81 protein-coding genes and 1 tRNA gene (1 of these 82 only partly in view) are annotated in these 115,343 nt (G+C 67.3%); 46 read left to right on the top strand and 36 right to left on the bottom strand.

The window, feature by feature from the left end:
- Positions 1-507: 507 nt before the first annotated feature.
- The 3 genes from U1872_RS15585 to U1872_RS15575 form a co-directional block, all read right to left on the bottom strand.
- Positions 508-1,185 carry a tetratricopeptide repeat protein gene (locus U1872_RS15585; protein WP_332793832.1) on the bottom strand — a complete coding sequence of 226 codons (678 nt, stop codon included), beginning with the start codon at positions 1,183-1,185 and terminating at the stop codon, positions 508-510.
- Between the two features lie 586 nt (positions 1,186-1,771).
- Positions 1,772-3,499, bottom strand: a complete 1,728-nt coding sequence (locus U1872_RS15580; protein WP_332793831.1) for a vWA domain-containing protein — start codon at positions 3,497-3,499, stop codon at positions 1,772-1,774.
- 102 nt (positions 3,500-3,601) lie between these two features.
- Positions 3,602-4,111: an RNA polymerase sigma factor gene (locus tag U1872_RS15575; RefSeq protein ID WP_332793830.1), complete on the bottom strand. Its 510-nt coding sequence runs from the start codon at positions 4,109-4,111 to the stop codon at positions 3,602-3,604.
- Between the two features lie 34 nt (positions 4,112-4,145).
- On the opposite strand from U1872_RS15575, the gene U1872_RS15570 reads away from it, so the two are divergent.
- Positions 4,146-4,514 (top strand): DUF1622 domain-containing protein, encoded by a 369-nt coding sequence (locus U1872_RS15570; protein WP_332793829.1) that lies wholly within the window; start codon positions 4,146-4,148, stop codon positions 4,512-4,514.
- A gap of 179 nt (positions 4,515-4,693) precedes the next feature.
- Here U1872_RS15570 and U1872_RS15565 read toward each other — a convergent pair whose 3' ends face one another.
- Together U1872_RS15565 and U1872_RS15560 are read right to left on the bottom strand one after the other, a co-directional pair.
- A complete protein-coding gene (locus tag U1872_RS15565) occupies positions 4,694-6,559 on the bottom strand; it encodes a bifunctional sugar phosphate isomerase/epimerase/4-hydroxyphenylpyruvate dioxygenase family protein (RefSeq protein ID WP_332793828.1) in 1,866 nt (621 codons plus the stop codon).
- A gap of 24 nt (positions 6,560-6,583) precedes the next feature.
- Positions 6,584-7,138: a DUF3237 family protein gene (locus tag U1872_RS15560; RefSeq protein ID WP_332793827.1), complete on the bottom strand. Its 555-nt coding sequence runs from the start codon at positions 7,136-7,138 to the stop codon at positions 6,584-6,586.
- A gap of 117 nt (positions 7,139-7,255) precedes the next feature.
- Here U1872_RS15560 and U1872_RS15555 point away from each other — a divergent pair, with 117 nt between their 5' ends.
- Both U1872_RS15555 and U1872_RS15550 read left to right on the top strand, forming a co-directional pair.
- Positions 7,256-8,908, top strand: a complete 1,653-nt coding sequence (locus U1872_RS15555; RefSeq protein ID WP_332793826.1) for a carboxylesterase/lipase family protein — start codon at positions 7,256-7,258, stop codon at positions 8,906-8,908.
- Between the two features lie 41 nt (positions 8,909-8,949).
- Positions 8,950-9,627 (top strand): TetR/AcrR family transcriptional regulator, encoded by a 678-nt coding sequence (locus U1872_RS15550; protein ID WP_332793825.1) that lies wholly within the window; start codon positions 8,950-8,952, stop codon positions 9,625-9,627.
- On the opposite strand, the gene U1872_RS15545 is transcribed toward U1872_RS15550, so the two are convergent.
- The 3 genes from U1872_RS15545 to U1872_RS15535 all read right to left on the bottom strand — a co-directional run bounded on the left by U1872_RS15545 (position 9,624) and on the right by U1872_RS15535 (position 12,907).
- Positions 9,624-10,670 carry a hypothetical protein gene (locus U1872_RS15545; protein ID WP_332793824.1) on the bottom strand — a complete coding sequence of 349 codons (1,047 nt, stop codon included), beginning with the start codon at positions 10,668-10,670 and terminating at the stop codon, positions 9,624-9,626. The genes U1872_RS15550 and U1872_RS15545 overlap by 4 nt on opposite strands.
- Positions 10,667-11,971 carry an MFS transporter gene (locus U1872_RS15540; protein ID WP_332793823.1) on the bottom strand — a complete coding sequence of 435 codons (1,305 nt, stop codon included), beginning with the start codon at positions 11,969-11,971 and terminating at the stop codon, positions 10,667-10,669. Before U1872_RS15540 ends, U1872_RS15545 begins: the two co-directional genes overlap by 4 nt.
- A 72-nt stretch (positions 11,972-12,043) precedes the next feature.
- A complete protein-coding gene (locus U1872_RS15535; protein WP_332793822.1) occupies positions 12,044-12,907 on the bottom strand; it encodes a shikimate dehydrogenase in 864 nt (287 codons plus the stop codon).
- Between the two features lie 178 nt (positions 12,908-13,085).
- Here U1872_RS15535 and U1872_RS15530 point away from each other — a divergent pair, with 178 nt between their 5' ends.
- The 4 genes from U1872_RS15530 (at position 13,086) to U1872_RS15515 (ending at position 31,028) form a co-directional block, all read left to right on the top strand.
- Positions 13,086-14,180: an alpha/beta fold hydrolase gene (locus U1872_RS15530; protein ID WP_332793821.1), complete on the top strand. Its 1,095-nt coding sequence runs from the start codon at positions 13,086-13,088 to the stop codon at positions 14,178-14,180.
- A 60-nt stretch (positions 14,181-14,240) separates the two neighbouring features.
- Entirely contained in the window at positions 14,241-17,306 is a 3,066-nt protein-coding gene (locus tag U1872_RS15525) for a TonB-dependent receptor domain-containing protein (protein WP_332793820.1), read from the top strand.
- Between the two features lie 488 nt (positions 17,307-17,794).
- Positions 17,795-19,375 (top strand): class I SAM-dependent methyltransferase, encoded by a 1,581-nt coding sequence (locus U1872_RS15520; protein ID WP_332793819.1) that lies wholly within the window; start codon positions 17,795-17,797, stop codon positions 19,373-19,375.
- Between the two features lie 211 nt (positions 19,376-19,586).
- The gene (locus tag U1872_RS15515; protein WP_332793818.1) at positions 19,587-31,028 is read left to right on the top strand and encodes a hypothetical protein; all 11,442 of its coding nucleotides are present in this window, start codon (positions 19,587-19,589) and stop codon (positions 31,026-31,028) included.
- A 127-nt stretch (positions 31,029-31,155) separates the two neighbouring features.
- Here U1872_RS15515 and U1872_RS15510 read toward each other — a convergent pair whose 3' ends face one another.
- Complete coding sequence (locus U1872_RS15510; RefSeq protein ID WP_332793817.1) at positions 31,156-32,022, bottom strand: AraC family transcriptional regulator; 867 nt, start codon at positions 32,020-32,022, stop codon at positions 31,156-31,158.
- Positions 32,023-32,151: 129 nt separating this feature from the next.
- Here U1872_RS15510 and U1872_RS15505 point away from each other — a divergent pair, with 129 nt between their 5' ends.
- A complete protein-coding gene (locus tag U1872_RS15505) occupies positions 32,152-32,898 on the top strand; it encodes an SDR family oxidoreductase (RefSeq protein ID WP_332793816.1) in 747 nt (248 codons plus the stop codon).
- 90 nt (positions 32,899-32,988) lie between these two features.
- Positions 32,989-34,203, top strand: coding sequence for an FAD-dependent oxidoreductase (locus U1872_RS15500; RefSeq protein WP_332793815.1), 1,215 nt, complete (start codon positions 32,989-32,991; stop codon positions 34,201-34,203).
- Positions 34,204-34,341: 138 nt separating this feature from the next.
- Here U1872_RS15500 and U1872_RS15495 read toward each other — a convergent pair whose 3' ends face one another.
- Complete coding sequence (locus U1872_RS15495; protein ID WP_332793814.1) at positions 34,342-35,865, bottom strand: carboxylesterase/lipase family protein; 1,524 nt, start codon at positions 35,863-35,865, stop codon at positions 34,342-34,344.
- Entirely contained in the window at positions 35,862-37,394 is a 1,533-nt protein-coding gene (locus U1872_RS15490; RefSeq protein WP_332793813.1) for a malonate--CoA ligase, read from the bottom strand. Before U1872_RS15490 ends, U1872_RS15495 begins: the two co-directional genes overlap by 4 nt.
- 110 nt (positions 37,395-37,504) lie before the next feature.
- On the opposite strand from U1872_RS15490, the gene U1872_RS15485 reads away from it, so the two are divergent.
- The 3 genes from U1872_RS15485 to U1872_RS15475 all read left to right on the top strand — a co-directional run bounded on the left by U1872_RS15485 (position 37,505) and on the right by U1872_RS15475 (position 43,171).
- The gene (locus U1872_RS15485) at positions 37,505-38,200 is read left to right on the top strand and encodes a GntR family transcriptional regulator (protein ID WP_332793812.1); all 696 of its coding nucleotides are present in this window, start codon (positions 37,505-37,507) and stop codon (positions 38,198-38,200) included.
- A 487-nt stretch (positions 38,201-38,687) separates the two neighbouring features.
- Positions 38,688-40,892, top strand: coding sequence for a TonB-dependent receptor (locus U1872_RS15480; RefSeq protein WP_332793811.1), 2,205 nt, complete (start codon positions 38,688-38,690; stop codon positions 40,890-40,892).
- Positions 40,893-40,957: 65 nt separating this feature from the next.
- On the top strand, positions 40,958-43,171 hold the full coding sequence (locus tag U1872_RS15475; protein ID WP_443025393.1) for a beta-glucosidase family protein: 2,214 nt from the start codon (positions 40,958-40,960) through the stop codon (positions 43,169-43,171).
- A 296-nt stretch (positions 43,172-43,467) separates the two neighbouring features.
- Here U1872_RS15475 and U1872_RS15470 read toward each other — a convergent pair whose 3' ends face one another.
- From U1872_RS15470 to U1872_RS15445, 6 genes are all read right to left on the bottom strand, one after another.
- Positions 43,468-43,605 carry an SDR family oxidoreductase gene (locus U1872_RS15470; protein WP_332793809.1) on the bottom strand — a complete coding sequence of 46 codons (138 nt, stop codon included), beginning with the start codon at positions 43,603-43,605 and terminating at the stop codon, positions 43,468-43,470.
- A 30-nt stretch (positions 43,606-43,635) separates the two neighbouring features.
- Positions 43,636-45,084 (bottom strand): MFS transporter, encoded by a 1,449-nt coding sequence (locus tag U1872_RS15465; RefSeq protein WP_332793808.1) that lies wholly within the window; start codon positions 45,082-45,084, stop codon positions 43,636-43,638.
- Positions 45,085-45,097: 13 nt separating this feature from the next.
- Positions 45,098-45,832 (bottom strand): hypothetical protein, encoded by a 735-nt coding sequence (locus U1872_RS15460; RefSeq protein ID WP_332793807.1) that lies wholly within the window; start codon positions 45,830-45,832, stop codon positions 45,098-45,100.
- Between the two features lie 439 nt (positions 45,833-46,271).
- The gene (gene uxuA, locus U1872_RS15455) at positions 46,272-47,429 is read right to left on the bottom strand and encodes a mannonate dehydratase (RefSeq protein ID WP_332793806.1); all 1,158 of its coding nucleotides are present in this window, start codon (positions 47,427-47,429) and stop codon (positions 46,272-46,274) included.
- A gap of 21 nt (positions 47,430-47,450) precedes the next feature.
- Positions 47,451-48,740, bottom strand: a complete 1,290-nt coding sequence (locus U1872_RS15450) for an MFS transporter (protein WP_332793805.1) — start codon at positions 48,738-48,740, stop codon at positions 47,451-47,453.
- A 31-nt stretch (positions 48,741-48,771) separates the two neighbouring features.
- Complete coding sequence (locus tag U1872_RS15445) at positions 48,772-51,387, bottom strand: glycoside hydrolase family 2 TIM barrel-domain containing protein (protein ID WP_332793804.1); 2,616 nt, start codon at positions 51,385-51,387, stop codon at positions 48,772-48,774.
- A gap of 327 nt (positions 51,388-51,714) precedes the next feature.
- Here U1872_RS15445 and U1872_RS15440 point away from each other — a divergent pair, with 327 nt between their 5' ends.
- Positions 51,715-54,051: a TonB-dependent receptor gene (locus U1872_RS15440; RefSeq protein WP_332793803.1), complete on the top strand. Its 2,337-nt coding sequence runs from the start codon at positions 51,715-51,717 to the stop codon at positions 54,049-54,051.
- Positions 54,052-54,122: 71 nt separating this feature from the next.
- Positions 54,123-56,348 (top strand): beta-glucosidase, encoded by a 2,226-nt coding sequence (locus tag U1872_RS15435; protein WP_332793802.1) that lies wholly within the window; start codon positions 54,123-54,125, stop codon positions 56,346-56,348.
- A gap of 97 nt (positions 56,349-56,445) precedes the next feature.
- On the opposite strand, the gene U1872_RS15430 is transcribed toward U1872_RS15435, so the two are convergent.
- A complete protein-coding gene (locus U1872_RS15430; protein ID WP_332793801.1) occupies positions 56,446-58,143 on the bottom strand; it encodes a pectate lyase-like domain-containing protein in 1,698 nt (565 codons plus the stop codon).
- 236 nt (positions 58,144-58,379) lie between these two features.
- Between U1872_RS15430 and U1872_RS15425 the strand changes: the two genes are divergently transcribed.
- The gene (locus U1872_RS15425; protein ID WP_332793800.1) at positions 58,380-59,192 is read left to right on the top strand and encodes a glycoside hydrolase family 16 protein; all 813 of its coding nucleotides are present in this window, start codon (positions 58,380-58,382) and stop codon (positions 59,190-59,192) included.
- Positions 59,189-59,866: a DUF6445 family protein gene (locus tag U1872_RS15420; protein ID WP_332793799.1), complete on the top strand. Its 678-nt coding sequence runs from the start codon at positions 59,189-59,191 to the stop codon at positions 59,864-59,866. Before U1872_RS15425 ends, U1872_RS15420 begins: the two co-directional genes overlap by 4 nt.
- Here the strand turns inward: U1872_RS15420 and U1872_RS15415 are convergent.
- Positions 59,863-62,115, bottom strand: a complete 2,253-nt coding sequence (locus U1872_RS15415; RefSeq protein WP_332793798.1) for a beta-glucosidase family protein — start codon at positions 62,113-62,115, stop codon at positions 59,863-59,865. The genes U1872_RS15420 and U1872_RS15415 overlap by 4 nt on opposite strands.
- 218 nt (positions 62,116-62,333) lie before the next feature.
- Between U1872_RS15415 and U1872_RS15410 the strand changes: the two genes are divergently transcribed.
- From U1872_RS15410 to U1872_RS15385, 6 genes are all read left to right on the top strand, one after another.
- Entirely contained in the window at positions 62,334-65,411 is a 3,078-nt protein-coding gene (locus tag U1872_RS15410) for a TonB-dependent receptor (protein ID WP_332793797.1), read from the top strand.
- 109 nt (positions 65,412-65,520) lie between these two features.
- Complete coding sequence (locus U1872_RS15405) at positions 65,521-67,044, top strand: tryptophan halogenase family protein (protein WP_332793796.1); 1,524 nt, start codon at positions 65,521-65,523, stop codon at positions 67,042-67,044.
- A complete protein-coding gene (locus tag U1872_RS15400; protein WP_332793795.1) occupies positions 67,044-67,766 on the top strand; it encodes a SapC family protein in 723 nt (240 codons plus the stop codon). Before U1872_RS15405 ends, U1872_RS15400 begins: the two co-directional genes overlap by 1 nt.
- Positions 67,759-68,790, top strand: a complete 1,032-nt coding sequence (locus U1872_RS15395) for a cupin-like domain-containing protein (RefSeq protein ID WP_332793794.1) — start codon at positions 67,759-67,761, stop codon at positions 68,788-68,790. Before U1872_RS15400 ends, U1872_RS15395 begins: the two co-directional genes overlap by 8 nt.
- Positions 68,787-70,265 (top strand): tryptophan halogenase family protein, encoded by a 1,479-nt coding sequence (locus tag U1872_RS15390; protein WP_332793793.1) that lies wholly within the window; start codon positions 68,787-68,789, stop codon positions 70,263-70,265. Before U1872_RS15395 ends, U1872_RS15390 begins: the two co-directional genes overlap by 4 nt.
- Positions 70,266-70,271: 6 nt before the next feature.
- Positions 70,272-71,318 carry a LacI family DNA-binding transcriptional regulator gene (locus tag U1872_RS15385; protein ID WP_332793792.1) on the top strand — a complete coding sequence of 349 codons (1,047 nt, stop codon included), beginning with the start codon at positions 70,272-70,274 and terminating at the stop codon, positions 71,316-71,318.
- A gap of 43 nt (positions 71,319-71,361) precedes the next feature.
- Here the strand turns inward: U1872_RS15385 and U1872_RS15380 are convergent, their stop codons facing one another.
- Positions 71,362-71,586 (bottom strand): hypothetical protein, encoded by a 225-nt coding sequence (locus U1872_RS15380; protein WP_332793791.1) that lies wholly within the window; start codon positions 71,584-71,586, stop codon positions 71,362-71,364.
- Positions 71,587-71,669: 83 nt separating this feature from the next.
- The gene (locus tag U1872_RS15375; protein WP_332793790.1) at positions 71,670-73,220 is read right to left on the bottom strand and encodes a cryptochrome/photolyase family protein; all 1,551 of its coding nucleotides are present in this window, start codon (positions 73,218-73,220) and stop codon (positions 71,670-71,672) included.
- Between the two features lie 158 nt (positions 73,221-73,378).
- On the opposite strand from U1872_RS15375, the gene U1872_RS15370 reads away from it, so the two are divergent.
- Positions 73,379-74,485, top strand: a complete 1,107-nt coding sequence (locus U1872_RS15370; RefSeq protein WP_332793789.1) for a DUF475 domain-containing protein — start codon at positions 73,379-73,381, stop codon at positions 74,483-74,485.
- Positions 74,486-74,494: 9 nt separating this feature from the next.
- On the opposite strand, the gene U1872_RS15365 is transcribed toward U1872_RS15370, so the two are convergent.
- Genes U1872_RS15365 through U1872_RS15355 form a run of 3 tightly spaced genes read right to left on the bottom strand, consistent with a single transcriptional unit; the run spans position 74,495 to position 80,238 of the window.
- On the bottom strand, positions 74,495-75,901 hold the full coding sequence (locus U1872_RS15365; RefSeq protein ID WP_332793788.1) for an efflux transporter outer membrane subunit: 1,407 nt from the start codon (positions 75,899-75,901) through the stop codon (positions 74,495-74,497).
- The gene (locus U1872_RS15360; protein WP_332793787.1) at positions 75,888-77,030 is read right to left on the bottom strand and encodes an efflux RND transporter periplasmic adaptor subunit; all 1,143 of its coding nucleotides are present in this window, start codon (positions 77,028-77,030) and stop codon (positions 75,888-75,890) included. The genes U1872_RS15365 and U1872_RS15360 overlap by 14 nt, the downstream gene beginning before the upstream one ends.
- Complete coding sequence (locus U1872_RS15355) at positions 77,023-80,238, bottom strand: efflux RND transporter permease subunit (RefSeq protein ID WP_332793786.1); 3,216 nt, start codon at positions 80,236-80,238, stop codon at positions 77,023-77,025. Before U1872_RS15355 ends, U1872_RS15360 begins: the two co-directional genes overlap by 8 nt.
- 156 nt (positions 80,239-80,394) lie before the next feature.
- Between U1872_RS15355 and U1872_RS15350 the strand changes: the two genes are divergently transcribed.
- Positions 80,395-81,318 (top strand): LysR family transcriptional regulator, encoded by a 924-nt coding sequence (locus tag U1872_RS15350; protein ID WP_332793785.1) that lies wholly within the window; start codon positions 80,395-80,397, stop codon positions 81,316-81,318.
- A 42-nt stretch (positions 81,319-81,360) separates the two neighbouring features.
- Here the strand turns inward: U1872_RS15350 and U1872_RS15345 are convergent, their stop codons facing one another.
- Complete coding sequence (locus U1872_RS15345; protein ID WP_332793784.1) at positions 81,361-83,370, bottom strand: TonB-dependent receptor; 2,010 nt, start codon at positions 83,368-83,370, stop codon at positions 81,361-81,363.
- A 44-nt stretch (positions 83,371-83,414) separates the two neighbouring features.
- Positions 83,415-84,704 (bottom strand): chymotrypsin family serine protease, encoded by a 1,290-nt coding sequence (locus U1872_RS15340; protein WP_332793783.1) that lies wholly within the window; start codon positions 84,702-84,704, stop codon positions 83,415-83,417.
- Between the two features lie 181 nt (positions 84,705-84,885).
- On the opposite strand from U1872_RS15340, the gene U1872_RS15335 reads away from it, so the two are divergent.
- Positions 84,886-85,227 carry a hypothetical protein gene (locus tag U1872_RS15335; protein ID WP_332793782.1) on the top strand — a complete coding sequence of 114 codons (342 nt, stop codon included), beginning with the start codon at positions 84,886-84,888 and terminating at the stop codon, positions 85,225-85,227.
- 84 nt (positions 85,228-85,311) lie between these two features.
- On the opposite strand, the gene ald is transcribed toward U1872_RS15335, so the two are convergent.
- Positions 85,312-86,418, bottom strand: a complete 1,107-nt coding sequence (gene ald / locus U1872_RS15330) for an alanine dehydrogenase (RefSeq protein ID WP_332793781.1) — start codon at positions 86,416-86,418, stop codon at positions 85,312-85,314.
- A gap of 129 nt (positions 86,419-86,547) precedes the next feature.
- Here ald and U1872_RS15325 point away from each other — a divergent pair, with 129 nt between their 5' ends.
- The 4 genes from U1872_RS15325 (at position 86,548) to U1872_RS15310 (ending at position 89,751) form a co-directional block, all read left to right on the top strand.
- Positions 86,548-86,988 (top strand): Lrp/AsnC family transcriptional regulator, encoded by a 441-nt coding sequence (locus U1872_RS15325; protein WP_332793780.1) that lies wholly within the window; start codon positions 86,548-86,550, stop codon positions 86,986-86,988.
- 148 nt (positions 86,989-87,136) lie between these two features.
- Entirely contained in the window at positions 87,137-89,083 is a 1,947-nt protein-coding gene (locus U1872_RS15320; protein ID WP_443025392.1) for a potassium transporter Kup, read from the top strand.
- A complete protein-coding gene (locus tag U1872_RS15315) occupies positions 89,080-89,604 on the top strand; it encodes a 2'-5' RNA ligase family protein (protein WP_332793779.1) in 525 nt (174 codons plus the stop codon). The genes U1872_RS15320 and U1872_RS15315 overlap by 4 nt, the downstream gene beginning before the upstream one ends.
- A 70-nt stretch (positions 89,605-89,674) precedes the next feature.
- Positions 89,675-89,751: transfer RNA gene (locus U1872_RS15310), tRNA-Met, on the top strand.
- 8 nt (positions 89,752-89,759) lie between these two features.
- Here the strand turns inward: U1872_RS15310 and U1872_RS15305 are convergent.
- Positions 89,760-90,695 carry a LysR family transcriptional regulator gene (locus U1872_RS15305; protein WP_332793778.1) on the bottom strand — a complete coding sequence of 312 codons (936 nt, stop codon included), beginning with the start codon at positions 90,693-90,695 and terminating at the stop codon, positions 89,760-89,762.
- Positions 90,696-90,812: 117 nt separating this feature from the next.
- Here U1872_RS15305 and U1872_RS15300 point away from each other — a divergent pair, with 117 nt between their 5' ends.
- Both U1872_RS15300 and U1872_RS15295 read left to right on the top strand, forming a co-directional pair.
- On the top strand, positions 90,813-91,511 hold the full coding sequence (locus tag U1872_RS15300; protein WP_332793777.1) for a pirin family protein: 699 nt from the start codon (positions 90,813-90,815) through the stop codon (positions 91,509-91,511).
- 48 nt (positions 91,512-91,559) lie between these two features.
- A complete protein-coding gene (locus U1872_RS15295) occupies positions 91,560-92,387 on the top strand; it encodes an alpha/beta fold hydrolase (protein WP_332793776.1) in 828 nt (275 codons plus the stop codon).
- Positions 92,388-92,433: 46 nt separating this feature from the next.
- Here the strand turns inward: U1872_RS15295 and U1872_RS15290 are convergent, their stop codons facing one another.
- A complete protein-coding gene (locus U1872_RS15290) occupies positions 92,434-93,747 on the bottom strand; it encodes a cation:proton antiporter (RefSeq protein WP_332793775.1) in 1,314 nt (437 codons plus the stop codon).
- 189 nt (positions 93,748-93,936) lie between these two features.
- On the opposite strand from U1872_RS15290, the gene U1872_RS15285 reads away from it, so the two are divergent.
- A complete protein-coding gene (locus U1872_RS15285) occupies positions 93,937-94,167 on the top strand; it encodes a hypothetical protein (protein WP_332793774.1) in 231 nt (76 codons plus the stop codon).
- A gap of 12 nt (positions 94,168-94,179) precedes the next feature.
- Here the strand turns inward: U1872_RS15285 and U1872_RS15280 are convergent, their stop codons facing one another.
- Together U1872_RS15280 and U1872_RS15275 are read right to left on the bottom strand one after the other, a co-directional pair.
- A complete protein-coding gene (locus U1872_RS15280; protein WP_332793773.1) occupies positions 94,180-94,458 on the bottom strand; it encodes a hypothetical protein in 279 nt (92 codons plus the stop codon).
- A 78-nt stretch (positions 94,459-94,536) separates the two neighbouring features.
- Positions 94,537-94,986, bottom strand: coding sequence for a hypothetical protein (locus U1872_RS15275; RefSeq protein ID WP_332793772.1), 450 nt, complete (start codon positions 94,984-94,986; stop codon positions 94,537-94,539).
- Between the two features lie 147 nt (positions 94,987-95,133).
- On the opposite strand from U1872_RS15275, the gene U1872_RS15270 reads away from it, so the two are divergent.
- Together U1872_RS15270 and trxB are read left to right on the top strand one after the other, a co-directional pair.
- Entirely contained in the window at positions 95,134-95,514 is a 381-nt protein-coding gene (locus U1872_RS15270; RefSeq protein WP_332793771.1) for a VOC family protein, read from the top strand.
- Between the two features lie 106 nt (positions 95,515-95,620).
- On the top strand, positions 95,621-96,586 hold the full coding sequence (gene trxB, locus U1872_RS15265) for a thioredoxin-disulfide reductase (protein ID WP_332793770.1): 966 nt from the start codon (positions 95,621-95,623) through the stop codon (positions 96,584-96,586).
- 65 nt (positions 96,587-96,651) lie between these two features.
- Here the strand turns inward: trxB and U1872_RS15260 are convergent, their stop codons facing one another.
- Genes U1872_RS15260 through U1872_RS15250 form a run of 3 tightly spaced genes read right to left on the bottom strand, consistent with a single transcriptional unit; the run spans position 96,652 to position 98,388 of the window.
- On the bottom strand, positions 96,652-97,419 hold the full coding sequence (locus U1872_RS15260; RefSeq protein ID WP_332793769.1) for a hydrolase 1, exosortase A system-associated: 768 nt from the start codon (positions 97,417-97,419) through the stop codon (positions 96,652-96,654).
- Positions 97,407-98,105 (bottom strand): alpha/beta hydrolase family protein, encoded by a 699-nt coding sequence (locus tag U1872_RS15255; protein ID WP_332793768.1) that lies wholly within the window; start codon positions 98,103-98,105, stop codon positions 97,407-97,409. Before U1872_RS15255 ends, U1872_RS15260 begins: the two co-directional genes overlap by 13 nt.
- 10 nt (positions 98,106-98,115) lie before the next feature.
- A complete protein-coding gene (locus tag U1872_RS15250) occupies positions 98,116-98,388 on the bottom strand; it encodes an acyl carrier protein (RefSeq protein WP_332793767.1) in 273 nt (90 codons plus the stop codon).
- A gap of 113 nt (positions 98,389-98,501) precedes the next feature.
- Here U1872_RS15250 and U1872_RS15245 point away from each other — a divergent pair, with 113 nt between their 5' ends.
- From U1872_RS15245 to U1872_RS15190, 12 genes are all read left to right on the top strand, one after another.
- Positions 98,502-100,001 carry an AMP-binding protein gene (locus tag U1872_RS15245; protein WP_332793766.1) on the top strand — a complete coding sequence of 500 codons (1,500 nt, stop codon included), beginning with the start codon at positions 98,502-98,504 and terminating at the stop codon, positions 99,999-100,001.
- Positions 99,998-101,221 carry a pyridoxal-dependent decarboxylase, exosortase A system-associated gene (locus tag U1872_RS15240; protein ID WP_332793765.1) on the top strand — a complete coding sequence of 408 codons (1,224 nt, stop codon included), beginning with the start codon at positions 99,998-100,000 and terminating at the stop codon, positions 101,219-101,221. Before U1872_RS15245 ends, U1872_RS15240 begins: the two co-directional genes overlap by 4 nt.
- Before the next feature lie 105 nt (positions 101,222-101,326).
- Positions 101,327-101,971 carry an XrtA/PEP-CTERM system exopolysaccharide export protein gene (locus U1872_RS15235; protein WP_332793764.1) on the top strand — a complete coding sequence of 215 codons (645 nt, stop codon included), beginning with the start codon at positions 101,327-101,329 and terminating at the stop codon, positions 101,969-101,971.
- Positions 101,972-101,984: 13 nt separating this feature from the next.
- Positions 101,985-103,505: an XrtA system polysaccharide chain length determinant gene (locus U1872_RS15230; protein WP_332793763.1), complete on the top strand. Its 1,521-nt coding sequence runs from the start codon at positions 101,985-101,987 to the stop codon at positions 103,503-103,505.
- Complete coding sequence (locus tag U1872_RS15225; protein ID WP_332793762.1) at positions 103,502-104,425, top strand: AAA family ATPase; 924 nt, start codon at positions 103,502-103,504, stop codon at positions 104,423-104,425. The genes U1872_RS15230 and U1872_RS15225 overlap by 4 nt, the downstream gene beginning before the upstream one ends.
- The gene (locus U1872_RS15220) at positions 104,422-106,050 is read left to right on the top strand and encodes a hypothetical protein (RefSeq protein WP_332793761.1); all 1,629 of its coding nucleotides are present in this window, start codon (positions 104,422-104,424) and stop codon (positions 106,048-106,050) included. Before U1872_RS15225 ends, U1872_RS15220 begins: the two co-directional genes overlap by 4 nt.
- Positions 106,051-106,083: 33 nt before the next feature.
- Positions 106,084-107,445 (top strand): AAA family ATPase, encoded by a 1,362-nt coding sequence (locus U1872_RS15215; protein ID WP_332793760.1) that lies wholly within the window; start codon positions 106,084-106,086, stop codon positions 107,443-107,445.
- Between the two features lie 4 nt (positions 107,446-107,449).
- Positions 107,450-108,298: an XrtA system polysaccharide deacetylase gene (locus tag U1872_RS15210; RefSeq protein ID WP_332793759.1), complete on the top strand. Its 849-nt coding sequence runs from the start codon at positions 107,450-107,452 to the stop codon at positions 108,296-108,298.
- 4 nt (positions 108,299-108,302) lie between these two features.
- Positions 108,303-109,376 carry a FemAB family XrtA/PEP-CTERM system-associated protein gene (locus tag U1872_RS15205; RefSeq protein WP_332793758.1) on the top strand — a complete coding sequence of 358 codons (1,074 nt, stop codon included), beginning with the start codon at positions 108,303-108,305 and terminating at the stop codon, positions 109,374-109,376.
- Entirely contained in the window at positions 109,376-110,587 is a 1,212-nt protein-coding gene (locus U1872_RS15200) for a TIGR03087 family PEP-CTERM/XrtA system glycosyltransferase (RefSeq protein ID WP_332793757.1), read from the top strand. Before U1872_RS15205 ends, U1872_RS15200 begins: the two co-directional genes overlap by 1 nt.
- A gap of 4 nt (positions 110,588-110,591) precedes the next feature.
- Complete coding sequence (xrtA, locus tag U1872_RS15195) at positions 110,592-112,136, top strand: exosortase A (RefSeq protein WP_443025391.1); 1,545 nt, start codon at positions 110,592-110,594, stop codon at positions 112,134-112,136.
- Positions 112,136-114,028, top strand: a complete 1,893-nt coding sequence (locus tag U1872_RS15190) for an XrtA/PEP-CTERM system amidotransferase (RefSeq protein ID WP_332793756.1) — start codon at positions 112,136-112,138, stop codon at positions 114,026-114,028. The genes xrtA and U1872_RS15190 overlap by 1 nt, the downstream gene beginning before the upstream one ends.
- 180 nt (positions 114,029-114,208) lie before the next feature.
- On the opposite strand, the gene U1872_RS15185 is transcribed toward U1872_RS15190, so the two are convergent.
- Together U1872_RS15185 and U1872_RS15180 are read right to left on the bottom strand one after the other, a co-directional pair.
- Positions 114,209-114,637, bottom strand: coding sequence for an MAPEG family protein (locus tag U1872_RS15185; protein ID WP_332793755.1), 429 nt, complete (start codon positions 114,635-114,637; stop codon positions 114,209-114,211).
- Positions 114,638-114,699: 62 nt separating this feature from the next.
- Positions 114,700-115,343, bottom strand: partial view of a 1,9-bis(guanidino)-5-aza-nonane synthase gene (locus tag U1872_RS15180; RefSeq protein ID WP_332793754.1) — the 3' portion only. Its footprint extends 406 nt past the window's final position; the window shows 644 of its 1,050 coding nt (coding positions 407-1,050); its start codon lies off the right edge, out of view; the stop codon is at positions 114,700-114,702.

Here is a 115,343-nt window from a genome sequence, read left to right as displayed (position 1 = left end):
GACATAGTGGTTATCCTCCGCTACAAGGCTGCGATGTTTACAGCCTATCTCGCCGTGGTGATTTTCGGATTATGCGCCATTGTTCTGCTACCTGAAAGCGGGCCTGCCCGATTCGTAAGGTACGTAATCTACGCTGTTATTCTGGCTGGCTTCGTATTTTTTGTGGCGTTAGTCTACGGGCAGTACGCAGCACACGCACCCCTATAAGGCCAGCTCGCTCTTACAAATTCTTCAGCATGACAGGCAACAGCAGCTCTCCACCAGTTTAGGCCGTACAGACGCCTGATTCACGCGCCAAGAAGTTGCCGTCCAATCAGGTGAACGAACGGCCGAAAAGTGGGAGGCGGGGAAGGGCGCTCGAATGTCTGCTTGTGGTAAGCAGTCGGAGCGAACTGAATGACTGGGATTGGGTCATTGAGTGCAACGTCTGAAGATTAGAGACGAGCTTCCCTGATCATTCTCTCTTTGTCCGTCGATCTAAAAAACCGCGAATATGCGACATCCCCTTTAATTCGATACGTCCCCATAACCAGGGTCAAGCTCGACGGCACGTGCCGTGTCGATTTGCGCACCGCGCTCGTCACCGCGCTCGCGCTTGAGCAGGGCCCGGGTGTAATAACTGCGGGCGTCACCATCGTATCGGACGGCCAGATCGAGATCGGCCGCCGCACGATCCAAGTCTCCGGAGTGGCGATAGGCAAGGCCGCGGTTGAGATAGGCAAAGCCCGAGCGCGGTTTCGCCGCGATCGCTTGGGTGAACGCTTCGACAGCGGCGGCCCAGTCGCCTTGCCAGCCAAGCGTCAGACCTTCGGAGAGCGATACGGCCGCCGTGTTTGTCGCCCGACCGATCGCGCTTTTGCATTTCCGCAGATCCCTGCGCGGGTCATCCAGCGTGCAGGCATTCCAGTCGCCGCGCTCGGTGGTGCGCCGCCCGCGAGAAACTCGCGAACCGGTGACGACGATGTCGTTGACCGACGCGTCCTCCCCCTTTTCAGCGATCTCGACGCGCGGGGCGGCGCGCTTCGCGACGCGCGCATATTGTGCGGCGGGCTCCGCCGCGACCACCGCAGCAGGCGGGGCAGACGCCGCGGGTGAAAGTGGGACCGGAGTGGGGGGCGGGGCGATCATCGCCGGGGCAGGCGCGGCTTCTTTCCGCGATGCGTCGGCCGCACCACGATCAACCATCGCGACCTCGCTCCGCGACGAGGGCACGCGAACGGGCGGCGTAGGGGCTGGCACCATCGGTTCGGTGCTGGCAAGCGCCTTGGGTCGGGCACCCGCACCGGACTTTGCGGGCGCGGTCCCTGGAGGGAGAGGGGGCACTCTGGCTGGCTGATCGCTCGGGGGCGCGAGCCCGTCGCCCGGGGTGTGAAGCGCGAGCGTAGCGCTGATCGTTGCGATCAACAGGACCGACGCGAAGGCCCCCATCTGCGCGCTCGGTATCGTCCACCATGCCCTCCGGCGGGGCGGGGGGCGGCTCGGCGGCGCCGCAGCCGGAGACGTCCCGTCGAAGCGCTCCATCGCGGCGGCGATCGCGGCCTCGCGCCGGCTCGGCCGGGGCGGTGGCGGCTGGGGCAGGAGCCGGGGGAAATCGTCGTCGCTACCCATTCGACGCCTCGACTTTCCGAAGGCGAGGTGCCGGGCCAAGGATGCGATGAGTGCAGGAGACGGGCATTGCGCAACCTATAGCGGCAATCTCGGCCGGGTCGAAGGGCATGTTGTCGGTGGCGAGGCCCGGGGGGACGCTCGTAGCATCCCCCGGGCCATCACCTTACCGCTCGAGCGCTGCCATCTCAGGCGCAGTTTTTGCCGCGCGGACCATCTGCACGAACTCCGAACGGTAACCGAATGCGTCCGGCCCCCGCGTCGCGGTTGCGATGCGCAGGACGTCGTCATAGCGCAGCGTCCGATTGTATTTCCCGCCACGCAGCAATTCGGCAAAGCCGGCGACGGCGGTGGCGAAGCGTGCGTCCTGCGGCGCATCCTCGAACCGGGCGAATTGCACGCGCTTGTTAATCGGCGTGGTCAGCAACCGGCTTGTGTCGGATTTGGGCAGCTTGTAGCGAATCTTCACGAACCCGAGTTCGCCGCTCGACGGAGCAGCCGCTACGGGCGCCGCCCGCGCATACCGCAAGTCGCCATTCGCCCGCGGCCCGCCCACCGGCACGATCTCGTACAGCGCCGTCACGGTCTGCCCTGACCCGACATCGCCGGCATCGACCTTGTCGTTGTCGAAATCCTCGCGCTTGAGCATGCGCGTCTCGTAGCCGATCAGCCGGTATTCGGCGACCGCCAGCGGATTGAATTCGACCTGGATCTTCACGTCCTTGGCGATCGGAAACAAGGTCGAGGTCGCCTCGTCGACCAACGTCTTTCGTGCTTCGTTGAGGGTGTCGATATAGGCCGCGGTGCCGTTGCCGTTCTGCGCCAGCGTCTGCATCAGCGCATCGTTGTAATTGCCCATGCCAAAACCGAGCACCGAGAGGAACACGCCCTTGCCGCGCTCACGTTCGACATAGCCCTTGAGTTCGTCCTGGCTGGTGATGCCGACGTTGAAGTCGCCGTCAGTGGTGAGGATCACGCGATTGACGCCCTTGGGGTCAAGATTCCGCTCGGCCAGCGCATAGGCCTGGCGGATGCCCTCCGCCCCAGCCGTGCCGCCGCCGGCACCCAGCCGGTCGATCACCGCGCGAATCTTAGCCTTGTCGCGCGCGGGTGTCGGTTCGAGCGCGGTGCCCGCACTGCCAGCATAGGTGACGATCGCCACGCTGTCGTCTCCGTCGAGCTGATCGAGCAGCATCTCCAGCGACTGCTTGACCAGCGGCAGCTTGTTGGGCTCGTTCATCGAGCCCGACGTGTCGATCAGGAACACAAGGTTCGCGCGGGGGCGCGTCTCGTGCCCGATGGCATAGCCCTTCACGCCGATGCGAACGAGCTTGCGGCCGGGCGACCATGGGCTGGGGAAGACGGCGACGTTGGTGCTGAACGGCTGCGCCGCACTCCGCGCCGGCGCGTAGTCATACGGGAAATAGTTGATCATCTCCTCGGTCCGCACCGCCGCGGGCTGCGGCAGCACGTTGCGATTGAGCGACGCGCGGACGAAGGCATAGGAGGCGGTGTCGACATCGAGCGAGAAGGTCGAAACCGGTTCTTCGCGCACGACTTTGAAAGCGTTCTGCTCGGTCGCCGTGAACTTGTCGCGCCCGACGTCGTGGTACGGGGGAGGGCTTGGGATGCGCTCCTGCGCATAGCCGTAGGCGCGGCTCATGGTCACAGGGCTGGGAGGGGAGACGGACGGCGGCGGCGGCGGCGCCATGAGCGGCACGGACATAGTGTCGCCAGCGACGCGCGATCCCGTCACGACGATATCGGAGGCGCCTTCCTGGGCGGCGGCCTTGCTCGTGTTCGATGGCGACGAAAGTTTCTGATCGGTGCTGGCGCAAGCGGCGAGCAGCGACAGGACGATCCCGGTCGTGATCGCCTTGGACGGATGGGGCATGGTGATCTCCCTTGGTGACAGCGGGCGATATCGTCCGCATCACCTTGGACGCGCCCCGGCCGTGAATCCTTGGGATGGGTGTGAAATTTATTTCAGGACGCGTTAGCGCTCGCCGCCAGCCTTCCCGGCAATCATCCGCCGCACCTCGTGCATGCGCCACGACACGGTCGCCTCGGCCACGCCAAGGATCGCCGCCGCCTCGCGGTGGGTAAGTTGCTGGCCTGCGACCAGCACGACGGTTTCGCGATAGGCCGGAGGCAGGCCGGCGATCGCGCTCTTGACCCACATCGCGTCGTGCAGGTCGCGCCCGTCGGTCCCGGCCGCCAATCCCGCCAGCACGGTGAGTCGCGCGGCCAACCCGCCGAACGAGCGCCGTCGGCGGTGCGCGTCGCGGCACGCGTTGACGACGATGCCGCAAAGCCAGGTCGAGAACTTGGCCTCGCCGCGAAAGCTGCCGATACGCTCGACCAGCACGCAGCACACGTCCTGCGCGATATCGTCGGCATCGCTGCGTGACCCGGTCAATTGCCACGCGAGGCCGTGAATACGATTGTAATGGCGCTCGAGCAGCGCGGAAAACGCCGCGCGGTCGCCGGCGACGGCGTCGGCCACGAGCTCCGTGTCATGATCGTCGCCGCGATCGACCATGGTTCAGCGCGGCGCCACCTTCCCCGACATCGCGAACTTTGTGCATCATTCGCGCGCACAATGCCATCGGCGCGCGGGTTTATCATGCGCATGCCTCCATGGGTGGGATCACGGCATCGAGCAGCGGTATCGAGCAGGACTGGGGCGTGGCATCCTCCTGGGTCTCGAGCTCCTGGTCGGGGCCGACATCATCTCAACGATCACCGCGCCGCTAACCTTCGCGAGCGTTGGCCTGCTCGGCGCCATCATCGCGATCCGTACCTTCCTGCGCTTCTCTCTCGAAACTGAGATCGAAGGGTGCTGGCCATGGCGGCGAACGCCGCGTGACGCGGATCGCAGCAGGAGCCGCGAGCAAGGGCACGGCTAGGGCCTCATGGCGGGTAGCCGCAAGCAGTTGGTCGGCGAAGGTCGCGCCGATCCGAATCTGAGTCGATTGTTTGGTGGCCTACCGTTCATGCGCGGCAGTGGGGTTGGCCCGACGGTAAAACACAGATCTCATAGGGTTTCAAAGAAAGGCACGATGCTCCATTCGGCACTGTCGTCACGTCACGCTGCCGGTTCAGCTCGAAACTGACTTTGCGCGCCAAGCCGGATTGGGGCGTTTGTCGCACCATAGCCCAGATAGGCGCCACGACGTTCTACCACTTCGAAAAAGAAGCGCTTCTCGAATGCGCGGGTGTAGACTTGCCAATATTCGTTCCCGGCCTCGTCGCGGTCGAACAGGATATTAAGCGCGGCCATCTCCGCGATCAGGTCATCGGCCAGCCCGAAGCGCGCCACCAGATCTTCGTAATAATTGCCCGGGATCGCCAGCATCGCGACGCCGTTGGCCGCGAGTCTTCGGGCTGTGACGAAGATGTCGGGGGTGGTGAAGGCGATATGCTGGAAGCCGGCACCGAAGACGTTGCCGATGAACCGCGATGACAGCGTGCCGCGGCCGCCCGAGGCGTTCATCGTCACGCGGAAGGCGCCGTCCGACCCCTCGATCGCGCGGCTCTGGACGAGCCCGGCGGGGTCGGGAATGTCGAGCTCGACCTGTTTGGCGACGTCGAACAACGCCGTCCAATAGAGCTGCCACGACAGGAATTCGTCGATGTCGACCGAGGCGGCGACGTGATCGACCCGCTCGAGCCCGGCATCCTCGGCGTCGCCTTGCAGCGCGCGGAATTCGTCGGTCCAGATCCGGTCGGTCGCCGTATCGCGCAGCAGATAGATCAGGCTGCCGCCGACGCCGCGCAGCGCTGGCATGCCGGCGCTCTCGCGTGGCGTGCCATCGTCATAACGCTGGATCGCGAGCGCACGGGCGCGGCGCAGCGTCGCGTCGGGGTTGGGGACGGTGAGCCCGAGCGCGCAGATCGAGGCGCCGTGCATGATGTCGTAGGAATGCGCGAAGCCGCGCTGCTCGCGATTGACGACGAGGTTGATCGCCCCCTGCCGCCAGCGATCGACCTGCAGCGCGCGATGCTGCCCGACCTTGGCGAAGCCGAGTCCGGCGAGCAGCGGCTCGAGCCGCGTCGCCTCTTCGTCCGACGCGGCGAATTCGATGAATTCGATCCCGCCGATCGGGGAGGGCGGCGGCAGCGGCGAGCGCTTGCCGATCATCCGCTCGGCCTGGTCGTGCACCGCGACGAGCGAGCGCAGGCCGTCCTGCGCGACCAAGGCGGTCGAGCTCGCGCGAAAGCGATCGTTGAAGATCTCCAGCGAGAGCGGGCCGTCATAGCCGAGCTTGAGCAATTCGGCGACGAAGCCCGCGACGGGCAGGTCGCCTTGCCCCGGCATGCAGCGGAAATGGCGGCTCCAGAACAGCAGGTCCATCGACAGCAAGGGCGCGTCGGCGAGCTGGACGAAGACGATCTTGGCCGGGTCGATCTCGGCGAGGCTTTCGTTCGGAATGCCGCGCGACAGCGAGTGGAAGCTGTCGAGCAGGATGCCGATCGACGGATGATCGACCGCCTTGACGATCTCCCACACCTGGCGGTGATCGTAGACGTGCCGCCCCCAGGCGAGCGCCTCATAGCCGACCAGCACGCCGCGCGCCGCGGCGCGCTCGCCGAGCGCGCGGAAATCGTCGACGATGCGGTCGTGCTCGCCGAGCGAATGCGGCGAGCAGTTCGAGCAGACCAGTATCCGGTCGGTGCCGAGCTCGGCCATCACGTCGAACTTGCGCTCGGCGCGGTCGAGCGCGCGCTGGCGCAGCTCGCCCGGCATTCCCTCGAAATCGCGGAACGGCTGGTAGAGCGCGCAAGTCAGTCCGAGATCGTCGAGCTGGCGCGCGATCTCGCGCGGCGAGGCGGCGCAGGACAGCAGGTCGGTCTCGAAAATCTCGACCGCGTCATAGCCTGCGGCCGCGATCGCGGTGAGCTTCTGTTCGAGCGTCCCGCTGACGGAGACGGTGGCGATGGAGGTACGCAAGCGACAGTTCCAATCGATTGGGGGTCAGGCGAGACGGAAGACGTGGACGAGTACCGCGGGCGGGCCGCCCGACACACTTTGCAGGCTGCCGACGAAGACCGACTGGTTGAGCCAGTCGTGCGGCCCGGTCGGCGCCTCGAATTCGGGAACGGTGCGGAGGTAGCGCGCCTTTACGCCTGCCACGCGGGTGTTGGTCAGGCCGCGATTGCGGACGTGGATCTGCGTGCCGTCGGTGGCCTCGATCATGTAATCGGCCTCGAGCACGGTGTAGTCGTCGGCGCGCTGGAGCTGCCAGTCGGCGCCGCCGGGGAGGATGCGGCCGCTGATGCGCGGGCCCTCGAACCTCCCGCCGATGATCGGGATGCGGCGGCGGATGCCGTACGGCGTGCGGCCGATCTCGCGCGTCGGCTCGAGCAGGACGTGGACGGAAAAAGCGAACTCGACGCGCGGAGTGGCCTCCGGCGGCGGGAGCGGGGGGCTTGGCGGGAGCGCTTGCGCAGGCGTCGGCAGAGTGAGCGGGAGCAGCGTCGTGGCCATCGCCCCGAGCACCGTGCGCCGACTGGTCAGGCTCTCCATCATCGCATCTCCTTGCCCCGATCCTGTCGTCGCTTGACGATCACGAACCGTTTCGTACACACTCTGCCCGTCGGGACCGAAATCGGCAAGAGGCGCGTTGCGGCCCGGCGAGGAGGATGGATGAAAGCGATCTTGCGGATGCTTGCGGCATCGAGCTTGCTGGTGTCGGCGGCGGCCGCGATCGCTGGCCAAGCGGTTCAGGTCGCGGCGATGCAGCCGATTGCGACCGATCCCGTACGCACCGGGTCGGGCCTGGTCGCAGGCACGCAGCGCGACGGCGGCGTCCGCGCGTATCTCGGCATTCCCTATGCCGCGCCGCCGGTCGGCGACTTGCGCTGGGCGCCCCCGCGCGCGGTCGCGTGGAGCGGCGTGCGCAATGCCGATCGCACCGGCCCCGAATGCATGCAGGTGCTGCGGCCGCACGACATCAACCATTATTTCGGCGAGGAGGCGGTCTCCGAAGACTGTCTGTCGATGAACATCTGGGCGCCGCCCCGGGCGTCTGCCGCGAAGCTGCCGGTGGTGGTGTTCCTGTATGGCGGCGGCTTCACGATCGGGTCGTCGGGGATGCCCAATTATGGCGGCGCCGAGATCGCGCGGCGCGGTGCGCTGTTCGTCAATTTCAACTATCGCGTCGGCGCGTTCGGCTTCCTCGCGCATCCCGAGCTCAGCCGCGAGCAGGGCGGGCATTCGGGCAATTACGCGCTGATGGACCAGATCGCGGCGTTGCGCTGGGTCAAGGCGAACATCGCGGCCTTCGGCGGTGACCCCGACAAGGTCGCGATCATCGGGCAATCGGCGGGCGCGCTGTCGGTGGCGTCGTTGATCTTTTCGCCCGAGGCCAAGGGGCTGTTCCGTAGCGCGGTGATGACGAGCTGGTGCAATTATCGCGACACGCTGCCGACGCTGGCGGAAGGCGAAGCGATCGGCGTGGCGGTGCAGGAGCGGCTCAAGGCTGGGTCGCTCGCGGCGATGCGCGCGATCCCTGCGGATCGCATTTTGGCGATCCAGAGCGAGAGCCAGCTCGGGGCGAATGTCGCAGGGGTCAGGATCGGCGGGCCGATCGTCGATGGTGTCGTTCTGCCCGCGCAGAAGGCGGCATTGCTGGCGGCTGGGCGGATCAACCGCGTGCCGATCATCGCCAGTTCCAACACCGACGACATCGACATTGCGATGAGCCCGTTCGGCAAGGTGACGACGCTCGAAGCCTATCGCGCCACCGCGCGCGCCGCGTTCGGCGCCGAGGCCGACGCGTTTCTCGAGCGCTTCCCCGCGGCCAGCGACGCCGAAGCCAAGGCTGCGGCACGGCGCGTTGCGCATCTCGGTGGCTTTGCGCTCGCGTCGCAGCAGTGCGCGGTCGATCAGGCGGAGGTCGGCCTGGCGACGTACATCGACGACTTCGCGCGCAAGCATCCCTATACGCCGGGGGTGCGCTTTGCCGACCAGGATCCGGCGACGGTCGGGGCCTATCACACCGGCGACATCCCCTACTGGCTGGGCACGCTCGACGTGTACAACAGCCTGCGCCAGACGCGCGACTGGACGTCCTACGATCGCAGCCTCGCGACGACGATGATGGACCACCTGATCGCCTTTGCGCGCGACGGTCGACCGGGGGCGGGCTGGCCGGCATGGTCGGCGCGCGATCAACGCGAGGTTGTGTTCGGCGACAGCGTCGCGGTGCGGCCGCTCGATGCGGCGGGATTGGCGTGGCTCGCGGCGCATCCGGTGGCGCGGACGCCGCTCGCGCCGCGTGGCTCGCCACGCGACTGACGCGCTGATATTGAACGCAGCGGGGCGAGCTTCTACGCGTCATGTCAGCACTTCAGCCAAGGGACCGCGCCATCGCTACGACATCAGAGCCGCGCGGCACGCGTGCCGCGGATTCGGAGGCGACCAAGGCCAACATCCTCGCGGTCGCGCGCGCCGAGTTTGCCGACAAGGGCTTGAGCGGCGCGCGGATCGACGAGATTGCCGAGCGCACCAACACCAGCAAGCGGATGATCTATTATCATTTCGCGAGCAAGGAGGGGCTGTATCGCGCTGTCCTCGAAGAAGCCTATACCCGCATCCGCGAGACCGAGACGGCAATGCCGATCGAGACGATGGGCGCCGAGGAGGCGCTCAAGACCAACGTCCGGATGACCTTCGACTATCATCACGAGCACCCCGAATTCGTGCGGCTGGTGATGAACGAGAACATGCACCACGGCGAATTCATCCGCGACGTCGCGGGGATCAAGCGGCGCAACGAGAGCGTGATCCGCGTGCTCGGCGAAATCCTGGCGAAGGGCCGCGACGAGGGCGTGTTTCGCGCCGATCTCGACCCGATCGACCTGCACATGACGATCAGCGCGCTATGCTTCTACAACGTCTCGAACCGCTATACCTTTTCGGAGATCTTCCGGCGCGACATGGTTTCGCCCGACGCGGTCGAACGGCGGCGCGAGCAGGTGGTCGAGGTGGTCTTGGCGGCGTGTCGGCCCTCCTAGCGGCCGGGTAGCCTGCGATAGGCGAGGCGATCGGCTTGGTATGACCCGAGCCAGAGCGTGTCGCCGACGATCGCGGCGGCCGAGACGCCGTTGAACGCGGGGTCGGGTTCGCCATACGCCACGGTCGTGACGGTGCCCGTCCCCGGATCGATCGCGGCGGCGACGTAGCCGCGGTGACACAGCATCTTGTCGGCCTCGCCCGCGACGACGCGGCGCAGTCCACCGCATGCGGGCTCGTCGAGCCGCATCCCCGCCGCGACGAGGCGACCGTCGGTCCAGTGGATGTTGTCGGGCATGAAGCCGGGCATCTCGATCGTGCGCACGGGCTTTGTCGGATGGCGTCGGTCGTAGACCAAGACGGAGTGCCACCCGAACGCGACGACGTAGAAATGGCGCTCGTCGGGGTCGGTCTCAAGCCCATTGTTGCCGGGCAGCTGCGTGCCGGGGATTTCGCTGAACGCTGCCGCGCCGGGTGCCCATTGCCACACCGCGCCGGTGCGCTTGCCGAGGACGAAATCGCCGATCGTCGTGCCGGGGCGGGTGAGGACGGTCACCAGCAGCGTGCCGTCGGCGAAGGTCGCGACGGCGTTGCCGACTTGCCCCGCGGGCATCAGGCGGCAGCCGCGCCAGTGGAGGGCAAGGCCGCCTGCTCCCAGCGTCACGTCGAAAATCTCGATCGATTCGCGGCCGCCATGATTGACGACGTGGAGCGTGTAACGGCCTTCGCCGACGCGGCGCAGGCTGAGGCCGCGCGCGTTGAAGAGGGCCGGATCGACCGGGCCGGGACACTCCGGATAGGCGCGCCGGTCGGGGTCGACCTGCCCCGCGCTCCCGTCGAACCATGGCGCCGCGCGATGCGTCTCGGTGTCGACCAGCTTCAGCCCGGCGCCCGGCGCGAAGCCGCTGGCGATGATCCATTTCGTGCCGGGGATCGCGACGACATCCTCGGGATGCGCGGTGCCGCAGACGAAGCCGAGCGAAGCGCCGGGCGGGCACGCCTCGGCCGGCGCGGCCAGAGCGAGCAAAGCGGCGAGCCAGATCACAGCACGATCCGCTTCACGTCGCCGACGATGAAGATATAGGACAGCGCCCCCATCAGCGAGAGGATGCCGACGAAGGCGAGCGCGTAGAAGAACGAGCCGGTCTCGGCAACGATCAGCCCGATTACCAGCGGCGTGATGATCCCCGCGAGATTGGCGGCGAGATTGAAGATCCCGCCGGTCAGGCCGAGCATGCCCTCGGGCGCGATGTCGGACACCAGCGTCCAGCCCAGCGCCGCCATCCCCTGCGCGAAAAAGGCGAGCGAGAGGATCGCGATCACCGCCGCGTTCGACTCGACGAAATTGGCGGCGATGATCGTCGAGGCGAGCAGCAGGCCGGTGATGATCGGCGTCTTGCGCGCGATACTGGCCGAGAGGCCGCGGCGCAGCATCGTATCCGACCACCACCCACCGAACAGCACGCCGACCGAGGCGGCGATGAACGGCAGCACCGCGTAGAAACCGATCTTGAGGAAGGCCATGTGGCGCTCGGTCGCGAGATAGGTCGGGAACCAGGTGAGGAAGAAGATGAGCGTCGAATTGCCACCGAACTGGCCGAGGCAGATGCCCCACATCCGGCGGAAGCGCAGCAGCTTGCTCGCCTTGCTCCAGTCGATCCGGGCGCCCTTGGCGGCGCCGCCGACGAGGCCGCCGCCTTCGGCGATATAAGCGAGCTCGGCGGCGTTGACGGTCTTGTGGTCGGCGGGTTCGCGATAGCGCGCGAGCCAGACCAAAGTGAAGGCGAGGCCGATCACCCCGCACACGATGAACAGCGAGCGCCAGCCGTGCAGCGCGAGCAGCCAGAACAGCAGCGGGCTGAGGAACGCCAGGCCGATATATTCGCCGACGGTGTAGACGCCGGTGGCCAGGGCGCGCTCCGACTGCGGGAACCAGGTCGCGACGACCCGGCTGTTAGCGGGGAAGCACGGCGCCTCGGCAAGGCCGAGCGCGAGCCGCAGCCCGAGCAGCGCGCCGAGCGACCCGACCAGCGCGTGAAGCAGCGTGAACAGCGACCAGAAGCCGACCGACAGCGCATAGGTCAGCCGCGTGCCGAAGCGATCGAGGAACAGCCCGCCGGGGACCTGCGACGCGGCATAGCTCCACGAGAAAGCCGAGAAGACGATCCCCATCACCGCCGGGTTGAGCGCGAGATCCTTGGTCAGCGCCGGCGCGGCGATGCCGAGGATCGTGCGGTCGAGATAGTTGACCAGCGTGCCGGTCGCGATCAGCCCGAGCATCGCGAAGCGCGCGCGGCTGGGACGGGCGGCGCTGACGCTCGCGTGGATCGTGCCGGTTTCGCTCATGCCCTCATCCTCTCGCACGCGGGGGATGGTCTTGTGCCACCGCGCCCGCTTTGTCCCGCCGTAGCGGCGAATTTAGAACCGCGCCGCCATCCGTTCGCGATTCGCCGGGTGGCCGGTGAACAGGTCGAACGCGCGCGCCGCCTGGAACACTGCCATGTCGCCGCCATGCGCGGTGCGGCAGCCGATCGCCCGCGCGGCGGCGAGCAGCGCGGTCTCGAGCGGGAAATAGACGACATCGGCGACCCACAGATCGGGCCGCAGCAAGGCCGCGTCGACCGGGATGCCGGGGTGCCCCTCCATGCCGATCGGCGTCGCGTTGATGATGCCCTGTGCATCGGCAATCTCCGCGGCGATCGGCCGCGTCGCGGCGCGCGCGATCCCGCCGGGCAGCCGCGCGACGAGATCGGCGGCGCGCGTCGCCTGCGGGTCGACGATCACCAGTTCGCGGCAGCCGAGATTGACCATCGCCATCGCGGTCGCGGCGCCTGCGCCACCCGCGCCGATCTGCACCACGCGGTCGAGCGCCACGCCGCCGAGTTGGCGTTCGAAGCCTTCGGCAAAGCCATACGAATCGGTGTTGTGCCCGGTGCTGCGGCCGTCGCGAAATACCACGGTGTTGACCGCGCCGATCGCGCGCGCCTCGTCGCTGAGCTCGTCGAGCAACGCCATCACGCGTTGCTTGAAGGGGTGCGTCACATTGACCCCGGCAAAGCCCGCCGCGCGCACCATCTCGAGCGTCTGCGCGAGATCGGCGTCCCGCTCGGGCGGCTGCGCGAGATCGAGCAAGCGGTAGCGCAGCGCGAAGCCCTGCGCCGCAGCCTCCGCCTCGTGCATTTCGGGCGAGCGCGAGCCTTGGATGTCCATGCCGATCAGCCCGGTCAGGATCACGTCGCGCGCACCGTCTTCCGCCGCCATCGCTGTGCCATCGTCGCTCACACCAGAACCTCCCCGGTGCCGGCTGGATCGACCCATATTGGGGCGTCGGCCGGCCGCTTGTACATCCATTGACTTGGTACGAACCATTTCGTACATCAAATGTCAACGGGGCGCGAATGGGGCGAGCCGGGAACGGGACAAGCGCCGCAGAGCGTTGTTTTGAGGGGATCAGATCGGCATGCGACTCGCCACTCTTGCTATCGCCACGATGCTGGGCTGCGCCGCGGGCGCCGCGACTGCGCAGAGCAATGGCGCGCGCATCGCCGATGCCAGCCCGATCGGCGCAGGCGTCCAGGCGGTCGGCGCCGACTCGTTCGCCGGCGTGAAGGTCGCATTCCCTGATGGCGTCACCGGCTATCCCGACCTGCCCTATCAGACACTGCCGGGCTATCGTCCGCTCAAGCTCGACCTGTTCCTGCCGCCCGCAAGCTTTGCCGCGGCGGGCCCGCGGCCGCTGGTCGTGTACGTCCATGGCGGTGGGTGGATGGCGGGCGGCCCGCGGCGCAGCGCCGCCTATGTCGATTGGCCCAAGGTGCTCGCCGCGCTTGCCGCCAAGGGCTATGTCGTGGCCAGCGTCTCCTACCGCTTCTCGCGCGAGGCGCCGTTTCCGGCGGCGATCCAGGATGTGAAGGCCGGCATCCGCTGGCTGCGCGCGCATGCCGCCGATTACAATATCGACCCAAAGCGCGCGGCGATCTGGGGCCAGTCGGCCGGGGGGCATCTGGCGGCGCTCGCAGGCGTCAGCTGCAATGTCGCCGCGCTCGAACCCGGCGCGCGGATCGTCCCCAAGGCGGGCAATGTCGAGACCGTCGCCTCGACCGCGGCCGGCAGCGACCAGGCGTCGGACTGCGTCCAGGCGGTGGTCGGCTGGTTCGGCATCTACGATTTCGCCGCGCTCGCCAAGCGGACCAGCCCGCCGCCGGGCGTGCCCGCGGGCCCGAGCGCCGACGATTTGTTCCTCGGCTGCCCCGACGGGAATTGCACCGCGCAGCAACGCGCCTTCGCCTCGCCCGTCACCTATGTCGACCGCAGCGACCCGCCATTTCTGCTGATGCATGGCAGCGACGACCGCACCGTGCCCGAGGCGCAGACCGAACTGTTCGACGCGGCGCTGCGTGCAAAGGGCGTGTCGGTGCGGAAAATCGTCATTCCCGGCGTCGACCATAGCTGGATCGGCAAGACGCCCGAGGCGACGCGCGATGCGAGCAAGCTCGCGCTGCACACCGCGATCGACTTCATCAACGCGCAGATCGGCGACGCGGCGAAACGATAGACATCGAAGCACTCCGTCACGCCGGTCGAAACCGGCGGACGCACCAAGGGGAGGATGACCATGAAGATGAGCATTTTGATGCGCCGCGTTCTGGCACAGTCGGTTTCGCGCGGGGCGATCGTCGCGGGGGCGGCGCTGATGATCGGCGTGACCGCGACGCCGGCGATGGCGCAGGCGATCGGCACGACCGGTCCGGTAACGACCACCGACCAGGTGACCAAGCCCGGTGATGCCACCACCGCCGCCGCGCAGGCCGATGCGGCGCAGGCGGCGATCGCCCCACGCGCCCAAGCCGCCGAGGCGAGCGGCGACAATGCCGACATCGTCGTCACCGGATCGCTGATCCAGCGCCCGAACAACACCTCGGTCAGCCCGATCGTCAGCGTCGGCGATGTCGCGATCAAGGAAGCCGGCGTCGCGACGCTGCAGGATGCGCTCAACCAGTTCCCGAGCTTCACCACCGGCGGCAATGCCGGCACCGGCGGGCAGGGCACCGGCGGTCGCGCGTCGATCAACCTTCACGGGCTCGGCACCAACCGCAACCTCGTGCTGCTCGACGGTCGCCGCCTGCCGTCGTCCGACATCAACGGCAATGTCGACGTCAACATCCTGCCCGAGGCGATCATCGACGGGATCGACGTGATCACCGGCGGCGCGTCGGCAGTCTACGGCTCGGACGCGATGTCGGGCGTGGTCAACTTCAAGACCGTGCGCAAGCTCGAGGGCGTCCGCGTCGACCTGCTCAACACGATCAGCGAGCGCGGCGATGCCTATCGCTTCAACGGCTCGCTCGCGCTCGGCTCGAGCTTCGCCGACGATCGCGGCCATGTCATCGCGGCGTTCAGCTATGCCAAGCAGAACCCGATCAACGGCAGCGCGCGCGATTTCTTCTACGACAAGACGCCATCGTCGTTCATCGGCACCGGCACCTTCGTGCCGAGCGCGACCAACGCGCCCAACGCCGCGGTCGAGCAGGCCGTGTTCGCCCGCTACGGCGTGACCAGCACGATCAACCCGTTGCTCAATCTCGGCTTCAACAACAACCAATCGCTGTTCGTGCAGACCGGCGCGGTCAACTATCAGGGGCAGACGAACAAGTCGGGCTATCTTCTCGTCGGCAACAACGTCCGCATGCCGGTCGGCCAGCAGACCGATTTTTACAACGGGCTCGATCGCAAGACCGCCTTCGTGAAGGCCGACTATGAGGTCGCTCCTGGCATCACCGCCTACGGCCAGTTCATGTATGTCGACCTGAACGTGAAGACCGCGAGCGGCGGCAGCCTCACGCAGTTCGGTGTGCCGCTCACCGTGCCCGTCACCAATCCGTTCGTCCCGACCGACCTGCGCACGATCCTCGCGTCGCGGCCCAATCCGGGCGCGAACTTCACGATCAATGGTCGCTATGTCGGGGTACCGTACAAGAATTTCGAAGAGCAGTATACCGTCCAGCAATATCTGGCGGGGGTTCGCGGCGGGATTGCGAGTGGGTGGACCTTCGACGTCTACGCCTCGTACGACCAGTCGGTGCACGATCAGGCGATCCATTCGGCCGTAGTCAAGAGTCGCGTACAGTCGCTGCTGAGCGCGGCGGACGGTGGGGCGTCGCTGTGCGCGGGCGGCTACAATCCCTTCGGCGATGCCAATGCGCGCGGCCTGTCGCAGGCGTGCGTCAATTACATCACCAAGGACGCCTTCTCGAAGGAGAAGGTCTCGCAGACGCAGGTGCAGGGCCAGATCAACGGCAAGCTGTTCGATCTCGGCGCCGGCCCCGCGCAGATCGCGGTCGTCGCCGATTATCGGCGCAACACCTACAGCTACACGCCCGACAGCGATCTCGCCGCGCAGAACCTCGAATCGATCATCGCCTCGGCCGGCGCGCGCGGCGCGATCACGCTCAAGGAAGCGGCGGCGCAGCTCGACATTCCGCTGCTCGCCGACCGGCCGTTCTTCCGCGAACTCGGCATCGGCGGCGCGGTGCGCGTCTCCGATTACTCGACCAGCGGATCGGTGACGAGCTTCGAGGGCGATGCGCGCTGGCGACCGATCGACGCCCTGCTGTTCCGCGGCAGCTATCAGCGCGCCGTCCGCGCGCCCAACATCGGCGAGCTGTTCGCGCCGGCATCGGGCACGCAGCTGGTGATCGGCACGCCGCCGGCGTCGCTCGGCGACCCCTGCGACGTGCGCTCGACCGCGCGCGGCGGTGCCAATGCCGCGCAGGTCAGCGCGCTGTGCGTCGCGCAGGGCATCCCCGGTGCCGCAGTCAGCAGCTACACCTTCCCGACCACGGCGACGGGCCAGACCGTCACCGGCAACACCGCGCTCACCCCGGAAAAGGCCAACACCTTCAACTTCGGCCTCGTGCTCAACGCGCCGATCCGCAGCGGGCTGTTCCGCGATTTCACGCTCTCGGTCGATTATTACAACATCAACATCAAGAACGTGATCTCGTCGGTGCCGGGCCTCACCGTCCTGTCGAAATGCTTCAACCTCGACGGGTCGAACCCGAGCTATGCCAACAGCAATCCCTACTGCCAGTTGATCCAGCGTGACGCGACCGGGCAGATCGTCTCGGTCTCGACGCCTTATCTCAACCTCGGCGGGCTCAAGACCGACGGCGTCGAGATCCAGGCGCATCTCGGGCTGCCGCTCGCGATCGCCGGCGCGCGGGGCAAGGTCTATGTCGATACCGCGGTCGGCTATACCCGCAGCTACAAGGTGCAGTTGCTGCCCAATACGCCGTTCCTCGATTACGTCGGGGTCAGCAATGGTGGCGCGGGGACCGGATCGGTGCCGCCGCGCGCGACGCCGCGGTGGAAGAGCCTGACGACGCTCGGCTATCGCTCCGACGCGTTCGGGATGGGGCTGCGCTGGCGCTATCAGGGCCCGCTGCGCGATGTCAGCGCGGTGCTGACCCCGGCGACCGCGCAGGTCGGCGTGGCAGCCTACTCGCTGTTCGATCTGTTCGTGTCGACCAAGATCTCCAAGGGCTTCGAGCTGCGCGGCGGCGTCAACAATTTGCTCGACAAGGGGCTGCCGTTCGTCGCCAGTTCGCAGAACGGCACCGACGTCGCGCTGTACGATCCGATCGGGCGGTCCTTCTATGTCGGCGTCAAGCTGGGGTTCTAAGCGGAGCGTCGGCGCGGTCGTGAAAAAACTTGGCCTCCGCGGTTACGGTCGCGGGGGCCAAGCGGCGTTTGTGCGCGATCAGCCTGGCCGGCGCGGATACGGGCGGCGGCCGTTTCGCGCGGCTGCGCGTCGGAACTGCGGTAGCGTATGGCGAAGTTGCGCGGGTATATACCTGCCGGATACCACACCCCTTACGACGTAGCACCAGGAGGGCCTCGGTACGACAACGTCTGCGGATGGAGATCAGACAGGTAGCGCCACCTTGAATGAACGCGACGGTGTCCACTGGGTCGCCAACCCGACGAGCTTTAGGCGGATCGGTTAGGGAGGCACTTCGCTAGCGATTAAAAGGACATAGGAACCTGTTAGGAGAGCTTTTGGATCGCAGCGTCATGGTGAGGGTAGACGGTTGACGATAAAGTCGTGCACGAAATGCGAACTAACAGGAATTGCATAGCCGCGAGTCGATGAAACCGGGGGTGATGGCGATGAACAGCGCGACGGACGGTGCCTGGGATATTGAAGCGATCATCGCGCGGACTGCGCTTAAATATGATTTGCTGCCTTATGAGTCGAAGCCGTTTGCGCAGAGCCAGCCCGGCAGACTTGCGGCGATCTGCAAACTGTTCTCGCTCCAAGCGGCACCGCTCGAATCGGCGCGCGTGCTGGAACTCGGCTGTGCCTCGGGCGGTAACATCTTGCCCCATGCCGTACGCTTTCCGGATGCGACGTTCGTCGGGTTCGATCTTGCCCGGACGCAAGTTGCGGCGGGGCGCGCCCGGATCAAGGCGCTCGGACTGCGTAACATCGAAATCCTGTGCCAAAGCTTTACCGAGATTGACGACGATCTTGGCCAATTCGACTACATCATTTGCCACGGCGTGTTCAGTTGGGTGCCGCCTGCAGTTCAGGAGGCGATTTTCCAGGTCGTACGCGCTCGATTGTCGCCGGTTGGCGTAGCGTGCATCAGCTACAACGTGCTTCCCGGTTGGCGGATGATGCAGCCGTTGCGTGACGCGTTCCTGCTTGAGATTCCCGACAGCGTCGATTCATTAGACCGGGTCGCCAAAGCCCGAGAGCTGCTGGCATTCCTCAAACAGGCTACGCCCGACACGGGACCGTATGGCGATATGCTGCGCGCGTGGGCGGACCGGCTGGCGATCCTACCCGACGACTATATCGCGCACGAATTTCTCGAGGAAACCAACGCGCCGAGCACGGTGCGTGACTTTGTCCACGGGGCCGCTCGCCACGGTCTGGGCTATCTCGGCGAGTGCGAGCTGTCGTCGATGATCCTCGACAATTACGATGCGAGCGTCGCCGGGCAGGTCCGGACCCGATCCGGCAACGACCTGGTTGAAACCGAGCAATATCTCGACCTTTTGTCGGGGCGCACCTTTCGCCAGTCGCTGCTGGTCGCGAGCGACCGCATGACGGGGGTAGATCGCTCGCTCACCCCGGACCGCATCGCTGACTTGCAATTCCTCGCGCCTGCCGGACTGACGGCGACGCTTGAGGGAGACGTTGCGACGGTCACCGATCCGGCCGGTCGGACGCTGACTTCGACTCACGGCGATGTGATCGAGGGGATCGAGCGCCTGGTGGCGCGTTTTCCGGCATCCTCTGGGCTCGATGATCTCGCGACCGGCATGAGCGATGCAGGGCGGAGCGCCTTGCGCGAAGCGCTGTACCGGATGGTGATCGGCGGCATGCTGCATGTCTCGACGTCTGTCGTTTCGGCATGTCCCGAAATCGGCGACAAACCCGTCGCGCTGGAGCTTGCCCGGATGGACGCCGCCGCCGGAGCAACGCTGACGACGAACCAGCGCCATGAATCTGTGGCGATCGATGCGGCGGCGAAGATCCTGCTGGTGGCGATGGACGGCAGCCGGGACCAGAATGCGCTTGCGGCGCTGCTTCTGGCAGAAGCGAAGGCGGGGCGGCTCGTCTTCAATCGCGACGGGCAACCGATCGTCGATCCGGTCGAGCTCGATGGAGTCGTTGCCGACCATCTGCCCACGCTGCTTGCGGGCATCGCCGCCGCCGGTCTGGTAGAACGCTCGCAATAATGGTACCGTTTCGGTCGTGGATCGCATCTGTTTCATGCGAATCCCCCAATAACAAAAAGATGCGCGTGTTTCGGGAAAACGGCGACAGATTTACTGGGGGGAACTGGCGATGGTGTGCGCAGCGAATGAGCCCATGCGAGCCGACCGCAATTCTCCCGATACATCGCCAGGCCAACGACCGCACACGAGGTTAGCCGCGAGGGCGGCCAAATTGGGCGCGTCGACGGCGCTCGGGTTCGGCGTCCTGGTCGCCTATGCCGTCCTTGCGCCCGCGCCGAGCTATGCGCAGTGCGTGATCGGCACCAACGTCGTCTGTACCGGCCCAGCTCCCGACCCGACAACGTCGATCACCGGCGCCGCCTCGGTCACGTACCAGAACGGTGAAACCAACAGCAGCTCCAAGGGGCTGGCGGTCAATGGCAGCGCTGGCACCCCAACGCTCAGCGTTGCGATCGATAAGACGTCGTCGATTACGGCAAGCGTCGCCGGCGGTGCCGCGGGCGGCGCGGCTCTGCTGATTTCAAACAACAACGGCAGCATCAACACGACGACGCCGACCAAGAGCGGTATCAACGGGAACCTGACGTCGACTGTCGGTGCGGGCCTTAGCGTACAGACCAAAAATGCGCTCGGCGATATCAGCATCGTCCAAGGCGCGACCTCCTCGATCAGCGGTACGACGTCGGGCATCATCGCGCGGGTCGATGACGGCGGTGATCTCGAGATCCAGACGGCTGGCAATGTTACCGCGACCGCGGGCGCGGCGATCGATGCGCAGCTCACTAGCGGCGCGGCGGGCAACGGCGGCGTGGCGGTGCAGACGCTGGCGGGTGGGACGATCAGCGCGACCGGTGGCAGCGGCATCCTGGCACAGAACAGTCTGAACGGCACGGGCGGGGTCACGATCCTGAACGACGCGGCGCTGCAGGTGTCGGGCGGCAACGGCATCTTTGCGGTCCGCAACCAGGGCAGCGGCGACGTGCTGGTGACGAGCAATGGCGCGATCGGCAGCGGGGCGGGTGGTCCGGGGACGCTGAGCACGGGGATCCTGGCGGCGCTCAACCCGGGTGCGCAGGGGAATGTGACGGTCAACCTCAATGCCGGCATCGGCTCGGCGAGCGATGTGGCGACCGGCGCTGGCATCTCGGCGCAGAACGGCGGCTCGGGCAACACCGGCAATGTCGCGGTCAATCTGAACAACGCGAGCATCTTTGCGACCAGCAGCGGCATTTCGGCGCAGCAGTTCGGCTTTGGTAAAGTCGATGTCATCGGCACGGGCAGCGGCACGATCAGCGCGGCGAACGGCACGGGGATCACCGCATTGGTCAACAATGCGCGGCCTGGCACCATCACGGTCAATGTCGCGCAGGACGTGGTCGCGAAGACCGGCGGCATCACCGCGACGAGCGCGGGCGATGGCACCATCAGCGTGACCGCGGGTAACGTCACGACCGTTGGCGGGACGGGGATCAACGCGGCGACGACCGGGCTTGGCGCGGTGACGGTGGCGGGCAGCGGCACTATCACGACGGGTGCGGGCGGTACGGGAATCACGGCGACGATCACCAATGCGGCGAGCACGGCCGACGTGATCGTCAACCGCAACGGCGGCACCGTGACCGGCGACAAGGGGATCGTCGCCAAGAGCGACGGTACCGGCAATGTGAACGTGACCGCGTTTAGCGTCACGAGCAAGGCGGGCGCGGCGATCGATGCGCAGCTCACCAGCGGGGCGGCGGGCACTGGCAGCGTGGCGGTGCAGACGCTGGCGGGTGGGACGATCAGCGCGACCGGCGGCAGCGGCATCCTCGCGCAGAACAGTCTGAACGGCGCGGGCGGGGTCACGATCCTGAACGACGCGACGTTGAAGGTGTCGGGCGGCAACGGCATCTTTGCGGTCCGCAACCAGGGCAGCGGCGACGTGCTGGTGACGAGCAATGGCGCGATCGGCAGCGGGGCGGGTGGTCCGGGGACGCTGAGCACGGGGATCCTGGCGGCGCTTAACCCGGGTGCGCAGGGGAATGTGACGGTCAACCTCAATGCCGGCATCGGCTCGGCGAGCGATGTGGCGACCGGCGCTGGGATATCGGCTCAAAACGGCGGCTCGGGCAACACCGGCAATGTCGCGGTCAATGTGAACAATGCGAGCATCTTTGCGACCAGCAGCGGCATTTCGGCGCAGCAGTTCGGCTTTGGCAAAGTCGATGTCATCGGTACGGGCAGCGGCACGATCAGCGCGGCGAACGGCACTGGGATCACCGCATTGGTCAACAATGCGCGGCCTGGCACCATCACGGTCAATGTCGCGCAGGACGTGGTCGCAAAGACCGGCGGCATCACCGCGACGAGCGCGGGCGACGGGACCATCAGCGTGACCGCGGGCAACGTCACGACCGTTGGCGGGACGGGGATCAACGCGGCGACGACCGGGCTTGGCGCGGTGACGGTGGCGGGCAGCGGCACTATCACGACGGGTGCGGGCGGCACGGGGATCACGGCGACGATCACCAATGCGGCGAGCACGGCCGACGTGATCGTCAACCGCACCGCCGGCACCGTGACCGGCGACAAGGGGATCGCTGCGACCAGCACCGGCACGGGCAACGTCAGCGTCACTTCGGTCGGCAAAGTCACCGGTACCGCAGCAGAGGGCATTCTGACGACCGGCAATGCTGGCGTCACGGTCAATGTCGCGAACACCGTGACCGGCGCGACCCGCGGGCTGAGCCTGGTCGGCGGGACCGGTGGTGCGGGCAACATCCTGGTCACTGGCACCGGCGGGTTCGTCGGCGGGACGGGAGATGCGGCCAACATCCTCAACAGCGGGTCGGGCACGACCATTGTCAACATCTCGGGCGCGAGCAGCTCGACCGGCGGCAACGGGATTTTCGTTCGCGACGTGGCGGCGGGGACCGGGATCAGCGTCACCACCGGCGCGGTCACTGCACTGAACGCGGGCAAGAACGCGATCGATGTTCAGCGCCAGTCGCTGACCGGCAACCTGATCGAGGTGGCGAACGGCAACGTGAAGGCGGGCAACGCCGGGATGGTCGGCGCGATCCTCAATGCGGCGGCGACCGGTAACATCAGCCTCACCGCCAACGGCGCGATCGATGCGCGGTTCGGGGTCGATGCCGAGAACTTCGGCAAGGGCACCACGAGCGTGGCGACGATCGGCCCGGTCACCGCGACCAGCGGCAACGGCATCTTTGCGCTGAGCGCCGGCGGCAACGTCCTGGTCAACGCAGGCGACGTGACCTCGACCGGCAACACCGCAATCATCGCGCAGCAGACCGCAGGCGCGGGCACGGGCGCGGTTACTGTGACTACGGCTAATGTCTCGGGCACGACCGGCATTTCCGCGACCAATTCCGGCAGCGGCGCGATCGGCATCACGACCACCGGCACGGTGACCGGCACGAGCGCCGAAGGCATCTTGGCGACCGGCAAGAACGCGGTGAGCGTCAGCGTCGCCAACACCGTGACCGGTGCGACTCGCGGTCTGTCGCTGATCGGCGGGACGGGTGGTGCGGGCAACATCCTGGTGACCGGCACCGGCGGGTTCGTCGGCGGGCCCGGCGATGCGGCCAACATCCTCAACAGCGGGTCGGGCACGACCATCGTCACCATCTCGGGCGCGAGCAGCTCGGCGGGCGGCAACGGGATCTTCGTGCGCGACGTGGCGGCGGGGGCCGGGGTCAGCGTCACCACCGGCGCGGTCACTGCGCTGACCGCGGGCAAGAACGCGATCGACGTGCAGAGCCAGTCGCTGACCGGCAACCTGATCGAGGTGGCGAACGGCAACGTGAAGGCGGGCAATGCCGGGATGGTCGGCGCGATCCTCAATGCGGCGGCGACCGGCAACATCAGCCTCACCGCCAACGGCGCGATCGATGCGCGCTTCGGGGTCGATGCCGAGAACTTCGGCAAGGGCAACACGAGCGTGGCGACGATCGGCCCGGTGACCGCGACCAGCGGCAACGGCATCTTCGCGCTGAGCGCGGGCGGCAACGTCCTGGTCAACGCAGGCGACGTGACCTCGAGCGGCAACACCGCGATTATCGCGCAGCAGACCGCAGGCGCGGGCACGGGCGCGGTTACTGTGACCGCAGGAAATGTCTCGGGCACGACCGGAATCAGCGCGACCAACTCCGGCAGCGGCGCGATCGGCATCACGACCACCGGCACGGTGACCGGCACGAGCGCCGAGGGCATCCTGGCGACCGGCAAGAACGCGGTGAGCGTCAGCGTCGCCAACACCGTGACCGGTGCGACTCGCGGTCTGTCGCTGATCGGCGGGACGGGTGGTGCGGGCAACATCCTGGTGACCGGCACCGGCGGGTTCGTCGGCGGGAGCGGCGATGCGGCCAACATCCTCAACAGCGGGTCGGGCACGACCATCGTCACCATCTCGGGGGCGAGCAGCTCGGCGGGCGGCAACGGGATCTTCGTGCGCGACGTGGCGGCGGGCACCGGGGTCAGCGTTACCACCGGCGCGGTCACTGCGCTGACCGCGGGCAAGAACGCGATCGACGTGCAGAGCCAGTCGCTCACCGGCAACCTCATCGAAGTGGCAAACGGCAACGTGAAGGCGGGCAACGCCGGGATGGTCGGTGCGATCCTCAATGCGGCGGCGACCGGTAACATCAGCCTCACCGCCAACGGCGCGATCGATGCGCGGTTCGGGGTCGATGCCGAGAACTTCGGCAAGGGCAATACGAGCGTGGCGACGATCGGCCCGGTCACCGCGACCAGCGGCAACGGCATCTTTGCGCTGAGCGCCGGCGGCAACGTCCTGGTCAACGCAGGCGACGTGACCTCGACCGGCAACACCGCAATCATCGCGCAGCAGACCGCAGGCGCGGGCACGGGCGCGGTTACTGTGACCGCGGCTAACGTATCGGGCACGACCGGAATCAGCGCGACCAACTCCGGCAGCGGCGCGATCGGCATCACGACCACCGGCACGGTGACCGGCACGAGCGCCGAGGGCATCCTGGCGACCGGCAAGAACGCGGTGAGCGTCAGCGTCGCGAACACCGTAACCGGCGCGACCCGCGGGCTGAGCCTGGTCGGCGGCACCGGAGGTGCGGGCAACACCCTAGTGACCGGCACCGGCGGGTTCGTCGGCGGGACGGGCGATGCGGCGAACATCCTCAACAGCGGGTCGGGCACGACCATTGTCACCATCTCGGGCGCAAGCAGCTCGGCGGGCGGCAACGGGATCTTCGTGCGCGACGTGGCGGCGGGGACCGGGGTCAGCGTCACCACCGGCGCGGTCACTGCGCTGACCGCGGGCAAGAACGCGATCGATGTTCAGAGCCAGTCGCTGACCGGCAACCTGATCGAGGTGGCAAACGGCAACGTGAAGGCGGGCAACGCCGGGATGGTCGGTGCGATCCTCAATGCGGCGGCGACCGGTACCATCAGCCTCACCGCCAACGGCGCGATCGATGCGCGGTTCGGGGTCGATGCCGAGAACTTCGGCAAGGGCAATACGAGCGTGGCGACGATCGGCCCGGTCACCGCGACCAGCGGCAACGGCATCTTTGCGCTGAGCGCCGGCGGCAACGTCCTGGTCAACGCAGGCGACGTGACCTCGACCGGCAACACCGCAATCATCGCGCAGCAGACCGCAGGCGCGGGCACGGGCGCGGTTACTGTGACCGCGGCTAATGTCTCGGGCACGACCGGCATTTCCGCGACCAACTCCGGCAGCGGCACGATCGGCATCACCACCACCGGCACGGTGGCCGGCACGGGCGCCGAAGGCATTTTGGCGACCGGCAAGAACGCGGTGAGCGTCAGCGTCGCGAACACCGTAACCGGCGCGACCCGCGGGCTGAGCCTGGTCGGCGGCACCGGCGGTGCGGGCAACATCCTGGTGACCGGCACCGGCGGGTTCGTCGGCGGGACCGGCGATGCGGCGAACATCCTCAACAGCGGGTCGGGCACGACCATCGTCACCATCTCGGGTGCGAGCAGCTCGGCGGGCGGCAACGGGATCTTCGTGCGCGACGTGGCGGCGGGGGCCGGGGTCAGCGTCACCACCGGCGCGGTCACCGCGCTGAGCGGGGGCAAGAACGCGATCGACGTGCAGAGCCAGTCGCTCACCGGCAACCTCATCGAGGTGGCGAACGGCAACGTGAAGGCGGGCAACGCCGGGATGGTCGGTGCGATCCTCAATGCGGCGGCGACCGGTAACATCAGCCTCACCGCCAACGGCGCGATCGATGCGCGGTTCGGGGTCGATGCCGAGAACTTCGGCAAGGGCACCACGAGCGTCGCGACGATCGGCCCGGTCACCGCGACCAGCGGCAACGGCATCTTCGCGCTGAGCGCGGGCGGCAACGTCCTGGTCAACGCAGGCGATGTGACCTCGAGCGGCAACACCGCGATCATCGCGCAGCAGACTGCAGGGGCAGGCGCGGGCGCGATCGCCGTCAGCGCGGGCAACGTCTCGGGGACGAGCGGCATCGTCGCAACCAACGCCGGCAGCGGCGCGATTTCGATCGCCGGCGCGGGCAATGTTTCGAGTACGGGCGGCATTGGCATCACCGCGACCAACACCAATGTCGCCGCCAACACCGCAACGATTGACGTCGCCACGACGTCTGGCAAGCTCGTCACCGCCGCCGGCGGCAACGCGATCGAGACCAACAGCGGGATTTCGACCGGGCTGACGACGATCGCGGTCAATGGCAGCGTCAAGGCAACCGACAAGTCCGGCGTCGTCGCCACCAGCGCGGGTGGCGGTGTGAAGATCACGCAAGGCGCGGGCTCGACGATCACCGCCGCGGTCGATGCGATCAAGGTCAACAATAGCGTCGGCGGTGCGATCACCGTCAACGCGGGCGGGACGCTCGTCGCCAACAACGGTTCGGGCGTGTTCGTCAACACTACCGCCGCGACTGCCGATGCGATCGCTGTCACGACCAATATCGTCAAGTCGACGGGAGGCGCGGGCACGTGGGGATCGCAGGTTCGCGCTTCGGCTGGCACGGGTGACATCGTCATCACCAGCAATGGCGCGATGTCGAGCGCAACCGGGCCATCGACGATCTTCGGCGGCATCTTGGCGCTGACCACTGCCGCGTCGAACCGCAACATCACGGTCAATGTGAATGCCGATATCGGCACTGCGACCGATCTGTCGTCGGCGGCACAAGTGCAGGTGAGCGGCACGTCGAGTTCGGCAAAGCTGCTGGCGGTCAACGTCAATAACGCGAGCATCTTCGGCGGCACCGGCGCGATCAAGGTCACGCAGGGCGCGGCGAGCCTGGGCGACATCCAGATCCTCGGCACCGGCACGGGCACGCTGAGCGCGACCAAGGCGGGCGCGATCGGCGTCAACGCCGGGATTCTCAACGCGGCCAATGTCGGCAAGATCACGGTCGACGTCACGCAGAATGTCGTCGGCGACGTTCAGGGCATCGCCGCAACGACGATCGGCAACGGCGCTGTCTCGGTTAATGCTCGGGGCGCTGTGACGGCGACTGCGGGTACGGGCATCACAGCGACGTCCGTCGGCGGCAATGTGACGGTCGCGACGCTTGATAAGGTTACGGCGACAACAGGCGGCGTACAGGCCTTCACGAGTGGCAGCGGCGTCGCGAGCGTATCTACGGCGGGTTTGGTGTCATCGTCGACGGGGTTCGGGGTCAACATCAGCGCAGACCAGGGCGTCAGTTACGCCAATGGTGGTGGCGTGTCGGCGCAGGATGGCGTCCGGCTGTTTTCCAACCTCGGGTCCGTCGCCATGACAGGGGCGGGGAACGTCACGGCCACCGGGGGCACCGGGGTGCTGGCAATCGCTGCCGGCAAGCTCGATCTGCTGGGAACAGGGAGCATTAGCTCGACATTCAACGGCATCACGGCGAATTCAGGTGGTCCGCTGACGATTGCAGGTGTCGGTAATATCGCGAGTTCAAGCGGCGACGGCATCAGCGCTTCTGCAACAAACGGTGTGATTTCGATTACGGCTGCCGGTTCGGTCGCAGGCAATATCGCAGGCATTCGCGCGAACAACGGCGGCTTTTTGACCGGGGTTTCGATCACTACCGCCGGGTTGGTGTCGGGCGCGTCGGACCGTGGCATCTTCGTGTCCTCGCCGTTCACCGCGACCGCAATCAAAATTGCCAATAACGGCGGCGTCAGCGGGTTCGGGGGCATCGAAGTCCAAAGCGGATCGGGGCCGATTACGATCAGCGGTGCCGGGTTTGTAACCGGCACTGGATTTACGGGCCTGTCAGCAATCACCGTAGGCGACATCGCGTTGACCGGCACCGGCGCCGTCACGGCAGTGCGCGACGGGATTTTCGCCTCCTCCGCGCTCGGCAATGTCGCCGTGTCGGAAACCGGTGCGATCAAGGCAGGCTTCAGCGGGATCATCGCGCAAAGCGTTGCAGGCAATGGCAATGTCACGGTTGCGCCAGCATCGAGCGTGACTGCCGACGGCGACGGCATCCGCGCGACGTCGGTCGGTCTGGGAACGGTTAGCGTAACCACCGCTGGCGCTGTCGCCTCGACCAACGGCAAGGGCATCGTGACGAGTGCGAGTGGCGGCACGACGTCGATCGCAACGGGCGCAGCGGTTAGTGGCAAAACCCTGGGCATTGCCGCAACCGCAAGTGGCGGCGGCAGCATTGCCATGGCCGTCAACGGGAATGTGACCGTATCGGCAGGAGCCGGCGTCTCGGCCGCGAATACGACCGCGGCGGGCAATGCCGCGCCGATCACGATCTCTCAAAAGGCCGGAACCGTCATAGCGACGACCGGGGGCGATGGCATCGTCGCGAACAGCGGCGTCTCGACCGGCCTCACGACGATTGCGGTGGGCGGCACCGTGACGTCGACGGACAGAACCGGCATCACCGCGACCAGCGCGGGCGGCGGCGTGGCGATCGGTCAGGCAGCAGGCTCGACGATCGCGGCGGGCGTCGATGCGATCAAGGTCAACAACAGCGTCGGCGGTGCGATCACCGTCAATTCGGCGGGAACGCTCATCGCCAACAACGGCTCGGGCGTGTTCGTCAACACCAACGCCGCGACTGCCGACCCGATTTTCGTTACCACGAATATCGTCAAGTCGACCGGTGGCGCGGGCACTTGGGGATCGCAGGTTCGCGCTTCGGCGGGCACCGGTGACATCGTCATCACCAGCAATGGCGCGATGGGAAGCGCGACTGCGCCGTCGTCGATCTTCGGCGGCATCTTGGCGCTGACCACTGCCGCATCGAACCGCAACATCACTGTCAATGTGAATGCCGATATCGGCACCGCGACCGATCTTTCGTCGGCGGCACAAGTGCAGGTGAGTGGCACGTCGAGCTCGGCAAAGCTGCTGGCGGTCAACGTCAATAACGCGAGCATCTTCGGCGGCCCCGGCGCGATCAAGGTCACGCAGGGCGGGGCGGGGCTGGGCGACATCCAGATCCTCGGCACCGGCACCGGCACGTTGAGCTCGGCCACCGGAATCGCGGTCAGCGCCGCCAACATCGGCACGGGCGCGGGCAACATCCTGGTCCAGACCTCGCAGAATGTGCTCGGCAAGACCGGCGGACTTGCCGCATCGACCAGCGGCGCGGGCAACATCACCGTCACGGCGATGGGCAATGTCACGACCAGCGCCGATGGCGCGATCACCGCCACAAACACCAATGCGGCGGCCAATGCAGGGACGATCCTCGTCCAGGTTGCGGGCGGCAAGACCGTCAGCGCGACCGGCGGCAACGGCATCACCACAAACAGCGGCCAATCGACCGGCACCACCACCATCCTGGTCGCAGGCGAAGTCAAAGCCAGCGGCGCGGGCTTTGCCGGGATCAAGGGGACATCGACGGCGGGCAATATCGCGGCCATCGTTACCGCGACCGGCGCGGTCGATCCTGCGATCGGGGTCGATCTGGCCACGGTCAACGGCGCGCTGTCGGTCGACAACGCCGGCCTGATCATCGGCGACACGACCGGCATCCGTCTGCTCGCAACCGGCACCGGCACTGCGACCGTCACCAACAGCGGCAGACTGACCGGCGGAGCCAACGCGATCGCCGGATCGACCAACAATACCGCCTTCACCGTAGTCAATTCGGGGACGATGAGCGGCGGTGTGAGCGTCAGCGGATCGAATGTCGCGGGCTCGACGCTCACCAACACCGGCACCTGGAACAATGGCGCCAATGCCTCGACCTTCTCGGGCAATTTCGTGAACGCTGGCCTGGATACGATCGCGGCGGGCGGATCGCAGCTGTTCGCGGGCACGACGACCAACACCAACCGCATAACCTTCGCCGGCGCGGGCAGCTTCACCACCAATGGCGCGATGACCAACGGCGGTATCATCAATGCGCAGAACGGCGTCGCGGGCAACAACCAGGTGATCGTCGGCGGGACCTATGCCGGCGGCGGGCAGTTTCAGGTCGATGCCAGCACCGCGACGGGCCTTGCCGACACGCTGCGCATCAGCGGCATCGCGAGCGGGGTTACCAATGTCCTGATCAACCAGACCGGCAAAGCATATCTTCCGAGCGGCTTCTTGCCGATCGTCACGGTCGGGGCGGGCACGGCAAGCTCGACCTTCGTGTCGTCGTCGCTCCTCTCGCCGACCGGCCTGCTGCTCGAGCGGTTCGGCCTCAATCCCGCCAACGCTACGCAGTTCGGCATCATCCAGACGTTCAACCCCGGGGCGGCCCGCCTGGGTTCGCTGTCAACGGTGGCCGGGGGCGTGTCGCAGTTCATCGATGAACCGATGAGCGCTTTCGTCACACAAAAGCTCGACCCCGCGGCCAATGCGCTCCAACTCGGCCTGTGGGCACGCGGCGGAGCCGGTCGGTTCAACCAGACTCTGACGACCGCCTTCACGACCGGTGGCGCTGCCGCCAGCAGTTTCGCGCGGCGGGTACAGACCAACCACCAACTGCTGCAGGGCGGCATCGATTTCGGCTTGCTCAACCTGAGCAATTCCGGCTGGAATATTCACGCTGGAATCACCGGCGGCAATGCCGAGGCCAGTGCGAGAGAAACCCAGGGCACGACCAAGATTTCGACCCATTTCGTCGGCGGCTATGCGTTTGTCACGAACGGCGCTTTCCTGCTCGAAGGCGGGCTGCGCCGCGAATGGCGATCGTTCGATCTCTCCGATTTCAGCCTGTTCGGCGTGCCATCCACCACAACGACGAAGGGACGCGCCACGGCGGGGTCGGTCTCGGTGGCGTACAAGATCCGCTTCGGCAGCCATTGGAGCATCACGCCGAGCGCTGCGCTCAGCTTCTCCGACGGCACCATCGATACCTTTGCGATCGATGGGCTGACGACCTTTGCCCCCGGCCGGGACCGGACGTTGATCGGCAAATTCGGCGGACGCGTGTCGTACAAGGCGGATATTGCGCGCGATCTGATCATCGAGCCCTATGCCGGGGCCTATGCGCTGCGGAATTTCTCGAACACCGAGGGCTCGTCGGTGACCTATATCGGTAGCACCACGACCACCTTCACCGGGCGCACCACTGCGTATCGCGACGCCGTCCGCGCCAATGTCGGGATCATGGCGACCAACAAGAGCGGTCGCCTGGGTGCCTTTGTCGAAGGCAACGCGGTGACCGGCGGCGGCCTGGCAGGCGGATCGATGAGCATCGGCGCACGGTTGAACTTCTGACGACGACGCGATCGACCCACAAACGGACGTTCGGGCGGCCCGCTTCTCTGTCCAGTTCCGGACGAGCAGCGCTTTGCCACTTCGCCATTCGGCGGCACGAGTGCCGCTCCCGAAAGTGGCCGTATGGTTATCTCGTCCGCGCTTCCCGCATCGGTGGGGTACCAAACAATCGCCGATATTCCCGGCTGAATTGCGACACGCTTTGATAACCGACCGAGAAGGCCGCCGTGCTTGCGCTCGTTGCTTCGGTCAGGAGCAACCGCCGGGCTTCGTAAAGCCGAAGGGTCTTTTGATACTGCAGCGGCGCCATTCCAGTCGCTGCCTTGAAGCGTCGATGAAAGGCAGAGCAACTCATGCCGGCCGACCGCGCGATGTCCTCGACTCGGAACGATCGGGTATAGGTTTCCGCGATCATCGCGAGCGCCTTTCTGATCGGCGCTACCCTCGGGTCGGCGGAAGCGATCTGCTTCAAGATCGTCCCTTGGGGGCCTTGAAGCAGGCGATACACAATCTCCTGCTCCAGTAGGGGAGCCATGATCGGCACATCTTCGGGCCTGTCGATCAACCCTAGCATCCGCCTCCAAGCGTCGAGCAGATCGTGATCGGCTGGATCGATCGCGAACGCCTTCCGGTTCGCTTCAGAGCCAGCATCGGGCATCTTGGCCACAAGATCCGAGACGATCCTCGCCTCGACCGCGAGACTGATCGCGAGATAGGGACGATCCGTAGTCGCCTTGGTAATTTTTGCCATGACGGGAAGATCGAGGGCCGCTGTAAACGTGTGTCCCGCGCGATAGGTCAGCAACTCGTCGCCGATTGAAAGCTGCTTTTCGCCCTGGAGTATCAGGCTGACAACCGGTCGATAGGTCTCCGGCAAAAGATCGATGCACCGGCTAACCTTGTACAGACCGACATTCGGCATGGCCGTCGGCGTAAGGCCCTCCCCAACGTGTCGGGCAACCGCGCAAGCCAGGTCGGTAAGAGTGCGGTCCATCACCATGCCTATGTCAGGCCGATCGCATTCGATCAATTATCGTGCAGGAATAGGCAAAAAACCGGCAGGATAAGGTGCGCGCAAAGGCGTGCGCCCGGCTATGTGCGCGGTGACGACCATGGAGACGACATGAACCCCGTAGGAAATACCATTTTCATCACCGGCGGAAGCTCCGGAATCGGTCGGGCGCTCGCGCATCGGTGGCACGATCTGGGCAACACGGTGATCGTCGCTGGCCGCCGGCGCAGTTTGCTTGAAAAAACGATCGAAGGTCGGTTGGGCATGACGTTTTACGAGTTGGACGTCGCTGACCAAGACGCGATCGCGGCTGTGACCGGCCGGCTGATCGCCGAGCATCCTGACCTCAATGTGCTGGTCAATTGCGCGGGGATTTCGGGGTCGGAAGATCCCACGTCCGCCCGCGATCTTTCGCTTGGGGAAAAGATGGTCGTCACCAATTTTCTGGGCCCCGTCCGCGTAATCGATGCGCTCGTCGATCATCTTAGGGGTCGCCCGGCGGCTGCGATCGTGGTCGTCTCCTCGGGCACAGGGTTCGTGCCGTATCCGGCCGCTCCAACCTATTCGGCGAGCAAGGCGGCGCTCCACTCCTACACGGTGTCATTACGCGCCCTCCTAAAAGGCCGCCCACAGGTCATCGAGATCATCCCGCCGCAAGTGGCGACCGACCTAATGGAGGGCCTGAAGGACTCGCCGTTCAGCGTTGCACTCGACACATTTGCCGACGACGTGATGGCGCAACTCCTGACCGATCCATCGGCGGACGAGATCATCGTCGATGCTGTGAAGCCGTTCCGCTTCGCCGAGCGGGACGGCAAGGTAGAGGAAATCGTAAACGCCATGATCGCGAATAGCTGAGGGCACTTGCTGGGGCCTGGTGCGTCAAGGGAATTTTCCGGAATAATATTACGCTAGTGGTGGCCAAGCGAGGCGCGCTAAGACGGCGGGATGCAGCGGCTCGATATCGCAATTGCCGGTTGCGGCCCGGCAGGGCTGGCCGCGGCTTTGCTTCTTCACCGAGACGGACACAGCGTCACGCTTTTCGAGCGGTTCGACACGCCTCAGCCGGTCGGCTCCGGATTGATGATCCAGCCGACAGGCTTTGCCGTGTTGCGCCACCTCGGCCTCGACACAGCGTTACTCGATCATGGCGCGCGGGTAGATCGGCTGCGCGGAGAAGCGGGAACCAGCGGTCGCGCCGTGCTCGATGTGCAATATGCTGCCCTCGGCCATGACGGCGGATTTGGCGTGGGCGTGCACCGCGCGACGCTGTTCGCGCTGTTACACAATGCGGTCGTGGCGGAAGGCATCGCCATCGCGCGCGGGCATGCCGTGATCGGCAGCGAGCGTCTCTCCGATGACCGCCGGCGGCTTCTGCTGGACGACGCAAGCAGCGCCGGTCCGTTCGATTTGATCGTGGACGCACTCGGCACGCGCACGCCGCTCGCACCGCCATGCGGCCGCGCGCTGGCCTATGGAGCGTTGTGGGGTACGCTGGATTGGCCGGATACCACCGCGCTGGACCCTGCGGCACTCGAGCAGCGGTATCGGCGCGCTAGCGTGATGGTCGGTGTGTTGCCGATCGGCCGCTTTCCCGACAGCGCTACGCAGAAGGCCGCCTTCTTCTGGTCGCTGCGCGCCGATCGGCTGGACCATTGGCAGGCGAGTGGGTTGGATGCGTGGAAAAGCGACGTCGCCAATCTCTGGCCGGCGACCCGTCCTCTGCTCGACCAGATCGTGACGTCGAACCAGCTCACCTTTGCACGCTACGCGCACCGTACGCTGCCGTCGCCGGCCGAGCCGGGCATGATCCATCTCGGCGATGCGTGGCATTCCGCCAGCCCGCAGCTGGGGCAGGGGGCCAATATGGCGCTGCTCGATGCCTACGCCTTGGCGCTGGCCATGCGGGGTGCCGGGGACGTTGCCACCGCCCTTCAACGCGCTGTCGCGTCACGGCGGCGCCATGTCCGGCTTTATCAGACGCTGACCGCGCTGTTCACGCCCGTCTATCAGTCCGACAGTTATGTCTTGCCCTTCGTGCGGGATCGCATTGTCGGCCCGGTCTCGAAACTCTGGCCGGCGACCTGGATTCAGGCGGCCATGGTAAGCGGTCTTGTCGGTGATCCACTCGGGCCACTGGGTCTGCGATTGCCGACCGATTGAGATCTCCGGGTTCGGGATATGTCCGAACAGGCCAGAGTATCCCGTGCGATTACGCGCGGCAGCGCTCGGTCGCTGCCGCACCCGCCGTGCGCGCACGGTTCGCCGCCGGCAACATTTCGGACTGGGCGAGCGGTTGGGTCACTCGGTCCAGATCAGGCGCTCGACCCGGTCTGGATCGCTTGCCATGCCCGGCGTGCGGGCAAGCAGCATCGTCTGCCGCGCCGTGGCGTCATAGCGCCCCCAGACGGGCAGGCCAGCGGCAACGGGTTGCCCGTCGCGCACGAACCGGACCATCGCCTGGTGGACCGCGTCCGCCATCGGCTGGTCTGCCGCGGTCAGCCCGAAAAACCCCCCGAAGGCCGGCGTCCGCACATGATCGAAGGTGAAGGGCACGTCGATGACGTGCGGACTGTGCCCCGCAAACGGACCGCCCGGCGCGGGATAGGTCCAGCGATAGCGATACACTGCGCCGCCGGAAGCGGAATGCCCCTCGGCGATCCGCTGGCAAGGCATGCCATATTCCTCGGCGGTGAGCAGCCGCCAGTGGCGCTCGGCGACCGACAGGTCGGGGAAGGCGCGCGCATAGGCGCCATCGAGCGCGGTCATCCGCGCCAGGGTCTCGTTCGACAGGCTTTGCTCGCGAAACGGGCTCTGCGCGGCGGCGGCGGGGAGGAACAGCCGGCTCTCATCGGCATTGGTGCCGATCAGCATCGGGACGCGCGGAGCACGTCCGACGCGGATCCGCGCGAGCGGGACGTCGGGCAGGTCGTGGCCGTCGACCATCGGCCGGAACGGAAAATTGCGCGGCCAGGCCGCTCGCGCCGCCGCCTGTGCGGCCAGCATGGCCGCGACGGGTGCCGTGGCCAGGCGGTCGGCACCGCCGAGCTTGTCCGCAAACAGGCGGGCGAAGGCCTGCGCTTCGGTCGACGTGTGCACCGTCTGTGCGCCGCCGCTGAACAATGCGGTCCGCGCATACAATCCGTCCGCGGCCGGCATGCCCATCAGCGTGCCGACATTCTTGCCGCCCGCCGATTCACCCGCGAGCGTCACGCGCGCCGGGTCACCGCCGAACGCGGCGATGTTGGCGCGGACCCAGCGCAAGGCGAGGATCACGTCGCGCATGCCGTTGTTGGCGCTGCCGGCATGAGCGCGGCCGAGCAGGCCGCCCGTCTCGAGAAAACCGAACGCCCCGATGCGATAGTTCATCGTGACGCAAATCACACCATGCGCCGCGAACCGATCGCCGGCCGTCCCCTGGTCGCCGCTCCAGCCGGTTTCGTTGCCACCGCCGTGGATGTAGACCAGCACCGGATACGACCCGGGCGTGGCCGGCGCCCAGACATTGAGCTGCAGGCAATCCTCGGACATCGCGCCTTCGAATTTCGCCATTCCCGGCAGTTGCGGGGCGACCGCGGCAGGGCGCGTGGCGTCGTACACGTCGCTCCACGCGCGCGCGGCGCGCGGCGCGGCGAAGCGCTGCGCCTGGCCATAGGGGATGCCGGTGAACACCCGGATGCCCTCGACCGCGCGACCGCGCACCCGCCCTTGACGGGTGGTCACGACCAGCCCGTCGGGTGCCGCCGCGCCGAGCGGTTCCGCCGCAGCGGCCAATGCCGTCATCGTGGCGAGCGCGAGGAAACCCCGCCGATCGAGGTGCATCATCGTACTGTCTCCGTCGCTTGGAACAGGCCTGCATAGGCCTCGCGCAACTGCTTTTTCTGGACCTTGCCCATCGTGTTGCGCGGCAGTTCGGGCACGAAGATCACCCGCCGCGGCTGCTTGAACCGGGCGACCTGTTTTTCCAGCGCCGCGAGCACGGCAGCCTCGTCCAGATCGGCGCGGCTGGACTGCACCACCGCGACCACGCCTTCGCCCATGTCGGGATGTGGAATCCCGATCACCGCACTTTCGGCGATACCGGGCACGGCGTCGAGCAGCGCCTCGATCTCGGCCGGATAGATATTGAAGCCGCCGCAGATGATGAGATCCTTGGCGCGACCGACAATCCGGACATAGCCGCGGTCGTCGACCACCCCCAGGTCGCCCGTGATGAAGAAGCCATCGTCGCGCAGCTCCTCGGCCGTCTTTTCCGGCAGCCGCCAATAGCCCTTGAACACGTTGCGCCCGCGAACCTCGATCATGCCCGGTTCGCCCTGCGGCAACGCGGTCGCGGTGGCCGGGTCGGTGATGCGCAGCTCCACGCCGGGCAGCGGGAGCCCGACGCTGCCGGGCACCCGATCCCCATCATAGGGGTTCGACGTATTCATGTTGGTTTCCGTCATGCCGTATCGCTCGAGGATGGCGTGCCCGGTCCGCGCGGAAAAGGCCTGGTGCGTCTCGGCGGACAGCGGCGCTGATCCGGAAATAAACAGCCGCATTCCGGCAACGCGCTCTCGCGTGAAGGCGGGGTCCGCCAGCAGGCGGCTGTAAAAGGTGGGCACGCCCATCAGCGTGGTCGCCTCCGGCATCAGCCGGATCAGGTCTGTCGCATCGAACCGGGGCAGGAAGATCATCGCGCTCCCGGCCATGATCGTGACGTTCGTCGCGACGAACAGACCGTGGGTGTGGAAGATGGGGAGGGCGTGCAGCAATCGGTCGTCCGACGTGAAGCGCCAGTAGGCCGCGAGCGTCGCGGCATTGGACGCGAGATTCGCGTGGGTCAGCATCGCGCCCTTCGAGCGCCCGGTCGTCCCCGACGTGTAGAGGATCGCGGCGAGGTCGCTCCCGGATACCGCCCGGTCCTCGCTAGGCGCCGTCTCGGCAGCCGCACCGGTCAGCAAGGTGCCGGCGCCGTCGGCGCCCAGCGTCATCCGCTGCGGCACGCCGATATCGGCGCACAGCGCCGCCATCGCCGCCTCGTCCTCGGGCCGGTAAATCAGCAGCGTAGGCTCGGCATCGGCGAGGAAGAAGCGCACCTCAGACGGGGTGTACCCGGTATTCAGCGGCAGATAGACCGCCCCGATCCGCGCTGTCGCGAGATAGGTCAGCAGGGCATCCGCGCTCTTTTCGACCTGGATCGCGACGCGATCCCCGAAGCCGACGCCGAGGCGGCGGAACAGGGTCGCCATCCGCAGGCTGCGCTCGCACGCTTCGGCGTAGGAAATGGACGTTCCATCGGGCAGCAGCAGAAACGGTGCACTCGGCGCGGCATCGGCGCGCTGCCGAAAGACCGAAAACAGATCCTGCTCCATCAAGCCCCTCGCAATGATACATCGCCTGACCACGACCGGCATGCCGGTTCATAAATTCAGCGAAAACCCGGGTTAGTGTATGCGCGATGACTTGCCAAGGGAAGGATTGCATGCAAAATTTGGGCATGGCCACGACCGGTGAAGTCCCCAATCTCTTGCTGTCGGAACGGATCCGGGTTGCGCTGGCCGATGAGATTACGGCCGGTACGCTGCCATCCGGGATGACCCTGGACGAACAGCAGATCGGCGATCGGTTCGGCGCTTCGCGCACCCCCGTGCGCGAAGCCATCCGCCAACTGGCCGCGGTCGGCCTGGTCGCCATGCGGCCCCGCCGCGGCGCGATCGTAGCCGGCTTCACCGCCCAGCGGATCGTCGACATGTTCGAAATGGCAGCGGAGATCGAGGCGATGTGCGTGCGCCTGGCGACCTACCGCATGTCTCCGCTCGAACGCAGCCGATTGTCGCTGCTGCACGACGAATCCGAGGCGATGGTCGCGGCAAATGATTTCGACGCCTATGATCGGATGAACTGGAATTTCCACCAGATCATCTACGACGGCACGCACAATGCCTTCATTGCCGAGCAAGCGACGGCGCTGCGCGAGCGCATGGCGGCGTTCCGCCGGACGCAGCTGCGCGAGGATGGTCGCCCCAGTCTCTCGCGGGCGGAACATGGCGCGGTGATGGCGGCGATCATGCGCGGTGACGGGGAAGAGGCGGCGCGCTGCATGCGCGCGCACATGGGCAACGCGGCGATCGCTCTCGAACGATTCACGGCAAGGCAGCAGGCCGGTTCCGACTCGTAGAAGAAGTGCCGTTCCCGGCTTCGTCTGAAAAAAAACGTGCGCTGACCGCTACGGTCCATACCGCCAGCGGATGCCCGCTGTGTGCACCATCCTGACGCAGCTGCTTTAGCCGGGGTCGCGCGGCGTGTATGCCGTCCGGACTGGTAAGCACTGTCTCGCATACAGGGCACGAAAAACCGTTTGACGTCCTTCTTTTCATGAAATACCAAAACTATCGTATGCCGCGCAACGGTATGCAGTAATGGCTTCTACTCTCCGTTTCCGTATATCGCCGAAGAGCGAGTGTTTTGGAGCGCGAACACGCCCCCTGAGCACGCGGTGGACGTAGTGGGCCGCGAGGAGGGGGAACATCATGAAGTGCTTGCTGTTAGCTTCGATTTCGCTGGGCGCCCTTGGGCTTGCATCGCCTGCAAGTGCGCAGAGCCAGCAAGCGCCGGACGCCGCTCAGTCGCCGAGTACGAGTGAGGCCGAAGGCGCCGCCGATATCGTGGTCACCGCGCAAAAGCGCAGCGAGCGATTGCAGGATGTGCCCGTCGCAATCAGCTCGGTCAGCGGCGACACGCTGAAGGCTGCCAATCTAACCAACATCACCGACATCCGCTTCCTCGCCCCCAGCGTCCAGTTCGCCGAAGCGAACAACGTACGCGGCGAGGGATTTGCGGTCCGCGGAGTGGGTACTTTCGCATTTGCCGATGGCACCGAGCAAAGCGTCAGCGTCGTCGTCGATGGCGTGGTGCTGGGGCGCCCTGGGATGGGCACTGGTGATCTTTCCGACATCGCGCAGGTGGATATCCTGCGTGGGCCGCAGGGGATGCTGTTCGGCAAGGGCGGCTCTGCCGGCGTGGTCAGTATCACGACGCGCAACCCGACCCAGAATTTCTCCGCGGAAGGGCGGGTCTCGTACGGTACGGACAACGAATCGAAGCTGAACGCGATCGTCAACGCTCCGCTGACGAGCAATCTCGCGCTCCGGATGAACGGCTATCTCAATCACCGCGACGGCTTCATCGACAATGTGTTCACCGGACAGAAGTTGGGCGGCGTCACCGAGGGCGGCTTCCGAGGCAAGCTGCTCTACAGTCCGACCGATGATCTAAGCTTGCTGGTGGCCGGCGACTGGGCACGCCACACCTCTGCCTGTTGCCAGTCGGTGATCATCGGGACGGTTGGCGCTGCGCCAAACAATTATGTCGTCTCGCGGCTCGCCGCCTACAATATCGTGCCGAGCTACACCAATGACCAGACCAATGTCGGTGGCGCGGTCTACGAGAACATGACGCAATGGGGTTCGTCGCTCGAGATCAACAAGTCGTTCGGTGATTATACGCTGACGTCGATCAGCGCCTACCGGCGTTGGGTCCTCCACGACAACACTGACACCGGCTTCACCGACACGCCTGTTTTTCCGGTCAATGGCGCTGACGAACGCCAGCAGCAATTGACCCAGGAGCTCCGGCTCGCTTCCCCAAAGGGCGGATTGGTGGATTATGTTGCTGGCCTTTATTACTTCAACCAGAACCTGAAGGCGGCCTATCCCCAGCAGGGGCAACTCGCCTTGCCGGCGGCAACGACGATCTTCAGCCGGAAGGCACAGCCCGATATCCAGACGCTCAATTATGCGGTCTTCGGGCAAGCGAACATCAACGTGACCCCCAAGCTGACGCTGATTGCCGGCGGACGCTACACGCATGACGACATAACGCTGGTCAGTTACGACCGCACCCTGGTCTCGAGCAGCGATGCGCCTTTTCCGGGCGCGCCGCCGCTGTCGTTCAACAAGGATACGTATCCGAGCAACCGCAAGGCGAACAATTTCTCCTACCGCATCGGCGCGCAGTACAAATTCTCCCGCGCTGCCATGGTGTATGCGACCAACGCCCGCGGGTATAAGGGGCCCGGCATCGGGCTGGTCAGCGGCTATTTGCTCGGACAGCCGCTGTTTTCGCGACCGGAAATTCCGACCAGCTACGAAATCGGCCTGAAATCCACATGGTTCAACCGCAAGCTGGTGTTCAACATCGATCTGTTCACGACCGACATCAAGGATTTCCAGACGCAGGTCGCGACACCGTTCATCTTCAACGGAACCAATCTCGCCATTCTGCAGATCGCCAATGCCGGCAAGGTGCGGACGCGCGGCGTTGAAATGGATTTTTCCGTGCGACCCACCGCCCGCCTGACGATCGGTGGCAATGCCGCCTACATCGACGCCAAGTTCGCCGACTTCCCCAACGGCACCTGCAACTATCCGACCCAGCCGGGATGTTTCTTGAGCACCACGATCCCGGGCACCACCACGACGGTGCCGGCCACGCGCTTCTTCAACACCACCGGGCAGGTCCTGCCGAACTCGCCGAAATTCACCTATTCGTTGACCGCCAGCTACGACGCGCCCCTGTCTGAAACGATGACCGGCTTCATCCGGGGCAATTACAATTATCGCAGTTCGGTCAATTTCAGCGCGAACGGTGACGCCCTGACCGCGCAACGCGGCTACGGGATCGCCGGCGGACAGATCGGCGTGCGATCGACCGACGGACGCTGGAGCGCGGCGGTGTTCGCCCGCAACCTGTTCGACACGCATTTCCTGGCGTCGATCAACAACGGCGGCAGCTACCAGAATGCACAAAGAACGTCGGCCGCGATCCGCACGGTCGGCTTGGTGCTGGACGGCAAGTTTGGGGCGCACTGAACGGCACGATCGTGAAGGCCTGGAGTCAGTCGACGCGGTAGCTTGAGGGATTGAGGATGAAGACGATGCGATCTTTCCTGCTGCTGTCGGTGTGTGCGGTTACCGGATCGTCTGCCATCGCGCAGACTCGCGCGGCCAACCCCGCACCCACCGACGCGGCGGCGCGGGCCGAGGCGACGGTGAAGCGGATGCGGTCCGACGAGAAGACCGTGCTCACCCACGGCATCATGCCGCTGCCGCTCGGCCCGAACGCGCCACCGCTGCCGGCCGGTGCAATTCCCGGTGCCGGCTACGTTGCCGGCATAGCGCGGCTTGGCGTGCCATCGCTGCGCGAGACCGATGCGAGCCTTGGCGTGTCGTATGTCATGGGCCTGCGCAAGGACGGCGCGACCGCGCTCCCCTCCGGGCTGGCAATGGCGGCAACCTGGAACGACGCTCTGATCGAGCAAGGCGGCCGGATGATCGGTGCCGAAGCCAAGGCCAAGGGCTTCAACGTCCTGCTCGCCGGCGGCGTCAACCTGATGCGGGATCCCCGCAACGGTCGCAACTTCGAGTATCTGGGCGAAGATCCCTTGCTCGCCGGTCGCCTTGCGGGCCACGCGATCCGGGGCATTCAATCCAACGGCATCCTGTCGACCATCAAGCATTTCGCGCTGAACGGGCAGGAAACCGGACGCAAATTCGTCGATTCCAAGATTTCGGAGGCTGCCGCCCGCGAGAGCGACTTGCTGGCCTTCCGCATCGGGATGGAGATCGGCAATCCGGGCGCGGTGATGTGCGGCTACAACCGCGTGAATGGCGAGCAGGCGTGTGCCAGCGACTGGCTGCTCAACACCGTCCTCAAGCGTGACTGGGGCTATCGCGGCTTCGTCATGTCGGATTGGGGCGCAGTGCCCGGAGTCGACGCAGCCCTCAAAGGGTTGGACCAGCAGTCCGGCGCGCAACTCGATCCCGCGCTTTTCTTCGGCGATCGGCTTGGCGCCGCGGCCAAGGCCGATGCGGGCTATGCGCAGCGGCTCGACGACATGAACCGTCGCGTCCTGTATTCGATCTACCAACACCGGCTGGACCAGGCGCCGGCGCGACCGGAGGCGCCGATCGACATCGCGGCCAATGCCAGCATCGCTGAAATGGTCGCCAGGCAGGGCATCGTCCTGCTGCGCAACGAACGCGGCGCCCTTCCGCTTGCGGCGACGGCGAAGCGGATCGCGGTGATCGGCGGTTTCGCAGATACCGGCGTCGTTTCGGGCGGCGGCTCGAGTCAGGTGCAGGGGCAGGGGGGCGCGGCGGTCGCGATCCCGATCGGCGGCACCGGACCGTTTGCCGCAATCCTCACACAATCGTATCACCGCTCGGTTCCTCTCGACGCGCTGAAGGCCGTGGCGCCGCAGACGAGCTTCCGCTTCCGCGACGGCCGCTATTTAACCGATGCAGTGGCGGCGGCCCGGCAGGCCGATGTCGCGATCGTGTTTGCGACCCAATGGTCGACCGAAGGGCTCGATCAGCCCGACATGTCGCTGCCCAATGGTCAGGATGCGCTGATCGAGGCGGTTGCGGCAGCCAACCCCAACACCATCGTCGTGCTGGAGACCGGCGGCCCGGTGCTCATGCCGTGGCTGCACCGAACCGCGGCGGTGATCGAGGCCTGGTATCCCGGTGCGCGCGGCGGTGAGGCGATCGCGTCCGTCTTGTATGGCAGCACGAACCCATCAGGCCGCCTGCCGGTCACCTTTCCGGTGCGCGACGACCAGCTACCGCGCAAGGCCGTCGACGGAGCCGACGTTCTCGAGCCCGACTTCATTGGTAACCCGCCCCATGGCGACATGACGCTGACCGCCGATTACGACATCGAGGGGTCCGATGTCGGCTATCGCTGGAATGCGCGCAAGGGAATCAAGGCTGCGTTTCCGTTCGGGTTCGGGCTGTCCTACACCCGCTTCGCGACGTCGGCACCGGTGATCGCGGGTAGCATGGCCACGATGACCGTCACGAACCGCGGACCGCGTTCCGGCGCGACGGTCGCGCAATTGTATCTGGTGTCGCGCGCGGGCAAGCCGATGCGGCGGCTCGTCGGCTATCGGCGCGTGGAGCTTGCGGCCGGCGCGTCGGAGACCGTCGCGATCCCGATCGACATGCGCTTGCTGGCCGATTGGCGGGACGGCGGATGGTCGATGCCGGCGGCCACCTACGAAATGGCGAGCGGCGACAATGCGGAGGCCGTCGGGCCGACGGTCGCCGTGCGTTTGCCCGAGCGGCGCTGGCACGATCGATCGCTCTAGCGTGCCGAGATAGCAGGGAATCGCCGGCCGATCAGAGCGACTTCGTTCGCATCGCGCTTGCGGCGCCGATCCACATGTCGGCTCAGCGCAAAGCGGTCGCAACGTCTCGATGAACGCGTGGCCCGAGCTGTGGAGCAGAAAAGGCGCAGCGGCTTCGTGCATCGGGGCGAGCCCGCCGACGTAAAGCGCACACCGCCGCGAACGGGCTGGCCAGCACTTTCGTGGCAAGCTTTGGCCGCTTCAGTTTCGGTGACCCCGATTCTGAAGCAGCCGTTTTCGACGAGCGCGGCCTCGCCTCACATCAAAGTATCGATGACGCCACCGTCCACCCGCAAAGCCGCGCCCGTTGTCGCCGAGGCCAGCGGCGACGCGAGAGAGACGACCATGTTCGCGACCTCATCGATCGGCTTGCCGGCGGCCCCTCGTGATACCATCGCAGCCCGACGCCGGTATCGGGCCGGGTCCTAGGGTGGGGTGTCGGCCCCGGCAGGACGCAGCGACCCCAGCGTGGCGAACGCGACGCAGCCCGAAGCGACCGCCAGCCCCGCCGCCAGGATCGCCGCGGACTTGAACGTCTCGACGAGCGCCGCACCGGTCTGCGCGATCACCGCCCCCGCGAGCGCGGTCGCGATCAATCCGCCGGTCCGCGCGATCGCACTGTTGAAGCCCGAGGCCGTGCCGGTATGCGCCTGATCGACCGAGGACAGGACGGCGGTGGTCAGCGGCGCCACCGCGCCCGCCATGCCGAGCGCGACGACGATCATGCCCGGCATCACGCTGGTCCAGTAGCTGCCGGTTGGATCGACGCGGACCAGCAGCAGGAACCCCAATCCCGTGCCGATCGGCCCCACGGTGAGCGGCCAGCGCGGACCGATCCGTTCGGTCGTCCGCCCCATCAGCCGCGACGCGGCGCCGATCACGAGCGAGAATGGCAGCAGCGCCAGACCGGCCTGCAGCGGGGAGTAGCCGCCGCCGACGATCAGCAGATATGGCAGGAGCACGAGCAGCCCGCCGAGCGCGCCGTAGAGCAGGAAGGTCAGCAGCGTCAGGCCGACGAACGGGCGCGACGCGAACATCGCCAGCGGCATCATCGCGGCGCTGCGCCTGCGATGTTCGACCCACACGAACAGCGCGAGAAGCGCGACGCCCCCGACCAGCCCTGCCCAGATCTGCGGCGATCCCGCGTGGTGGCTCGACCAGAGCGTCAGCGCCCAGGTGAGCGTGCCGAGCGCCAGCGTCGCGAGGACGGCGCCGGGCACGTCGAGCGGCTGCTCGCCCTCCGCACTCTCCTCCACATACCGCCAGGCGAGCAGGATCGCGATGAGCGCGACCGGCACGTTGATCAGGAAGATCGCCCGCCAGCCCGCCGCGCCGACCAGCCAGCCGCCGAGCGGCGGACCCACCGCGCTCGCGATCGCACCCGCCGACGCCCAGGTACCAACGGCGCGACCTCTCGCCTCGCCCTTGAAGGACGCGCCGAGGATGCCGAGGCTGTTGGGCATCAGCATGGCGGCGCCGACGCCCTGTGCGGCGCGTGCGGCGAGCAGGAGCGTCAGATCGGGCGCGAGCGCGCAGAGCACTGATGCGGCGCCGAACAGGATCGTGCCCAGGATCAGCATGCGCCGGCGGCCGAAATGGTCGCCCGCCGCGCCGCCGACCAGCAGCAGCGCCGAGAGGGGCAGGAGATAGGCGGTGACGATCCACTGCAGCGCGGCGGCGTTCCCGTGCAGGTCGCGCCCGATCGACGGCAGCGCGACGTTGGTGACCGAGCCGTCGATGAACGCGAGGCTCGACGCGAGCATCGTCGCGGCGAGGACCCATCCCGCATGCGCAGGAGCCGCTTCCGCCTGGCGCGAGGGCGCGATTTGTCGGGGTTCGGCCATGGCGATCAGGAACGTCGGTCGATGGTGCACTGTGTGGGCATCGCTATCCCTCCGCCTTCGCCGTCCCGACATGGTGCGGATCGTCGCTGGGAGCATAGCCTGCGAACCCGCCGCCCCCAAGCCCGCCTCCACCGCCAATGCCGCCGCCGCCGCCGCCACCACCGCCGCCTCCGCCACGGCTGCCATCGTCCCTGCCGCCACCGCCTTTCCCGCTGCCTGACGATGCCGGACGCGTGGGGCCCTGCATCGCGATGGTCAGGTCGGCCGGGATCGGATCGAGATCGAGCGCATCGCGCACGAACGCCCGGAGCGACACGACCAGCTCGTGCGTGTGGACGGGATGTCCGGCGACCAGCTCGCGGACGGCCTTGTCCGCCAGCCGGACATGCTCCTCGGTGCCGAGCAGAATGATGTCGGAAAGCGCGGCCTCGACCGCATCGCGGATGCGGCGCGTGCGGTCCGACCGCGACACGCGTTCTGCGCTGAGGTCGAGCGCAGCTATCGGCTGCTCGGCGACAGCGTCCTGTTCCTGTCGCCGCAGGTCCCGCTTATGCGCCGGATCGACCGTCAGGTCGCCGGTGAACGATCCGCCGAGGATCTTGTACGCCGCGATGAGCGTGCGGAGACGCTCGTTGATCTGCCGGTTCATGCGCTCACGGCGCTGCTGGAACGTCATCTGAGTGAGCAGACGGATGCCGACGCCGAGCAGCGTGACCAGTGTCAGCCCGAGGACGGTCACCAGCAGGCTTTGCCAAGAGCTGAAATCCAGACCGCGCATACACATCCCCTTTTCAGCCAAGGAAACGCTCATTGATCCTTCAAGTGCCGCAGAGCGGCGCGACGGCGGCTGAGATTGCGGAATCATGCTATGCCGCATCGGCTGAACGGGTGTCTGGAGTTTGAAGCGGGAAACGCCCGCCGAGTGACCCGCTATGGGGCTTGCCAGCCAGAAATCGGCCAGGCGACTGGCGCCCAACGATCGAGAAGCGCCCGCAAGCGCTCCGCATTGGCAGCGTGCGGGTTCCGACGCGGCCGTCGGTGAAGACCGCGCCGGCCCAAAATCCGAATCGATTGTCTGGTGGCCCACTGTTTATTCGACTGGCGTTGCTTCTCCATCCCCTCGATCCATCGGACGACCGATGATCTTTTCGCTCGCCCGCGGCCGATGCCAGCCGCTGCGGCTGATCACCGCGGCAAGTCCGGGAGGCGGTGCCCCGTCATGCCCGCCACCCTGCTGCGTGGGCGAGACCACGTTCGAGCCCGCGCAGTTCGGCAAGGCCCCGCATGCGTCCGAGCAACGAATAGCCCGGGTTGGTCGTGCGGTTGAGATCGTCGAGCATCTGATGACCATGGTCTGGCCGCATCGGGATGCTGCGGTGTTCGCGCACCGACAAGCGATGCACCGCCGAGACGATCGCTGCCATGTCGGCGTCACCGCCGAGATGTTCGGCTTCATGAAACGCACCGTCGCGTTCACGCTGGACCGAGCGCAGATGGAGGAAGCCGATGCGCTCGCCGAGCCGATCGACCATGCCGGGCAAATCGTTGTCGGCGCGGACACCGAGCGATCCGACGCACAGGCACAGCCCATTCGACCGGTTCGGCACGCGCGCGAAGAGGTCGACGAGGTCGGCTTCGGTGCTGACGACGCGTGGCAGGCCGAAGATCGGGAAGGGTGGGTCGTCGGGGTGGACGACCAAGCGGATCCCCAGCGCATCCGCAGTCGGACACACCGCCTCCAAGAACGCGACATGATGCGCGCGCAGCGTCGCGGCGTCGATGTCGGCATAGGTCTCGATCGCACGCAGGAAAGCGGGCGAGGTGAAGCCTTCCTCGCTGCCCGGCAGCCCGGCAATGATCGTTCGCTCCAACTCGAGACGGGCAGTATTCTCCATCGTCGCATAGCGCTGCTCGGCCGCGGCGCAGGTCGCGGCGTCGTAGCTCTCGGCGGCGCCCGGCCGTCGCAGGATGAAGAGGTCGTAGGCGGCCACCGCGACGAGCTCGAACCGGAGCGCGCGAGCGCCGTCCGGCAACTCCCAGCCGAGATCGGTGCGCGTCCAATCGAGCAGCGGCATGAAATTGTAGGTGACGACATCGATACCGCAGGCAGCAAGATTGGTCAGGCTCTGGCAATAGTGCGCGATCAGCCGGTCCCAATTGGGCGAGCGCGTCTTGATCCCCTCGTCGACGGGCAAGCTTTCGACCACGCGCCAGTCGAGCCCGGCCGCCTGTACCATTTCCTTCCGCGCGGCGATCGCGTCGAGGTCCCACGCGGCTCCGTTCGGGACCTCGTGGAGCGCGGTCACGACTTCGGTCGCGCCCGACTGGCGAATGTTACGCAACTGCACCGGATCGTTCGGACCGAACCAGCGCATCGTTTGTGTCATTAACACGAATCAGCCTTTCTGCATTTCAACGCTCACGCTCGGCTTGGCGCGCAACAGGCTCCACAGCACGGCGGCGGCGATCAGATCCAGTGCCGCCAAAGCGGCGAACAACGGGTCATAGCCCCACGCATCAGCGCTCTGCCCGATGAGCAGCGTAAACAGCATGCCGCCGATCCAGGCGGAGGTGCCGGCCATCCCGCTCGCGGTGCCGACCGTCCGGCTGTCGAACATGTCGGCGCACAGCGTGATCAGCGCGCCGCTCAGCATCTGATGCGCAAAGCCACCGACGCAGAACAGGACGATCGCGACCCCGGGCGATCCAGCGAGCCCGATACACGCCGGCCCGATCATGCACAACGCGCCGACCGTCATCGTCACCTTGCGCGACGCGACCAGCGGCACGCCGCGCTTCATCAGCCAGGTCGGCAGCACGCCGGCGGCAAGGCTGCCAAAGTCGGCGGCGAGGAACGGCATCCACGCCCACAGCGCGATGCTCTTGAGGTCGAGGTGCCACACCGACACGAGATACAGCGGGATGAAGAAGTTGAAGGTCTGCCATGCCGGTTCCGCCAGGAAGCGTGGGACGGCGATGCCCCAGAAGGCGCGGCTTCTCAACAGGTCCTTGCGCGTCGCGGGCTTGGCGCTGACATCTTCGTCGCGCGCCGCGGTGATCGCCGCGCGTTCGGCCGGGCTCAGCCGCGGATGGTCGGCCGGGCTGCGATAGCTCCAATACCACAGGAAGGCCCAGACCAGGCTGAGCCCGCCGGTGACGATGAAGGCCGCCTGCCAGTTCCACGCGAGGATACAGAACGCGACGAGCGGCGGCGCGATCATGTTGCCGACGCTGGTGCCCATCTGGAACACGCTGGTGGCGAGCGGGCGTTCGCTCGGGGGAAACCATTCGGACACGGTCTTGGCGCCCGCCGGAATGGCCGCCGCCTCGCTCGCGCCGAGGAGCGCGCGGAACACGGCGAGGCTCGGCCAGCCGGTCGCCAGCGCGTGCGCCATGTTGGCGAGCGCCCAGCCGACCGCGAAGAGAAAGAAGCCGAGCCGCGTGCCGAGTGCATCGAGCACGCCGCCAGCGACGGTCTGCATGATCGTGTAGCTCGCCTGGAAGGCAAGCACGACCCAGCTGTAATCCTCGGTCGTCATGCCGAATTCGGTCTTCAGACGCGGGGCCGCGACCGACAGGGTCGAACGGGCGAGATAGTTGAGGATCGTCCCCAGCGTCACGAGCCCGATCAGCTTCCAGCGGAGCGGCACGTCGCGCCAACCGCGACCGGCGATCCTCAACGCCATGCCGCAACCCTCCGCTGTCGGGTCGGCGCGATCATCGCAGGATCTCGATCGCCGAGACGATCGCGTCGCCAGTGCGCGGCACGAACCCCAGGTCGAGCTTGCCGCCGCGGACGGTGACGGTCGCGGTACGGGTCAGCGCCTTGGCCGATCCGCCTGCGCTGCGCGCGATGTCGAGCCCCTGGACGATCGTTCGCCCGTTGGCGGTGACATCGAACACGCGTGCGCCGGGTGCCAGCGACGGTTCGACGAAGGTGAGTGCGACGCGGTACTGCCCGTCGGCGAGCGGGACCGCATAGCTGAAGCGCCCTTCGCGATAGGTCGCAGCGACGGCTGCGTCCTGCGCTCCGGCGATCACCGCCGCGACGGCGGGCTTGCCGTAATCGGCCGGCTTGGTCAGCGTGCCGGCCTTGCCGCCGGTGAAGAAGGCGTCCGATCCGAACCGTTGCGTCGCCTTGGCCGCGACGATCGCGCCGGCGTCGATCCGCACGTTGGCGGCGGCGTCGGGCGACAGCGTCCAGGAGATGCGATCCTCCGCGCTTCCGGCGCGTGCGACAAGCGCATTGCTGCCAGCCGTGAGCGCGACATTCTGCCACACGCAGATCCGGTCGGGGCAATCGCTGCGCTGCCCGAGCGAACGCCCGTTGAGCAGCAGATCGGTCGTCGCGGCATTGCTGTAGACGCGCACGTCGGTCACCGGATAGGCGCGGTCGGCGTAGCGCCGGCCGGTGATGTGGACGGTCGGTGTCGCGCTCCAATTCGCCTTGTAGAAATAATAGGCGTCCTTGCGGATCGCGCGGTCATAGGTGACGAGGCCCTTGGTGTTGATGTCCTGCGCGTCGCCCTCGGCGCGGATCGTCGTCGCGAAATCGAACGCGTTCCACAGGAAGGTGCCCCAGAGATACAGCCGCGCCTTGAGCGCACGCCATGCCTCCTCGTGGATATAGCTCTCATATTCCTCGGGCTGAATGACGCCGCGTGAATCGATCGGTCCGCCGCGGACATCGTCGGTGTGGATGCTGGTTGCGCCGCCCGCGCCATATTCGGTGACCGACAGCGGCTGCTGCGGCCGCTTGGCGTGGAGCATGTCGAGATGCGGGCCGAGATCGCCGGGCACGCCGAAATACCAGCCGAAATAGCGATTGGCGCCGCCGAGATCGGCGGCGGCGGCGGTGGTCGGGATCGCGACCCCCTGATCGAACAGGCGACCCTCGCAACAGGTGGCGAGCGCGGTGGGGCGGCTCGGATCCTCGCGATGCGCAAGGTCCTGCAGCGTCTTCAGCAGCGGCATCGGATCGGGCGTCTTGCCGTCGGGGTAGCCGGTCAGGAAGGCCGGGAAGGAATTGCCGAAATCGACCTCATTGGCGATGCCCCAGGTCACCACCGAGGGATGGTTGCCGTTCTGGCGGACCAGCTCGCGCATCTGCTGCTGCGCATTGGCGATCAGCGCGGCGCGCGGCTCGAGCTCGCCGCGTCGGGTCCAGGCGGACACCAGCGGGATCTCGTCCCACAACAGCAGACCGTAGCGATCGGCGAGGTCGTGGATCGTCTGGCCATGCTGGTAATGCGTCAGGCGGATCGCGTTGACCCCCATCTCGCGCATGATTGCCACGTCGGCAGCGACGTCGGCGGCGTCGATCGCCCAGCCTTTGCCCTCATGATCCTGGTGGTAGCCGACGCCGCGGAGCTGAACATGCTTGCCGTTGAGGAACAGCCCCGCGTCGGCGTCGATCCGGATCGTGCGAATCCCGAACGGCTGGCGGACGCGATCGAGCAGACGGCCGTGCGCGTCGGAGACATCGACGGCGAGCGTGTAGAGATAGGGATCCTCGACGCCCTGCCACAGATGCGGATTGGCGACCGTGAGCTTCAGCGCCGCTTCCTGCGTCGCCGCCGCGGCGAGCGTTTGCGCGGTCTGCAGCGACGCCGCTACGCGCCCGTTGGTGTCGATCAGGCTGGCGGTGATGCGGACAGCGCCCGAACGGCGGCTCGCATTGGCGATGCGCGTCCGCACATCGACCTGCGCGGTGGCGGCCGTGGCGGCGGTGGTGGTCGCGTATACGCCCGAGCCGCCGAAATCGGCGAGGTCGATATGGATCGGATCGACCGCGATCAGCCGCACCGGGCGATAGAGCCCGCCATGGACGAAGAAATCGCCGGTCAGCGGCAGGATGTCGGCGGTCGTCGCGTCCTTGCCGCCGGGCGCGCTATTGTCGGTCCGCACCACAAGCACATTGTCGCCCGAGGCGCGCAACGCATCGGTGGCGTCGAGCCGGAAGCGCGAGAAGCCGCCGGCATGGTCGCCGAGTTTTGTGCCGTTGAGCCATACGCTCGCGGTGCGGCTGGCGGCGTCGAATTCGAGCCAGATGCGCTTGCCGCGCAGTGCCGCAGGCACGGTGAAATGCTGGCGATACCAGCCGAGGCCCTGCGTCTTGTTGATCGTATCGGCGCGGTTGACGTGCGTTTGCGGATCGGGGCGATAGAAGCCGACGCGGTTCCACGTATGCGGCACGCTGACCGGCTGCCAGGCGGCATCGTCGAACCCGGGGGCGCTCGCCGTCTCTGGCGCATCGCCTTGGTGGAAGCGCCAGCCCGTTGCCAGCGTGCTCGCGAGACGGCCGTCGCTCGCTTCCTCCGCAAGAGCCGGCATGGACGCCGTCATAAGCGCAACCGTAGAGACACACGTTGCGGCGGCGATCCCGCGCATAAGACGGTCGTTCATGGTTTTCGCTCTCCTATCCAACCGTCGATATCATCGTGGGTGCGGTCTTACCAGATGGTCCGACAGGGCAGCCCGAAGTTTTTATGAGCGCAGAGCGCGAATGGCCGACCGGGCAAACAATCCCCGCCGAAATCAGCGAAATATCGGCAAACTCACCCGTCTGACCTGACCAGATGGCATTTGACTTGACCAGATTTACCGCATAGGTGGACTTACCAGACCGCAGATATGCGGCGTCCTTAAGGGTGAGGTTTTATGCGCAAAGGTTTTGTTTGGCTCGGTGGCGTTGCGGCGCTGGCACTGGCTACCCCGGTATCGGCGCAAGAGAGCAGCGTGCCGAGCGCGCCGCTGCCCGCTCGCGAGGGCGCGACCGACCAGCAGGCGCCGACAACCGCAACGACCGATGAAGGCGCGCTGACCGACATCGTCGTCACCGCGCAGAAGCGCGAACAGAATTTGCAGGACGTGCCGGTCGCCGTCACCGCAATTTCCGGCGAGACGCTGGTCAACCGCAATGTCGCCACCGTCACCGATCTCACGCGTCTCGCACCGAGCCTTACCGTCACGACCGGCGCCGTGCCGACCAACAATTCGATCAACCTGCGCGGCGTCGGCACCGTCGCTTTTTCAACCGCGATCGAGCCCTCGGTGGCCGTCATCGTCGACGACGTTGCGTTGCTGCAGCAGGCACAGGCCTTTTCCGGGCTGAGCGACATCGCGCGGATCGAAGTGCTGCGCGGCCCGCAGGGAACGCTGTTCGGCAAGAACGCCTCGGCCGGCGCGCTCAACATCGTGTCGCAGGGGCCGACCGCGCGGCTGACCGGCTCGGTCACCGGGACAGCGACGACCGACGACGAATACCGTGTCGACGCGGTGATTTCGGGACCGCTCGCCGAAGGCGTCGGCTTCCGCCTCAACGGTTTCTACGGCGATCGCGACGGCTTCATCACCAACCGCTTCGACGGGCGTAAGCTCAACAATGATCGCAGCTACGGCCTGCGCGGCCGGCTTGCGCTCAATCCGCTGCCGGGTGTCACGGTCGATCTGATCGCCGGGCATTCGGTCTCGGAGAGCCGCGGCACCGCGCGCACCTTCCGTACCGTGCCCGCCGGCGCTGCAGTCTACGGCGCGTCGCTGACCCCGACGCTCGCCGGGATCACGCCGGGGCAGGACAATTTCAGCACCGCCTTCGACGGTCCGCTGTTCAACAAGAGCCAGCAGGCAAACGGCAGCGGGAAGGTCACCGTCGACCTCGGCGCGGTCAATCTGATCTCGATCACCAGCTATCAGGACTGGAAGTTCCGCTTCATCGAAGATTTCGACTATGTCGTCGGGCCGGTGCTGGGGCTCGCCAACGGCATCACCGCGCAGAGCGGCTTCCACGCCCGCCAGTTCGCGCAGGAGCTGCGGCTTGCGTCTAAGGGCAGGGGGCCGTTCAGCTATGTCGCCGGCCTCTATTATTCGGACGGCAAGACCGATCGCACCTTCGATCGCGGTCCCTCGGGTCCCGTCGTCGCGCGCTGGAACTCGACCAGCGGCACGACCAGCTATGCGGTGTTCGGCCAGGCATCGTACGATATCGCGGCCGCGACGCACATCGACGTCGGCCTGCGCGCGAACCACGAGGATATCTCGGTCCGCTACCTCAACACCGTCGTCCCGGCGACAGCACCGGCGAACAACGCGACCTGCCTCGCTACGTGCAGCGGCAACGCCAAGGACAGTGTCGTGACCGGCAAGATCGCGCTGCGACAGGATCTTGCCAAGCGCGTGATGGCCTATGCGTCCTACTCGACCGGCTATAAGGGGCAGGGCTACGACATCTCGACCGGCTTCACCCCCGGGCGTGCCGCGGTCCCGGTGCGACCGGAAACCTCCAAGGCCTATGAAATCGGCCTCAAGAGCCGCTTCTTCAACAATCGCTTCCAATTGAACGTCGCCGGGTTCTGGACCGATTTCAAAGATTTCCAGGCGCAGTCGGGGGTGACGTTGCCCGACCAGACGATCCAGCTGCAGCTCAACAATGTCGGCAAGGTCCGCACTCGCGGCGTCGAGGTCGAGTTCCAGGCGCGGCCGCTGGAGGCGCTGACGATCGACGGTGGTATTAGCTACACCGATGCGATGATCCGCCAGTTCCGCAACGCGCAATGCTATACCGGGCAGACTGCGGCGCAAGGGTGCCTCCCCGTCGTGGGGTCCAGCACCGGCTTGCAGGACCTTGGGGGCAAGCGGCTGAGCAACGCGCCGCGCTGGAAGTTCAACGTCGGTGGCACCTATGACGTGCTTCTGCCGCAGATGCCGTTCGACGGCTTCGTCCAGGGCGATGTCAGCTACCAGAGTTCGGTCAATTTCGATCTGCTCGGCAACCCGGCGCTGCAGCAGGGCGCCTATGCGATCGTCAACGGCAGCATCGGCATCGACCAGAAGGCGCGCGGCGGCATTCGCGTCGCTCTGTTCGTCAACAATCTGTTCGACAAGCATTATGCGAGCGCGCTGGGGACCCCCTCGGGTGGCACTGCCGGCCTGGTCGCGCAGACCTTCTCGCGCAACGCACGCCGCTATGCCGGTATCCGGGCGCGCTACCGCTTCTGATACCTGACAGCCCCGCAGCGCGTCGCGCTGCGGGGCTGTCGCCCCGACCAGACCGCAGACAGGTGATGCAGATGAAGACGAAAATCCGGACGCTCTTGCTGCTCTGCGCGGCGATCGTGGGACCTTTCGGCAGCGCGTCGCAGGCGAAGGCGCCGGCTGGCGCGAACGATCGTGCCGCGCATCAACGCGAGACGGCAGCCGACCGTTGGGCGGCCGAGACCGAAGCCAAGATGACCGATGACGAGCGCTTCTCGCTCATCCACGGCTTCATGGCGCTTCGCATCCCCGGGTTCGGCGACCCCAATCTGGTCTGGCCTGCCGACGTGGTGCCGGGCGCGGGCTATGTTCCCGGCATCGCGCGCCTCGGCGTCCCGTCGCTCCGCGAAACCGATGCGAGCCTCGGCGTGACAAACCCGTTCGGCGTGCGCAAGGGCGACACGGCGACGGCGCTGCCCGCAGGGCTGGCGCTGGGTGCGACCTTCGATCCAGAAATGGCGCGGCGCGGGGGCTACCTGGTCGCCAGCGAAGCGCGTGCGCGCAATTTCAACGTGCTGCTCGGCGGCGGGATCAATCTGACGCGCGATCCGCGGAACGGGCGCGCTTTCGAATATATCTCCGAAGATCCGCTGCTGTCCGGCCTGATGGGCGGCGCGGCGATCCGTGGCACGCAGGAAGCAGGCGTGATCAGCACGGCCAAGCATTTCGCGCTCAATTCGAACGAGACCAACCGGCACACCTGGAACGCGACGATCGACGAGGCGGCGCTGCGCGAATCCGACCTGCTGGCCTTCCAGATCGCGATCGAAACGGGCAAGCCGGGATCGATCATGTGCGCCTACAATCTGGTCAACGGCGCCAAGGCCTGCGGCAACGACTTCCTGCTCAACCGCGTCCTCAAGCAGGACTGGGGCTATAAGGGCTGGGTAATGAGCGACTGGGGCGCGGTGTCGTCCGCCGATTTCGCAGCGAAGGGGCTCGACCAGCAATCGGGCGACCAGCTCGACAAGCAAGTGTGGTTCGGCGCGCCGCTCAAGGCCAAGCTCGCCGACGGCAGCTTCGACCGCGCGCGGCTATCCGACATGGTGCGGCGCATCCTCCGGTCGATGAAGGCCGTGGGCGTCACCGACTGGACCGCGCAGCAGCCGGTGGACATGGCCGCTCACGCCGCCACCGCGCTCGAGATCGCGCGGCGCGGCATCGTGTTGCTCAAGAATGACGGCGTCCTACCGCTCGCGGCCGGCGCGCGCAGCATCGCGGTGATCGGCGAGAAGGCGCAGATCGGCGTGCTGTCGGGCGGCGGTTCGTCGCAGGGGCTGCCGCCGAAGGGCTGGGCGGCGAGCGATCCGATCGGCGGCGCGGGGCAGATGGGCAGCTGGCGCGTAGCGCGCTGGTTCGCCGGCGCGCCGACCGACGCAATCGCCGCGGCCGCGCCGGGGGCGAAGGTCGAGTTCGATCCCGGCCTCTATCCGCAAGCAGCCGCCGCGGCCGCGGCACGCGCCGATGTCGCGATCGTCTTCGTCAACAAATATGAGGTCGAGGGCTTCGATTCGCCTGACCTCGCACTCCCGCGCGGGCAGGACGCGATCATCGCGGCGGTCGCCAAGGCAAATCCGAATACGATCGTGGTGTTGCAGACCGGCAATCCGGTCGCGATGCCATGGCGCGACGAGGTCAAGGCGATCGTCGCCGCCTGGTATCCGGGGCAGGAGGGCGCGCAGGCGATTGCCGAGGTCCTGACCGGCAAGGTCAATCCGTCGGGCCGCTTGCCGATCACCTTCCCGCAAAGCGTCGAGCAATTGCCGCGCACGACGATCCCGAGCTTCGGCACGCCCGAGAACACCCAGGTCAGCGTCGCGATGAACGAGGGCGCCGACGTCGGCTATCGCTGGTTCGCGCGCAAGGGGCTCGCGCCGATGTACGCCTTTGGCCACGGGTTGAGCTACACCAACTTCGCCTACTCGGGACTGAGCGTCAGCGGCGGCAAGACCGTTGCGGTCAAGCTGACGGTGCGCAATGCGGGACCGCGCGCGGGCGCCGATGTGCCGCAGCTCTATCTCCAGACGATCGACGGCGTGGTCGAACCGCGGCTGCTGGGGTTCGAGCGCGTCGAGCTGGCACCGGGCGAAAGCCGCACGATCTCGTTCACCGTCGACCCGCGCTTGCTCGCCAAATACGACACGACGACTTCGCGTTGGCAGATCAAAGGGGGGCGCTATGGCGTAACCGTGGCACGATCGGCGACGGATCCGGTCCTGACCGGAAGCGTGATGTTGAAGCCGCAGCGTTTGGGTCTGTAACAGGGCCGTGCCGGCATCGCGCATGGCTGCGCACTCCGGGTAGGGACAGGCGAGCCTCCCAGCGTCCGCGATCGCCGAACCGAGAATCCTGGCCGGTTCAACCAGCGGGATATCGCCGCAGCGTCTGTCGGATGTTGCCAGGCCGCGCAGCCGCCCCCGCACCGTTGACCGGATGCGCGATCGTGCCCTTTCCGCCGCCGAGCGAGATCGTGGTGACATCGCCGATCTGCACGCCGGGCCTGTCGGGCACTTCGATTGCGCTCGCCAGGACGATCGACGGATCCGCGGTAAAGTTCGCATATACGCCCATGCCGACCGCCGCGTGATACCGCACGTGATCCGCAACCTTGTACGCCGCCCAGCCGCGATCCGAATCCGCGCGCCACGCGCGCTGACTCGGCGGGTCGTAGGGGAGTTCGTTCTGGTAGAAGAAGGTCCGCCCGCGCTCGCCGTTCCACAGCGTCTGCCAGCCCTGGAAATGTTCGACGAACAGGCCATAGCATGTAACGTCGTCGCCATTGACGACAAGCCCGTGCTCGGCCCGGCTCTCGGACCAGCCGACATGGACGCGGCCGCCCTCGCGATCGCCATGATCCGCGCGCCAGATCCACAGGTGATCGCCGATCACGTGACGGCTGTTGATCTCCAGGCAGGTCCCGACATTCCCGATCGCCGCCCCGCCGACGCGAAAGAAAACATCGGCCAGAAGCGTCGGGTTCGCCTGGTGGTCGCCGCTCGCGCCCTTGGGGCCGACTTGCAGCAGCACGGGCGACAGGATCGGGCCGGCATCGATCAGCAGCCCCGCGACCGACACGCCGGGGACGTCGTCGATCAGCATCGCGGCATTGCCTGCTTCGCTCAGCAGCGTCGCCAGACCTAGCCCAAGCACGATCGTATCGGCGCGGCGCACGTGGATCGGCTCGCGCACCCGATAGATCCCGGGCGTCAGCAGAAGGTGGCGGCCGCTGGCCAGCGCGTGGTTGATCGTCGCAATTGGTGTGGTCGGATCGGCGATGAGGAAGCGATCGAGCGATACGCTGCGGCCCGCCGGCGCCCCCTGCCACGAGACCCCGGAGACCGCCCGGCGCAGCGCCGGGACGAATACGCCCCAGACGCCGTCGGGTCGAACGTGCAGGAACGGCTTTTCGCGGATCACCGGCACATTCGGGAGCGTCGTGAACGGCGGCTCGGGAAAGCTGGTCGGCGGGGCGCCGGCGACACCCATGAACAGCATGTTCCAATTGGAGCCCTGCCAGCCGCCGAGCGCTGCGTTGCGCGTGAACCATTGTTGCTGCGTCCCCGAGCGGACCACGCCCTCGACCTGGCAATCGGCCATGAAACCACCGCTGGACCAGCCCCCGTCGTCGAGCGCGAGGTCACCGAAGAGGTGCATGCGACGATATGGTGCGGCCTGCGACACCGCCCAGCGATCCGCGCGATCGGGTGGTCGTATCGCCATGTTCTCGACCGATCGCCAGAAATTGACGAGCGCCATGCCCTTGGCCCAATCGGCTTCGGCATGGACATGGCCGGCGACCGTGACGTCGTCGGGCGCGAGGCCCAGCCCGGCGACCTGCGTGAAGAAACCGACGTTGATGTCGAGCCGGTGGACGCCCGGCGTGAGCAGCACGGCATAGCGACGATCGGTGAAATGGGCGCTTTCCTGCTGCGCGAACCAAGCGTCGATCCGCGCCTGTGCGCCGGACATGCCGGGATCGACGATCAGAACGTTGGGCCCCAGATCCGGATTTCGCGCGCCGGGCAGGGCGCGCGCCGCGACTTTGGATGCGCTCATCGCGGCGATGCCCGCCAGGACGCCGCGGCGTGTCGTTCCTCTCGTCAACCTCTCGTCCTTTTCTGGTCGCAGGATCTCGCTATCGCCCGATCCTAATGCACCGCGACCGGGAATGGCCACCACCAAGGTATGGCGCGTTCCCCGGTATTTTGCTGGTGGCCTCGATTGCGGCGGCGCTTTAAGCCGGGACGCGACGGGGCGGCCCAACGGCGGTCCGGGTGGGAAGAGGTGAGGCGGTGTCGAGTGTCGTGATGCTGTTCGCGCAGGCGGTGAGCCTGGCGGCGACCAACTATTCGGTGGACGTGCCGATGCGGGCGCCGACGACGCGCCCCGCTTTTGCCGACGAGTTCAGCGGACCGATCGATCAAGCCCGCTGGCGCTTCGACACCGAGCGCAACCAGCAGGGCTGGCCCAATCACGAGAAGCAATATTACGCCGCCGACCGGCGCGAGAATGCGCGGATCGAGCGGGGCGCGCTGGTGATCGAGGCGCGGCGCGGGGCGTTGCGGTCGCGCGCCGACTGGGGCGGGCAGGCCTACAGCTCGGCCAAGCTCGTCAGTCGCGAGTCGCTTGGCTACGGTTTCTACGAAGTCCGCGCCAAGCTGCCGTGCGGGCGCGGTACCTGGCCGGCGATCTGGTTGCTGCCGCAGAGCGGGACATGGCCCGACATGGGCGAGATCGACCTGATGGAGATGGTCGGCTGGCAACCGCGCGTAGTGCATGCGACGGTGCACAGCGGTGCGTTCAACCACACGCGCGGAACGCAGCGTGGTGCCGAAATACGCGTTGCGAGCGCGTGCACTGCTTATCATCTCTATCAACTCGACTGGCAGCCGCATGCGATCACGATCGGCGTCGATGGGCATGGCTATATGCGCGTTGCCGACGACCAGCCGGGTGGACATGCCGCCTGGCCGTTTACCGTTCCGTATCGGCTGATCCTCAACCTTGCGGTCGGTGGCGATTGGGGTGGGGTCAAGGGGATCGACGATGCCGCGCTGCCGCAGCGCATGTCGGTCGATTACGTCCGCCACTGGCCCGCACCGTGAGCACCCCCGCGATCACCGTCCACCGCGTCGGGCGCGAGGCGCAGCCGGTGGTCGTGATCGACGGCTTTTCCGCCGATCCCGATGCGTTGCGAGCGGCCGCGATCGCGGCGAGCTTTGGCCCTGCCGCGCAGCATTATCCGGGAATCCGGGCGGCGCTTCCGACGGCGTATGTGCCAGCGCAGCTCGCGGTGCTGGCCAGCGTGCTTGGCCCGATGCTCGGCCGCGGCGGTGCGGTCGACCTGATCGACGCGAGCTTCTCGATCGTGACGACGCCGCCCGCCGCGCTCGATATCCGCCAGCGCCTGCCACACTGCGACGCGTTCGGCCCTGACCGGATCGCGCTGGTCCACTATCTCGCCCCCGACGATGGCGACGGGACCGCCTTCTTCCGGCATCGCTCGACCGGGTTCGAGACGATCGACGATGAGCGCGCACCGATCTTCTTCGGCCAGCTCGAGGCCGAGCTCCGCCACGGCGGCGTGCCGCCCGCGCGCTATGTCACGGGCGATACGCCGCTGTTCGAGCGCACGCTCGAGATCGCGGGGCGGTACAACCGCGCGCTCGTCTATCCGAGCTATCTGCTCCACAGCGGCGCGATCGCGCCCGACGCACTGCTGTCGGGCGATCCCGCGGAAGGGCGGCTGACGGTCACCGCCTTCCTGTCGGTCGGCTAGGGCTTCATCGTCGCCGCGGTGACGTTCGCGGTCGAGACCAGCGCGCGATCGGTCGCATCGTGCGCCAGCGCGACACGGTAGCGGCCGCCCGCGACCCGCCAGCCCGGCAAGGCCGGATCATAGTCCGCCAGGATGCGCGGCTCGGCGACGAGCGTCACGCGCTTTGCCTCGCCCGGCTTCAGCGTGACGCGCTGGAACGCGGCGAGCCGCATCGGCACCGCCGTGCCGTCGCGCGTGACATACATCTGCGGCACGTCGGCGCCAGCGACGCGCCCGGTGTTGACGACCTCGAAGCTCATGCTGAGCTTGGCGCCGCCCGTCACTACCGGGTTGCGATAGGCGAAGCGCGTGTAGCTGAGCCCGTAGCCGAACGCGAAGAGCGGCGTGGCACGGGTCTTTTCGTACCAGCGATAGCCGACGTCGGCGCCTTCGGTGTAGTCGATCGGGAAGCTCGCCAGTTGATGGTCGCTGGCATGGCCGGGGTCGGCCGCGGCCTGCGCCTCGGCGCTGGTCAGGCGGTCGAGCCCAACGGGGGCGGCGCGCGGTGCCTGGCTTGCGCTGGCGGGGAAGGTGATCGGCAAGCGGCCCGACGGATTGACGCGCCCGGTGAGGATGTTGGCGATGGCGGGGCCACCACGCTGGCCGGGATACCAGGCCTGCACGACTGCGGGCACCGCCGACAGCCACGGCATCAGCACGGGGCCGCCGGTCTCCATCACTGCGATCGTCTTGGGCTGCGCGGCGGCGACCGCGGCGATCAGGTCGTCTTGCCGGTCCGGCAGCGACAGGTCGGCCACGTCCTGCGCCTCGGTCGTCCACTGCGTCGCAAAGACGATCGCGACGTCGGCGGCCTTGGCGGCGGCGGCGGCGGCGGCCGGGTCGCGGCCATCGATCCACGTTACCTGCGCTTGCGGCATCGCCGCGCGGATCGCGAGCAGTGGCGAGGAGGCGTGCCAGGTGACGCGGGCGAACGAGGACGCGGCGCCGCTGGTGAGCGGGATCTCGACCGGCGCGCCGCCGACCGAGCGCACCTGGCTCGACCCGCCGCCCGACAGCACGCCGACATCGGCACGGCCGCCGATCAGCACGACGCGCTTCGCGGTGCGCGCGAGCGGCAGGAGATCGCCGTCATTCTTGAGGAGGACGATGCCGGCTTCGGCGGCGCGCTGCGCGACCTCGGCGTGCGCGGCATAGGGGATCGGCTGCGCGGTGGTGGCGGGCGCATCATAAGCGCCGGTCTCGATCAGCCCGGTCAGATAGCGGATCACCATGTCGTCGAGCCGCGCCATCGGCACGCGACCGGCGGCGATATCGGTCTTGAGCGCTTCGGCGAAATAGATCGCGTGGTCGAGTTCCTGCCCCGACTCCTGGTCGAGCCCGGCATTCGCCGCCTTGGCGGTCGAGTGTACCGCTCCCCAGTCGCTCATCACCCAGCCACGATAGCCCCAGTCGCGCTTGAGCACGTCGTTAAGGAGGTGCGCATTCTCGCACGCCCAGTCGCCATTGACCTTGTTATAGGCGCACATCACCGAGCCGGGCTTGCCCGTCTCGATCGCGATCTGGAACGCGAGCAGGTCGCTCATCCGCAGCGCCGCCTCGCCGATCTTCGCGTCGACGACGGTACGGCCGGTTTCCTGCGAATTGAGCGCGAAATGCTTGACCGTCGAAACGATGTGGTTCGACTGGACCCCCGCGATGTGGGCGCCCGCCAGCATGCCCGAAAGCAGCGGATCCTCGCCGAGATATTCGAAATTGCGGCCGTTCCACGGATCGCGCGTTAAATTGACGCCGCCGGCGAGCAGCACGGTAAAGCGCTTGGCGCGCGCTTCGGCGCCGATCATCGCGCCGCCGGCCCGCGCGATCGCGGGATCGAAGGTTGCCGCGGTGGCGAGGCTCGAGGGGAGGGCGGTGGCGACGTCGCCCTTGCGCTGCTCGATCTGGTTGGCGACGCCGAGCGACGCGTCGCTCTCGCGAATCCGCGGAACACCCAGATGCGGGATGCCGTCGATATGGCCGGCCGACGGAATCAGCTCGTTCGGCGTCTTGCCCTTGGCCATTGGCGGGAAGAGACCGTGGACGAGCGCGATTTTCTCGTCGAGTGTCATTTTGGCAACGATCGCCGCCGCACGAGCGCGCGCGTCCTGCGCCGCCGCCTTCACGGTCGATTGGCCCGCCACGACCGGCGCAGTGCCGGCGATGCCGGAAAGCAGCGTTGCGCCGAGTAGCCAGCCATGAATCGTCTTCGCCATCTTCGAAATCCTCCCAGATCTTGGCGGGCATGCCGTCGCCGACGCGGGCTACCCCGCTTGGCCGTGCCGCCGCCTGTGGCGCATAGACAGCACATCCTGAGAACGTTCACAATAACCCGTTTCCGCCAGTTCGCCGACTTGACAATCGTTTGGCCGCGGAACAAGTGAACGTTCTCAAACAAGAGGGCGCTGGGGTAACGCGCCGCTACTCAGGGAGGATGACGATGGGGGGCTTTAGCACCCGTTTTGCTACGCGACTTGCACTGGGCGTTTCGGCGCTTGCGCTGTCGGGCTATCCGATGATCGCGACGGCGCAGGATGCGGCATCGACGATGGGCAACACCGGTCCGTCGACGACGCAGGACGCACCGACCAGCACCGCGACGACGCAGAGCACCGCGGCCGCGGACGGCACCGATACGGGCGGCGACATCGTCGTCTCCGGTATCCGCGCCAGCCTGCGCAGCTCGATCAACCTCAAGCGCAACGCGCAGGGCATCGTCGACGCGATCTCGGCTGAGGATATCGGCAAGTTCCCCGACACCAACCTGGCGGAATCGCTCCAGCGCATCACCGGCGTGTCGATCGACCGGTCGAACGGCGAAGGCCAGTTCGTCACCGTCCGCGGCTTCGGCCCCGAGTACAATCTCGTCACGCTCAACGGTCGCCAGCTCGCGACCTCGACGATCGGCGACGGCAACAGCGCACCGGTTTCGCGCTCGTTCGATTTCGCCAATCTCGCGTCGGAAGGCGTCGCGGCGCTCGAAGTCTACAAGTCGGGCCGCGCCAGCGTTCCGTCGGGCGGCATCGGCTCGACCATCAACATCCGCACCCCGCGTCCGTTCGACAAGCCCGGCATCCGCGGTTCGCTGTCGGCGCGTGGCGTGGTCGACACGTCGCAGAATGGCGGCAAGGACGTGACGCCCGAAGTGTCGGGCATATTCTCCGATACGTTCGCCGACGATCGCATTGGCGTGCTCGTGCTCGGCTCGTTCCAGGAACGCCACTTCAGCGCGAACCAGGCCAATATCGGCTTCCGCGACGGCTATCTCGGCGCCGAGAACAATTGGGGTTCGCTTGCGCAGCCGGGCGACCCGCGCGCGGCCAACATCACCAACCGTCCGGGCCCGACCGATGTCTATCAGGTGCCGCAGAATGGGGGCTACGACGTCGTCAACGGCAAGCGCCAGCGCATCAACGGGCAGGCGGTGCTGCAGTTCAAGCCGACCGACACTCTGACCGCGACGTTCGACTATACCTATTCGCGCAACACCGTCGACATCCGCGATAACAGCGTCGGCATCTGGTACAACCATAACGACACGTCGAGCTCGTGGACCAACGGCCCCGTCGCGGGCCCGAACTTCTACACCGAGCGGTTCGGCGCGGCGGAGACCAAGGATCTTGCCTATTCGGCGTCGCAGACGTCGGCGCGCAGCGAGAACAAGGCGATCGGCGGCAACCTCACCTGGAAGGCGCCGGGCGGCGTCACCGTGGTGCTCGACGTCAATCACTCGACCGCGACATCGAAGCCGAACAGCCCGTACGGCAACAGCAACTCGGTCGGCACGGCCGTGTTCGGCATCCAGAACCAGACGATCAATTTCCAGAACCAGCTGCCCGTCATCTCGTACAACATGTATTCGGGCATCGATCCGCTCAATGCCGCGAACATCGTCCCGACCGGCAACGCGTTCCGCAATTCCTACTTCCGCGACGAGATCAACCAGGTCCAGTTGAAGGGGCATTACGACCACGGCCACGGCTTCCTCGAAAGCCTCGACTGGGGCGTGCAATATACCGACAACAAGGTCCGCTCGGCCTATAGCGTGCTGCAGAACGACACGTGGGGCGGCACCGGCGGCGACAGCGCAGCGCAGCGCGCGGCAGCGGCGGCGTTGCTGCCCGACAATCTGTTCACGCTGACCAGCATTCCCGACAAGTTCTCGGGGATCAGCGGGGCCAATTCCGCCGACATCGTCAAGTCGTTCTACACGTTCGACCTGCCGAGCGTCGTCAAGCTGCTCGACCAGGCGTACAACATCTGCGGCGGTGCCGGGCAGTGCCTGCTCCCGTACACGACCGACTCGCGCGTGCGTGAGAAGACGATCTCGCCGTATTTCCAGTTCAATGGAAAGTTCGACGTGTTCTCGGTGCCGGGCCACATCATCGGGGGCGTGCGCTATGAGACGACCGACGTCAGCGCGACCGCGCTGGTGCCGAGCCCGTCGGGAGCGCGGCAGAATTCGCAGAACGAGTTCAACATCCTGTTCAACGGGAGCGCTTTTACCACGTTCAAGGGCAGTTATCAGAACTGGCTGCCGTCGGTGGATTTCGACATCGAGCCGACCGACACGATCAAGCTGCGCGCGTCCTACAGCCATACCATCACGCGCGCGGATTATGGCAGCTTGCAGGGCGGTCGCCGGCTCGACACGTTGTTCCGTGTCGGCGGCGGTTTCGGCTCGGTCGGCAATCCTAATCTGATCCCGTACAAATCGAAGAACATCGATCTCTCGGCGGAATGGTATTATACCAAGGAGAGCTACATCTCGGTCGGCTATTTCCACAAGAATGTGTCGAACTATATCGGCAGCACGGTGGTCAACCAAACGATCCCGGGGATCACCTCGCCGACCACCACCTTCAACGGTGTGACGCAGAACGGTCCGCGCTATCAGGCGGCGCTCAATGCGTTGGGGGCAAATGCCACCTTCGCGCAGATCCGCGACTATATCGGCGCCAATTATCCCGGCGGCGTGGTCAACGGGACGATCGTCGCGCAGCCGAACGATCCGCTGATCAACTTCGTGATTACGACGCCATTCAACAGCGCGAATTCCGCCAGCGTCGATGGCTTCGAATTCGCGATCCAGCACAATTTCTGGAACACCGGGTTCGGCACGATCCTCAACTATACGATCGTCCGCGGCAACCAGAATTACGACAACCGTCTGCCCTCGAGCGTAGCGCAATTCGCGATCACCGGTCTGTCGGACAGCGCCAACGCGGTGCTGTTCTATGACAAGAACGGGTTGCAGGCGCGTGCTGCGTATAACTGGCGCAAGGGGTATCTGACGTCGACGGGGGGAGGGATCAACCCGACCTACATCAACACCTACGGCCAGCTCGACGTCAGCGCGAGCTATGCGATCACCAAGAATGTGTCGGTGTTTGTCGAGGGGATCAACGTCAACAGCGAGGATCGCAGCGGCCATCTGCGCTCGGATCGCAACATCACGTTCGTGACCAAGCAGGACCCGCGCTACTCGGCGGGGGCTCGGATCACCTTCTAACAGCAGGTGCCACGCCACCCTCGCTGCGCGAGGGTGGCGTTTCCCGGGGCTACAGGGCACAAGTGCCGCGAACCGGCCCGGGGTCGGACCACGCAACAGGACGGGCCAAGTGGATACGGCCATCTCTACCGTCATCATCGTCGGCGGCGGCACCGCGGGCTGGCTTGCCGCCTGCCGCATCGCTGCGGCCGCGCGGCCGTCGGCGGCGGCGCCGATCACGGTGACGCTCGTCGAATCGCCCGACGTTCCGACGATCGGGGTGGGCGAGGGGACGTGGCCGACGATGCGCGCCACGCTCGAGCGGATCGGGATCGGCGAGGCCGAATTCCTGCTCGCTTGCGATGCCTCGTTCAAGCATGGCTCGCGCTTCCGCGGCTGGGCGACCGGCGCCGCCGACGACGTCTATTTCCATCCTTTCACGCCGCCAATCGAGACGGATGCGCGCGCGCTCGTTGCCGCGTGGCAGGCCGAAGCCGCGGGTGCGCCGTTCGCCGACATGGTCTCGCCGCAGCCGCAGGTCGCGGGGCAGTGCCTCGCGCCGCGGCAGCGGGCGATGCCCGATTATGCGGGGGCACTGAACTATGGCTATCATCTCGATGCGGGCAAGCTCGCGGCTTTGCTGATGCGGCACGCGACCGAACGGCTCGGCGTGCGGCACGTGCGCGATCATGTGATCGGTGTCGATCGCACGGAGAAGGGCGAGGTGATCGCCGTAAACACCCGCGACACCGGCGCCGTCGCGGGTGATCTGTTCCTCGATTGCACCGGCCACGCCGCGCTGTTGGTGGGGGACGTGCCGTTCATCGACCGCAGCGACGTGCTGTTCAACGATCGTGCCTTGGCGGTGCAGATCCCGGTCGCCGCCGACAGCCCGATCGCCGCGCAGACCGACGCGACCGCGCATGCGGCAGGATGGATCTGGGACATCGGCTTGCCGACCAGGCGCGGTGTCGGCTGCGTCTATTCCTCCGCGCACATGAGCGACGACGCCGCGCTGGAAACGCTGAGCGCGTATCTCGGCACCGCCGGGCCGATCACGCCGCGCCGGCTGACCTTCCGCTCGGGCCACCGCGCGCAATTCTGGACGGGCAATTGCCTGGCGATCGGGCTGTCGGCGGGGTTTCTCGAGCCGCTCGAGGCGTCTGCGATCGTCACGATCGAACTGGCGCTCGACGCGCTGCTCGACGACTGGCCGACACGCGCAACGATGCCGTTGACGGCGGCGCGCTTCAACACGCTGTTCCGCTATCGCTGGAACCGCATCGTCGAATTCCTCAAGCTGCACTATGTGCTCAGTCGGCGCGAAGGGCGGTATTGGCAGGACCACCGCGATCCCGCATCGATCCCGCCGCGGCTCGCCGAACTGCTCGCGCTGTGGCAGCATCGGCCGCCGACGCGCGCCGACTTCCCGATGGTCGACGAGCTGTTTCCGGCGGCGAGCTATCAGTATATCCTGTACGGCATGGGGGCAGCGGTGCCCGATCCCGGGCCGCTGCGCGGCGCCCCGCCGCCGTCGCTCGCCCCGATCGCGCAGCGCACGCGCGGCATGGTCGCGACGCTGCCGCCGATCCGCGCCTATCTCGATGCGTGCCGCGCGGCACACCAACTGACCGCTCTGGAGCTTAGCAACTGATGGCCAACCACGTCCTGCTCACCAGCGACGATCACCGCACGTTGCGCATCACGCCCGCGCGGGGTGCGGATTTGGGCGACGCGGTGATGTCGTGCCTGATCGTGCCGAGCGAATTCCGCCGCGTGCAGAACGACTATCCGATCCTGTTCCGCCTCACGCCGCAGCGCGACCGCTTCCAGGCGCTCGCGATGTTCGGGTTCGAGCCCGGCGAGAATCTGTTCCTCGACGGGGAGCGGTGGGACGCGCGCTATCGTCCGCTCGCGATGGCGATCCAGCCCTTCCTGATCGGCCACCCCGCGACCGAAGGCGGCGACAAGCAGATCCATCTCGACCTCGACAGCCCGCGTGTCGCGAGCGGCGGCGAGGGCGTGCGCGTGTTCGATGATCTCGGTCGGCCGTCGCCCTATCTCGAGACGATCGCCGCGCAGCTCGGCGAGCTCGATGCCGGCTGGCAGGCGAGCGAGGGCTTCTTCGCGGCGCTCGCGCGGCACGAATTGCTCGAGCCGCTGACGCTCGAGATCACGCTGGCCGACGGCAGCACCAATCGGCTGGTCGGCTATCATGGGATCGCCGAGGAACGCCTCCAGCAGCTCGACGCGGCGGCGCTGGGCGACCTGCATGCCGATGGGCATTTGCTGCCGGTGTTCATGGCGCTCGCTTCGCTCAGCAACGTCGCCGAGCTGATCGAGCGCAAGAGCCGACGGGATGCACCGCATGGCTGAAGCCGATCCCGGCGTCTTCAAGGATCTCGCGTCCGTGCCGGAGATCGCGGTCGCGGATGCGGCCGAGCTCGACGCGCGGCTGCGCGCGGCCGATGCGCCGTTCGTCGTGCGCGGGCTGATCAAGGACTGGCCGCTGGTCGAGGCGGGGCGCCGCTCGTCGCGCGAGGCGCGCGCCTATCTGCTGCGCCACCACCGCGACACCGCCTTCACCGTCGCGATTGGCGAGCCTGGCGGTGACGGCCGGCTGTTCTACGACGCGGCGATGGCGATGAACTTCCGCACGCTGCGCGCCAAGCTGCCCGACATCTTCGGGCGGATCGACGCGATCGAGGGCAAGGCGGGGGCGCCACCGGTCTATCTCGCCTCGATCGACATGCACCAGTTCTTCAATGGCCTGTATGAGGCGAACCATGTCGATCTGGGCGATCGCACGTGTCTCGCGAGCATCTGGATCGGCACCAAGACGCGGATCGCCGCGCATAACGACTTGCCCAACAATCTGGCGTGCGTGGCGGCGGGGCGGCGCCGCTTCACGCTGTTTCCGCGCGAACAGTTCCGTAATCTGCATCTCGGGCCGATCGACAACACGCCCGCGGGGCGCGCGATCAGCATGGTCGATTTCCACGCGCCCGACGCGGAGCTGCACCCGCGCTTCCCCGAAGCGCTCGAGCATGCGCAGGTCGCCGAACTCGAGGCGGGCGATGCGCTCTATATCCCGGCGATGTGGTGGCATCACGTCGAGGGGCTCGCCGATTTCAACGTGCTGGTGAACTATTGGTGGCGCGAGACGCCGCGCTGGATGGGCTCGCCGCAGGACGCGCTCAACCATGCGCTGCTCGCGATCCGCGACTTGCCCGCCGACCAGAAGCGGCACTGGCGCGACCTGTTCGACTATTATGTCTTCGACAATGGCGACGACGTCACCGCGCATATCCCCGAGGAGGGCCGCAGCGTGCTCGCCCCGCTCACCCCGGAAAGCGCCGACCGCATCCGCGCCTTCCTGCTCAGGAACCTCAGCCAATGATCGCCAGCCCACGTCGTATCGTCGTTGCCGGGGGCGGCACCGCCGGCTGGATGGCCGCCGCCGCGATCGCGCGCACGATGGGCCGCACTGCTGCTGTGACACTGGTCGAATCCGATGCGATCGGGACGGTCGGGGTGGGCGAATCCACGATCCCGCCGCTCGTCACCTACAACCGGCTGCTCGGCATCGGCGAGGCCGATTTCATGCGGGCGACGCAAGCGACCTTCAAGCTCGGCATCCTGTTCGATGGGTGGAAGGACGGGACCGACCGCTATTTCCACTCGTTCGGGACGACCGGGCAAGACCATTGGTCGGCCGGCTTCCAGCATTTCTGGATGAACGGGCGCGAGCGCGGGCATGATGCGGCGTATGACGCCTATTGCCTCGAGCTCGTCGCCGCGATGGAGGGCAAGTTCGCGCATCTCCCCGACGAGCGGATGAACTATGCCTATCAGCTCGATTCCTCGCTCTACGCGCAGTTCCTGCGGCGGATGGCCGAGGGCGATGGCGTGCGGCGGATCGAAGGGAAGATCGCGCGGGTCGCACTCGATGGCGAGAGCGGCGACGTTGCCGCGCTGCATCTGGAATCGGGCGTGGTCGTCGAGGGCGACCTGTTCCTCGACTGCACCGGGTTTCGCGCGCTGCTGATCGAGCAGGCGCTGCACGCCGGCTATGACGACTGGAGCCACTGGCTGCCGTGTGACTCGGCGATCGCCGTGCAGACCGAGAACGTCCGGCCGCCGGTGCCCTACACGCGCGCGATGGCGCACGATGCGGGCTGGCAGTGGCGCATCCCGCTGCAGCATCGCACCGGCAACGGCATCGTCTATTGCAGCCGCTACCTCGACCGCGACGCCGCGCTCGAGCGCCTGCTCGGCAATGTCGAGGGCACGGTGCTGACCGAGCCGAACAATATCCGCTTCGTCACCGGCGCGCGGCGGCGGCAATGGCATCGCAACGTCATCGCGATCGGTCTGTCGGGCGGGTTCATGGAGCCGCTCGAATCGACCAGCATCCATCTCATCCAGCGCGCGATCCTGCGGCTGATCCGGATGATGCCGGGCGGCGCGATCTCGCCGCGCGACATTGCCGAGTTCAACGACCAGCAATTCGCCGACATGGAGCAGATCCGCGACTTCCTGATCCTCCACTACAAGGCGACCGATCGGCGGGATTCCCCCTTCTGGCGGCAATGCGCGGCGATGGAGGTGCCCGAGAGCCTGGCGCAGAAGATCGCCCTGTTCCGCGAGACGGGCCGCGTGTTCCGCCGCAACGAGGAATTGTTCGCCGAGAATAGCTGGGTGCAGGTGATGCTGGGGCAGGGGATCGCGCCCGCGGCCTATCACCCGATCGCCGACAAGCTGCCCGACCAGGAACTGGCGAAATTCCTGGCGACGCTGCGCGAGAATGTCGCGCGCACCGTCGCGGGGTTGCCCGCGCACGCCGACTATGTCGCGCAATATTGCGGCGGCTGACCCGGAATGTCGCGCAGACGGCAGGCCGTCACGATCAAGCATGTCGCGGCGGATGCGGGCGTGTCGCTGCAAACCGTCAGCCGTGTCGTTAACAAGGAGGCCGGCGTCCGCCCCGAGATGGTCGCCCGGGTGCAGGAAGCGATCGACCGGCTCGGTTATGTGCCGTCGATCGCGGCGCAGCGGATGGGCGGATCGCGCTCCTATCTGATCGTCGCGCTCAACGACCGCGAGCGCACGCTCGCCGACTGGCGCGCGCGGCAGGGCACCGACTGGGTCGACCAGATGCTGCTTGGCGGGATGCTGACCTGCGCGACCTACGGCTATCGCATGATCGTCGAGCTGGTCGACACGCACAGCGACCATATCGCGCGCGAGCTGATGGGGGCGATCGCCGCACTCCAGCCCGACGGCGTGATCCTGACGCCGCCGCATTCGGAGAACCCGTTGATCATCGATCTGCTCGCGGCGCAGCGGATCAGTTTCGCGCGGATCGGGTCGCGGCGCGCGGGCGCAGGGTTCGCGCTGTCGATGGACGAGGAGCGCGCGGCGCAGCTGGCGACCGAGCATCTGATCGCGCTGGGTCATGATCGGATCGGCTTCATCGGCGGCCCCGACGACTATACGCTGAGCGGATGGCGGATCGACGGCTGGCGTGCAGCGATGGCTGCGGCGGGCCTCGCCGACGATCTGCTGGTGCGCGGCGATTTCGGCTATGCGTCGGGGCGCGATGCCGCCGCCGCGCTGCTCGACGCGGCCGATCCGGCGACCGCGATCATCGCGAGCAACGATCAGATGGCGCTCGCCACGCTCGAGTTGTGCCGAGAGCGCGGACTTGCCGTGCCGCGCGACGTGTCGCTGATCAGTTTCGACAATACGCCGATCGTGCGCTTCACGCACCCGCCACTGACCGCGATCGATCAGCCGATCGCCGATCTTGCCGCGCGCGCGGTTGAGCTCATCATCGGCGAGCTTGCGGGGCGCGACGCGCCCGAGCAGCCGATCATCGTTCCGGCGAAGCTCGACTTGCGCCAATCGACCGCCCCGCGCCGCTAGCGAAGCCGGGGAGCGACCGAGGGCCGCGCGTGTCGCGGTCTGGTCAATCCGGCGGTGCTGGCGAGCGATTGAACCGCGCCACAGGATCCTGGTCCGTCCCGCGCGCGAAGATCACCGTGTCGATCGGATGCATGTCCTGCTGCGCCCAACGATCCCAGTCGCGGTGGATGAAGTCGGGCTTGCCCCAGATGCGGACCGCCGAATGATATTCTTCGCCGCGGAAGCCGACGAAGTGGACTGCGGGCGTAACTTCGAACAGATCGGCCATCACGGTCGCTCGCACGCCTCCCACGAGCGCCGCTGTCCCGCGCGCTTCAAGAGGGGCGGGCCTTGGATCCTCGCGGGCAAGGGTCAGCGCGCCCAGCCCGGCGCCGCCGGCACGAGCGTTTCGAGGAACGTGCCGGCACTTGCGCGGTAGCTGTCGCGGACGTCTTCGGTCATCCGGTCCCAATTGGCGTAGGCCGTCGCCATCCGCCGGTTGCGGCGAAAGCGCTTCTCGTGGCGCGCGAGGAAATCCCAGTAGAGCGCGTTGAACGGGCAGGCGTCCGGACCGGTCTTGCGTTTGACGTCGTAGCGGCACGTCCGGCAATGGTCCGACATGCGGTTGATGTAGCCGCCGCCGCCCGCATAGGGCTTGGTCGCGAGCCGGCCGCCATCGGCATGCTGGCTCATCGCGAGGACGTTGGGCAGCTCGACCCATTCGTACGCATCGGCATAGACGACGAGAAACCAGTCGGCGACCTCCTGCGGCCGGACGCCCGCCAGCATCGCGAAATTGCCGAGCACCATCAGCCGCTGGATGTGGTGCGCATAGGCGTTATCGCGCGTGTTGCGGACCGCTTCCGACAGGCACAGCATGTCGGTCTCGCCGGTCCAGTAGAATTCGGGCAGCGGCCGGGTCGCGTCGAGCGCGTTGGCGTCGGCGACCTCTGGCATTTCGAGCCAGTAATAACCGCGGACGAATTCGCGCCAGCCGATGATCTGGCGGATGAACCCCTCGGCGGCGTTGAGCGGGACGGTGCCGGCGGCATAGGCATCGGCGGCGGCCTGCGCGACTTCGAGCGGGGTGAGCAGACCGAGATTGAGCGCCGGGCTCAGCCAGCTGTGGAACAGGAAATCCTCGCCCGTCACCATCGCATCCTGATAGGTGCCGAAATCGGGCAGCGCGGTGCGGATGAAATGCGCCAGCGCCGCGTGTGCCTCCGCCGCGGTGACGGGAAGCGCGAAGGCCTCGAGCGCGCCGAAATGGCGCTCGAACCGCGCCGCCACCAGCGCGATCACCGCTTGCGTCGTCTCGTCGGGGACGAAGCGCAGCGGCGCGGGATAGCGGACGCCGCGCTTGGGCGGCGCGCGGTTTTGCGCGTCGAGGTTCCACTGGCCGCCCTCGGGATTGCCCTCGGCGGTCATCAGCAGCCCGGTCTTGCGGCGCATCTCGCGATAGAAGAACTCCATCACGAGATCGTTGCGCGCCTGCGCCCAGGTCTGGAATTCGAGGATGCCGCAGACGAAGCGGTCGTCGGGAAGGATCTGCACGGGCAGGCCGAAGTGCTCCGACCAGCCGTCGATCATCGTCTTGACGCGCCATTCGCCGGGTTCGACGATGCGGATCGCGCTCGGGCGGTGGCGCGTGACCGCGCGCGCGACTTCGGCGGTGAAGCTGCCGGCATTGTCGGGATCGTCGAGTTCGACATAATCGACCCGCCATCCCGCCGCGCGCGCTTCGGCCGCGAAGTGGCGCATCGCCGAAAAGATCAGGGCGATCTTGATCTTGTGGTGGCGGACGTAGCCGGTCTCCTCGGCAACCTCCATCAGCAGCAGCACCGCGTCGCCCTGCGGGCCATCGCGCAGCGACGCCAGGCCGTGAGAAAGCTGATCGCCGAGAATGGGAATAAGGATCGTCATGCGTGCCAGTCTAGCCGGGCTGCGACGAGGATCGCCAGCGTTGTGCGCGCGTGCTGCGATAAACAGCGTGGCGACAAACCGACGAACCGGACTATGGAGCGGATGAATAGGTCGGGATTCGCCGAGCGCGGGCCGTCCATCAAAATTCCGGGGACGCAATGAAGAACTTCTACGGCTCGATCGTCTTTACGATCCTCTGCCTGATCCTGGCCGGCGTGCTTGGCTACGCCAAGGCGGGAACGATCGCGGTAGTGCTGCAGTTCGTGTTCGTGGCAGCAGTGCTCGGCGCGATGGAGGCGTCGCTCAGCCTCGACAATGCGGTGGTCAACGCCTCTATCCTCAAGGACATGGCGCCGGTGTGGCAGCGTCGCTTCCTCACCTGGGGAATGCTGATCGCGGTGTTCGGGATGCGGATCGTCTTTCCGATCCTGATCGTCGCGGTCTCGGCGATGATCAGCCCGTGGGAGGCGACGCGCGTCGCCTTCGCCGACCCCCAGCGCTACGCGGCGATCGTCACCGGCGCGCATGTCGGCATTGCCGGCTTCGGCGGCGCCTTCCTGCTGCTGGTCGGCCTGAGCTTCTTCTTCGACACCAATCGCGCGCATCTGTGGCTGGCGTGGATCGAGCGTCCGCTCGCCGCCTTCGCGCGAATCCCGCTGGCGCCCTATATCGTCGTCGCGTGCGTGATCGCCGGGCTGTCGTTCCTGCTCGACGACGCTGCACAGCGCAGCTTCCTGATCGCGGGCGCGGGCGGGATCGTCGCCTTCTTCGCGGTCCACCACGTCGCCGACTGGATCGGCGGATCGGGCGATGCCGATGCGACGACCGGCAAGGTCGTCCGCACTGGCCTGGGCAGTTTCGCCTATCTCGAATTCCTCGACGCGAGCTTCTCGTTCGACGGCGTGATCGGCGCGTTCGCGATCACCAACGACATCATGCTGATCGCGCTCGGGCTCGGCATCGGCGCGATGTTCGTGCGCTCGATGACGATCGCGCTGGTGCATGGCGGACACCTAACAGAATACAGGTATCTCGAACCGGGCGCCTTCTACGCGATCCTCGCGCTGGCGGTGATCATGCTGATCAGCATCCGCGTCGAGACGCCCGAGATTGTCACCGGGCTGATCGGCGCCGGGATCATCGTGCTCGCGCTGTTCGCCTCGATCCGGCACAAGAAGCGCTTCCCCGAGGAATATAGCGAGGACGGCGAGGGCGACGCGATCTATCCCGACGGATCGAGCCTGGCGGCGCACCGCACCCGCTGACCCGGCGCGTCACCCCGCGGGAAACGCGCCGCCGAGCGCCCGGACAGTGTCGGTCGCGACGGTCAGCTGCTGTGTGCGGACGGTGAGCAACGCGCGTTCGGCGTCGAGCGCGGCGGTCTGGGCGAGCGTCACCTCGAGATAATCCGCCGCACCGTCGCGGTAGCGCGTGGTGGCCAGGTCGCGCGTGCGCTCGGCGGCGGTCGCGGCCTCGCGCTGGTTGCGCTCCTGATCGACGAGATGGCGCGCGGTGGCGAGATCGTCCTCGACCTCGCGGAAGGCGCCGAGCACGGTCTGGCGATAGGTCGCCGCCGCCTCGTCGAACTGCGCGCGCGACACGCGCATGTCGGCGCGCCGGGCGCCGCCATCGAACAGCGTCTGCGCGAGCGCGAGCGGGCCGAGCGCCCAGAAGCTGTTGGCGGCGCTCAGCAGATTGCCGCTGCCCGCCTCGAACCCACCAGCGGCGCCCAGCGTGATGTTGGGATAGAGCGCGGCGCGCGCGACGCCGATCCGCGCATTGGCGGCGGCGACGCGGCGTTCGGCGGCGAGAATGTCGGGGCGGCGCTCGAGCAGTGTGGAGGGCAGCGCCGCGGGAATCGCCGGCGGGGCGATCTGGCGATCGTCGACCGCCAGCGCGAAGCGCGACGGGCTTTCGCCGACGAGCACCGCGATCGCATGTTCGTCGCGCGCGCGCTCGGCGCGGATTGCTTCGAGCTCGGCCCTGGCGCTGGCGAGCTGCGCCTGCGCGCGGCTGACGTCGATGCCCGAGGCGATCCCGCCCGAATGCCGCGTGTCGGTGAGCGTGAAGGCGCGGGTGAAGGTGTCGACGGTTTGCTGGAGCAGCAGGATCCGCGCATCGAGCCCGCGCATGTCGAAATAGGTCGCGGCGAGCTGCGCCTGCAGCCCGAGCCGGACGCCAGCGAGATCGGAGGCGCTCGCCTGCGCACCGGCGCGGCTTGCTGCGAGTGTGTTGCGGAGGCGACCGAACAGATCGATCTCGTAGGAGAGCGATGGGCCGACCAGCACGGTGTTGTAGGTGGCGGCGGGGCCGGGCGAGAGCGGTCGGCCGGCGGAAACCCGCGTGCGCTCGACGTCGGCGCCAACGCCGATCTGCGGGAACAGCGCGGCGCGGCTACGACCGACGACGGCGGTTGCCTCGGCATAGCGCGCGGCCGCTGCGGCGAGGTCGAAATTCCCGCTCTCGACCCGCTCCTCGAGCGTCGCGAGCGTCGGGTCGCCGAAGGCCTGCCACCATTTTCCGGCGGGCGGCACGGCGGCGCCGGCAGCCTGCCACGGTCCGCCTTCCTTGTAGGCGGGCGCCACCGCGATCGCAGGCACGTGATAAGCGGGGGCGAGCGAGCAGCCGGCGAGCGCCAGCGCCGTCACCAGCACCACGCAGGGCCGCTTACTTGGCCGCATTGGAGAGCACCTTCACCGCGTCGCCGCTCTGGAGCGAGTCGGGCGGGTTGTCGATCACCTGATCCTGTGCGGAGAGGCCCGCGGCGATCTCGACCGTCTTGCCCTGGTCGCGCCCGAGCGTGACGGTGCGCAGCTGCGCCTTGCCGTCGCGACCTATCACCGCGACCTGCGTCCCGCCCGACCCGACGATCAGCGCGCTCGGCGGCAGCGCGACGGTGCCGGCGACGCCGCCGAGCGGGAAGCTGGCCTGCGCATAGGATCCCGGCTTGAGCGCGTGATCGGGATTGGGCGCCTCGAGCTGGACGAGGATCGTCCCCGAGCCCGGATCGATCGCGCCGGCGGTGCGGGTGAGCGTCGCGGCAAAGCTGCGCCCGGCATATTCGGGCAGCGTCAGCGCGACCGCCATGCCGGGATGGATCTGCCCCGAATAGGCCTGCGGCACCTTCACATAGGCGCGGATCCGGCTGATGTCGGCGACGGTGAAGAGCGGGGTCGACGAGGCGTTTCCGGCGACGACGAGCGCGCCGATCTCGGTCGCGCGGCTGGTGACGATGCCGTCGAACGGCGCGGTCAGCCGGGTGAAGCCGGTCAGCGAGCGCAGCCGCGCGACATTGGCGCGCGCGGCGTTGGTCAGCGCCGACTTGGCGGCGAGGTCGCCGGCTTTCTCGTCGGTCTCCTGCTTCGACACCGCATCCTTGGCGAGCATCGCGCTCCAGCGCGTCGCGGTGGTGGCGGCGAGCGCCTGGTTGGCGCGCGCCGTCTGCAGGTCGGCTTGCGCGGCGACGAGCTGCTGGTCGACCTCGGGCGCGTCGAGGATCGCGAGCACCTGCCCGCGCCGCACCGGATCGCCGAGGTCTACCAGCCAGCGGCGGACATAGCCGGTGGTGCGCGCATAGATCGGCGCGGCGTTGAGCGCCTGGAGATTGGCCGGCAGCCGCAACGCGTCGCTGGTCGCCACGCTGCTCGCGTGGATGACGTGGACGTTGGGCACGGCCTGCGCCTCGGTCCAGCTCGTCAGGCGCCGTTCGGAATGGACGCGCGTCGCGATCCCCATGCCGACCACCGCGATCGCTGCCACCGCCGCGACGCCGCCGGCGATCTTGAGCCGGCTCTTGTCGCCCTCAGACATGTGCTTCCTCCAGATGGGTGTGCGCCGGCCCCGGTTCAGACCGGGGGGCGGTGACGGGTGCGACGCGGTCGCGCTTCTTGTGGACCAGCGAGAAGATCACCGGCACGAACATCAGCGTCGCGAAAGTCGCGACGATCAGCCCGCCGATCACGGCGCGGCCGAGCGGGGCGTTCTGCTCGCCGCCCTCGCCGAAACCCATCGCCATCGGCAGCATGCCGATGATCATCGCGAGCGCGGTCATCAGCACCGGGCGGAAACGGACGAGGCCGGCCTCGAGCGCGGCGGCGGTCGCGTTGCCGAGCTCGGCGAGCCGCTCGCGCGCGAAGCTGACGACGAGGATCGCGTTGGCGGTGGCGACGCCCATGCACATGATCGCGCCGGTGAGCGCTGGCACCGACAGCGTCGTGCCGGTGACGAACAGCATCCAGATGATCCCCGCGATCGCGCCGGGCAGCGCGGTGATGATCACGAACGGGTCGAGCCAGCTCTGGAAGTTCACGACGATCAGCAAATAGATCAGCACGATCGCGCCGATCAGCCCGAAGCCTAGCCCTGAGAAGGCGCTGTTCATCGTGGCATATTGCCCACGCAGCGTGACCGTCACGCCCTTGGGGGTCTGCCCCTTCAGGTCCTTGATGACGGCATTGATGTCGGCCGACACCGCGCCGAGATCGCGGTCGGTCGGGGTCGCGAAGATGTCGACCACCGGCGCGATATTGTAATGCGAGACCACCGCCGCCGAACTGCTGCGCTTGACGGTACTCAGCCCGCCGAGCACCTGGCTGCCGTTGCCCGTGCCGGTGACGGGCAGGTTCGACAGGTCGCCGATCGAGCCGACGCGATATTCGGGCGTCTGCGCGACGACGGCATAGGACACGCCGTTCTCGGGGTTGAGATAGAAGACCGGCGCGGTCTGCGACGTGCCGGCGAGCGAGCTGCCGACGCTGTTGGTGACGTCGCGCTCGGTCAGGCCATATTGCCCGATGCGGCTGCGATCGACATCGACGTCGATCTGCGGATAGCGCGCCGATTGCTGGATGCGCGGATCGGCGACGCCGGGGATCTGGCGCACGCGGCGCAGGATTTTCTGCGCGAACGCCGCGTTGACCGCGCCATCCTTGCCGGTGACCTGGATGTCGATCGGGGCGGGGGCGCCGAAGTTGAGGATCTGGCTTGTGATGTCGGCCGGCAGGAACGAGAATTGCGTTCCGGGGAAGGCCTTGGGCAATTGCTCGCGCAGCGTGCGGACATAGTCGGCGGTCGGCGCATGATCCTTTGAGAGCTGGACGAGGATGTCGCCGTCCTGCGGGCCGACGGTGCCCGAATTGTTGTAGGTCGTGTTGATCGAGCTGACCGGCAGGCCGATGTTGTCGACCACCGAGACGAGGTCGCTGGCCGGGATGACGCCGCGGATATGCCGCGCGATGCGGTCGAATTCGGCCGACGTATCCTCGATGCGCGAGCCGACCGGCGCGCGGACGTGGATCGCCATCGCCCCGGCATCGACCGACGGGAAGAAGTTCTGCCCGAGGAAGGGCAGCAGCAGGAACGACAGCGCGACGATCGCGCTGAAGCCGATCAGGAACGGCTTGGGCACCGCGAGCGCCTTTTCGAGCAGCCCGCCGTAGCCCAGCCGGATCTTCTCGAAGCGCTGTTCGAACCCGCGCTGGAAGCGGACCAGCGGGTTGCGCGAAGTCGGCTTGCCCGAAGCGTGGACGTCGCCGGCATGGGGTTTGAGCAGATACATCGCCATCGTCGGCACCAGCGTGCGCGACAGGATGAACGACGCGATCATCGCGAACACCACTGCGAGCGCGAGCGGGACGAACAGGAAACCCGCGATGCCGCCCAGGAAGAACATCGGCACGAACACGATGCAGATGCACAGCAAGGAGACGAACGCCGGCGTCACGATCTGCGCGGCACCGTCGAGGATCGATTCGGTGACACCCTTGCCCTGTTCGAGGTGCCAGTTGATGTTCTCGATCGTCACCGTCGCATCGTCGACGAGGATGCCAACCGCGAGGCTGAGGCCCCCGAGCGTCATGATGTTGAGCGTGTTGCCCGTCGCCGACAGCGCGATGATCGCGGCGAGGATGGCGAGCGGGATCGAGATCGCGATGATCACCGTCGAGCGCCACGAGCCGAGGAACAAGAGGATCATCAGCGAGGTGAGCGCGGCGGCGATCGCGCCTTCCTTGACGACGCCCTCGACCGCGGCCTTCACGAAGATCGACTGGTCGCCGATCGGCACGACCTTCAGCGCGGCCGGGAGCGTCTCCTGGATCTTGGGGAGCGCATCCTTGACGCCCTGGACGATCGCCAGCGTCGAGGTCGCGCCATTCTTGAGGACCGTCATCAGCACCGAGCGCGAGCCGTCGACATGGACGACATTGGTCTGTGGCCCGTTGCCGTCGCGGACATGCGCCACGTCGCGCATGTAGATCGTCGCGCCATTGACGACCTTGATCGGCAGAGTGTTGAGCTCTTCCGCCGAACCCGGCGCGTTGTTGAGCTTCACATTATATTGGTAGCCGCCGATCTTGACGAACCCGGCGGGGTTGATCTGGTTCTGCGCGGCGATCGCGTTGCCGACGTCCTGCGCCGACAGGCCCTTCGATTGCAGCGCCTGCGGGTCGAGGTCGATCTGGATCTGGCGCTGCTTGCCGCCCGACGGGTAGGGGACGGCGGCGCCCGGCACGGTCACCAGCGCGGTGCGGATCTGCGTCTGCGCGATGTCGAACAGCTGCCCCTCGGACAGGCCCTTGCCCGACAAAGCGAGCTGGACGATCGGCACGGTCGACGCGTTGTAGTTAAGGATCAGCGGCGGGGTGATCCCCGGCGGCAGCTGCTTGAGCACGGTCTGCGAGATCGAGGTGACCTGCGCGGTCGCGGTGCGGATGTCGGCGCCGGGCTGGAAATAGATCTTCACCACGCCGATGCCGTTCATCGACTGGCTCTCGACATGGTCGATGTCGTTGACGGTGGTGGTCAGCACGCGCTCGAACGGGGTGATGATCCGCCCCGACATTTCCTCGGGCGAGAGCCCGCTATACTGCCACGCCGTCGCGATCACCGGCACGCCGATGTTGGGGAAGATGTCGACCGGGGTGCGGATCGCCGACAGGATGCCGAGGATCGCGATCAGGATCGCCATGACGATGAAGGTGAGCGGCCGCTGGAGCGCGACGCGGACGATTCCGATCACAGCGACGGGCTCCACGACGGAGAGGGGGCAAGGCTTGCGACGGTGGCTGGCACGCGGACACGCACTCCGAATTCAATGGGCTGGGATGATTCCTTCGCATCCGCAGCAATCGCCTTTGCCTCCTCCGATTCTTCCTCGTCCAATATCGTTTACGGCATGATCGATATGTGTATCGTCACGATCATGGAACTGCGCCATCTCCGCTATTTCGTCGGCGTCGCCGAGGAGCTGCACTTCGCGCGCGCCGCGGCCAAGCTCGGCATTTCGCAGCCGCCGCTCAGCCAGCAGATCGCCGCGCTCGAACAGGAACTCGGCGTGCGGCTGTTCGACCGGACGAGCCGCAGCGTGCGGCTGACCAGCGCGGGGACGGCTTTCCACGACGCGGCGCGGGCGACGCTGGCGCAGGCCGATCGCGCGGTGCAGGTTGCGCGGCGGGCGGCGCGCGGCGAGCTGGGCGAGCTCAACCTCGGCTTCAACGCCTCGGCGCCGTTCGTGCCGCGCATCGCCAAGGCGATCTACGACTATCGCCAGGCGTTTCCGCAAGTGAAGCTCGTGCTGACCGAACTGTCCGGGCGGGTCCAGCCGACCGCGCTGGTCGACCATGCGCTCGACGTCTGCTTCATCCGCGGTTTCAGGCGCCCGAACGTCGACGCGTCGATCGCGGTAACGCCGATCCTGGAGGAGCGGCTGATGGTCGCGATGCGGCCCGACCACCGCTTCGCGACGCTCGACGCGATCGGCCTGCGCGATCTCGCCGACGAACCGCTCCTGCTCTACAGCCGCGAGGACGGCGCGACCTTCACCGCGGAGCTGTTCGAGATGCTGCGCGGCGTCGGGGTCGAGCCGATCGTGGCGCATACCGTGCGCGAAGTCTCGACGCTGTTCGGGCTGGCGGCGGCGGGGATGGGGGTGACGGTGGTCGCCGAATCGCTGTGCGCGCTGCAGTCGAGCAAGCTCGTCTATGTGCCCTTGTCGGACCGTGAATCGCTGACGTGCATGTGGTTGCTGCACCTGCGCGACGGGGCGAGCCTGACGTGCCAGGCGTTTCTCAAGGTCGTCGCGGCCGGCGCACCCGCCTGAGCGCAAGTCCCTCCCCTTCAGGGGAGGGGCGAAACCAGGAGTTCAGCGCAGGCGCATCCCGATCCACAGCGTGCGCGGGGTGCCGAGGTCGACCGACCCGCCGGCATTGCGCGTGATCACGGTCGCATCGAACAGGTTCTCCGCACGGCCGACGATCGCGACGCGGTGGCCGACCGGAAGCGTCAGCACCGCGTCGACCGTCGTCGCCGTGGGCAGCACGTCGGTCTGTAGATCGTCCTCATATTGCCGCCCGACATAGCGCGCGGTTAGCGATGCGCCGAGGCCGCGCCGGTTCCAGGCGAGCGTCGCGCTGCCGCTGTGGCGCGGGCTCTGCGCGGGGATCAGCCCGTCGAGCGCCGCAGATGCACCCGACGCGCGCACCTTGCTGTCGCTGAACGCATAGCTCGCGTCGAGCGAGAACGGGCCGTGCGCGGCGCGGCCGGTCAGCTCGATCCCCTTGGCGACGATCGCATCGACATTCTGCCGCTGGCGGACGGTGGGCGACAGCGTGACGTTGGAGATCGCGCCTTCGAGCCGGTTGTAGAAGGCCGTGACGCCGAGCGTGACGCCGCCCATCGGCTTGAGGTCGATCCCGCCCTCGACGCCGCGTAGCCGCTCGAGCCCGAGCGCGGCATTGGCGCGTGTCGTAATCGGGAAGACGACGAATGGGCGGTAGAGCTCGTTGAGCGTCGGCAGGCGGAAACCGGTATAAGCGGCGGTGCGCAGCGCGACCGTATCGCTCGCGTGGAACAGCGCGCCGGCGCGCCCGGTTGCCTCGAAGCCGCTGCGGTCGGCATAGCGCGTGGTGGTGGTCGGCACGCCCGCCGCATTGCTCTCGCGGAAGAAGCCGTCGCTGATCGTCCAGCGATCGCCGCGCACGCCCGCGGTCAGCACGAGCCGGCCGAGCGTCCAGTCATCCTCGGTGAACAGCCCGGCGGTGCTGCTCTTGCCACCCGCGGTGCGGCGCGTGGTGACGAGCCCGCTTGCAGCATAGGCATCCTCGTAGAGCGTCCCGTCGCCAAGCCGCGCGTCGACCCCGAGCCGCAGGACGTGGTCGGGGCCGACCGGCGGCCGCAGCTCGATCTTGCCGCCGATCCCGGTGGCGGGGGTGTTGCGCTGGTCGAGCGTCAGCTTGGCGGTCGTCGCGCTGATCACGCGGTTGGTGAAGTTGCGCAGCTGGACATAGGCCAGCGCGTCGAGTGCCCACGCGCCGCGGTGGATCAGCCGGACGCTCGCATCGTTGGCCTGCGAGCTGCTGTCCGCCCCGGCGAAGCGCAGCGTGCGGTTGTCGCGGTAGAGCAGGGCCCGCGCCTGGATTTCGGTCTCGGCATCGATCGGCACGACCGCGCGCAACCCGCCCGACCAGTCGCGATAGCGCGCACGGACCGTGGCGGCGGTGACCTGGCTGGCCGGCGTGGTGTAGAACCCGTCGCCGCGCTCGAATTTGCCCGAGACGCTGACGAACCCGCCGCCGAGGTTGGGCGAGACGCTCGCCGACAGCTCCTGGGCAGTGTTGCTGCCATAAAAGGCCTCGCCCCCAACAACCGGCAGATCGCGCCGCGTCGCGCTCGCCAGCTCGATCGTTCCCGCCACCGCGCCGGCGCCGAACGCGCCCGCGCCGCCGCCGCGCGTTACGCGCACGCCCGCCAGGCGATCGGCGGCAAGCGCGTTGAACGGGATGTAGCCGAAGAACGGATCGGCGAGCGGTACGCCGTCGAGCAATACGAGCGCCCGGCTCGACGCATTGCCGCCGAGCGCGCGCAGCGTCACGCCCTGCGCCGACGGATTGGCCGAGCGGCTGTCGGAGCGACGGAATTGCTGGGAGCCGGCAACGTCGAGCAGCACATCCTCGACCCGCCCCGACGCGTCGCCGGTCAGCCGCGCGCGGTCGATCGTGACCGAGCCATAGGCCGGGACGCCCGGCGGGACGGGCAAGGGCTGGCCGAGCACGACGATGTCGGGCGCGTCGCTGTCGGGCGCTGCGGCCTGCTGCGCCAGCACGGGGAAGGGCACCGCGAGGGCGAGCAACGGGAGCAGCGGAAAGCGGAACATGACGGGACGGTACCTTGGAACGGCGGGATGCGCCGCGTGCCCGATCACGGCAGCGGCATGATCTCGGGCGGGGCCTGCAGCAGCGTCCAGCCCTCTGGCAGATAATCGACCGACATGTAGAAATAAAAGGCGCACGATCCGTCGCCGCGATAGCTCGCGCCCTTCAGGATGCCGAGTGCGGTGGTGCCGCTGAACACCGGCGATCCGCTGTCGCCGCCCTTGCAGGTCGGGCCCGAGACGGTGACCCAGGTCGGCAGGCAAGCGCCGCCGCACAGATCGCCCGCCGGCGCGAAGTCGGTCCATTGCACCAGCGCGCAGCTATAGCCGGTGCGCTCGCCGCGGTGGCAGACGAAATCGCCCGCGCGCGTGCTCGCCCTGCCGCGCTGGCCGGTGACGCTGCGCAGCCGCGTGCGCGCGGCATCGGCGAAGAAGGTCGGCGCGAGCGCGCCGGCGGCGGCGTTGATCTGCACGTCGCGATAGCCCCAGCCCCATTGCCCGACGAAGCTGAGCGGCTCGATCGCCCCGCGCGGGCCCCGATAGTCGAGATTGTCGACGCAGTGCGCCGCGGTGGTGACCGCGCTACGCACGCCGTCGGTGACGTTGAAGCCGGTGGTGCAGACATAGCGGCGATTGTCGGCCGGGTTGAGCCCCTCGACCCGTGCACCGCCCTCGGGCGCGAGGTTGACGTCTTTCTGGTTGAGCGCGCGCGGCTCGACCGGCACGCCGGCGATCCGCTCGAGCCGGGTCTTGATGTTGGCGATGCCCTCGGCCGCATCGGTGCTGCCGATCGTCACGACGAGCGCACCGGTGCGCGGATCGAGCCCCATGCCGGGCGGGGAGCGCAAGGCGGCGCGGATCGCCGCCTGATGATAGGTCATCGCCCAGATCACGCGATCGCGCGTCACGCTCGCGCCGGTGCGGAAGACGATCGGCACGCTGATGCCGCCCGCGGTGACGCGCTGGTCGGCGACGGGCTCGCTCCCGGTCAGCGCGACGACGATCCGATAGCCGGGCTTATGCTCGATCGCGATTCCGGCGAGGCGGTCGCGATACTGTTCTGCGATCGCGTCGGTGACGGGTACGCTCGCGTCCTGCGCCGTCAGCCGCGCGATCGCCTCGGCGAGCGGCACGCCGAACAGCTTGGCATATTCGGCGGCATCCTCGGCGCGCGCTGCGTCGGGGGTTTCGAGGATCGGCAGCGCGGGCGGGGGCGGGGTGGTCTGGGGGACGGCCAGCGGCGGCGCGATCTGCGTCGGCACGAGCGGTGCGGCCGACTGCGCCGAGGCGTTGGCCGGAATTAGGAGCAGGGCGATGGCAAGCGGGAGGATACGCACTGCTGGACGGTAGCGGATTGCGCGGGCGTGCGGAACAGCGATGCGCGTTCCTGGTGATGAATGCTTTTGCAAAACTTCGGAATCTTCGCGCTTGCTTTTGCCAGCATGGCGGCAGATCCTCCGGAAAGAGAGTGAAGTCTTTGCAAGCCTTTAACCAGATGTCGGACAGGGAGTAGGCACTATGATGAAACTTCTGATCATTGGCTTGGCGGGTGCGACCGCGGTGTCCGCAACCGCGCAGACGACGGTGTTAGACGGCGGCATGAACGCGCCCAACTACAGCACGTTTCGATCGTCGATCGAAAGCACGAATGCCGCGCCGTCTTCGGAAACCCCGACGATGCGCGCTGCGAAGCTGGAGCGGGCGAAAGCCCTGAAAGCCGAAGCGACACTGCTATTACAGCAAGACGGTGGGACGTTTACGCCGCAGCACGTCGCGTATATTCGCGGCAAAGCTTGCGATATTCTCGGCTATTCGCACAGGGAGACCGGAAGTCTCGTCGCTCGGCGTCGCTGCGTCTGATCGCTAAGGTCTCGACGCGCGACAAGGCTCGGAAAGGGTAAAGCCGCGCTGTCCGCAGCGAGGCTTTACCCTTGCCCGCCGTGCTCAGGCCGACCAGGCCTCGAAAGGCAGGTCGAGCGCATCGGCGACCGCCTGGTGCCGGATCTTGCCCGCCGACACGTTCAGCCCGTTGGCCAGATGCGCATCCGCCTGCATCGCGCCCTCGGCCCCCAGCGTCGCTAGCTTGAGCACGAACGGCAGCGTCGCATTGTTGAGCGCGAAGGCCGAGGTGCGCGCGACCGCGCCGGGCATGTTGGCGACGCAATAATGGATCACGCCGTCGACCTCGAACACCGGGTCCTCGTGCGTCGTCGCATGGCTGGTCTCGAAGCAGCCGCCCTGGTCGATCGCGATGTCGACCAGCACCGACCCGCGCTTCATCGTCTTGAGCATGTCGCGCGTGACGAGCTTGGGCGCCGCCGCGCCGGGGACGAGCACCGCGCCGATCACGAGATGCGCATTCTTCACCGCCGCTGCGATCGCCGCGCGCGAGGCGTAGGCGGTCTTGATCTGGCTGCCGAAGAACATGTCGAGCTCGGCCAGCCGCGCGTTCGAAATGTCGTAGATCGTCACGTCGGCGCGCATGCCGACCGCCATCTGCGCGGCGTTGACGCCCGAGACGCCGCCGCCGAGGATCGCGACCTTGGCCGGTGCCACGCCCGGCACGCCGCCGAGCAGGATGCCGCGGCCGCCCTGCTCCTTCTCGAGATAATGCGCGCCGACCTGGATCGACATGCGCCCGGCGACTTCGGACATCGGCTTGAGCAGCGGCAGCGAGCGGTCGCTCGCAGTGACGGTCTCGTACGCGATGCAGGTTGCGCCCGACTTCATCAGCCCCTCGGCCTGCGGCTTGTCGGCGGCGAGGTGGAGATAGGTGAAGAGCAGGTGGCGCGGCTCGAGCAAGGCGATCTCGCTCGCCTGCGGCTCCTTGACCTTCACGATCATGTCGCTCTGCGCGAACACGCTCGCGGCATCGGGCAGGATCGTCGCGCCGACGGCAACATAATCCTGGTCCTCGAAGTCGATACCCAGCCCGGCGCCGGTCTGTACCGCGACGCTGTGGCCGGCCGAGACGAGCTCGGCCACCGACGGCGGGGTCAGGCCGACGCGATATTCGTGATTCTTGATTTCCTTGGGTACGCCGATGCGCATCTTCACTCTCCTATGGATGTCGCGCTTTTACTCCAGTCCGGGCGGGAAGTGCGTGCAATGTGTGCCCCGATTGCCGGTTTTGCAGGAACCGGTTGCGTAAGAGGTACGGAATACGCGAAAGAATCCTGCATGGACGCACTCGACCGCAAGATCATCGCGCAGATGGCGCAGGACTCGGGCCTGACGAGCGAGGCGCTCGGGGAACGAGTCGGCTTGTCGCCGTCGGCGGCGCACCGGCGGGTCAAGGCGCTAGAGCAGCAGGGGCTGATCCTCGGCTATCGCGCACGTCTGTCGCGGACAGCGCGCGGCAATCCCTCGACGGTGTTCGTCTCGGTCACGCTGACCGACCAGCGCCAGGCGACGATGCAGCAGTTCGAATCGGCGCTCGCCCGCACGACGCAGGTCAGCGAAGCGCATCTGATGAGCGGCGAATCGGATTATCTGCTCAAGGTGCTGGTGCGCGAGGACGACAGCTACGAACGGATCCACCGCGAAGTGCTGTCGGCACTGCCCGGTGTCCACCGGCTCGTCACGCAATTCACCATACGCACGCTCGCGACCGAGGGTTGAGACTGGAGATCGAGGCTGGCTGAACCGGCGATGTACGCGGCGTTGCGGGGGCCAGACGCGCGTGCTATTGCGCCGCACCATTGGGACCTTGGGCACATGCCGTCAGCCATGACCGATCTACCTCACATCCGGGCAAGAAACCCCTAACGTGACCACATTTCAGGCCAGCGCGGGCGATCCGCCCGTAGCCCGCGACTCCGCGCCCGACCTGGGCGGGGACGACGCGCCGCATCACGGCAAGGACAGCCTCGCCAAGCTCGCGCTCGGTGCGATCGGCATCGTCTTCGGCGACATCGGCACCAGCCCGATCTACGCCTTTCGCGAGACCTTCGCGGGGCATCACAAGCTCGCGCTCGATACGATCCACATCATGGGCGTCGTCAGCCTGATGTTCTGGTCGATGATGATCGTCGTTTCGTTGAAGTACGTCACGATCATCATGCGCGCCGACAACAAGGGCGAGGGCGGCAGCCTGGCGCTGCTCGCGCTCGTCAACGGCCGCACCAAGAACAAGCGCTGGTCGCGCGGGATCATCCTGCTCGGCGTGTTCGCCACGGCGCTGTTCTACGGCGATTCGATGATCACCCCGGCGGTGTCGGTGCTGTCGGCGGTCGAGGGCCTCGCGGTGGTTTCGCCCGGGCTCGGCGCGCTGGTGATGCCGATCGCGATGGCGATCATCATCGCGCTGTTCACGATCCAGCGCAGCGGCACCGCGCGTGTCGGCTTGTTCTTCGGACCCGTGATGCTGCTCTATTTCGCGGTGATAGCGACGCTCGGCGTGCTGAGCATCGTCAAGACGCCCGAGATCCTGTGGGCCTTCTCGCCGCATTATGCGGTCGAATTCTTCGCGCTCGATCCGGTCCGCGCCTTCCTGGCATTGGGCTCGGTCGTGCTCGCTGTGACGGGCGCCGAGGCGCTCTATGCAGACATGGGGCATTTCGGGCGCAACCCGATCCGCGTGTCGTGGCTGTTCTTCGTGCTGCCGGCGTTGATGCTCAACTACATGGGGCAGGGCGCCTTGCTGTCGCGCGTGGGCCAGCCCGCGCTCGAAAGCCCGTTCTACATGCTGGCATCGGAAAGCCTCCAGCTGCCGCTCGTCATCCTGGCGACGATGGCGGCGGTGATCGCGTCGCAGGCGGTGATCTCGGGCGCCTTCTCGGTGACGCAGCAGGCGATCCAGCTCGGCTTCATGCCGCGGCTGCGGATCGAGCATACCAGCGCGGCGACCGCGGGGCAGATCTACATCCCGCTGGTCAACTGGCTGCTGCTGACGATGGTGCTGCTGCTGGTGATCTTCTTCCGGACGTCGTCGAACCTGACCTCGGCTTATGGCATCGCGGTGACGGGGGCGATGCTGATCGACACCTGCCTGCTCAGCGTCGTGCTGTTCAAGCTGTGGAACTGGCCGAAATACTATTCGATCCCGCTGCTCGCGGTGTTCTTCCTGGTCGATGGCGCCTATTTCTCGGCGAACATGACCAAGGTGCCGGCGGGCGGCTGGTTCCCGCTGCTGGTCGGTTTCATCATCTTCACGATCCTGACGACCTGGTCGAAGGGGCGGCAGCTGATGATCGACCGGATGCGCGAGGGCGCGATGCCGATCAAGATCTTCATCCAGTCGGCCGCCACCTCGGCGACGCGCGTGCCCGGCACCGCGGTGTTCATGACTTCGTCGCCCGAGGGCGTGCCGCATGCGCTGCTGCATAATCTCAAGCACAACAAGGTGCTGCACGAGCGGATCATCCTGCTGACGATCAAGATCGCCGACGTGCCCTACGTGTCCGAGGGGCATCGCTGCATGATCGAGGATCTCGGCGCCGGCTTCCACCGGATGGTGCTGAAATACGGCTTCATCGAGGAGCCCGACGTGCCGGTGGCGCTCGCCAATGTGCATCGCTGCGGCGCCGATTTCCGGATGATCGACACCAGCTTCTTCCTGTCACGCCAGACGCTGCTCGCCTCGGAAAAGCCGGGGATGATGCTGTGGCGCGAGAAGCTCTTCTCGTGGATGCTCCGCAACGCCGAAAGCGCGATGGAATTCTTCCGCCTGCCGACCAACCGCGTAGTCGAACTCGGCAGCCAGATCGAGATTTGAGCGCCACCGAGTCCGTGGGGCCAGCCCCGATCATCGTCACCGCGCTGTTCGGCGCGGGCGATGCGGCGTGGTTCGACGATCTGCGCGTCCGGCACTTCCCGCCCGAGCGCAACCAGTTGAAGGCACATCTGACGATGTTCCATCACCTCGCGCCGAGCCTCGAGCGCGAGCTCAAGCAGCGCCTCGCCACCGAGACGAAGGGCGTGCGCGCGCCCGAGGCGCGAATCGCCGGAGTGATGTCGCTCGGCCGCGGGGTCGCCTTCCGGATCGAATCGCCCGCGCTCGGGGCGATTCGCGACGATCTCGCGCACGCCTTCGAGACGGTGCTGACGCCGCAGGACCGCGCTGGCTGGCGACCGCACGTCACGGTGCAGAACAAGGTCGATCCCGCCGTCGCCAAGGCGTTGCAGGCCGAATTGGCGCGCGATTTCCGGCCGCGCAGCGTGCGAATCGCCGGGTTGGCGACGTGGTGGTATCGCGGCGGACCGTGGGAAGCGCTTTCGCGTCACATGTTCGCTTGACCGTTCGAAAGAGCGTTCCTATAGCCCGCGCCTCGCACGTTGCGGCACACCCCCGGATGACCGGGGGCATGGCGAAGTAGCTCAGTTGGTTAGAGCACGGGAATCATAATCCTGGGGTCGGGGGTTCAAGTCCCTCCTTCGCTACCACCCTCCTCTCAGAGCGGTGGCTGGTCCGGCGTCAGCGCCCACGGCGCGGCGGCGAGCGCCTTCGCAAGATAGTCGATCACCACGCGCACCCGCAGCGGACGCAGCGGGGAAGGCGGCGTCATCAGATACAGGCCCAGCGTCGGAGCGCTCCATTCGGGCATTACGATCTCGAGCGTGCCCTCCTGCACCGCGCGCCACACCAGGAATTCGGGCTGGAGCGCGAGACCTTGCCCAGCGCGCAGCGCCGGGTCGAGCATGTCGGCATTGTCGGTCCACACCCGCACCGGCGGCTCGACCACCTCCTCGCCGAACTGCGGATGCGCGAACCGCCATACGCCGCGTGGGCCACCACCGGTGTACGCGAGCGCGACATGGTCCTTCAGCTGCGCTGGATGGCTCGGGCGGCCATGCTGGGCCAGATAGGCGGGCGAGGCGACCAGCAGGATCCGAACCGCGCACAACCGCCGCGCGAGCATCGACGAATCCTCGAGCTGGGCGATGCGCAGCGCAAGGTCGAACCCCTCGGCGACGAGATCGACGCGCCGGTCGCTCAGCGCGAAGTCGAGCGTGATCTCGGGATAGGCGTTGAGAAAGGCGGGCAACGTCGCGCCGACATAGCCGATGCCGAACGACAGCGGCGCGCTGATCCGCACCAGTCCGCGCGGCGTGGTCGACTGCTCGACCGCCTCGTCCTCGAGCAGTTCGCCCTCGTTGAGCACGCGCGTCGCACGTTCGAGCGCGGCGCGGCCGCTCTCGGTCAGCGAGAGCCGCCGCGAGGTGCGCGCGAGCAGGGCGATGCCGAGTCGCGCCTCGAGCCGCGCGATCGCCTTCGAAACCGTCGGGTTGGACAGGCCAAGCTCCTGCGCGGCGCCGGCGAACGAGCCGCGCTCGGCGACCTTGGCGAAGATCGCCCACGCTTCGAAATCGGGAAGGCGGCGGCTCATGGCTTTTTACATGTCATAATTGGCAATGATGTGATGCCAACGTTGCACTTTCGTCAAGTCGCGCATGCCGCCATCTTGTGTCCAACGAAGCAATCGCGCTTCCTTCGGAGACAGACGATGATCGAACGCCGCCCCTTCGCCAGCCTTGGTGGTGCAAACCATGGTTGGCTCGACGCCAAGCATCATTTTTCGTTCGCCAACTATTACGATCCTGCCCGGATGGGGTGGGGCCCGATCCGCGTGTGGAACGACGACACGATCGAGGCCGGCACCGGCTTTCCGCCGCATCCGCACGCCGACATGGAGATCATCACCTATGTCCGCGAAGGCGCGATCACGCATCAGGACAGCCTGGGCAATGTCGGCCGCACCGAAGCCGGCGACGTGCAGGTGATGAGCGCCGGATCCGGCGTGCGCCATTCGGAATATAATCGCGAGCCCGGCACCACCAAGATCTTCCAGATCTGGATCGAACCCAAGACCCGCGGCGATGCGCCGACCTGGGGTGCCAAGCCCTTCCCCAAGGGCGCGCGGTCGGGCCAGTTCGTCACGCTGGCGAGCGGTTTTGCCGAGGATAGCGACGCCTTGCCGATCCGCACCGACGCCCGCATCGTCGGCGCGACGCTGAAGGCCGGGGAAACCGCCGAATATGCACTCGGCGCAGGCCGCGATGCGTATCTCGTGCCGGCGACGGGGTCGGTCGAGGTCAACGGCGTGCGGATCGATGCACGCGACGGTGCGGCGATCCGTAACGAAGCGGTGCTACGCGTGACTGCGCTCGAAGATGCCGAGATCGTGCTCGTCGACGCAGCCTGACGCTCGCTCTTGTACCCGCGTACCTCTCTCCAGCAGCAGGATAGTCTCATGACCTTCATCACCACCCAGGACGGCACCGAGATCTTCTACAAGGACCTCGGCCCACGCGACGCACAGACGATCATGTTCCACCACGGCTGGCCGCTCAGCTCGGACGATTGGGACGGGCAGGTGATGTTCTTCCTCGCGCAGGGTTACCGCGTCGTCACGCATGACCGCCGCGGGCACGGCCGCTCGAGCCAGGGCTCGGTCGGCCACACGATGGACCAGTATGTCGCCGACGTGGTCGAGCTGACCGACGCGCTCGATCTCAAGGATGCGATCCATATCGGCCATTCGACCGGCGGCGGCGAGGTCGCGCGCTACGTCGCCCAGGCCAAGCCCGGCCGCGTCGCCAAGGCGGTGCTGATCAGCGCGGTGCCGCCGCTGATGCTCAAGACCGCGGCCAATCCGGACGGCGTGCCGATGGAGGTGTTCGACGGGATCCGCGTCCAGACCGCGACCAACCGCCCGCAATTCTATCTCGACTTCACGATGCCCTTCTACGGCTACAATCGCGAAGGCGCCGAGGTGAAGGAAGCGGTGCGGCAGAATTGGTGGCGCCAGGGCATGATGGGCGGGATCAAGGCGCATCATGACGGCATCGCGGCCTTCTCGGAGACCGATTTCACCGCAGACCTGAAAGCGATCACCGTGCCGACCTTGGTGCTGCACGGCGAGGACGACCAGGTCGTGCCGTTCGCCAATTCGGGGCCGAAGTCGGCCGAGCTGATCCCGGGCGCGGTGCTGATCAGCTATCCGGGCTATCCGCACGGCATGCCGACGACCCATGCCGAGCAGATCAACGCCGACCTGCTGGCGTTCATCCAGCGCTGATCGCAGGGCGACGGGGGCGGCCGATGGTCGCCCCCGTTTCTGCGCGTCAGGCGCCGATCGCCGCGACGCTGCGCTGCGGCTCGGTCGGCGCGCCGCTTTCATCGAGCGCGCCGAGATCGCCGCGCGCGCGCGCCTTGCGGCCATAGACCAGCTCGAACAAAGGCGCGGCCATCAGCGTCGTCGCGATCGCCATGATCACCAGGATCGCGAACAGTGCCGGCCCGATGATGCCGCGCTGCAAGCCGATGTTGATGATGATCAGCTCCATCAGCCCACGCGCGTTCATCAGCGCCCCGACGCCGAGTGCGGTCGGATTGTCCTGCCCGGTCAGCCGCGCCGCTGCCCAGCATGCGCCGAACTTGGCGAGCACCGAGGCGGCGAACACCGCAAGCGCGATCAGCAGCAGCGAAGGTTCGACCACCAGCGCCAATTGCGTGTTGAGCCCGGAGAAGGTGAAGAACATCGGCAGCAACAGCACGACGGTGATCGGCTCGAGCTTGGCGCGCACCTCGCGCGTCAGCACGCCGCGCGGCATCACCGATCCGAGCAGGAAGCCGCCGAACACCGCATGCATCCCGACCCAGTCCATCGCGCAGGCCGCGGCAAGGAACAGCGTGAGCACGAGCGCGAGCATCCCCTGGCTGACGCCGCCGGCCCGCTCCGCCGCGCGACCGAGCGGGGCGAGCAAGCGCGGTCCGAGTCCGAGGACGAGGCCTGCGAACAGCACCGCGCCGCCGATCGCCTTGATCGCCACGCCGCTGCCATCGCCGAAGGTCGCGAGCACGACCGCGAGCACGGTCCACGCCGCGGCATCGTCGATCGCGCCCGCCGACAGCGCCAGCGTGCCGAGCGGCGAGCCCGACAGCCCGCGCTCATGGATGATGCGCGCGAGCATCGGGAAGGCGGTGATCGAGATGCAGGCGCCGAGGAACAGTGCCGCCTGCACGCTCGTCAGCCGGTCGCTGAACAGCCCCGGGGTGCGCATCAGCAGCGGTGCGAGCAGCACCGCCAGCGCGAACGGGGCGGCCATCCCGGCGAGCGACACGGCGCTGGCGCTCTTGAGGTTCGACCGGAAATGCCGCGTGTCGAACCCGAGCCCGACGATGAACATGTAGAGCCCGACGCCGAGCTGCGCGCCGACGTAGAGGACGCCCTTCGTATCCTTGGGGAACAGATCGGCCTGGAGCGCGGGAAACAGCAGGCCGAACAGCGAGGGGCCGAGCACGACGCCCGCGATCATCTCGCCGACGACCTGCGGTTGCCCGAGGAAGCGCTTGCCCAACCAGCCGACCGCGCGCGCCATCGCCACGATCACCAGCAGCTCGAGAAAGACGATCACGCTCAATTGCGCCGGTGCCATGCGATAGTCCCCAAAGGTCGTCGGCCGCGGCGCTGCTGCGGGTCGGTCCGAGGACGGTCGTGTCGTTTACCAAACGCTTGGGGCTGTGAGCAAGGCGTCGTCGCGCCGCGCTCTGGTAACAGGCGCGACGCGCCTTATGTTGGCGTTGGACGCCCGGCTGGTCGAGCGTCGTGTTATGGAGATTTTCCGATGTCGCGTATCGCTCTCACCGTCGCTGCCGCCGCCGCCATCGCTGCCAGTTCGCCCGTCTATGCCAAGGGCTGCCTCAAGGGCGCGGCGGTCGGCGGCGTCGCGGGCCATTATGTCGGCAAGGGCCATGCCGTGCTCGGCGCCGCGGCGGGCTGCTGGTACGGGCATCACCGCGCCGCCAAGGCGGCCAAGGCGCAGCGCGCCCAGGCCCGCGCGCAGGCGCACGGTTGATACGCGCGAGGGTCAGGCCTTGGCCTGGCCCTCGCGGATCGCGCGTGCTTCCTCGACCAGCGTGTCGAGCTCGCTGCGATAGGCGGCCATCCGCCGCATCTCGCCCGGCTCGGCTTCGGTCGCATCGGCGCCGGCGATGAGTTCGTCGACGAAATCGCTGTTCGGCAGCCGCGCGAGCAGTTCGGCGAGCATGTGGCGATGCGCGAGGCGCACGCCGTCGAGCGAGATGACATGGCCCATGAAGCTTTCGAGCAGCTTGTTGAGGCGATCGTCGGGGGTGGGGCCGGTCATGCGGGGTGCCTAGACTGTGAAGGAAGAAGCGGCCGTCCTACCCAGCTTGGTCGCGCTGCGCCATTCTCGCGATGCGGCTCAGGCGCGCAATTCGGGGAACAGCGCCTCGATCTCGGCCTGAAGATCGGCGCTGCCGGCGAGCAGGCCGAACTGGTCCAGCAGGTTTTTGATCAGGCGCGCGCGATACGGGCCGATGCCAGGCATCGCCTCGAATCCTGGCAGGTCGGGATCGGCGATCCGGTCGGCAAGGTCGCCGAGCGTGCGATAGCCCGACGCGGTCAGGCCGTGCCGCAAGCCGATCGGCAGCGCCGAGCGGTTGACCGAGAGCTCGCGCATGCTGACATCGCCATGTGTCGAGCGCAGCCGCGTCAGCCCGGCCTTTTCGCGCTTGAGCGTGCGGCGGATGTGGCCGAGCTGGCCGCTGGTGAGCCCGAGCTGACGGCCGATCTGGCGATAGGGCGTGCCGGCCGCGCGCAGGGCGCGCGCGGAGTCGAGGTTGATCGCGACCTGTTCGAGCGTGCTGAGCATAAGCGATCGGACGTCCTTGGGACCGCAGCGATACGGCGATCGTCGGCCGTTCGACAAGTCCCGACACTTTCGCGACGACCGCAAATGCGCTAGCCGGCCAGCGACGTCGATGCAGCAAGCGCGACGCATCCTGCCAGGGAGCATGCCATGTTCAGCCACATCATGATCGGATCGAACGACCTCGAAGCGTCGCGCGCCTTCTACGACGCGACGCTCGGCGCACTGGGTGCCAAGCCCGCGGTCGAGAATAGTGGCCGTCTCGTCTACATGCACGGCGGCGGAGTCTTCATCGTCACCAAGCCGATCGACGGTGCGCCGGCATGCCATGCCAATGGCGGGACGATCGGCTTCGCCGCGTCCTCGCCCGAGCAGGCCGATGCGTGGCATGCCGCGGGGCTCGCCGCCGGCGGCACCGCGATCGAGGATGCGCCCGGTGTCCGCGACGGCGGCATGGGGAAGCTCTACCTCGCCTATCTGCGCGATCCCGCCGGCAACAAGCTGTGCACGCTCTACGGCATGCCGGCCTGATCCTCCCGGCAGGTCGCGGCCCTTGCGCCGCGCTGCCGACCTCCCATGTTGTCAGCCGGTCCATCGCTCCCCTTAGAGGCGGTGGACCGACAGGACGAAAGCAATCATGACCACCCACCAGACGCGCATGTTGATCCTCGGCTCCGGCCCGGCCGGCCTTTCCGCCGCCATTTATGGCGCGCGCGCGGGCATGAGGCCGATCCTCGTCCAGGGCATCCAGCCCGGCGGGCAGCTGATGACGACCACCGATGTCGAGAATTATCCCGGGTTCGCCGACGTCATCCAGGGCCCGTGGCTGATGGAGCAGATGCAGAAGCAGGCCGAGCATGTCGGCACCACGCTGATGTACGACACCGTCGTGTCGGTCGACCTGTCGCAGCGCCCGTTCCGCCTGACCGGCGACAGCGGCGATATCTATGAAGGCGACGTGCTGATCATCGCGACCGGCGCGCAGGCCAAGTGGCTCGGGCTCGACAGCGAGGAAGCGCTCAAGGGCAAGGGCGTCAGCGCCTGCGCGACGTGCGACGGCTTCTTCTATCGCGGCAAGAAGGTCGCGGTGATCGGCGGCGGCAACACCGCGGTCGAGGAAGCACTGTACCTGACCAACCATTCGCCCGACGTCACGCTGATCCACCGCCGCAGCTCGCTGCGCGCCGAGCGGATCCTCCAGGAGCGGCTGTTCGCGCACAAGGGCGTGACTGTCTTGTGGAACAAGGAAGTCGACAGCTTCGTCGACGGTGGCGGCACGGCCGGGCTCGTCGCGATCGACTTGGTCGATACCGTGACGGGCGAGAAGTCGCGGCTCGACACCGAGGGCGGCTTCGTCGCGATCGGGCATCACCCGGCGACCGAGCTGTTCCGTGGGCACCTCAAGCTCGACGAGGACCACTACCTGTGGGTCGAGACCGGCTCGACGCGCACCAGCGTCCCCGGCGTGTTCGCGTGCGGCGACGTGATGGACAAGATCTACCGGCAGGCCGTGACTGCGGCTGGAACGGGCTGCATGGCGGCGCTCGATGCCGAGAAGTTCCTGGCGGAAGCCGAGTTCGAGCTGGCCGAGGCGGCGGAGTAAGAGCTTGATTCTGCGTCACCCCGGCCTCGTGCCGGGGTGACGGTTTTCGGGGCGTCGATCAAATGCTAGCCGCGCGTTACCGCGGCGAAGATCTGCGCCTCCAGCCACGCCGCATCGGCCGGATGCGCGAAGCTGTGGCTGTCGGTGTCGCAGAGCGCGACCGGCCTGTCCCACCCGTCGCGAAACGCGATCGCAGTGTTGTCGCGCGCCGCGAGCAGGATCGTCGTGTCGATCCGGCTTTCCGCCAGCGCCGTGCGCAGCCGCGCTGCGAGGCTCTCGGCGGCTTCAGGCTTGCTCTGCGCAACCTTCGCCAAGCCACCGGCCAGCTTCGACAAATTGACGCCACCGCGCGCGAGCCGCAGCCATTCGCGCGGATCCTTGAGCTTTTCGACATAGCGCGCGCGGATCGCGGCGGCGGGGGGCAGCGTGTCGGTTTCCTCGATCACCCACGGGTTGGCGAGGATCAGCCGGTCGATCCCCGCGGTCGCGACGAACAATGCAAGCGCGGTCGCGGCATCGCAATTGCCGAACGCGACGAGCCGCTCGATCCCGGTCTCCGCGCTGAAGGTCGCTGCGGCACAGCCAATGTCGCGGCACGACGACAGGAAGCCGCCATTCGTGCCGGTCGAATCGCCGACGCCGCGGCGATCGAAGCGGAACACCGGGATGCCGCGCGCCGCCAATGTCTGCGCGAGCAGCGCCATCCCGCGATGCGCGCCGACACGGATCTCGTTGCCGCCCGAGACGATCAGCAGCCCGGTCTTGCCGGGCGCGGTATCGAGCGTGCCGAACAGGGTGTCACCGCTGCACGGGAAGCGGATCACGCGTCGCATGCGGCGATCCAGTCGGCGATGTCGTCCGCCAATATGGTGGCGAGCGCGAGATCGGTGTCAGGCTCGGCGCGGCGCCACAAGGGGGCGCCGGGGACATGCCGGTCGGCGGGCTCGCGATCGGTTTCGAGGCGGACGATGCGGACAGAGCCATCCTGCGCCGTCCGCAGCGCATGGGACGGAAGCGTGCTGAGCAGGTCGGGCGATAGCCGGTTGCCCGCGATCTCGATCGGCGCGCCGCCATCCAGAGACAAGATTTCGCCCGGTTTCGCACCGGCTTGTTTGATCCGCTTGAGATCGCGCAGCAAGCTGGCCCCATCCTGCGGCGCCAGGTGCCACCGGCCCGCCAGCGCCGCCTGCGTGTCGAGCAGCGCGCCGCTGCGGATCGCAACGCCGTAGGGCCGCCGCCCGGCGACGAGCTCCTGCTGCACGGCGCGGGCGTAGCCATCGCTGAAATCTCGGATCCCACACTGCTCGAGCGGTACGACGCTCTCGCCCTGACCCGGCACGTCGGGCAGCAGGCTCGCCACGCCGCGCCTGGCCAACGCGCGGCAGATCGCCACCGCGAAGGCGCGCACACGATTGGCTTCCTCGAAGAGCGGCAGCGCGACCACCGCAACCGGCCCACCGGCCGGTCCGAAACCGAGCATGGCCTCGCGGCCGCTGCGCGTTTCGTACGACTCGATCAAGCGGGCGCCGTCATCGCGGCGCCTTGGCCGCCACAAAGCGCACCAGCGCGCCGTAGGTCTCGAGCATCTCGCCGTCGACCTCGTCATCCTCGATCAGCACGCCGAGCCGCTCCTCGAGCTCGGTCAGCAGCCCCGCGACCGCCATCGAATCGAGCTCGGGCAGCGCGCCGAACAGGGGGGTTTCGGCCTGGAACGCGGCGACGCGCGCCTCGCTCAGCCCCAGGACATCGCGCAAGGTGGCGCGTACGGTCGCATCGATCTGGTCATAATCGTCTGGAAGCACGGTCGGTCCCGGTCCTATCTGTTATGGTGCGCTGCGATAGAGACTGGGCGCGACAATGCCAAGCGCGGCCTGCTGGCCCTTCACAGCGCGGCCCCGGCGGCTATCTAGGGCGGATGATCGCGCTCGACCCTTTGCCCCGGCCCATCGACACGCTGCCGTCGCGCGGCGCGCCTGATGCGATCGCGTTGATCGACCGCGCGGGCACGCTCGATTTCGCCGGGCTGGAGGCGCTGACCGGGCAAGTCGCGGCGTGGCTGGCGGGGCAGGGGCATGCCCCGGGTGCGCGGATCGCGAGCTGGTTGCCCAAGACGCGGCTCGCCTGCGTGCTGCCGATGGCGGCGCCGCGCGCGGGGCTGGTGCACGTGCCGATCAACCCGATGCTCAAGCGCGCGCAGGTCGCCCATATCCTCGCCGATAGTGGCGCGGCGCTGTTGCTGACGCAGGCGGCGCGGCGCGATACGCTGGAAAGCGGCGATATCCCAGCGGGATGCGCCAGCCTCCTCGAAGACGATGTGACGCTCGGCGACGTCGCGCCGCCCTCGCAGGCCGATCCCGACACGCTTGCCGCGATCCTCTACACCTCGGGCTCGACCGGGCGACCCAAGGGCGTGATGCTGAGCCATGCCAATCTCTGGCTCGGCGCGATCAGCGTGGAGCAGTATCTCGCGCTGACGCCGGACGATCGCGTGCTCGGCGTGCTCCCGCTGAGCTTCGACTATGGCCAGAATCAGCTCTTCTCGACCTGGGCGGCGGGCGCGAGCTATGCGCCGCTCGACTATCTCACCGCGCGCGACGTCGTGAAGGCGTTCGCGCGGCTCGCGCCGACGACGCTCGCCGGGGTGCCGCCCTTGTGGGTGCAGTTGCTCGAGGCGGAGTGGCCGGAGGAGGCCGCAAGGCAGTTGAAACGCCTGACCAATTCGGGCGGCGCGCTCACCGCGCCGCTCGTCGCAGGCCTGCGCGTGCGTTTTCCGGCGGCGGACCTCTATCCGATGTATGGGCTGACCGAGGCGTTCCGCTCGACCTATCTGCCGCCCGAGCTCGTCGCGGCACATCCCGATTCGGTCGGCCGCGCGATCCCGTTCGCCGAGGTGATGGTGGTGCGCCCCGACGGATCGCGCGCCGCGCCGGGCGAGGCGGGCGAACTCGTCCATGCCGGCCCGCTCGTCGCGCACGGCTATTGGCGCGACGCCGAGCGGACCGCGCAGCGCTTCCGCCCGGCACCGGCGTGGTCGAGCTCGGGCGGGATCGCCGTCTGGTCGGGCGACACCGCGGTGATGGACGAAGCGGGGCTGCTCCGCTTCGTCGGGCGCGACGACGAGATGATCAAGAGCGCGGGCAACCGCATCAGCCCGACCGAGATCGAGGAGGCCGTGCTCGCCGGCGGCGAAACCATCGAGGCGGTCGCGCTCGGCGTGCCCGATCCGCGCTTCGGGCAAGTGATCGTCGTCGTCGCGCGCGGCGACGGATCGCGCGAGGATGCGCTGCGCCTGCGCTTGCGGCGCGACCTGCCGAGCTTCCAGCAGCCCGCACGCTATGACTGGCGCGCGGACCTCCCACGCAATGCCAACGGCAAGCTCGATCGTGCGGCCATCAAAGCGGAACTGACGTCATGAAACCGATGGGCACGATCCCGGCGGCGTTCGCCACCACCCCGCTCGTCATCGCCGGCGAAAGCGCCGAGCATTGGGTGGGCGTCGCGGGCGATACGCCGCTGTTCGTCTATGACATGGCGGTCGTCGCCGCGCGTATCGCGAGCTTCCGCCGCGCATTTCCATCGGTCGACCTGCATTATGCGATCAAGGCCAATCCGTTCGCGCCGTTGCTCGCCGCAATGGCGCCGCTGGTCGATGGTTTCGACGTCGCCTCGGCGGGCGAACTCGCCATGGCGCTGGTGGAAAAGCCGGCCGCCGCGATCAGCTTCGCCGGCCCGGGCAAGCGCGACGACGAACTCGCCGCGACGATCAGTGCCGGCAGCACGATCAACCTCGAATCCGCCAACGAGGCCAACCGCGCGCTGACGATCGCGGAGCGGCTGGGGATCACCCCGCGGCTCGCGATCCGCGTCAATCCCGAGATCGAGCTGCGCGGCTCGGGGATGCGGATGGGCGGGCGGGCATCGCCGTTCGGGATCGATGCCGACCAGGTCGCGGCGGTCGCGCGACAGGTGATCGCGGCGGGGGCGGACTGGCGCGGTCTCCACATCTATGCCGGGTCGCAGGCGCTCGATGCCGGCGCGATCGTCGAGACGCAGGCGGCGACGCTGGCGCTGGCCGGGCAGCTCGCCGACGCGATCGGTGCGGAGCCGCCGCTGGTCAATCTCGGCGGGGGCTTCGGCATCCCCTATTTCCCCAACGAGGTGCCGCTCGACGTCCAGCACATCGGCGACGCCCTGTCGGTCGCGCTCGAGGCCCGCGCGGCGAGCCTGGCGACGACGCGCTTCGCGATCGAGCTCGGGCGCTGGCTGGTCGGGGAGGCCGGCGTCTATCTGACGCGCGTCGTCGATCGCAAGGACAGTCGCGGCGAGACCTTCCTCGTCGTCGATGGCGGGCTGCATCACCAGCTCGCCGCAACGGGCAACCTCGGCACGGTGGTGCGGCGCAACTATCCCGTCGCGGTGGCGAGCGCCGCCGCCGGCGCGCCGACCGAGAGCGTCAGCGTCGTCGGGCCGCTGTGCACCCCGCTCGATCGCCTTGCCGATCGCGTGTCGTTGCCGGTCGCAAACGTGGGGGACCTGATTGCGGTGTTCATGGCCGGCGCTTACGGTCTCTCGGCGAGCCCGACGGCATTTCTCGGCCATTCCCAGCCACGTGAACTGCTAGTCCAGCAGTCCTAACGCAATATTCACCTCTTCCCAGCCATATCGACGTCATAGCCGTGAGCTTGCCCCCGTGCGTCAGACGTGACGTTCGGCGGCGGCACGATGCGGCGGGAGGTTTGCATGCTGCGATTTCGGAAAGTGGTCGGTGGGGTCCTGTTGGTCGGCACGAGTGCGCTCGCGCTGACCGGCTGCACGACGTCGCGTGGCCCGGAACTGCCGCAGGCCGGCTTCGTCGCGGCGCAGGAACAGCCGGGCGAGGAATATATCATCGGCCCGCTCGACCAGCTCAACATCTTCGTGTGGCGCAACCCCGAACTGTCGACCAAGGTGCAGGTGCGCCCCGACGGGCGGATCACCACGCCGCTGATCAGCGACATGCCCGCGGTCGGCAAGACGCCGCGGATGCTCGCCGACGACATGAAGATCGCGCTCGGCGAATATATCAAGGATCCGATCGTATCGGTGATCGTCGAGAATTTCAGCGGCACCTTCAGCCAGCAGGTCCGCATCGTCGGCGCGACCGCCAAGCCCGCCTCGATCCCGTATCGCGCCAACATGACGTTGCTCGACGCGATGATCTCGGTCGGCGGCCTCAGCGAATATGCCGCGGGCAACCGTGCGAAGCTCGTCCGCTACAATCGCGACACCGGCAAGCAGGTCGAATATAATCTCAAGCTGTCGAAGCTGCTCAAGGACGGCGACAGCCGCGCCAACGTGCGGCTCGAGCCGGGCGATGTGATCATCATCCCCGAGAGCATGTTCTGAGGGTCGGCCGGGAATGAGTGGCCTCTTCACCGAGCTCAGGATCATCCTGCACACGATCTGGCTGCGGCGCTGGATCGCGCTCGCGGTCGCGTGGGGCATTGCAGTGCTCGGCTGGACGGTGATCGCGCAGATCCCCAACAGCTACGAATCGCGCGCGCGCGTGTTCGTGCAGCTCAACACGATCCTGCCCAGCGCGGTCGGCATCACCCCGGCCGACCAGCAGAAGGATGTCGACACGATCCGCCAGACGCTGACGTCGGCGGTCAATCTCGAAAAGGTCGTGCGCGGCACCGATCTCGCCAATACGGTGAAGACCGATCGCGACGTCGCCGATCGCGTCAACACGCTGTCCAAGTCGATCAAGATCACCGCCGAGCAGGACAATCTCTTCTCGATCGTGGCGACCGGCGCGAGCCCCAAGGTCACGCAGCAAGTGGTGCAGAAACTGATCGACCTGTTCGTCGAGCAGAATCTGTCGGGCGATCGCGACGAGACGACCTCGAGCCTCAAATTCCTCGATGCGCAGCTCGCGCAGCGGCAGAAGCAGCTCGCCGATGCCGACGCCAAGCGCGCCGATTTCCAGAACCGCTATCTCGGCAGCCTGCCGGGCACGGGCTCGCTCACCGACCGGATGAGCGCGGCGCGCTCGGCGATGGCGCAGGTCGACAGCGATCTCGCCGCCGCGCAGTCGGCGCTGTCGGTCGTCAGCGGCCAGATGGCGGGAACGCCAGCCAACATCCCCGGCGTGGCGGGCAGCGCGAGCGCTGGGCCGGCACGCGCGCGGCTCAATGCGATCCAGGGCCAGCTCGCCGATGCGCGGGCTCGCGGCTATACCGAGAACCATCCCGACGTGGTTGCCCTGCGCAGCCAGCTCGCCTCGGCGCAGGCGGCGGCGCGCGGCGAGCCGATGGTCGGCGGCGGCGGTGCGGGGGCGGCGTCGAACCCGGCCTATGTCTCGCTGCGCTCGATCCAGGCCGACAAGCAGTCGCAAGTCGCAGCGCTCTCGGCCCGCAAGTCGCAGCTGCAGCGCGACCTCGACACGATCAACGCCAAACTGGCGGGCGACCCGGCGGTCGCTGCGCAGCAGTCGCAGATCGACAATGAAAACCAGGTGCTCAAGGACGGTTACGCCAAGATGCTCGCCGACCGCGAGGCGATCAAGCTCCGCGGCCAGGCGCAGAGCCAGACCGACTCGATCAAGTTCAGCGTGATCGACCCGCCGACCGCCCCGCGCGTGCCGGCGTCGCCCAACCGCCCGTTGCTGCTCACCGGCGTGCTGATCGTCGCGCTCGGCGCGGGCGTGGCGGTGGCGTTCGGTCTCGCGCAGTTCAGGACGACCTTTGCGACCGAGGCGCGGCTCGAGAAGCTCAGCGGCCTGCCGGTGATCGGTTCGATCGGCGAGACGGTCAGCAAGCTGCAGGTCGCGCAGCGCCGGCGGTTGCTGCTCTATTATGGGGGCGGCGTCGCGGCACTTGGCGTGGCCTATGTGGCTTTGCTCGGCGTCGAGATGCTGCAGCGGGGATTGGCGGCATGACCGAAACTGCGCCTCCCAAGAAGACCCGGTCGCTGCTCGAGCGAGCCGCCGAACGCTACGACTTTGGCGAAGCGACGCGCGCGCGACCCGACGATGCGATCATCCCGCCGGTGATCAACCCCGCGCCTGCGCCGGTGATCGTCGAGGCTTCGCCGCGTCCGCCGCTTCCTACGCGACCGCAGCGCGTCGCGACGATCGACCGCGCAAGGCTGGCCGAGCACGGCTTGCTCGTCCCCGGCGCACCGATCGGCGTGCTGGCCGAGGAATTCCGATCGGTGAAGCGCCAGTTGCTCGCCACCGCGCGCGTAGTGCGGGCGAGCGACGGCGACCTGTCGCGGACGATCCTGGTCTGTTCGGCGCAGCCCGACGACGGCAAGACCTATTGCGCGATCAACCTCGCCATCTCGCTCGCGGCCGAGCGCGATGTCGAGGTGCTGCTGATCGACGCCGATTTCGGCAAGCCCGACGTGATGCAGCGGCTCGGCCTGCGCGAGGGGCCGGGCTTGCTCGACGCGCTCGCCGACCCGACGCGCGATGTCGAGGCGTGCGTCGTGCGGACCGACATCCCGCAGCTCAGCCTGCTGCCATCGGGTCGCAAGACAAACGCGGACACCGAACTGGTCGCCAGCGCGCGCACCGGCGAATTGATCGCGCAATTGCTCGCGACCGATCCCAGGCGGCTGCTGATCTTCGATTCTCCGCCTGCGCTCACGGCATCGCCCGCGGCCGCGCTTGCCAATCACGCCGGTCAGGTCATGTTCGTCGTGCGCGCCGACAAGACCAGCGACAGCGATCTGCGCGATGCCGTCGATCTCCTCGTCGGCTGCGAACAGATCAACCTGCTTCTCAACGCCGTCACGCTCGTTACGGGACGGCACCGGTTCGGCAGCTATTACGGACAACAGGACGACGCGATATGACGCGCACCCGCATCTCGAACCTTTCCGCCATCGCCGGCGGCCTCGTCGCCCTGCTCGCGATCGCGCCGGCGCAGGCGCAGGAGCAGCAGCGCCGGAGTCGCATCTCGCCGTATATCGAGATCGGCCAGATCGTCTCGGCCGACCTCACCAATGACGACGTGCTGACCTATTCGACGGTCGCCGCCGGGGTCAATGCGTCGGTCCAGACCAAGCGCACGCAGCTGCAGGTCAGCTATCGCTACGAACGGCATTTCTCCTACACCAAGCGCGTTGGCGACGACGATCTGCACAACGGGCTTGCGCGCGGCAGCGTCAGCATCGCGCCCAATCTCAGTGTCGATGCCGGCTTGCTCGCGACGCAGACGCGCACCGACATCCGCGGCGCTGCGCCGATCGCGCAGGTCGGGCGGCGCGACAATATCAGCCAGGTCTTCTCGGGCTATGTCGGCCCGACCTATGCGACGCACGCCGGCCCGGTCGGGCTCGCCGCGAGCTATCGCTACGGCTATACCAAGGCCGACGCGCCGGGGAATACCGGCGTGCCCGTGGGCAGCCCGCGACTCGACGTGTTCGACACTTCGCAAAGCCACACGCTCAACGCCAGCGCCGGCGTGAAGGCCGGCGAGATCCTGCCGGTCGGCATCAACGTCTCCGGCGCCTACAACCGCGAGACGGCGGGCCAGCTGGACCAGAAGTTCGACGACAAGGTCGTCCGCGCCGATCTCGTCCTGCCGGTGGTGCCGACGCTCGCGGTGACCGCGGGGGCGGGCTATGAAAAGCTGAAGATTACCCAGAAGGACGCGCTGCTCGACGCCAGCGGCGCTCCGGTTGTCGATCGCAAGGGCCGGTTCCAAACCGATCCCGCATCGCCCGAGCGGATCGCCTATCAGACCGATGGGCTGATCTATGATGCCGGGGTGATCTGGCGCCCGTCGTCGCGCACCACGCTGCAGGCGCGCGTCGGGCGGCGCTATGGCGGGACGACCTATCTCGGCTCGCTCAGCTACGCGCCCTCGCAGTCGATCGCCATCCAGGCTGGCGTCTATGACAGCGTCCAGACGTTTGGCGGTCAGCTGCGCACCGGGCTGTCGGGCCTGCCGACCGCGTTCCTCGAACAGCGCGCCTTGTTCAGCCAGCAATATGGCGGCTGCACTTTCGGCGCGGGCGGTGGCGTGGCGGGGGGCTGCCTCAACGGCGTCTTCCAGTCGATCTCGACCGCGGCCTATCGCGCGCGCGGGATCGACGCGGTCATCTCGGCAACCCGCGGCAAGCTCAATATCGGCTTCGGCGGCGGCTACGCGTCGCGCAGGTTCCTTGCGCCCGATCAGCCCAGCGCTGCTTTCTCGATCGACGGCGTAACCGACCAAAGCTATTATGCGCAGGCGTTTGCCAACCTCCCGCTGACGAGCAGCTCGGGGATCAACGGCACTGCGGTGTTCAATTATTACGACAGCGGGATCGCCAACAGCGCCGGAGTGACCAGCGCCGCGGCAACCGCGCTCTATTACCACAATTTCGGACGGATCGGCACGAGCGCGTCGGCCGGACTCTATTCGTTCAGCCAGAACGGCGTTGCCGACCAGGTTACCGCGACGGGCCAGGTCGGTGTACGGTACCAATTCTGATGCGTGGCGGTCCTATGGGCGAGGATGCTCACTATGTACGATGATCATTACGACTTGAGCGCAAAACCCTTCCAGCTCACGCCGGATGCGCGCTATTGGTTCGAGACCGCGACGCATCGCAAGGCGATGGCGTATCTCGGCTATGGCCTGGCGCAGGGCGAGGGCTTCATCGTCATCACTGGCGATGTCGGCGCGGGCAAGACCACGCTGGTCGGTCATCTGATGGACACGATCGATCCGACGCGGCTCCACGTCATCAAGCTCGTCTCGACGCAGATCGAGGCGGACGACCTGCTGCGGATGGTCGCGGGCGGATTGTCGGTCGACAGCGACGGGCTGACCAAGGCGCAGCTGCTGGTGGCGATCGAACGCGGCCTCCATGCGACCGCGCGCACCGGGCGGCGCACGTTGCTGATCGTCGACGAAGCGCAGGCTTTGCCGGTGTCGAGCCTCGAGGAGCTGCGGATGCTCTCGAACTTCCAGACCGGCGGCCATGCGCTGCTGCAGATCTTTCTGCTCGGCCAGCCCGAGTTTCGCGAGCGGCTGCACGGATCCGACCGGCTCGAGCAGTTGCGGCAGCGGATCATCGCGATGCACCATCTCGATCCGATGGCGGCCGACGAAGTCGCGCCCTACATGCTCCACCGCCTCGCCGTCGCGGGGTGGACCGGGCGTCCGCATTTCACCCCCGACGCCTTCGCCGCTTTCCATGCCGGATCGGACGGCGTGCCGCGCCGGCTCAACCAGCTCGCCGGGCGCGTGCTGCTCTATGGCGCGATCGAACAGCTCGAAACCATCGACGGCGCTGCCGTCGCGACTGTGATCGCGGATATCGCCGGCGATATGACGGGGATGAGGCCGCTCGCGATCGCCGCTGGGCCGGCCGAGCCGAACCCGATCGCCGACACTGATGCCGTCGCTGCTGTCGAGCCGGAGCCGGAGACGATGATCGAGCCGACGCCGGAACCCGAGCCCAGGCTCGTGGTCGCGCCGGAACCGCCCGCGATCGTCGATCCGGAGCCCGAACCTGAGCCGGAACAGGAGCCCGAGCCAGAGCCCGAGCCCGAGCCCGAGCCCGAGCCAGAGCCCGAGCCAGAGCCCGAAGTCGAGCCCGAGCCCGAGCCTGAAGTCGAGCCAGAAGCCGAACCGGAGCCCGAACCCCTGCCGGTGCCAGTGTCGGTCTTCGCGCCCGTTACGACCGCGGGCGATCCGGTCGAGGAAACCGATGTGCCCGCCGGTCCGTCGGTCGACCAGGCGCTGCTCGACCGCATCGCATCGCTCGAATTGCGGATCGACGAACAGGATATCGCACTCCGCCGCGTGCTGACGCTGCTGGTCGACTGGGCCGAAGCCGGGCAGCCGCCGAGCAGCGCCGCCGCGCGCGCGGGGGGCTGAGACGATGCGCCATGCGCTGACCGTCGACATTGAGGACTGGTTCCAGGTCGGCGCGTTCGAGACGGTGATCGCCAAGGCCGACTGGGATTCGCTCACGCCGCGCGTCGAGCGCAACACCGACGCGGTGCTCGCCTTATTCGCCGAAAGCGGCGTCAAGGCGACCTTCTTCACGCTCGGCTGGGTCGCACAACGCTACCCCGCGCTGATCCGCCGGATCGTCGAACAGGGGCACGAAGTCGCCAGCCATGGCTGGGATCACGACCGCGTCTTCACGATGGATGCCGACGTGTTCCGCGCCGACATCGCGCGCGCCCGCGCCGCGCTCGAGGATGCCGGCGGCACCGCCGTCACCGGCTATCGCGCGCCGAGCTTCTCGATCGATGCGCGCACGCCGTGGGCGTATGACGTGCTCGCCGAGGCGGGCTATGTCTATTCGTCGAGCGTCGCGCCCTTGAAGCATGACCATTACGGCTGGCCCGAAGCGTCGCGCTTCGCCTTCCGCCCGCTTGGCGATGCCGACCTGATCGAAGTGCCGGTAACGGTCGCCGAGTTCGGATCGCGCCGGATGGCGACCGGCGGCGGCTTCTTCCGGCTCTTTCCGGCCGCGCTCACCGATTATGCGGTGCGCCAGGTGGCGGGGCAGGGGCAGCCCGGCGTGTTCTACTTTCATCCATGGGAGATCGACCCCGGCCAGCCGCGCGTGACGAATGCGCCGGCGAAATCGAAGCTGCGGCATTACAGCCGATTGGGCGCGATGGCCGGCAAGCTGCGGGGGCTGATCGACCGTCACGAGTGGGGCCGGATGGACGGCGTCGTCGATCGGCTCGATCGCACGCATCTGGCGCAGGCGTAACGCCGTGACGGTGCCGCTGCTCAGCGTCCCCCTGGGGGTGCGCACGATCGACCTGCGCGACGCTGCCGAGCGATCGCGGATCGACGCCTTCGTCCGTGCGCATCCCGCAGCTACGCCGTTTCATCTGCCCGCCTGGAGCATGGCGGTGGCCGAGGGCTGCGGGCAGACCAGCCACACGATCGTCGCCGAACGCGCCGACGGAGCGCTCGCCGGCGTGCTGCCGTTGACCGAAGTGCGCTCGTTCCTGTTCGGCAAGGCGCTGGTGTCGAACGGCTTCGCCGTCGGCGGGGGTATCCTCGCGACCAGCGACGCCGCGGTGCCTGCATTGGCCGACGCGGCATGGGCGCTCGCCGCGCGGCTTGGCTGCCCGACGCTCGAACTGCGCGGCGCTGCGCTGCCCGAGGGTGACTGGCTGGTCGATGCGACCACCTATCTCGGGTTCGTGCGGCCGCTCGCGGCGAGCGACGAGGCCGAACTGCTCGCCATCCCGCGCAAGCAGCGCGCCGAAGTGCGCAAGGCGCTCGACAACGATCTGCACGTCAGCATCGGCGCGTCGCACGCCGACCGGGTGGCGCATTATGCAGTCTATGCCGAGTCGGTCCGCAATCTCGGCACGCCGGTTTTCCCGGCGAAGCTGTTTCGCGCGGCGTTGCGGCACTTCGGCGACGACGCCGACATCCTCACGGTGCGATCGGGCGGAACGCCGGTAGCGAGCGTGCTCAACCTCTATTTCAACGGCACGGTCTATCCCTATTGGGGCGGCGGCACGCACGCCGCGCGGGGCCTGCGCGCCAACGACCGGATGTATTTCGCGCTGATGGCCCACGCCCGCGCGCGCGGCTGCACGCGCTTCGATTTCGGTCGCTCGAAGGCGGGTACCGGGCCGGCCGCGTTCAAGAAGAATTGGGGGTTCGAGGGCGTCCCGCTAATCTATGGCAAGCGTACGGCGGACGGCGCCGCGCTGCGCGAGATCAACCCAACCAACCCGCGCTACACCCGCAAGGTCGAGCTGTGGAAGAAGCTGCCGCTGTGGGTCGCCAACACGGTCGGGCCGCATCTCTCCAAGGGGCTGGGGTGATGGGCGACATCCTCTTCCTCTGCCACCGCATTCCCTATCCGCCCGACCGCGGCGACAAGATTCGCGGTTTCCACATCCTCAAGTTCCTGTCGGCGCGCAAACGCGTCCATCTGATCGCCTTCGCGGACGAGGCGCGCGACCTGCGGCGCAAGGACGGCCTGGCGAGATGCACCGATACGCACTCGATCATCTGGCGCTCGAAATCGCGCGTGACCGCGGCGATCGAGGGGCTGTTCTCGCGCAAGCCGGTGTCGCTCACCGCGTTCGACAATCCCTCGCTGCGCGCTGCGGTCGACGCGATCCTCGCGCGGCACGCGATCGACACGATCTACGTCTTCTCCAGTCAGATGGCGCAATATCTGCCGGCGCGGCCGCGGCAGAAGGTGATCATGGATTTCGTCGACATGGATTCGGCCAAGTTCGCCGAGTACGGCAAGACCGGCCGCGGGCCGATGCGCTGGATGATGCAGCGCGAGGCGAAGCTCCTCCTCCAGTACGAACGCGCTGTGGCGCAGCGCGCCGATGCGAGCCTGTTCGTCAGCGAAGCCGAGGCGCAGCTGTTCCGCGCTGCGACCGGCGCCGCGCGCGTCTATGCCGTCGAGAATGGCATCGATACCGAGACGTTCGATCCCGCCGCCGACTATGAGCGGATCGAGGCGACCGAGGCGCTGATCGTGTTCACCGGGCAGATGGATTACCGCCCGAACATCGAGGCGGTGACCTGGTTCGTAGAGACGATCCTGCCGCGCATCCAGGTCCGCTACCCGCACGCCCGGTTCGCCATCGTCGGTCGCGCACCGACCGAGGCGGTCACCGCGCTCGCCCGGCATAGCGGCGTGGTCGTGACCGCGGAGGTCGCCGACGTGCGCGGCTGGATCGCGGCGGCGTCGGTGGTGGTCGCGCCGCTCCGGCTGGCGCGCGGGATACAGAACAAGGTGCTCGAGGCGATGGCGATGGCGCGGCCGGTAGTCGCGTCGCGCGCGGCGGCCGAGGGGATCGACCATGCCGGGACGATTCGCGTCGGCGAGAGCGACGGCGAGATGGCCGAGGCGGTGCTCGCCTTGCTCGACGATCCCGCCGCCGCCGCGCAGATCGGTCGCGACGCGCGCGCACAGGTGCAGCAGCGCTACAGCTGGGATGCGCGGCTGGCGCCGCTCGATGCGATCCTCGGCATCGGCCTCGAGGCGCCATCGCGCCGCACCGCGGCCTGATCGCGTGGCGCTTCCGCTCGCCGCAGCGGCCTCGAGCGCCGAGTCTGCGCGCGGCTTGAGCGCGCTGTGGCAGCGCCAGGCGGCGATCCTCGCCGGCGTTGCATTCGCGATGCTGCTGCTGTTCCGCACCGACGTCGCGGCGCTCACGACGATCTGGTGGACCAGCACAACCTTCGGCCACTGCCTGTTCATCGCGCCGGTCATCGGCTGGCTGGTATGGCAGCGGCGTGCCGAACTGGCGCAGGTCGCGCCGGTGGCGTGGGCGCCGGGGCTGGCGATCGTGGCGCTCGGCGGCTTGGGCTGGCTGCTCGGCGATGCCGGCGGCGTCGCGCTGGCGCGCCATCTCGGGATCGTGATGATGCTGCAGGGGGCGGTGGTGACGCTGCTCGGCCCCAATGTGGCGCGCGCGCTGCTGTTCCCGCTGGCCTATGCAGTGTTTCTGGTGCCGTTCGGCGAGGGGCTCGAAGAGCCGTTGCAGGGCGTGACGGTCGGATTGACGATGCCGCTGCTCCATCTGTTCGGCGTCCCCGCTCAGGTCGACGGCGTGCTGATCATCATCCCCAACGGCTATTTCGAAGTCGCCGAGGCGTGCTCTGGCGCGAAGTTCGTGATCGCGATGATCGCCTATGGCACGCTCGTCGCCAATGTCTGCTTCGTATCGTGGGGCAGGCGGGCGCTGTTCATGCTCGTGTCCGTCGTCGTACCGGTGCTCGCCAACGGCGTCCGCGCGTTCGGGACGATCTATGCCGCCTATCTCACCTCGGTCGAGCGCGCGACCGGGTTCGACCATATCGTCTATGGCTGGCTGTTCTTCGGGCTGGTGATGGCGGCGACGCTGGCGATCGGCTGGCGCTGGTTCGACCGCGCGCCCGATGCGCCGGTGTTCGATCCGGCGCGACTGCAGGCGGTGCCGGCGCTCCGGCTCGACGCGCTGGTCGCGGCCGCGCTGGTGCTGGCGACGGCGGCGGTATTTCCCGCCTGGTCGGCAGCGATCGCGGGGCGTGCGCAGGTGCTGCCGGCGCAGATCAGCCTGCCAGACGTGCCCGGCTGGCACCGCGTCGCGACGAGCACGCGCGCCGCCTGGGGGCCCAACTATCCGGGCGCCGATCATTATCTGTTCGGCCGCTACGCCGATGCGTCGGGTGATGCGGTCGATCTCGCGATCGCCGTCTATGGCAGCCAGCGCGAGGGCAAGGAGCTCGTCGCGTTCGGCGTCGGGCCGATCCGCGAAGACGATGTCTGGGTGCGCGTCGCCGATCTGCCCGATCTCGCGGGCGGATCGGTTATCCGCGTGACCGCAGCGGGGCCGGTCGAGCGACAGATCGTAACGTGGTACCGCGTCGGCGATGTGCTGACGACGAAGGGACCGATCGTGAAACTGGAAACGCTCAAGGCCAAGCTGCTTGGGGGGCCGCAGCGCGCGGTCGCGGTGCATCTCTCGGCCGAAACGGTGCCGGGGCACTACCCGCGCGCGGCGATGACGCGCTTCATCGCCGCGCTCGGCCCGATCGAGCGCGTGGCCGATCGTGCGGCGGGGATGATGCGCTGATGTGCGGGATTGCCGGTCTCTATTATACCGCCACGCCCAAGCCGGTCGATCCCGCGCGGATCCAGGCGATGGCCGACGCGCAGGCGCATCGTGGACCCGATGGCTCGGGCGTGTGGACCGCGCCGGGCGTCGGGCTCGGGCATCGGCGGCTGTCGATCATCGACGTCGCGGGCTCGCCGCAACCGATGGCAAGCGCGGATGGTGCGCTGACCGTCACCTACAATGGCGAGATCTACAATTTCGCGGCGTTGCGCGCCGAACTGCAGGCGCTGGGCGCGGTGTTTGTTACCGCGGGCGATACCGAGGTGCTGCTGCACGGCTGGGCGGCGTGGGGGCCGGCGATGCTCGACCGGCTCAACGGCATGTTCGCCTTCGCACTCCACGATGCGCGGCGGCAGTGCCTGTTCCTGGCGCGCGATCGGCTGGGGGTTAAGCCGCTCCATTATGTCGAGCTGGCCGACGGTGCGGTGGCGTTCGCGTCGGAGTTGAAGGGGCTGCTCGCGCATCCGCTGGTGCGGCGCGTACCCGATATTCGCGCGGTCGAGGATTATCTGGCGTTCGGCTATGTGCCCGACGATGCGTGCCTGGTCTCCGGGGTCAAGAAGCTGCCTGCGGGGCATTGCCTGCTGATCGAGCGCGGCAAGCCGGTACCGGCGCCGTCGCGCTGGTGGGACGTCGATTTCTCGAAGCGCGCGACCGGATCGGCCAGGGCGCTCGAGGAAGAACTGACGGCGCTGCTACGCGAGGCGGTGACGTCGCGGATGGTGGCGGACGTGCCGCTCGGCGCGTTCCTGTCGGGCGGGGTCGACAGTTCGGCGGTGGTCGCCTTGATGGCCGAGGCGTCGCGCGGGGCGGTGCGAACCTGCACGATTGGCTTCGACGAAAGCAGCCTCGACGAGCGCAAATATGCGAACGAGATCGCCCAGCGCTTCGCGACGCAGCATCGCGAGCGCGTGGTGGCGGCGGACGATTTCTCGCTGATCGACACGCTGGTCCATGCGTTCGACGAGCCCTTCGCGGATGCCTCGGCGCTTGCCACCTACCGGGTGTGCGAATTGGCGCGTGAGGATGTGACCGTGGCGCTCTCTGGGGATGGCGCCGATGAGGCGTTTGCCGGCTACCGGCGCTACAAGTTCCAGGCGGCGGAGGAGCGCGTGCGCGGGCTGGTGCCGGCGTCGGTCCGCGCGAATGTGTTCGGGACGCTCGGCCGCTGGTATCCCAAGGCCGATTGGGCGCCGCGACCGCTGCGCGCCAAGACGACCTTGCTCGCGCTCGCCGAGGATGGCGCTGAGGGCTACGCGCGCTCGGTCGGGGTGACGACGCCGGCACTCCGCGCGGCGCTGTTCACCGATGCCGCCAGGGCGGCGCTGGGCGGGCACCGCGCCGAGGATCGCTACGTCCGCTCGATGCGCGATGCCCCGGCGCGCGACGCGCTCGACCGCGCGCAATATGCCGATTTCCAGCATTGGCTGCCCGGCGACATCCTGACCAAGGCGGATCGCACGAGCATGGCGGTGAGCCTTGAGGCGCGCGAGCCGCTGCTCGATTACCGTCTGGTTGAGTTCGCTGCGAAGCTCCCGGTGGGGATGCGGCTGCGCGGCGGGCAGGGGAAGTGGCTGCTCAAGAAGGCGATGGAGCGCTATCTGCCCAAGGACATCCTGTATCGGCCGAAGATGGGCTTCGTGACGCCGATCAGCGCGTGGTTTCGCGGGGCCTTGGCGGATGAGGCGGCGCGGCTTGAATCATCGCGCGTGCTCGCAGGAACGGGCTGGTTCAACGCCGCGACCATCGCGCAGCTCGCCGACGACCATCGCGGCGGTCGCGCCGATCATGGGCGGACGCTATGGCAGTTGGTGATGCTCGAACGCTCGATGGCACGGTTGTTCGGCTGAGCGGCGCGGTATCGCTACCCATCAGCGCTTCCCCGGCGAAGGCCGGGGCCCAGTAGCGGAGGTGGTGAGTGCAGAGCGCTGCCTTCGCCATTGAGGACGCCACTCCTGGGCCCCGGCCTTCGCCGGGGAAGCGTAGAAGAAGGAGAGGGGCGTAGAATGAGGAGAGCCGCTTACCTCTCCTCAGTGGAACACCGCGATTGCCGCGTGCAGCGTCAGCGCCACCAGCGCGAGCGACGATCCCAGGAACAACGCGAACCGCACCGACACCTTGTTGACAGTCGCCTGCCAGACGCTGTGCGCGATCCGCAGCACGACATAGGCCCAGGCGATCCAGGCGTTGAAGCCGTTACCTGAGTCGGTCAGCGCAATGACCCCGCACACCGCGTAGAATAGCGTCGGCTGTTCCATCAGATGGTTGTGATTATGCGCGATCCATTGGACCTTGGGCGGCAGGCGGCCATCGGCATCGGCGGCCTTGGTGCCGACCAGCTTGGTGAGATCGACCCCCGAGGCCTTCATCGCCGGCAGCCGCGTGGCGAGCATCCAGCCGAGCATCACCAACGTCCAGGCGATCATCACCACGACCGGTTTCAGAATCTCGCTATGCATGAAAAAGCCTCCCCCAATTGCTCGGGGGAGGCTGCCTCACTTCGTTGCTGTTTGCAACGCGATCAGTCGAAGCTGGCGCCCCAGCGACGCTTGACGCGGTCCTTCCACAGGCCGCGGTGATAGGCGTCCGAGGCGAGGAGCGGCATCACCGAACCGGCTTCGGCGAACACCATCTGCTCGATCCCGGTGTTGACCTTGCCCCACGAGGCCGCCTCCTGCAGCGTCGAGGACGAGCAGGCACCGTCGCGCACGTCGGCAACCGTGATCTGCACGGCGTACTTGTGGACCTGAACGTCGTCGTGACCAAGGATTTCGGCACAGACGACCGTGTCCTGGATGAAGTTCTTCGGCACGCCGCCGCCGATCATCAGCAGCCCGGTGACGCCCGCCTTGATCTTGATGTCGGTCAGCTCGCGGAAATCGGCGATCGCGTCGAGCACCATGTACGGCTTGCCCTCCTTGGCGCGATCGACCTGGTGCTTGACCAGACCGAAGCCCGCCGACGAATCGACGAACGCCGGGCAGAAGATCGGCACGTCATGCTCGTAGGCGAGCTTGACGAGGCTGTTCTCCTTCTTGCCGTTCTCGACGAGATACTTGCCCATCTCGCGGATGAACTCGCGGCTCGAATAGGGCCGCGGTTCGAGCGAGTTGGCGATCTCGAGAATCGTGTGGTCGCAATCCTGGAGCTGCTCCTCGTCGATAT

Source organism: Parasphingomonas frigoris (assembly GCF_036663815.1).
GTDB lineage: Bacteria > Pseudomonadota > Alphaproteobacteria > Sphingomonadales > Sphingomonadaceae > Sphingomonas.
This window is presented reverse-complemented; position numbering and strand designations above follow the sequence as displayed.

Coding starts and splice junctions, on each gene's coding strand:
- U1872_RS15375 (WP_332793790.1), bottom strand. CDS start 73,220: ATGACGATCCTTATTCCCATTCTCGGCGATCAGCTTTCTCACGGCCTG.
- U1872_RS15470 (WP_332793809.1), bottom strand. CDS start 43,605: ATGGTATCACGAGGGGCCGCCGGCAAGCCGATCGATGAGGTCGCGAAC.
- trxB (WP_332793770.1), top strand. CDS start 95,621: ATGACCACCCACCAGACGCGCATGTTGATCCTCGGCTCCGGCCCGGCC.
- U1872_RS15460 (WP_332793807.1), bottom strand. CDS start 45,832: ATGCGCGGTCTGGATTTCAGCTCTTGGCAAAGCCTGCTGGTGACCGTC.
- U1872_RS15450 (WP_332793805.1), bottom strand. CDS start 48,740: ATGGCGTTGAGGATCGCCGGTCGCGGTTGGCGCGACGTGCCGCTCCGC.
- U1872_RS15185 (WP_332793755.1), bottom strand. CDS start 114,637: ATGCATAGCGAGATTCTGAAACCGGTCGTGGTGATGATCGCCTGGACG.
- U1872_RS15220 (WP_332793761.1), top strand. CDS start 104,422: ATGACGCGCACCCGCATCTCGAACCTTTCCGCCATCGCCGGCGGCCTC.
- U1872_RS15335 (WP_332793782.1), top strand. CDS start 84,886: ATGATGAAACTTCTGATCATTGGCTTGGCGGGTGCGACCGCGGTGTCC.
- U1872_RS15210 (WP_332793759.1), top strand. CDS start 107,450: ATGCGCCATGCGCTGACCGTCGACATTGAGGACTGGTTCCAGGTCGGC.
- U1872_RS15200 (WP_332793757.1), top strand. CDS start 109,376: ATGGGCGACATCCTCTTCCTCTGCCACCGCATTCCCTATCCGCCCGAC.
- U1872_RS15560 (WP_332793827.1), bottom strand. CDS start 7,138: ATGATGGAGAGCCTGACCAGTCGGCGCACGGTGCTCGGGGCGATGGCC.
- U1872_RS15415 (WP_332793798.1), bottom strand. CDS start 62,115: ATGGCGAAGACGATTCATGGCTGGCTACTCGGCGCAACGCTGCTTTCC.
- U1872_RS15555 (WP_332793826.1), top strand. CDS start 7,256: ATGAAAGCGATCTTGCGGATGCTTGCGGCATCGAGCTTGCTGGTGTCG.
- U1872_RS15230 (WP_332793763.1), top strand. CDS start 101,985: ATGAGTGGCCTCTTCACCGAGCTCAGGATCATCCTGCACACGATCTGG.
- U1872_RS15215 (WP_332793760.1), top strand. CDS start 106,084: ATGTACGATGATCATTACGACTTGAGCGCAAAACCCTTCCAGCTCACG.
- U1872_RS15570 (WP_332793829.1), top strand. CDS start 4,146: ATGGTTCAGCGCGGCGCCACCTTCCCCGACATCGCGAACTTTGTGCAT.
- U1872_RS15525 (WP_332793820.1), top strand. CDS start 14,241: ATGAAGATGAGCATTTTGATGCGCCGCGTTCTGGCACAGTCGGTTTCG.
- U1872_RS15275 (WP_332793772.1), bottom strand. CDS start 94,986: ATGCTCAGCACGCTCGAACAGGTCGCGATCAACCTCGACTCCGCGCGC.
- U1872_RS15440 (WP_332793803.1), top strand. CDS start 51,715: ATGCGCAAAGGTTTTGTTTGGCTCGGTGGCGTTGCGGCGCTGGCACTG.
- uxuA (WP_332793806.1), bottom strand. CDS start 47,429: ATGCGCTGGTTCGGTCCGAACGATCCGGTGCAGTTGCGTAACATTCGC.
- U1872_RS15435 (WP_332793802.1), top strand. CDS start 54,123: ATGAAGACGAAAATCCGGACGCTCTTGCTGCTCTGCGCGGCGATCGTG.
- U1872_RS15475 (WP_443025393.1), top strand. CDS start 40,958: ATGCGATCTTTCCTGCTGCTGTCGGTGTGTGCGGTTACCGGATCGTCT.
- U1872_RS15345 (WP_332793784.1), bottom strand. CDS start 83,370: ATGTTCCGCTTTCCGCTGCTCCCGTTGCTCGCCCTCGCGGTGCCCTTC.
- U1872_RS15225 (WP_332793762.1), top strand. CDS start 103,502: ATGACCGAAACTGCGCCTCCCAAGAAGACCCGGTCGCTGCTCGAGCGA.
- U1872_RS15300 (WP_332793777.1), top strand. CDS start 90,813: ATGATCGAACGCCGCCCCTTCGCCAGCCTTGGTGGTGCAAACCATGGT.
- ald (WP_332793781.1), bottom strand. CDS start 86,418: ATGCGCATCGGCGTACCCAAGGAAATCAAGAATCACGAATATCGCGTC.
- U1872_RS15395 (WP_332793794.1), top strand. CDS start 67,759: ATGGCTGAAGCCGATCCCGGCGTCTTCAAGGATCTCGCGTCCGTGCCG.
- U1872_RS15540 (WP_332793823.1), bottom strand. CDS start 11,971: ATGAGCGAAACCGGCACGATCCACGCGAGCGTCAGCGCCGCCCGTCCC.
- U1872_RS15410 (WP_332793797.1), top strand. CDS start 62,334: ATGACGATGGGGGGCTTTAGCACCCGTTTTGCTACGCGACTTGCACTG.
- U1872_RS15240 (WP_332793765.1), top strand. CDS start 99,998: ATGAAACCGATGGGCACGATCCCGGCGGCGTTCGCCACCACCCCGCTC.
- U1872_RS15505 (WP_332793816.1), top strand. CDS start 32,152: ATGAACCCCGTAGGAAATACCATTTTCATCACCGGCGGAAGCTCCGGA.
- U1872_RS15530 (WP_332793821.1), top strand. CDS start 13,086: ATGCGACTCGCCACTCTTGCTATCGCCACGATGCTGGGCTGCGCCGCG.
- U1872_RS15285 (WP_332793774.1), top strand. CDS start 93,937: ATGTCGCGTATCGCTCTCACCGTCGCTGCCGCCGCCGCCATCGCTGCC.
- U1872_RS15365 (WP_332793788.1), bottom strand. CDS start 75,901: ATGCGGCCAAGTAAGCGGCCCTGCGTGGTGCTGGTGACGGCGCTGGCG.
- U1872_RS15520 (WP_332793819.1), top strand. CDS start 17,795: ATGAACAGCGCGACGGACGGTGCCTGGGATATTGAAGCGATCATCGCG.
- U1872_RS15385 (WP_332793792.1), top strand. CDS start 70,272: ATGTCGCGCAGACGGCAGGCCGTCACGATCAAGCATGTCGCGGCGGAT.
- U1872_RS15485 (WP_332793812.1), top strand. CDS start 37,505: ATGCAAAATTTGGGCATGGCCACGACCGGTGAAGTCCCCAATCTCTTG.
- U1872_RS15270 (WP_332793771.1), top strand. CDS start 95,134: ATGTTCAGCCACATCATGATCGGATCGAACGACCTCGAAGCGTCGCGC.
- U1872_RS15400 (WP_332793795.1), top strand. CDS start 67,044: ATGGCCAACCACGTCCTGCTCACCAGCGACGATCACCGCACGTTGCGC.
- U1872_RS15305 (WP_332793778.1), bottom strand. CDS start 90,695: ATGAGCCGCCGCCTTCCCGATTTCGAAGCGTGGGCGATCTTCGCCAAG.
- U1872_RS15370 (WP_332793789.1), top strand. CDS start 73,379: ATGAAGAACTTCTACGGCTCGATCGTCTTTACGATCCTCTGCCTGATC.
- U1872_RS15360 (WP_332793787.1), bottom strand. CDS start 77,030: ATGTCTGAGGGCGACAAGAGCCGGCTCAAGATCGCCGGCGGCGTCGCG.
- U1872_RS15290 (WP_332793775.1), bottom strand. CDS start 93,747: ATGGCACCGGCGCAATTGAGCGTGATCGTCTTTCTCGAGCTGCTGGTG.
- U1872_RS15190 (WP_332793756.1), top strand. CDS start 112,136: ATGTGCGGGATTGCCGGTCTCTATTATACCGCCACGCCCAAGCCGGTC.
- U1872_RS15380 (WP_332793791.1), bottom strand. CDS start 71,586: ATGGCCGATCTGTTCGAAGTTACGCCCGCAGTCCACTTCGTCGGCTTC.
- U1872_RS15500 (WP_332793815.1), top strand. CDS start 32,989: ATGCAGCGGCTCGATATCGCAATTGCCGGTTGCGGCCCGGCAGGGCTG.
- U1872_RS15295 (WP_332793776.1), top strand. CDS start 91,560: ATGACCTTCATCACCACCCAGGACGGCACCGAGATCTTCTACAAGGAC.
- U1872_RS15550 (WP_332793825.1), top strand. CDS start 8,950: ATGTCAGCACTTCAGCCAAGGGACCGCGCCATCGCTACGACATCAGAG.
- U1872_RS15445 (WP_332793804.1), bottom strand. CDS start 51,387: ATGCCGGCTCTTGCGGAGGAAGCGAGCGACGGCCGTCTCGCGAGCACG.
- U1872_RS15490 (WP_332793813.1), bottom strand. CDS start 37,394: ATGGAGCAGGATCTGTTTTCGGTCTTTCGGCAGCGCGCCGATGCCGCG.
- U1872_RS15390 (WP_332793793.1), top strand. CDS start 68,787: ATGATCGCCAGCCCACGTCGTATCGTCGTTGCCGGGGGCGGCACCGCC.
- U1872_RS15585 (WP_332793832.1), bottom strand. CDS start 1,185: ATGGTTGATCGTGGTGCGGCCGACGCATCGCGGAAAGAAGCCGCGCCT.
- U1872_RS15350 (WP_332793785.1), top strand. CDS start 80,395: ATGATCGATATGTGTATCGTCACGATCATGGAACTGCGCCATCTCCGC.
- U1872_RS15260 (WP_332793769.1), bottom strand. CDS start 97,419: ATGCGACGCGTGATCCGCTTCCCGTGCAGCGGTGACACCCTGTTCGGC.
- U1872_RS15280 (WP_332793773.1), bottom strand. CDS start 94,458: ATGACCGGCCCCACCCCCGACGATCGCCTCAACAAGCTGCTCGAAAGC.
- U1872_RS15495 (WP_332793814.1), bottom strand. CDS start 35,865: ATGATGCACCTCGATCGGCGGGGTTTCCTCGCGCTCGCCACGATGACG.
- U1872_RS15580 (WP_332793831.1), bottom strand. CDS start 3,499: ATGCCCCATCCGTCCAAGGCGATCACGACCGGGATCGTCCTGTCGCTG.
- U1872_RS15510 (WP_332793817.1), bottom strand. CDS start 32,022: ATGGACCGCACTCTTACCGACCTGGCTTGCGCGGTTGCCCGACACGTT.
- U1872_RS15325 (WP_332793780.1), top strand. CDS start 86,548: ATGGACGCACTCGACCGCAAGATCATCGCGCAGATGGCGCAGGACTCG.
- U1872_RS15235 (WP_332793764.1), top strand. CDS start 101,327: ATGCTGCGATTTCGGAAAGTGGTCGGTGGGGTCCTGTTGGTCGGCACG.
- U1872_RS15430 (WP_332793801.1), bottom strand. CDS start 58,143: ATGAGCGCATCCAAAGTCGCGGCGCGCGCCCTGCCCGGCGCGCGAAAT.
- U1872_RS15245 (WP_332793766.1), top strand. CDS start 98,502: ATGATCGCGCTCGACCCTTTGCCCCGGCCCATCGACACGCTGCCGTCG.